This window comes from Streptomyces sp. ST2-7A, from assembly GCF_021390475.1.
In the GTDB taxonomy this organism is placed as follows: domain Bacteria; phylum Actinomycetota; class Actinomycetes; order Streptomycetales; family Streptomycetaceae; genus Streptomyces.
The window spans coordinates 57,672-173,014 of the sequence record NZ_JAJUWS010000005.1 but is presented as its reverse complement, the minus strand read 5'-3'; the positions used below and the strand labels follow the sequence as shown (position 1 = coordinate 173,014).

The following is a 115,343-nucleotide window of genomic DNA, read 5'->3' as shown; positions in this document are numbered from 1 at the left end:
CGGGCCGGTGAACCCGGTGGCCTCCATCGAGGTGGAGGACCTGGACGCGGCTCTCGCGGGGGCTCGTGCCGCCGGCCTGGAGATCCTGTACGGACCCGATGACGAGGAGTGGGGCGTACGGCGCTTCTTCTATCGGGACCACGACGGCAACGTCGTCAACGTTCTCGCCCACCTCTGACCGCCATGGCTCCCGCCTTCCGCAACCCCTCCCCCGCCCGGCGGGGGCAGCCGGCCGCGCCCGCGGCGGACTCCACGCAGGCGTTCTCCCTGCGGCTGTTCGGCGCCGGGCTCGCCTCGGCCGAACTGATGACCTGCTACCTGGGCCTGGAACTGGGCCTGTACGAAGCCCTGCGCCGCACCGGCCCCGCCACAGCCGCACGGGTGGCGAAGGAGAGCGGCCTCGACGCCCGGATGGTGCGGGAGTGGCTGGAACAGCAGACCTGCGCCGGTGTGCTGACCGTCGACGCACCCGGCGCACAGCCGGAGACCCGGCGTTTCACGCTGCCGTCCGCCCACGCGGAAGCGCTACTCGACGCCGACAGCCCGAACTGGATCGCCCCGCTGGTCGTGATGCCCATCGGCGGCATGGCGGCCGTGCTGCCGCAGCTGGTGGACGCCTACCGCGATCGTCGGGGCCTTCCGTACGCGGCCTACGGCGAGGCCCTGCGCGGGGGGCAGGCGGGCCTCAACCGCGGTGTCTTCGAGCACCACCTCCCCGGCTGGATCAGCCGCCACCTGCCCGACATCGACGCCCGGCTGCGGGTACCGGGGAGCAGCATCGCCGACGTGGCGTGCGGTTCCGGCCTCTCCACTCTGGCGCTGGCCCGGATGTTCCCCGACGCCGAGGTGCACGGGGTCGACCTGGACGAGGCGTCGATCAGGGACGCCGAGGCGAACCTCGCCGGCGCCGATCCCGCGGAGGGGTTGAGCGACCGGGTCCGCTTCCGTACCGGGGACGCCGGTGAGGCCGGGGGAGCCGAGTCGGCGGGGCACACCCTGGTGTGCGTGTTCGACGCCCTCCACGACATGTCGGCGCCGGTGGACGTGCTCCGGGCCTGCCGTCGGCTGATGGCGCCCGGGGGTGCGGTGCTGCTGATGGAGCCGTCCGTCGGTGAGCGGTTCACCCCGGCGGCGCCGGACAGCGAGCGCTTCCACTACGCGGTCAGCGTGCTGCACTGTCTGCCGGTCGGGATGAGCCGGACGCCGAGCGCGGCCACGGGCACGGTGATGCGGCCGGACACCGTGCGCGGGTATGCCGCCGAGGCGGGCCTGGACACCCGGGTGATCGACGTGGGGCACCCGTTCCACCGGCTGTACCGGCTCACGGCCCGACCATAGGGGGGTCGGCGACGCTCCCGGCCTCTCGCGGAGGCCGGGAACGTCGCGTGCAGGGGAGATGTCAGCTCTCTCCCCCACCGTCCGCGGAGAGCCGGCGCGAGCCGCGCGGGGTGCCGACCTTGCCCGAGCGCAGGTAATCGGCGACCAGCGCGTTGACCTCGGTGGGCTTCTCCAGCAGGGAGGCGTGCCCGCAATTGCGTATCTCGGTGTAGTCGGCGGTGGGGATCAGGTCCGCCAGCTCCCGCGACAGGTGCCGGGGCGCGATGATGTCGTGCTCCATGCCCACGACGAGCAACGGCACCCGGACCGCGGCCACTTCCTCGTCGCCGGGCCGGAATGCGGTGCTCGCCTCGGCGTGCCCGATGGCGCCGTGTCCGCCCGACTCCGCGAGACCCGCCAGCCCGTCCAGGTAGGGCGCGATGAACTGGTCGCGGTTGAGCGCCCGCGGCCCGAACAGGTACATCGCCCGGAAGGCTCCCTCCAGCAGAGCCGGCACCTTGTGCCCGTTCTTGAGCCGTTCCACCGCCTCGGCCTGAATGGCCTGCTGCAGTTTGCCCGGCTTCCACGGGACCCCGATGAGCGCTGCGCGCTCGATCAACTCGGGGCGCTTCATCGCCAGCTCCAGCAGGATCATCGCGCCCACCGAGTAGCCGATGTAGCTGCAAGGCCCCAGCTCCAGCGCCTCGTTGAGCGCGGCCAGGTCCTGCCCGAGCAGTTCCACGGTGTACGGCGGAGGGGTCTCCTCCGAGGGGTGCACACCGCGCAGGTCGAAGGTGACGACGCGGTATCCGGCCTTCGTCAGCTGCGGCACCTGCATGGTCTCGAACAGGGATGCCTGGTGCTGTCCGGGCACGAGTACGACCACGGGGCCGTCCTCGGGGCCGTAGGTGCTGTAGCTCAGCGTGACGTCCGTGGATAGGGTGATCTTCATGGTGTTCCCTTCTGTGGGCGCTCAGCCGGTGACCAGGCGCTCGAAGTCCTGACGGTTGGGTCCGACGTGTTCGCGCCGGAGATCGGGGTGCTCGCGCAGGAACGCGAGCACCCGGCGGGCCACCTTGCGGTCCCGCATCAGCTCGGCCGGGGTGAGCAGCATGTGGTAGACGCGCTCGGCGACGACGCGCACGTGCGCGTCCTCCTCGCGCAGGACGGCGAGGGCGGTGAGGACGCGGGCGGTCAGCGAGTCGTGGTGCGCTCCGCCCGCGAGTTCGGCGAGCCTGGCGGCGTCGGTGGCGACCTGCTGCTCGAACCACAGCCCCAGGCACTGTTCGGTGACCTCGTGAGTCTCCAGGGCCCAGTCCGGCGGGGCCTGGTCGAGGCGGCCGAGCCGGTCGGCGACGGTCCTGGCATGCGCCAGGGCGAGGGACACGCCGCGTCCGAAGGTGGGGTTGGTCTGTACACAGGCATCGCCCACCAGCGCGTACCCGGTGACCAACGGGGCTCCGTCCGCGACCAGTGACCGGCGGCGGTTCTCCAGACCGGCCATCGGCATCGGATCGCCGACCGGCGTCGCCCCGTCGAGCCAGTCGCGCACCGGAGCCACGCTGGCCAGGAACCGCAGGTAGACCGAGCGATCCAGCAGCCGGGTCCGTACGGGATCGCGGGAGGAGACGGTGGTCGACATGTGGAAGCGGCCGTTGTCGCCGGGGAAGGCCAGCACGGTGGCGAAGTCGAGCTCGTGCACAACCGGGGCCCGCAGGGACGGGAACCGGCCGCCCGCGTCCAGCGCGAACTCCTGGGCGATGTAGGAGAACCCGCACGACTGGACCGTCTCCCGGGGAGGGGCGCCACCGATCGCGGTGAGCCAGGCGGCCACCGAGGACCTGCGGCCGGTGGCGTCCAGCACCACGTCGGCGGCCAGGTCTCCGCCTCCCGCGAGGCGCACCCCGTGCACATGGGGACCACCGTGCGGCGTCCCGGCGCTCAGCAGACCGGTGACCCTGTCGTGCAGCAGCGTGACCGAGGGGTCGGCGGCGGCACGACGGCGCAACGCGGCCTCGAAGACCAGCCGGCGGCTGAGCAGGCCGAGGTCGTCGCCGCCCGTCTCCAGGGGCACGGCGACCGCACCACGGCCGGTCAGCTCCGCCAGCGCTTCGGGGCACTCCTCGCGCAACACCCCGATGCCCAGCCCCAGCAGGGCGTGCCCTTGGCGGGCGTGCGGCACGCCGCGCCGCTCCCAGTCTGCCACCTCGGTGTGGGCCCCGCCCTCGGGGGGCGGGCCGTCCCGTTCGACGAGCGTCACCCGGTGTCCGCGGCGGGCTGCGAAGGCCGCGAGGCCGAGACCGGCCACTCCCCCGCCCAGTACGACGATGTCCGCCACGATCAGCCGCGCTTTACGAGCATCGCGAAGCGGCGCGTGGCGACGGCCGTGCACACCGCCGTGACGCCCACGGTCCAGGCGGCGGTCCCGAGTACCGGTGCGGTCAGCGCGCCCTGGTGGGAGAGTCCGGCCAGTGCATCGGTCGCCAGCGAGACGGGGTTGGCGCTCACCACCGGTCGGATCCAGCCCGGAAACGCCTCCAGCGGCACGTAACCGGTGGACATCAGCGTCAGGACGAGCGTGGGCATCTGCACGTAGCGCACGATGACGCCGGGGTGCTGGGCGACGAGGGCGACGGCGACGGCCAGCGCGCTGCACATCATCCCGAACAGCGCCACGATCCCGAAGAAGCCGAGTACCGCCAGCGGCCCCTGGGAGAAGCGGAAGCCGACCGCGTGTGCGACGAGCGTGACCAGGACGGCCACCCCCATGATCCGTACGAAGTCGCCGCCGATCCGCCCGAGGACGTACGCCCGCATGTCCAGCGGCATCGCCCGCAGCCGGTTGAACACCCCGCTGCGGATGTCGCTCCACAGGGCGATCGCCGTGGTGAGGACCGAGGAGAACGCCGTGGTGAGCACGATCAGCGGGGCGAGCCGCCGCACGTAGTCGACGTCCTGGGTGTCACGCACCAGCACGCTGAAGGCGGCCAGCAGCATGAAGAGCTGAAGCAGCGGAAAAGCGATGGTGACAATGATCATCATCCGGTTCCGGACGAACTGGCGGAGCACCCGTCCGGCGATGACGGCGGAGGCTCCGGCCAGAGTGGCCGGGTCGGGCGAGAAGGACGGCGGCACCGGCGGTGCTGCCGTCCCCGGTGACTGCGCGGTCATCGGATGGCCACCTTCCTGAAGGCGACGGTCGTGGTCCGGGAGAAGAGGGCGAGAAGACCCACCACCCACGCGAGGCCGGGCAGTGTCGCGCCCCAGGTGAGTTCGGTGGTCGACAGGGCGCGCAGCGCGTCGATCACTGCGGACACCGGGGAGGCCGCGACGACCGGCTGGAGCCAGCCGGGGAAGAGGTCCGCCTCGACGAAACCGGTGGAGAGCACCAGCAGCGGCAGGTACGGCAGATGGAGCGCCGCGCTGAGCGCCTCCAGGTTGCGCAGGCGCAGCGCGATGGTGGCCGTGGCCAGCGACAGGGCCACGGTGAACGCCACGGCGAACACCACGAAGCCCAGTGCGGCGAGCGCTCCGTGGTCGAAGCGGAAGCCCGCCAGATGCCCGGCGAGCACGATGGCGACGCTGGACAGGAGACCTTGCAGAGCCACCACGGCCAGATGCGCCAGACCCATCGCGCGCATGTCGACCGGGCTCGTCAGCAGGCGGGAGAAAACGCCGCTGGAGCGGTCGGCGGCCAAGTCGGTGGCGCTCCCGATGGCCACGAACATCAGGGCCTGGACCATGACGGTGGGGGTAACGAAGCGGCCGAAGTCGATGCCCCGCTCGTCCAGCATTCCGGCGAAGGTGCAGTAGAAGATGGCGAAGAAGAGCAGCGGTTGCACCACGGTGGCCACCAGGCCGCCCCGGGAGAACGAGCGCCCCCGCAACCGGTCGAAGAGCACCTGGAAGTCGTGCTGCCAGCCGGCCGGGCGGCCCGGGGGCGCCGGTGCGCCGGGCGGCGCCGGTGCGCCGGACGTGGTGCTCATCGGGCGCCCTCCTTCTCCATCGGCTCGGTGAGTGCGAAGAAGACCTCGTCGAGTGTCGGTTTGGTCACCTCGATGTCCACGATCCGCAGCCCTTTGCCGTCCAGCCGGCCGAGCACCGCGCCGACGTCCTCGGGGCGCGCCATGGGCACGGCGACCTTGTGGCCCTCAGCCGTCACGCCGGGGAGGTCGCCGAGGGCCTGGCGGGCCGCCGCGGTGTCGGCGGCCCCGGTCAGGGTGAGGCGGCACATGAGGCCGCCCACGTCGAGCTTGAGTTCGTCCGAGGAGCCGTCCGCCAGGACCCGCCCCTTGTCGATGACGACGATGCGGTCTGCGAGTTGGTCGGCCTCCTCCAGGTACTGCGTGGTGAGCAGGACGGCGACCCCCCGTGCGGCCTCGGCCCTGACCATGTCCCACAGGAGTTTGCGGCTGCGTGGGTCGAGGCCGGTGGTCGGTTCGTCCAGCACCAGCACCGGCCGCGGGACCACCAGGCTCACCGCGAGGTCGAGGCGGCGGCGCATGCCGCCGGAGAGGTGGCCGACGGGGGTGTACGCCGCTTCGCCCAGCTCGAAACGCTCCAGCATCTCCCCCGCCCGCTGCCGGGCCTCGCCCCTGCAGAGGCCCAGGAGCCGGCCGAAGAACACCAGGTTCTCGCGCGGGCTGATCTGTTCGTCGAGGGCGGCGAACTGCCCGGTGACGGCGATGTTGGCACGTACCAGGGACGGGGCGGTCCCGGGGTCGTGGCCCAGGACGCGGATGGTGCCGCTGTCGGGCTGCAGCAGCGTGGTCAGGCAGTTGATGAGGGTAGTCTTGCCCGCTCCGTTGGGGCCGAGCAGGCCCACCACGGTTCCGGCCGGTATCCGCAGCGACACCCGGTCGAGCGCGGTCTTCTCGCCGAATCGCTTGGTGAGGTCCGATAGGAAGATCGCCTCGGTCATCGTGGCTCCCTCATTTCTTCATGGCGTCGTCGTGCTCGGGTCGGCGGCGATCACGACGGCGTCCGGAGCTCGACCTGGCTCAGGACATAGCTGAGCACCTGTTCGGTGGTCTGGATGGCACGTCCGGTCTGCTCGTCGATCGGCGGCAGATCGAAGTCGTCCTCGATCGCGAACGCCATCTCCAACAGAGCCAGGGAGTGGAAACCCAGGTCCTCGACCAGACGCATGTCTTTACCCGCCTCGAACCGCTCCCGCTCGGGGGCGAGCTGCTCGATGATCGCGAGCACGGTCTCGCGCACCTCTTCACTGGAGTAGGACATGTGGTCTCCTGTTCTGGGCCCGGTCGGGTGGTGGTGTGCAGGGGCCGGTCACGCGGGGCCGTCGGTCGCGGCGGGCACCGCGTCGAAGACGTGCTCCCTGCTGAGGCGCTGCCACAGCTGACGGCGGCGGCTCTTGCCGCTGCTGGTCCGGGGGATCGCGCCGCGGGGTACCCGGGCCACGTGCCGGCGGGTGCCGGGGCAGGCTGCGGCGAGCACGTCCTCCGCAACCTCGGCGGCCCGGGTGTCGAGTCCCTCCAGCACGGCCACGGCGTGCGGGCTTCCGTCCGCCTCGCCGAGTACGACGCAGACCCTGCTCAGGTTGAGTCCGGCCCTGCCGAGCATCAGCTCGACGTCCTCGGCGAAGAGCGAGCGGGCGTGGACCTTGACGCTGTCGCCGAGCCTGCCCAGCACGTAGAACTCACCCGCCAGTCGGAAGGCGACGTCACGGGTGAGAAGCCGCCCGTCCACGAAGGCGGTGCCCTCGGCGGAGCCGTCCGCGAGGTAGCCGTCGGCCAGCGAGGAGCCGGAGACGGCCAGTTCGCCGACGTGCCCCTCGGGCAGCGGCTCCCCGTCCTCACCGACGACCCGTACCGTCAGGCCCTCCAGTGCACGGCCACAGCTCATCACCTGGACCGTCGCCCGGTCCGTGAGCCCGGACGCGAGGCTCACCTTCGTTCCGACCCGCAGGTCGTCCCGGTGCACGAGGACGGCGCGCGGGACCTCCTCGACGGGTACTCCGGTGACGGCGAGGGTGCTCTCGGCCAGCCCGTAGGCGGGGGTGAGGGTGTGCGGGGACAGGCCGTGCGGGTGCATCAGCTCCGTGAAGCGGGTCACCAGCGCGGGGTCGATGCGTTCGGCCCCGACGATCACCGCCCGGGTGCGGGAGAGGTCGGCGCCCTCCAGGTCGGCGTGGCCGACCTTGTCCACGATGCGCTGCAGGCCGAACGCCGGGGTGGCGGTGACAGTGGCGGGCTGCTCGACCCGGTTGGCGTCGAAACGGGTGACGTAGGACAGCGGATGGCGCAGGAAGGTCTCGGGCCTGCACACCGCCAGCCGGTTGTTGCCGGAGACGGGCACCACCAGGCAGCCGATGAGCCCCATGTCGTGGTGCATCGGCAGCCAGGAGCACCAGGAGTCGTCGCGCCCCGCACGCTCCCAGGCGCGGATCGCGGCGGTGTTGGCGTCGAGTGCGGCGTGGCTGATCCGCACTCCGCGCGGGCGGCCCGAGCTGCCCGAGGTGAACTGGACAAGGGCCTGTTCGGCGGGGTCCCGCTGGCCGGGATCACCCGCGGCGAGCTCCTCCAGGAGCAGGACGCGGGTGCCCTGCCCGGTCTCGGCGAGGACGTCCACGGCGTAGTCGTGGTGGGCGGCGTCGACCACCACGGCGCCGGCATCCACCGCGGCGACGACGGTGCGGACGTGTGCGCGGGCGGCCTCGCCCGACATCCGGGTGGGGGGAGCCAGCACGCTCACCACGCATCCGGCGGCCTGCACCCCGTAGAAGGCGGCGACGAGGTCGGAGCCGGTCGAGCACAGGAGCGGCACGACCGTCCTGCGGGGCACGCCCTGCGCGATCAGTCCGCCCGCGATCCGGAGCGCCGCATCGGCGAGTTCTGTGTAGGGCCGGTAGGTGTGGGAGGCCTCGTCGAACATCTCCACACCGCTGTCATCGCGAGGTGCGTCGAGCCAGCTCAGCGTACGGGGGCGACTCATCCATCACTCCTGGGCGGGGTGTCTTGGGGGCCGGGGTCTCGTCGGCGACGCTGGTGACGATATGAGCGATCGCGGTGGTCCCCTTCGTCTCTTTCACGGCTCTGTTCGTCCCGGCCGGCGCGTCCCGGCCGGGACGAACACTGGCTGTCATGAATGAGTTCACGCCGTGGAGCGACGAGGACGCCGCCCGCTACCGGGCCGCCGGGATCTGGCGGGGAGTGCCGCTGGGCCACGCGCTGACGGAAGCGGCACTGCTCCTCCCCGCCCGGACCGCGGCCGTGGACCGCAAGCGCCGCATCACGCATGGTGAGGTGCGCGCCGAGGCCGACGACATCGCGCGCGGTCTGCTGGCCCAGGGCGTGAACCCCGGGGACCGGGTCATGGTGCAGCTGCCGAACGTCGTCGAGTTCCTCACCGTCACGGTGGGACTGTTCCGGGCCGGTGTCATCCCGGTGTTCGCGCTGCCGGGACACCGGGAGAGCGAGGTACGGCACCTGATCGAGGCTTCCGGGGCGGTCGGTTACGTGACCGCCGACCGTTTCCAGGGCTTCGACTACCGCGCCCTCGCCCGGCACGCCGCGTCCCTCCCCGGCGTCCGTACGGTGATCGTGGCGGGCGACAGCGAGGACCTCACTCCGTTGTCCTGGGTCCGCGCCCAGGGCGCCGACGGCGGGCCGCTGCCCGAGGTCGATCCCTCGAGTGTGGCGTTCCTGCTGCTCAGCGGCGGTAGTACCGGCAAGCCCAAGCTGATACCCCGGACGCACGACGACTACCTCTTCAACATCGCCGCCTGCGCACAGGCCCTGGAGTTCGGCGCGGAAAGCGTGTACCTGGCGGCGAACCCGGCGGCGCACAACGCTGCCCTGGGATGTCCGGGAGTGCTCGGCGCGCTGCTGGTGGGTGGCAAGGCGGTACTGACCGCGAGTCCCTCCCCCGACGAGGTGTTCCCGCTGATCGAGCGGGAAGGCGTCACCCACACCACCGTGGTGCCTACCCTCGCGGCGCTGTGGTCCAAGGTCGCCGCGAAGCGGCCGGTGGACATGAAGGGGGTCCTCCTCCAGGTGGGCAGCTCCAAGTTCGACGAGCAGGCCGCCAGGCGTACGCAGTCCGCGCTCGGCTGCCGCATCACGAACTGGTTCGGCATCGGCGAGGGCCTGCTCACGTACACACGCCTGGACGACCCGGAAGAAGTGGTACACGGAACCGAGGGCCGCCCCCTGTCGGAGTTCGACGAACTGCGCCTCGTCGACGATGAGTTGCACGAGGTACCGGCGGGTGCCGTGGGCGAGCTGGTCACCCGCGGCCCGTACACGATCAACGGCTACTGGAACGCACCGGAGGCGAACCGCACCTCGTTCACCCCCGACGGCTTCTTCCGCACCGGTGACCTGGCCAGGCTCACCCCTGAGGGCAACCTGGTGGTCGTCGGCCGTGCCAAGGACGTGATCAACCGGGGCGGCGAGAAGGTGTCGGCCGACGAGATCGAGGGGCACCTGCGCGGCCACGAGGCCATCGACGACGCCGCAGTGGTGGCCCGGCCGGACGCCGAACTCGGCGAGGCCGTCCTCGCGTTCGTGGTTCCGGGCCGGGGACCGGGGCAGGCGCCTTCGCTGATGGAGATCAAGCGGTACCTGTCGGGCAAGGGGCTGGCGGCGTTCAAGCTGCCCGACGAGGTGCGCGAGCTGCCGGTGCTGCCGCGCACCCCGGTCGGCAAGATCGACAAGGTGGCACTGCGGGCGACGGCGGCGTCCGGTTGACCGGTGGGACGGCGCGCTCCGATACGGCCCGTACGGCGGGAGCTCCGGCACCGCCCGCACGACTGCCGTCCCCGGTGTGATCCGGACGCTGCTGCCCGCGCGGAGTACGCCACCGTCCGGCGGGTGGCGCGCCTGCCTGGCCGAGCCGGGCATCCCGCCCGCCGCGCTGGTGCGCGGCACCGACGGGGCGCCCCGGTGGTCGGCCGGGACGGTCGCTCCCTGACCCACTGCCGGGGCTACCGGGCGGCGGCAGCACGGTCCCGGGACGCCGACGGCATGGGCATCGACGCCGAGCCATGCGCGCCGCTGCCCTCCCGGGTGCCGGCGCAGGTGGCCTCGGCGGCCGAGCGCGCCCACTTCGCCGAGCTGGGCGCGGCCTGGCCCGATGTGCCGTGGTGCCGGGTCCTCTTCGGCGCCGGGGAGGCGTACTACAAGGTCTGGTACCCCGCGACGGGATGCCGGCTGGGCTTCGACGACGCCGAGGTAGTCCTCGGGCCAGGACGCGGTCGGGGCACGTTCACGGTGCGACCGGTCTCGGGCGGTGTTCGCCGGGCCCGCCGGGCGGACCCCGTCTTCGACCCGGTCGCCACCGGCTTCCCGGCCCTGCGCGGACAGCGGGCCGCCGGTACGGGTCTCGTGGTGACTGCGATCGCCGCACCGGCGGGCTCCCTGCCGCACCGGGCTCAGGCGGGCCGCACCGCCACCGGCACACTGCGGTGGGCCCAGTAGGGGAAGCGGAAGCCGCCCGCGCTGGGCTCCCATTCGCCCTCGCCCGCCGACTCGATGTCCGCGAACCGGGCAACCAGCCGCTCGAAGACCACCGCCCCCTCCATCCTGGCCAGCGCCGCGCCGAGGCAGTGGTGCGCTCCCCCGCCGAAACTCAGGTGCGGGTTGGGCGACCTGGTCGGGTCGACCCGGTCCGGGTCGTGGAACACCCGCTCGTCGTGGTTGGCGGAGGCGAGCAGCAGCACCACCACACGTCCTTTGCGGACCGTCAGCCCTGCGACCTCGATCGGCTCCAGGGCGATCCGGGTAGTGGCGTGGATGGGCGCGTCGTAGCGCATGAACTCCTCCAGCGCGCTACCGACGATGCGCGGTTCCTCCCGCAACTGCCGCTGGGTGTGCGGCTGCCGCACCAGGAGGTCGCCGCCGGTGGCGATGGCGTTGGTGGTGGTCTCGAAGCCCGCGTAGTAGACGAACAGCGCGTTGTCGATGATCTCCTCGTCGGTCAGCGGCTCCTCGCCGTCCTTGACCGCGGCGAGCATCCGCGACAGCAGATCCTCGCCGGGGCTGCGCCTGCGCTCGCGGACCAGCTGGGCCATGTAGTCGCGCAGCTCGACCACGGCCCCGTGCGCCTCGCGCTGCTTCTCCGGCGGGATGAACACCGCGAAGGCCTGGGCGAGCGAGGTGGAGAGGCGGGCGATGTCGGCCCGGTCGGGGCGGGGGACGTCCAGCAGCTCGCTCATCACCGTCATTGGTACGGGCACGGCCAGGTCGGCGACGAGGTCGAAGCGGCGCTCGTCGGCGAACCGGTCCAGCAAGCCGTCGACGAGCCGGGAGATGGGCTCGCGCAGCCCGCGCACCATCGCCGGACTGAACGACTTGACCAACAGCCGGCGCAGCCGGGTGTGGCCGGGCGGGTCACGGTCGACGACGATGCGCCGCAGGTAGTCGTTGGCAGGCCCCTCGCCCACCGACACCGCCTGGTACTCCTCGGGGAACTCCCGGCCGAGCCGGGGGTCGCGGAGCAGTGCGGAGACCTCCTCGTGCCGCGGGAAGACCCACTGTCCCGGGCCGCCCCGGCAGACCGGACCGTACTCGCGCAGCCGACGGTAGACCGGGTAGGGGTCGCGCATGGCGCGCGCGTCGTCCAGCAGGAAGCGCGGCATGTTCAGCACGGTGTTCAACGCTGCGTCACCTCCCGGCACCCTCGGGTGCGCGGCTCGGGTCCGGTGGTTGCCTGACCCGCCCAGTCTGCGAGCCCGGTACGGGGTGCCGGACGGCGGTGAAGGACTGGCGACAGGTTCCCCCGCCCCCGCTCTCGAGCTGTCAGGCTCACCGGCACACCACGCGCAAGCCACAGGAGGTGCCGGCCGCATGCGAGAGCTGCCCGTCAAGTTCGACTCCCGCGATCCCGCCGTGGTCGCGGACCCCTACCGGGTGTACGCCGGTCTCCGTGCGGCCGGCCGGCTGGCCCGCGGCGCGGCCGGCCAGTGGGTGGTGTCGCACCACCAGGACGTCAGCCGGCTGCTCAAGGACCGTCGGCTCGGGCATGAGTACCCGCCGGAGTACCACGAGTTCTCCACCGGGGCGGGGCCCGCGAACGAGTTCCTGAAGCGGATCGTGCTGGACCAGGACGCGCCCGCGCACACCTTCCTGCGGGGCATCATGCAGCGTTCGTTCAGTCCGGGGCTGATGCGCAGGTTGGAGGACTACGTCGCCGCCCAGGTGGACCTGCTGATGGCCGAGGCCCGGGACCGCGCGGGCCGGGGCGGGGTACTGGACATGGTCGGCGACCTGGCCTTCCCGTTGCCGGTCACCGTGGTCTGCGAGCTGATCGGCATTCCGGACGTGGACAGGGACGCGGTGCGGCCGCACGCGGTGGAACTGGCCAAGGCGTTCGCACTGTACGTGCCCGTGGAGGAGCGGGCGGCGGCGCACGACGCGGTGATCTGGCTGCGCGACTACGTCTCGACGTTGGTCGACGAGCGGGCGAAGCGGCCCGCCGACGACCTGATCAGCAATCTGCTGGCCGCTCGGCGCACACATCCCGACTTCGACCGGGAGACGCTGGTCGACAACGTGGTATTCCTGTTCTTCGCGGGTTTCGAGACCACCACCAACCTGATATCCACGATCTTCTCCGGGCTGTTGCAACACCCGCGGCAGTTGGCCCTGTTGCGGGACCGGCCGGAGCTGGCGGTCCCGGCCGTCGAGGAGTTCCTGCGTTACGACGCGCCGATCCAGGCCACCGCGCGCTATGTGAAGGAGGCGGTGGAGATCGACGGCCGCACCGTACGCGCGGGCCGCATCCTGGTGCTGTTGCTGGGGTCCGCCAACCATGACCCGGCCCGGTTCGTCGTCCCCGGGCGGCTCGACATCACCCGCGACCCCAATCCGCACGTGAGTTTCGGCGGCGGCGTGCACCACTGCCTGGGCGCGGCACTGGCCCGGGTCGAGGGGCGCGCCGTGTTGCGGTGGCTGGCTCACGCACCGGCCACGCCGACCGCGGCGGGAGTCGTGGAACGGCGGCCCAGCGTCACCTTCCGGGCCTACCGCAGCATTCCGGTGAGGTTCGAGCCCGCCGAGCGACCGCGGGTGGCATCCGCACCCTGACCCCCGCCCATCCCGCGGTCGCGGGGTGCGCCGACGCCTCCGACCGCACCGCCGCCCCTGCGGCCCCACCATGCCTGCGCGGGCCCGGAAGACGCCGCACCGCACCCGCGCGGGCCGGACAGCCCCGGCTATGGCACACACTCCCCGTCCCCGGAGCGGATGCCCGGGGCCCCGGCCGAGCCCATCGCCGTGGCGGTCAACGTCGCGCTCTGCTCCAACAGGCCGACGTCCCGGCAGGCATCTGCCAGACCGAGCAGCGCCATGCGGTACGCCTCGGCCGCCCGGGAACCGGTGGCCCCGCCGTCGTACTCCCCACCCCTCTCCTCCTCGCAGACTCCGCCCTCCGGCGACAGGGCGAACCGCAGGTTGCGCGCGAGCTGCGCGGCCGGACCGAAGAACTCCTCGTGCCCGGAAACACACAGCATCTCCACCATCGCGGGCAGCTCCCGCTCACAGATCTCCGTCGCCTCCTTGCGGCTGTTGATCTCGGGGAGGTGGGGGACGGCGTCGGGTCCGGCACCGGACCCGACGCCCGGCCGTCCGAGCAGGAGGCAGCTTCGGGAGGTGACCGCCAGGTGGTGGGCGAGCAGCCGACGGAGCGCGGAGCGCCGCCCGCCGCGCAGGAGCTGCGCGAACTCCCCCGTGCCCGCCGTGACACCGGCCACGAGCCCGTGCAGGGTGTAGCGGCCGATATGGGGCTGTTCGAGGAGATTGACGTCGAGCAGACCCTCCAGCAGCAGCTCGGCTTCGGCCGGACCGGTGCCGAGCAGGGCGGCCGCCCCGTGCACGTCCATGCTCGCGTCCGGTACCAGTGCCAGCACGCACAGGGCGTGGCGCTGCGCCTCGGTCAGCGCGTCGAAGGAGAGCCGGAGCACCGACCGGACACTCCGGTCGCCCGCCTGGAGTTCAGCGGCACGGTGGCGCACGTCGCCCAGTCGCTCCACCAGATGGGACAGCGTCCAGGTAGGGCGGCTGCGCAGTTTGGCGGCGGCAAGGCGCAGTGCCAGCGGTAGTCCCCCGCAGTACGCGACGAGCCGTTCCGTCGCCTCGGACTCCAGTTCGCCCCCGAGCAGCCGCTCGACCAGTTCCCGGGAGTCGCCCGCGCTCATCCGAGAGACCGGGCAGGGCTCGGTGCCGTCGAGGCCGTAAAGGCGACGACGGCTGGTGATCAAGGTGAGGGAACCGTTGCCCGGCGGCAGCAGCGGTACGATCTGTGCCTCGCTCGCAGCGTTGTCGAGCAGCAGCAGCACCTTGGAATCGGCCAGCCGTGCGCGCCACATGGCCACCCGGCTGTCCAGGTCCGCCGGGATGTGCTTCGCCTCGATCCCCAATGAGCCCAGCAGCACCTGAAGCACCTCAGCGGGTTCGCGGGGCCGCTCGCACGGACTGAATCCGTGCAGGTCGACGTAGAACTGGCCGTCCGGGCAGTCCAGGGCCAGCCGGTGGGCCGCGTGCAGGGCGAGAGCCGTCTTGCCAATGCCGCCCATGCCGTCGACGCAGATCAGCAGCGGCCCCGGGCCCCGGGAGCCCGCCCTGGCGGTCCGCAGCAGGGTGTCCGTCTCCTCCCGGCGGCCGACGAAGTCGGTCAGCCCGTGGGGCAGGGTGCAGATGGCCCGGACGCGTGCCTTCCGGACCCGTGCCGCCACATGCTGTCCACCCGCGTCAAGCTTGGTGGCCATGGGCTTTTCATAATCGCAGAGCGGGGCTCCGGCCCGCAGGTAGGCGAGCGCTTCACCGCACAACACCGCTTCGTGCACCTTGGCCAGCGAATGATCGGGGTCGATGCCGAGTTCGTCGCGCAGCAGGGTGCGTATCTCGGCGTACTCGGCGAGCGCGTCGGCCTGCCTGCCCGAGAGGGACAGCGCGAGCATGAGTTGTGCGCGCAGGTCCTCCGCGAGCGGGTGCTGCGCCACGAGGTCCCGGAGGTCCTCTATCACCAGCGCCGGTGGCGACGAGCGCAGCCGCAGCGAGATCAGTTCCTTCTGGACCGCGAGCCGCCGCTCTTCCACCACCCGTGCGGCTGCGCGAATCAGGCCGTTCTCCAACTCGTCGCCGTCGACGATGTCGGCCGCGACCTGACCGCGGAAGAGGGACAGGACCGTCTGCAGCTCCCGGATGAGCTGGGCCTCGTCCGCCCCGCCCTCCGCGAGCCTGTGGACCCGCAGACGGCGCTGATTGAACTCCACCAGGTCGGACTCGGTCGCGCCGACGTTCAGCCGGTAGTTCGGGCCGTCGGTGAGCAGGTGCGCGCCCGCGCCCGGTATCGCCTGGCGGAGTTGGGCGACCGCCTTACGCACCTGGTTGGAGGCGGTCGCCGGGCACCACGGGCCCCAGACCGCCTTGGCGAGGCGGGGGGTGCTGAGCACTTCTCCGGGAGACAGCATCAGCACGGTGAGCACGCGGCGTGCCACGGTGCCGGGCAGGCGGGCGGATGAATCCCCACAACGCACCGCGACCGACCCCAGCACCTGGAAGCGCAGACCCCCTTCCCGCGAGTTCATGCAGCCGGCTCGCAGAACGCGGGCCGTGCCGTCCACCGTTCCCATGCGGCGGCGGACCTCGGACACCGGTGGTCGGCCGACGACGCCTGATCGCGGTGCCGGGGCCGAAGGCCTCCAGGACGGCCGAGGAAAGACGGAACAAGCAGGCCGTGACGCGTCTCACCCTCCGCCGTACCCGCATAGTCTTCGCGACGCTCCGCGACGGCGTCTTCTTGCAGCCCCATGCCATCCCCCAAACCGCATGAACCACGACAGAACAACCGCCCCGCCCCTTGACGAAAGGGCTAGGGGCACCCCCGCACGGAAAGACAGGCAAAGCGACGCCGGCGGCCACCGATGCCTGGCAATTTGACACAAGAAGAACACAAATTTTCAGGCAGTCTCCACGAACGCCACTCGCAAACGGGCCAGAATCAGCCCCGCCTCTTCCTGGGACAAATACGGCCCTCAACATGAGGTTCGCACGCCTTGATGGGTGGAATCATCCGTTCTGTCGTCCGCTGTCGGTACCGGATCGGCTGAAAGCGTGCAGTCTTCGCGTGTTCAAGTTCCATCCGGCGCCGTCACCGTCCGTCTTCGGCGACCCCGAGGCCGACAGACGTGAGGTTCCCTCTCGACGGCTCCGCCGGCCATTTCGCAGGGCGGTGTTCTCGATCTCGTCACGGTGGGATCCTTCGCTTGATGTGTCGCTTCGAGTGGGAAGCCCGGAGCGGTGCTCCGTGATGTCGATGTGGCCGAGGAAGCCGTACGAGACACGGGGGCGGATGGTGCGGGTGGTGCCTGCCGCGTGCCCGGCGGAGTCGCCGGCCGCCGCGACCCGCACCCTGGCTGCCGACGGCTGGGAACCCCTCCCGGACACCAAGGAGTACCCCCGTGGCGGGCAAAAGTGGTGCGTCGGGATCCGGCGGACATCGAACTGCCCGCGCCGGCAGCCGGAGGGGCACACGCCCTGGATGTCGGCGCCCGCAGCGTGCACTGCGGGAACGCATACTTCGACTGCCACCAGTGGTACTTCTCCGTCTCCCGTTCCTCCACCGGCACCACCCGGTGGTGGGCCGTAGTCACCTGTTCCGACGGCAGTTACGGGACCTCGGGCCCGCACACCGGCTTTTGGAGCGTGCGGGTCCACTGCCCGCCCGGCACCACCCCGGTGCAGGCATGGGTGGAGTACACCCCTGAGCACCGCCCACACCCCGCCGGTCAACGATGGACTCCCCACCGGCCGGGACGATCCGAACCGCCCGGAGGACATGAACCAACGACCCGGGCAACACCAGGACCACCGCCACCCGACGATCGACATCACCGAAGCCATCCACCAGTGGACCCGACACCACGACTCGGCCGGATACGGCGTGATGCTCCGAGTCCCTGGGTGTCGCACATACGGCCGGTGGCCGGCCCTTGGGTAGGGACCGGCCACCGGTGAGGCGGGAGGGGCAACCACCGTGGCGGGGCCGGGGCCACTGCACAGCAAGGCACACGGCCTGGTAGCCGACCCCGGGCGGCCAGGGGGAGCAGTGGCGGCGCAGGCCCCGGGCACAGCGGTACCAACGCGGGGGTTTCTCTCCGAACCCGTCCGCACAGGCCGTTTCCGGTGACCGGGCCGGCGGGGGGCGCCGCCGGGAACGCCGTCGCGGCCAGAGCTCGTGCATGGGGTGGGCCAACGTGTTCGCCGAAGCGGAGCGGGGTCGGCGCTCGATTCGACCGTGTGAAGCCCGGCCCAGAGTCCATGGCGGTCAAGGGTGATGAGCGCGCAGCGTCGCCCGGGGCGGGAGTGAGCTGCCTGAGGATTTGCTCAACCCGGGGCAGGCCGATGCACGCCGCCGCGTCGAGCTCCCCCAGCCAGAAGTACCGGAAGGCGTGGGCGGGGGTTCGCGCTCGAGGCTCGGGCAACACCGTGTCGTGGGCCAGAGCGAAGATCAGCTCGGCCTCGTCGGGAACGAAGCGCTCGTCGATCCGCTCGCCGGTCTCTGCGTTGGTCGGGATGGTGGCATACCGGTGATGTCGCTTGAGCGCGAAGTCCTCCACGCCGATCACCCGCGGGACCTCCTGCCGGGGCAGCGACAGGCGCCGCAGATGGCACAGATGGCGCAACGCGGTACTGCGGGAAACGGGCACGGCCAGCAGGCCGGCGAGGCGTGCGGCCGCCCGGCCGCATACCTCCCGAGCCACCCGGGGTATCTGCCGGGCAAGCCGCACCGTGCGGCGCTGATGACGCTCCAGCAGTCCGGGAATCTGCTCACGGAAGGTTTGCCGCCGGCAGCCCGGGACCGGACAGACCAACCGCCGTACGCGTAGATGGACGACGGCCTGGTGGCCGTCGACCGGCACGTCCGTCACCGTCCTGCGGTGATACCCGTGCACCTTCGCCGTCGGCGTCCCGCACACCGGACACGGCACCGCGCCGCATCCCGGGTGCGGGCCGTGAACACCACAGCGCCACCGCTGTCCACGATGTCCTCGGCGACCAGCGCTGACAGCCCGGAAAACACGGCCACCATGAGGGAGTTGACATCCATCACCAGATCATGATTTCGGACGGCTACCCGGCGTCACCACCGACTACGGGCCAGAGCCGAACGTTTTACAGACCCGACCTCCGTGACTCCGCGGGTCCCTGCGGTGACATTCTGCCCGCAGGGACCCGTGACCACCGGTTGCCCGCACGGGGCCGGGGCCCTCTACCGCTCCCGGAAGAGCCTCAGGTGCTCTCCTGTGTGAGAGTGGGGGGTGCACGCGAGTTCGACCGGGGTGCCGGTGAAGACGATCTCGCCGCCCGTGTTGCCTCCCTCCGGCCCGAGGTCGATGACCCAGTCGACCTGCGAGATGACAGCCAGGTCGTGTTCGATGACGACGACCGTGTTGCCCCGGTCGACGAGCTGATTCAGAAGGCCGACGAGGTTGTCGATGTCGGACAGGTGCAGACCCGTCGTGGGCTCGTCGAGGATGTAGACGGTGCCCGTCCCGGACAGCCGGTCGGCCAGCTTCAGCCGCTGCCGCTCACCGCCGGAGAGGGTCGCCAGCGACTGGCCGAGGCCGAGATAACCGATGCCGGTCTCCCTCAGGGCGCCGGTCTTGGCCCGCAGCGGGCCCGAGAGGAAGAACTCCCCCGCCTCCTCGGCGGACATCTCCAGAACGTCCGCGATGTTCTTGCCGCGCACCCGGTGCTGCAGTACCGACTCCTTGAACCGGCGGCCCTCACAAACCTCGCAGTGGGTGGTGACCGGGTCCATGTAGGCGACCTCGGTGATGAGCAGGCCGCGGCCCTCGCACTCCTCGCAGGCGCCCTTGGAGTTGAAGCTGAACAGGCTGGGGTTCTCACCGCTGGCCTTGGCGAAGAGCTTGCGGATCGGGTCCATCAGCTTCAGGTAGCTCGCCGGGGTGGAACGGGAGGAACGGGGGATGGGCGACTGGTCGACGAAGACGGCGCCAGGGTACCGAGCGCGGAAGGCATGGGCGATCAGGGAACTCTTGCCCGCACCGGCCACCCCGGTGACCGCTGTGAGGACACCGGCCGGGATGTCGGCCGAGACGTTCTTCAGGTTGTTCACCGTGGCGTCGCGGATCGGTATCGTCCGCTCGAACCGGCGGGGATTCTCCTTGATCCCGCCGGTCCGGCGCAGTCCCTGTCCGGTGAGTGTGCCGGCCTCGCGCAGTTCCCGGTAGCCGCCCTCGAAGACGATCGTGCCGCCGTGCACGCCGGCCCGTGGGCCGATCTCCACGATGTGGTCGGCGACCGCCATGACGTCGGGGTCGTGTTCGACGACGAGGACCGTGTTGCCTTTGTCGCGCAGGGCGCGCAGCAGGTCGTTGAGACGGCTGACATCACGGGGGTGCAGGCCGACGCTGGGCTCGTCGAAGATGTAGGTCAGGCCGGTCAGTTCACTGCCGAGGTGATTGACGAGCTTGAGTCGCTGCCCCTCTCCGCCGGACAGGGTGGAGGTGGCTCGGTCGAGGGTGAGATAGCCGAGGCCGATGGCCTGGATCTGTTCCAGCGTCTCGATGATGGTGGTGACCAGTGGGGTGTCGAGGCGCTCCCGGAGCGCGCTGACCACGCCGACGAGGTCGCTGACCTGCATCCGGCACCAGTCGGCGATGTTGTGATCGTCGATCCGGGTGGCGAGCGCCTTCTGGTTGAGTCGGGCGCCATCGCACGTGGGGCAGACGCCCTCGGTGAAGAACTCGGCCGCCTTGTCACGGACGGCCTTGCTCATGCCTGCCGAGTCCCGCTTGAGGTGGCGGCGGACGAAGCTGTCCACCAGGCCCTCGTAGCGCAGCGCCAGTACGTTGCCGTTGGGGTAGGTCACCTCCACCGTCCCGGTGCTGCCGTGCAGCAGGGTGTGCATCTCCTCATCGGTGTAATCCGCGAGTTTCCTGTCGGCGTCGAGGGGCTCGTAGTTGGCGTAGAACTGCCAGTTGGCGCTGCCCACCGTGTAACCGGGCAGGAGAATGGCCCCCTCGGTGATCGACTTGTCGAGGTCGATCATCAGTTCGGGGTTGGGGCACCTGGCACGGCCGAGGCCCTCGCACTCGGGGCACATGCCCTTGGGGTCGTTGAAGGAGTAGAGCCAGGTCTGGCCGAGGCCGTCGTTGCCGTGATTGGCGAAGAGCACGCGCATCACGGTGTAGACGTCGGTGACGGTGCCGACGGTGGAGCGGGCGTTCCCCCCCAGGGGGCGCTGGTCGACCACCACGGGGGTGGTCAGCCTGGTGACGGCGTCCACGTGCGGCCGTTCGAACTTGGGGAGGTCATGCCGGATGTTCCAGGGGAAGGTGGCGTTGAGCTGCCGCTGGGCCTCCACGGCAACGGTGTCGAATACCAGGGAGGACTTACCGGAACCGGAGACGCCGACGAAGACCGTGATGCGGTTCTTGGGAATGACGAGGGAGACATCCTTCAGGTTGTTCTCGCGGGCACCGACCACCTGGATGCTCTCTTCGGTTTCGGATATCGGCGTCTGGTTCACGAATCATCCTCTCTGCGGCGTGCGGCTCGTGGGGCTCACCGAAGCTGCGCGCGAACGACCCGCAGCAGTTCGGGGTCCCGGGGGTCGACCGTGGGGCCGAATCGGCCCGCGGGTTCACCGGTGGACGAGACGAGGAACTTCTCGAAGTTCCAGCGCACGTCCCCGGTGTGGCCCTCCGCGTCGGCGAATGGGGTCAGGGCGGTGTAGAGGGGGTGACGGTTCGCTCCGTTGACGTCGATCTTCTCCGTGAGCGGGAAGGAAATCCGCTGAACGGAACAGAAGGCCGCAATTTCCTCATGGGTGCCCGGCTCCTGTTCACCGAACTGGTTGCAGGGCACCCCGATGACGGCGAGCCCGTCCTCCCGGTGGCGTTGGGTGAGTTCCTCCAGCCCGGCGCACTGACCGGCCAGGGCGCACTGGGAGGCGACGTTGACGATGAGCAGGGTGTGGCCGCGGTGCCGGGCCGGCAGGTCCTCTCTGCCGTTGAGTTCCGCGATGGCGATGTCGAAGACGGTCATGCCGTGCACGCTGGGTTCACCCGGTCAGGACGCACTCGACACCGCGTCGTGGGCGCCTCGGGCGCCGCTCGACCATTGGTCCGCAACGCCACGGGGCACGGGCCCCGATAACAAGGGGTGTGAGCCGGCGCGGGGGATCCAACCGGCTCACACCCCGGCCCGGGGTTTCGCCTACCGACTCAGGGCTCGATACCTGCGGACGGCCAGTGGGAAGAACATCAGGAAAATCACCAGTGGCCAGACGAAGGCCATGAGCATGGCGTGCTCGGCGATCCAGGAGGTTCCGCCGACCCCGGGGTTTCCGAACAGTTCACGGGTGGCATGGGCGGTCGATGACAGCGGGTTCCACTCGGCGATGGTCGCGAGCCAGCCCGGCATCATCTCCGGGGAGACAAAGGTGTTGGCGACGATGCCCAGCGGGAACAGCAGGGTATAGACGGCGGAGGTCGCCTCGGGGGTGCTGATGATCAGGCCGAGGTAGATGCCGACCCACAGCAGGGCGAAGCGGAGCAGCAGCAGGAGCCCGAAGGCGGCCAGCGCCGGTCCGAATCCGTCGTTCCAGCCCCAGCCCGCGATGGTTCCACAACCCATGAGGACAAGCAGGACCACGGTGCTGTAGAGCATGTTGACGATGCTCTGCCCGATGACGACCGAGGCGGCGGACATGGGCATGGAGCGGAACCGGTCGGTGACGCCCTTGGAGGCATCGGCGGTGACGCCGGCCATGGTCTCGCCGATACCGAAGGCCATCGCCATGACGAACATGCCGGGCATGAGGAACTCCATGTAGTTCCCACCGCCCTCGACCTGCATGCCGCTGCCGAAGATGCCCCCGAAGAGCAGTACCATCAGGATCGGGAAGGCGAGACCGGCGAGGATCTGGGTGGGGTTGCGCGCCCAGTGAGCCAGTCCGCGCAGGGTGAGTGTCCAGGAGTCCGCGAGGACCCAGCCGAGCTTGGCCAGGGGGTTCCCGGGCAGTTCGGGCATGACGATCGCGCTCATGGCTGGGCGGTCTCCTTGAGGCTCGGCTCGGCTGACGTAACCGTCCCGTTTCCGGTCAGGTGCAGGAACACCTCGTCGAGCGAGGGCCTGCGCAGGGCTATGTCCTCGGCCTCGATCCCCGCTTCGTCGAGTTCCCGGGCGACGGTGGTCAGGGCGGCGACCCGGTCCTCGACGACGGCACTGACGCGCCGGTTGTCGGAATCCGTCTCGGGCTCGGACCGCAGCAGGGTGCCCATCAGGCGGGCGGCGCGCGGTACGTCATGAGGCCTGCGCAGCACGATGTCGATCCGGTCACCGCCGATCTTGTTCTTGAGCTGGTCGGGAGTGCCGGTCTCGACCACCCTGCCGTTGTCGATCAGGGAGATCATGTCGGCCAGTTGATCGGCCTCCTCCAGGTATTGGGTGGTCAACAGGACGGTGCGCCCCTCGGCGATCAGGCCGCGGACGGACTCCCAGACATCGTTACGGCCGCGCGGATCGAGCCCGGTGGTGGGCTCGTCGAGAAAGAGCACGGACGGGGCGAGGATGAGGCTGGCGGCGAGGTCGAGGCGTCGCCGCATACCGCCGGAGTACTGCTTGACCGGCTTTCCCGCGGCCTCCGTGAGCCCGAAGCGCTCCAGCAGTTCGTCGGCTCGCTGTTGGGCTTTGCGTTTGCCGATGTGGTACAGGCGGCCGAACATCACCAGATTCTGACGGCCACTCAGATCCTCGTCGACGGCGGCGTGCTGTCCGAGAAGCCCGATGCTGTAGCGCACCCGGGCCGCTTGGGAGGCGATGTCGTAGCCGGCGACGCGAGCCGTTCCCTCGTCGTGCTTCAGCAGGGTGGAGAGAATGCGGACCGCGGTCGTCTTCCCCGCGCCGTTCGGGCCGAGCAGGCCGTGGACGACGCCTCGGGGTACCTGCAGGTCGAGTCCGGCTAGGGCCTCCTTGTCGCCGTATTTCTTCTTCAGAGCTTCGGTCTGGATCGCCAGGTCGGCGCCGCCCATGCCCACCCTTTCTCTGGTTGCTCAAATTTGGATACCCAGTGAGCATAGGGCAGGGCGGTCGCCATATACAAGTTTTAGTATCCCCGGACCCCGGAGCCCTGCCGAATGCCCCAGTGGTCACTGTGGGCGGCGTACCACTCGACCGTCTCGCGCAACCCGTCCTCCATCGACCGGCGCGGTTCGTAACCCGGCTCCCGGCGGATCTTGGTATCGTCCACCGCGTAGCGGAAGTCGTGCCCCTTACGGTCCGCCACCTGCCGCACGAGGTCCCAGTCGCGCCCGCACAGGGCGAGCAACCGGCCGGTCATCTCCCGGTTCGTCAGGTGCGTTCCCCCGCCGATGTTGTAGATCTCCCCCGGACTGCCGCCGTCCAGCACCAGCCGCACGGCCCGGCAGTGGTCGTCCACGTGCAGCCACTCGCGGAGATGGGAACCGTCCCCGTACAGCGGGACGGTCCTGCCGTCGAGGAGCCGGGTGACGAACAGTGGTACCAGCTTCTCGGGATGCTGTCCGGGGCCGTAGTTGTTGGCGCACCGGGTGATGCGCACGTCGAGACCGTGCGTGCGCCAGTAGGACCGGGCGATCAGGTCGGCGGCGGCCTTGGAGGCCGCGTACGGGGAGTTCGGCAGCAACGGCTCCTGCTCCGTCCAGCGTCCCTCGGCGATCGAGCCGTACGTTTCGTCCGTGGAAACCTGGACGAACACGCTCGTCCCGTGCCGCAGCGCCGCTTCGAGCAGCGCCTGCGTGCCCAGCACGTTCGTGCGCACGAACGCCTCCCCGCCGGCCACGGACCGGTCCACGTGCGACTCCGCGGCGAAGTGCACCACCGCTTCGTGGCCGGGCAGGGTTCGGTCCAGAAGCACCGTGTCGCAGATGTCGCCGTGCACGAAGGTCAGCCGCTCGTGGTCCACGGGCAGGTTGTTCAGCGTCCCCGCGTAGGTGAGCTTGTCCAGGACGGTCACCCGGTCGCCCTCGTGCCCGGGGTATCCACCGCCGAGCAGCGTCCTGACGAAGTGCGAGCCGATGAATCCGGCCGCACCGGTCACCAGTATGTTCACGCCTCTCCCGTCCTCGTTCCCTCAGCGTGCCACCGGCGCCGACCGATGACGCGCGGTCAGCTTTTCGAGTGTGGGGACCACTTCGTTCGGGCTCGGTGTCGACAGCACGGCCCGACGCAGCCGCCGCGCCCCGTGGCTGAACGAGGGGTCGTCGAGCACTCGCACGAGCTTGGCACGCAGAACGTCGGCGCTCAGGCCGTCGGAGGGCAGGTGCAGCCCCGCGCCGAGTTCCTCGATGCGCTGGGCCCGGTAGATCGCGTCCCACATCCAGCCGAGTGCCACCTGTGGCACCTCGGCGGTCATGTGCAGGCCGGGCCGGAGTTCGGTGAGGACCCGGATCGCGGCCTGCGTCTGGATCCACACCAGCGTCTCGGCGACCGGGGCCGCGACACCCCCGAGTGGCATCAGGGCGCGGTCGCCGTCAGCGCGACCGGGGTCGAACATGTTCGGGTCGGCGAAGGCATCCGGGTCGCGATTGGCGGCGTCGATCAGCACCACCACGCGCCGGCCCTCCTCGATCGTCTTACCGTCCAACTCCACACGCTCGCGGACGATACGACTGTCGAAGCGCAGTGGCGGCACCAGGCGCAGGGCCTCGCGCACCGCGGCATCGACCAGGCCGGGCTCCCGCCCGATCCGCTCCCACTGCCCGGGCTGGTCCAGGATGACCCGTACGGCGTTGCACACGGCCGTGGCGGTGACCTCCACACCCACCACGACGGCCAACACCCCGACGGCGACGGCGTCCTGCGGGGAGACCCCGGTGAGCCCGGCGAGACCGGTGGCCCGGCCGTGGGCAACCAGGCCGGTCAACTCCTCACAGAGGCCGGTCACAGCCGCCAGGAGCGCCCGGGTGGTCATCAGCTGCTGCGGGCACCGGCCGGCGTCCAGGGCGGTGGCCGGGCCCGCGTGCAGCTCGGGGAGCCGCTACCGGCTCTCGGTGGGCAGGCCGAGCACGTCGGCCACCACGCGTAGAGCGGCGGGCACGGCGAAGTCCCGGTCAACGGTTGGAAGGGGCCCCCGTGGGGTGCGGCTACTCCCCCGCCATGACGTACGCGCCCGCCTCCAGGCGTTCGATCAGGGCCCTGGTCCAGTCCGCCTGAGCGGCCGCGCTGTGCTCCCACAGGCCGAGGAGTTCCCGGATGTGGGCCCGCTGCGGCTGCTCACCGGCCGACTGGTCGACCTTGGCGATCAGCTCCCCCTGCTCGGCCGAGAGCGACGCAATGCGCTCGCGCAGCAGGCCGATCGCCTCCTCACGGGTGAGGGCGGGCAGCAGCACCAGCGCGGCTCCGAGCATGACCGGTCGGTTGTTGCCCTGGCGCAGGGCGTCCCGCAGCAGCCGGAAGAACTCCTCCTCGCCCATGGGCACGATCTCGTAGTCGACCCTGCCGGGCCAGTCCGGGATGTCGGTCGACTTCAGCAGCCCTTCCTTGGCCAGCTGCCGCAGGGCGTGGTAAATGGAGCCGAACTTGATGTGCGCCCATTCGTCGGCGCCCCAGGAGAGCAGTTCGGAGCGGACCAGATAGCCGTGCGCCCGGCCGTGCATCCGCACGACCCCCAGGACGAGCAATCTCGTGGCTGACATCGTCTCCCTGCTGTATCTCCCTCGCGGCACGGGCCGGGACCCGGCGCTCCGCCCGTCGGCCGGTCCTCGCCGGCTGCTCCCACCGTAGTACATGACCTGCTGTTCTCCGGGGTGCGGGGAAACCGCTGGAGGCCCGTGGGCCGCCTCCGGTCGAGCGCCGCTGCAACAAGCTCTCGACTCCCGTACGGGGTGACGGGCCGAGGGTGGAGACCATCCAAGACGGGGCGTTCGCCGGAACAGGGCTTGGGATGCGGGTACTTTTCACCACCTTCACCACCAAGTCGCGCATGCACGCGCAGGTGACACCGGCCTGGGCTCTCAGACCAGTTCTGTGGCGGGCCGGACGAGTTCGTCGAGCACGCTGAGACACGCCGGTGCAGGTGCACTGACGGCGGAGAGGGTTTTACTCCAGCGCGGCCGGTACTGGTCCTTGTAGGCGTGCTGGCCCGGGACGGTGCGGCCCAGATCGAGGTATTCGTATCCGGCGGTGGTCAGGTCGTGTGCGAGGTGGCGCAGGAGGGCGTGACCGGGAGCGAGGTCTTTGTACTGGGGGTGTATGGCCGGCACGACGGAGTAGGCTCGGCGATGTCGTGTCAGGCAGAGTTGGGCGGCGACGATCTCGTCGTCCACGGCGAGGGTGGCGATGAACGCCATGCTGGTGCCGCAGCGCTTGAGCACAGCCGGCCAGTGGGGTGCGCCGGGGGTGTGGGGCGTGCCGGCAGGCGGGGTGTGGCCGGCCCAGCGGTGGGCGTGCAGGCGGGCGAGAACGGTGTAGGCGGTGAGCAGTTCGTCGTTGTCGTGGGTGCGCCGGTAGGTCACCTTGCGGTGTTGGGCGAGTTCGTCCCAGGTGCGTTGGCGTCGTTTGTGATCACGTCGGGTCGAGCGGGACATCTCCTCATAGGCGAGAGGCAACGGGATTTCGGCGCAGTCGGTGGCGCTGGTGTGCCAGCGTCCCGGACGAGCAGGGTCGGTGGACATGAGGTGTTGGGCAAGGACACTGTCCGTGGGCAGGCCCGCCATGTCGATGTGACGGCCCTCAGAGGCCCGCCCCTCGAGGTATCGGGCCAGGGACGCCGCCACCTGCGGGTTCTCGGCTGCCGGGCCCACGGCGCGGACGTACTCCCCCATCGGCGTGGACAGGGCATATGTGCGCCGCCCGGTGTCCCCCTGGTCGCGGGCCAGCGGTAGAGCGGCCAGGGCCTGCCGAGCAGGGCCCTCGCACAGGGCTACGACCAGATGTGAGGTGGGTGGGAGCTGTTGTGCCCACCCGATGAGCCACGCCGGTGACTGGTAGGGGGTCGCCTGCGGGTCCTGCCGGTACAGCTCCGCCCACGACGACGCCATGAAAGCGCCGGCAGCGGACCCTTCCAGCACACGCACCATGAGATTCAAGATCGCCTACTTCTCCTCCGGGCGTCTGCACGCCGCCGGGACCACATCATCACGTCATCCGGGTGGCGACTCGCCGTATCAAACCTGAATTCACCCGAACGGGCACGTACGGAACGACGATCCCCGAGCGAGGCCACCCTCGCGAAGACGAACAGCTGCACCTTGGCCGCGTGTCACCCGTCCGCAGCCGGTCGCCGTGGTGCCGCGGCGTTCTGATGATCCGAGTGCTTTGCGTCAGCGTCTGGAAGAGCTCAATACTCTGTCGCTTGAGCCGGGCCCGGACGAGCAGTCCCTGGTGGAGTTTCGGGAGAACGTCCGCATCGTGATGAAGGAACATTTTCCCACCGGGTAGGGGGCCTCCCCCGAGTAGCGGACACGCCGATATTGACTTTTATCGACATATCACTAAACGATGTCTGATGCGTATCCGGTGTGCGGGGCCCGGAAGTATCCCCTGACGCGGTCGGGGAGTTTCTGGCTCCCGTGGAGGATGCCGCGGGTTGAGGCCTCCGGTTGGGCCCGGTTGTCAAGGACCTTGTCGACGAGTTGGCGTTTGAGATCGGCGTTGACGAGTTCATCGGGGTTGAGGTGTGGCGCGTGGGGCGGCAGGAAGTGCAGTTCGATGGAGTCGGCGTGCTCGGCGCCCCATGCGTTCGCTTTTTTGGAGCGGTGAACGGGGTGCCGGTCCAGGATCAGGTGGATTTTCTGTTCGGGGAAGTTTCCGATCACCCGGTTGAGGAAGGTGATGCAGGTGGTGGTGAAGCGGTCGGCGAAGACGGTGAAGTGCATGGCGCCCCGGGTGGAGATCACCAACATGGCGTTCACGCCGCACCGCTGTCCGGTGCGGGCCACGATCGGGGTGTTCCCCCGCTCTCCCCGGGTGCGGTCGTGGACCTGATCGGAGCGGATCCCGACCCGGGCGGCGAACATGACCAGCGAGTTCTCGGCCGCCACGCGGGCCCGGATCGCCGGATAGGTGGTACGCGTCCACTCCTCGACAGCGGCGGGGGGGTCTCCCGGGCCCTGCGGTCGGGCCTTTGGAACGACAACCCCATCCGATCCATCAACTTGCACAATCCGCCATGGGAGAACCGCACCCCGAAATGACGGTGCAGGAATTCATTGACCTTCTTCGTCGTCCACAGCATTCCACCGGGACCGAACTGCTCGGGACGATAGTCGATGATGGCCTGCCGAACGGCGGCCTCCTCGCTCTCCGACGGGAACCGGTGCGATCCAACCTTCCGCCCGGGCTTCCCGGACCGCAACGCCTCCACCCCGCCGCCATCACGACGAGTTCTCCACCGACCGATCGACTTGGTCGACACCCCGAACACCCTCGCCGCCCCGGCCACCGACAATCCCGCGTCGATCGCGGCCATCACCCGCATCCGCACGGCCTCCTGCCGAGCCGGCGAAAGCTTGCGCATGTCCCCACCGAAGCCATCACCCTCGTGTCCGTACTTCGGCCCAACCGGCCCGACCACCCCGGAAGTTCCGGAACTTCCCGCACTGGACGCGGACTCCTCGGCGCTCCTAGGCTCCCGTTGGGTTCGAGAGCGCTCCCGGCCTTCGCTGTTCCACCCCCACCGAGGGAACAACAGAAGGGCACCACCCCCATGTCTCGCACCGTGTCCCGCAGCAGGATCACCCGACGCACCGTCGGTGCCGGCCTGTCCACTCTGCTCCTCGCCGCCGCTCTGGCCGGAGCCGGTACCACCAGCGCCATTGCGGCGCAGGAGGTCGCGACGCAGGAAGAGGTCGTCGCCCCCGGCCTGCTCGCGGCGATGCAGAGCGACCTCGGCCTCACCGAGGAACAGGCCCTGGCCCGGCTCGCGTTGGAGGCCAACGCCGGCGAACTCGTCCCGCTCGCCGAGGAAGCCGCCGGTGATTCCTTCGCCGGCAGCTGGTTCGACCCGGTCTCCGGCGACCTCATCGTCGCCGTCACCGATAACAGCGCCGTCGCAGCGGTCGAGGAGATCGGCGTGGCCACCGCACACGTCACCCACACTGCCGCCGAACTCGACTCGGTGAAGACCGAGATCGACAAGCTGGCGGACAGCGCCCCCGTCGGTGTCGCGGGGTGGGGCGTGGACGTGCGTGCCAACGAGGTTGTCATCCGGGTGGTCGAGAAACACACGGACAACCCCGCCGTCCAGGACTTCCTGGCCGATGCCGGCGTCGCCGGGCCCATCGGCGTCGAAACACTCGGGGAACCGATCGTCACCCACGCCGCCGGCATCGTCGGTGGTGATCCGTTCTACGTCGGCAACGCGCGTTGTTCGATCGGTTTCCCGGTACACGGCGGTTTTGTCACCGCCGGACACTGCGGCACCACGGGCTCGGCCGTCCGGGGCTGGGACAACACCCACATCGGCCAGGTCCAGGGGCGGGTATGGCCCGGCAGCGACATGGCCTGGGTCAACGTGGGCAGCGGCTGGTGGACCGTGCCGGTCGTCCTGGGCTGGGGCAGCGTATCGGATCAGCTGGTGCGCGGTTCCTCTCCCGTGGCGGTGGGGTCCTCGATCTGCCGTTCCGGTTCCACCACCGGTTGGCGCTGCGGCACCCTGACCGCGGTCAACCAGACGGTGCGGTACTCCAGCGGTGAGGTCGCCCACGGCATGTCGTTCAGCTCCGCCTGCAGCGCGCCGGGCGATTCCGGCGGTTCTGTCATCGCCGGTGACCAGGCCCAGGGTGTCCACTCCGGTGGCAGCGGCAGCTGCGAGGGCACCAGCATGACCGTTTTCAACCCGATCAATCCGATCCTTCAGCATTACGGCCTGACGCTGCACACCGCCTGACCGACGGCACACCACGCTTCCCCGACGCTCCGGGAGCGCGATCGGGTGCTCGCGGATACGGTGCGGAAGGTGGTGGGGACACGGCACCCCGGGGCCCGGTGGAGTCTTTCTCCGCCGGGCCCCGGTGTCCGGGGCCCGGCGGAGCGAAGACGAAGAAACCGGCATCCTCTGCGTGTGCTCCTTGTGACACCACGCGGTCGGCCACGGTGCGCGGTCGTACCGATCCGGCCGATCGCCGAGTGAGGTCGGGCGGGGAAGCACGGCGGTCGCCCCGAACCCCGGGATCACCGGCGGGACGTCCGGTTCCGATATCGGTCACAGGCCGGGTCCCGGTCGGGTACGGCTGCGTCATCGGGAACGCCGTCACGGCCGTGGGCGGCACCAATCGGGAACCCCGTCCCGCGCCCCCGCCGGTGTGGTCGGACTCCGGTTCCGCTCGCTCCGTTGGTCGCGCTGTCATCGACAACCCTCCCTCTCGCTCTTCGGTGGGCGGAGGTCTCCCTTCGGATCGCACACCGACCACGTTCCCAGCCGTTTGGCCGACCGGTTCCCGGCGCATCCGTGGTGCCCTCCATGACCGCGACGGTGTCCCGGCTCCGATGGGGAACGACCGTGTGCGCGTTCGGGCTCCCCCGCGCCGTGGGCCCCGGGGTGGTTGGGAAGCCGTTCTCGTACTCCGTGCCCGGGATCCACATCTTCCCGCGTGCGACCCGCCACCAATCGACCGGTGTGTCGTTGGTGGGGATGGAGGTCTCCGGTGAGGGGTCGGTGAAGAGGTGCCGCCGTCCGCCGTCGCCGGGGCCCGGGGCACACGTATCGACCGGGTGCCCGTACCGACGGGGTGGGCGAAGGCGAGGGGTTGGGCTGTGGTGAGGGATGAGGGCGCTTTCGATTCGCGCGAGCTGCGCGAGTCCTACGAATTGTGTGCCGCGCAGGTCAGGGAGGTCATTGCGCCGATGTGGCGGGCGACGGAGTCTCTGCCCTCCACGATCCGCCCCCATGTCCACGCCGTGCACGGTTTCCTTGTACGGACCGACCACATCGCCGATGAGAACGATTCATCGGTGGAACGCGAGCGACTGCTCGTCCGATGGCGTGACGAGACCTTTGAGGAGTTGCGCATCGGGCGCAGCGACCATCCGTTGCGGCGGGCGTACGTGGACACGGTGCTGCGGTGGGAGGTCGATCATGGGGTGATCGAGGAGTTCTTCGAGGCGATGGTGGCCGACTGTGTCTCCCCACCGGTCTTCGAGACGTTCGCGGACCAGCGGCGTTATCTGCGGGGGGTCGCGGGGACCGTCTTCGAGATGTGGGCTCCGATGGTGGGGGCCCGGACGCCGGAGGCGAAGGCGGCGATCTCGGCGTTGGGGGAGGTGTGCCAGATGGTGGATGTCTTCGAGGATCTGCCGGCCGATCTCACCGCCGGCCGGTGTTACCTGCCGCGTGCCGATCTGCGGGAGTCGGGGCTGGGCCCCGACGACCTGCGACGCGGTGATCGACTCGAGGCGCTGGACGAGTTGGTGGCTGTCCAACTGGACCGCTGGCGTGACCTGTTGGAGTTGGCGGCGCCGGTGCCGGGGATGGTGGACCCCGAGTGCCATGTGTTCCTGCGCGGCCTGCTGTTGGGGGCGCATCTGCAGTTCGACGAGGTGGCACTGCGACGATCGCAGGTCTTCACCGACGGAATCGAGCCGCTGGTATCGGCCGAGGGGGTGGTCCGGCGCCCGGCCCGGCCGCAGACGGGTGGGGTGCCGGACCACGTCGCGGTCATCATGGACGGCAACCGACGGTGGGCCGCGGCACGAGGGCTTCCGCCCCACCAGGGGCATCACGCGGGCGAGTGGGCCGCGGTACGTCTGGTCAACGCGGCTCTGCGGCTGGGAGTGCGACACCTGAGCATCTACGCGTTCTCCACGGAGAACTGGCAGCGTTCCCAAGAGGAACTGGGGGCCCTGTTCGAGAGCCTGGGGGATGGCATCGCCCTGGGAATCGAGTGGCTGCACGAACTGGGGGTGCGGGTGCGCTGGTGTGGACGGCGCGACCGCCTCGAGCCGTCACTGGCCTCCTCTCTGATGTTGGTGGAAAGCATGACATCGAACAATGACGTACTGTCGCTGACCCTTTGCCTCGATTACGGGGGACGGGAGGAGCTGGTCGGGGCGGCCCGGGCGTTGGCCGCGGAGGCGGTCGCCGGCACGATCCTGCCCGAGGAGATCGGCCCCGCCGACCTGGCACGGAACCTGTACGTCCCGGACCTGCCGGATGTCGATCTGTTGATCCGCACCTCCGGTGAGCAGCGGATCAGCAATTTCCTACCCTGGCATCTCGCCTACGCCGAGATGGTTTTCGATCCGACGCCGTGGCCCGATTTCGACCTGGAACGGCTGCGGCAGGCGATCACGGCGTACTCCGGCCGTCGGCGCCGTTTCGGGGGTGGCCTGCCCCACCCCACCCGGTCGGCGGAGCCGGCCCGGTTCACCTGAACCGGGCCGGGCCCGGTTCACCGCCGGGGTGGGGTGTACAGGCCTTCCGCCGTCACATGTGCCAGTACCGTGTCGACGGTGAGGGCCGGTGCACCGAAGGTCGCGGTGTACACCTCCAGTGCCTCGGCGGTCGGGCGCAGCGGCACCTCGACCATCCGTACCCTCATCACACCGCCGTCCCGAGTCGGTTCGGTGATCAGTCGGCCCTCCGTCAGACCGCACCGGAATGCGGGGTGGTGTTCGACCTCGAGGCCGTTGATCGTGCATCTCCCGGATGCCAGCCCGTCCTCCAGCACACCCGTCAGGTGAGTGAGTCGAAGGTTCCCGATCGGTGTGCGGACGGCGACACCGCCCTGCAGCCCACCGTCGCCCCGGGCCCTTTGCGGACTTTCCGGTGAGGGATCGCCCTTGACGGGGTTCACGGGAAATCGGATCGCCGAACCGTGTGCGTCCTCGACCAGTCGGGCGGGGGCCACGGCCCGGACCACGGCTCCCAACCGGTCCAGCTCCTCCCGGACCAGAGGGGCCCACCGCACCTCGACCCAGCCATCGGAAACCCTGCCGTATCGGTCGCCGTCGGCGGCGGATGCCGTTTCGGCGAATCGCGCCAGCAAAGGCACGGCCGCGGTGGCCCCCAGAACGTTCCGTCGTGTCGTACCCATCGGTGTGCGCACCATCCTTCCTTCGGGCTGTGGAAACGGCCCGGGGAAATCATCCGACCGTCGGGACACCCGAGGAACGAAAAATCAGCAAACCACCCGAAAGATGGATACCGCCGGGTATTTTCCGTGTGGACCCTCCACGCGGCGACCTTGTCGACGGAACCCCCCGTGCGGTGCCCGATCCACCGGTCGCCCGGGCCGGGCACCGCACGGGGAACGCTCAGATGAGACCCTGGGCCACCATGGCGTCGGCCACCAGTTCGAAACCGGCGATGTTGGCCCCGGCTGGATAGTCCCCCGGTCGACCGTAGCGTTCGGCCGTCTCGAAGCAGGTGTCGTGGACGTGCCGCATGATCTCCTCGAGTCGCTCTTCGGTGTACTCGAAGGACCAGGAGTCGCGGGAGGCGTTCTGCTGCATCTCCAGCGCGCTGGTGGCCACCCCGCCGGCGTTGGCCGCCTTTCCCGGGGCGAAGAGCACCCCGGCCTCGCGGAGCAGTTCGACGGCATCGGGGGTGGTCGGCATGTTGGCGCCCTCGGCCACCGCCAGAACACCGTTGCGGATGAGTTCGGCCGCGTCGGCGGCGGTCAGTTCGTTCTGTGTGGCACAGGGCAGGGCCACGTCGCAGGGCACCTGCCAGACGGGGGCGTCGGCCACGAAGCGGGCGTCGGCACCACGCCGCTCGGCGTACTCCTCGACCCGGCCGCGAGCCTCGCGGATCTCCTTGAGCAGGTCGAGGTCGAGTCCCTTGGGGTCGACGACGTACCCCCGGGAGTCCGAGCAGGCCACGACGACCGCGCCGAGAGCGCGGGCCTTCTCGATGGCGTGCAGGGCGACGTTCCCCGCCCCGGAGACGACGACCCGCTTGCCGTCCAGGGAGTCGTCACGGGTGGAGAGCATCCGTTCGGTGAAAACGACCAGGCCGTAGCCGGTGGCCTCGGGACGCCCCGGGGCACCGCCCCACCCGACGCCCTTCCCGGTCAGGACCCCTGACTCGAAGCGATTGGTGATACGACGGTACTGGCCGAAGAGATAGCCGATCTCCCGGGTGCCGACGCCGATGTCGCCCGCCGGTACGTCGGTGTACTCCCCCAGGTGCCGGTACAGCTCGGTCATGAAGGACTGGCAGAAACGCATGACCTCCGCGTCGGAGCGTCCCTTGGGATCGAAGTCGCTGCCACCCTTGGCTCCTCCGATCGGCTTGCCGGTCAGGGCGTTCTTCAGGGTCTGCTCGAAGCCGAGGAACTTGACGATGCCGAGGTTGACCGAGGGGTGGAAGCGCAGTCCTCCCTTGTAGGGGCCGATGGCGCTGTTGAATTCCACCCGGAAGCCCCGGTTGACATGGATTCTTCCCCGGTCATCGGTCCAGGGCACCCGGAAGACGATCTGCCGCTCGGGCTCGCACAGGCGCTCCACGATCGCGGTCTCCGCGTAGTGGGGGTGGCGATCGAGGACCGGTTGCAGGGATTCCAGCACCTCGCGCACCGCCTGGTGGAATTCCTTCTCACCGGGATTGCGGCGCAGTACGGCGGCGTACAGGGGTTCGATCTGGCTCGTCGGCTCCATTCGCCGGAGTATAGAACCCACCGATGGGCCGGCCGCGACCCATCCCTCCATGAGTCCGCGGCAGGACCCCACCGCCGGCGGGCACAACTCCGTGCCCCGTCCCGTCCCCGGGCCCGTCCGGTCCGCACCGTGGTGGGCAGGGGCGCGGTCGGACGGGCCCGACCGATTCCGGTGACTTCCCCGATCATCGCCATCCCGGTGCCGGCGGCAGCGGAGGCGGGTGACGCCTCCCCTTCGTGTCCGGCCCTTCGTGTCCGGGGCCCGGTGAGGCGGCCGATCACCCGCAGATCGACTCGGGTGTTCTCGACCGGAGCACGGCCGTGTGGGCGGGGGCGGGTGGGCACAGGTCCTCCTCCGGTTGTTCCTCCACCATCGCGTGGCCATGACGGTCGGCGACCAAGAGGCCACCGGGGGTGGCGTGCTCGTCGGGTGGGAGGTTCCCGCCGCGGAGGGTCGGGGATCTCACACGACGGCGAGCGGCCCGGGGGCATACGTCGTCCGGGCCCCGGACGACGGGGCAGCCCGACTCATCCGGTTCCCCGGTGAGGGCGTCCGCCATCGGACCGGGCAGGGCCGTCAGCCGGGAGGGGCCGCGGTCGCAGCCCGATGCCATCGGACGGGGGGCACCGCGCCGCGGGATCCGTCGCAGGTGGCCGGCGTGTTCCGGGGTGCCGATGGCCCGATCCGCCGTCGCCCCGACCGGTCGGGGCGAGCGGGCGGGGTCACCGAGGGCATTGTGCGCCTGCGATGGTCGCCGGGGACGCAGCGGCGCCGGGCCGCGGACCGGTGGCTCCGTCGCCTCCCCGGCGTGTGTCGGTCCCGGGTGGGGTCATCTCGCCGGTGGTGATGGCGACCGAGGGGCGCGGGAGTCATCCGGTGGTTCCAACTCGGCGGGCGTCCGGCGGAACAATGCCTGCCACGGGCGTTGACGGCCCTCCCGTCATCGGGAAGGCGGCGCCCTCTTTTCATCCGCCCGGAGCCACCGCCGGATCCGCGGTGAGCAGTGACCGGACCACGGGGCAGATCATTTCGACACCTCCTGGAATGGTTTTCCAATTCTCACTCCAGGGGTCCGTCAACCCATTTCCGGAAGCACGGAAATGGGGAGAAGAACACCACCGTCCCGACTTCCGAAGGGCACCGAAAATCTCACGGAATCACGCGTGCCGACCCCGGGGAGCGGGCCGGGGTGCGGGTACCGGGAGAAGAGTGGGACCGAGAACTTTCAAGAGGACCCCGTCGGCGGCGGAGCGGCGGGGAAGGACGGGGACGGGCCGGTGCGGGGCGCCCCGTCCCCCACGTCATCCGATCACGGGGGCACGCCGCTCCGTCACCCGCGCACACCTCGGGTCCGACCTCGCCCCGGACCTCCCCGGATGGCGGGGAGCGGTGCCCCGGAACGTGGAGCCCCGAGGGGAAACCTCTCCGTATTCGTGCGCGACCCGTTGACGCCCCGTCCGAGAGACCCTAGGGTCCGTGACTCCAACTTTCGGGAAAACTCCGAAAACTTTCGGACCAGTCGACCAAAGGTGAGAGACACCCGATGAGATCCGTGCGTTTCGCCATCGCCACCCTCGCGGCCACCGCTCTGGCCCTTCCCCTGGCGGCCTCGCCGGCCTCGGCCGCCCAACAGCCCGATCACCGACCCACCCCCCACGCCACCCCCAAGACCCCACCCCACCTCACCCCCAAGTTCCCGCCTCGTCCCCACATCGGCCTCGGTCACCTGCGTGGAGCCGCACCCGAGGGCTTCTTCGTGGGAACGGCCGTGGCGGGTGGGGGGCACCACCTCGATCAGGACTACCCGGATCCCTTCACGTACGACATGAAGTACCGGAAGATTCTCGGTAAGCAGTTCAGCTCGGTATCTCCCGAGAATCAGATGAAGTGGGACTTCATCCACCCCGAACGCGACCGGTACCGCTTCGAGGAGGTCGACGCCATCGTCCGCTTCGCCGAGCGCAACCGTCAGGTCGTGCGCGGGCACACGCTTCTGTGGCACAGCCAGAATCCCGCGTGGCTGGAGGAGGGCGACTTCACCGAGGAGGAGCTGCGGGAAATCCTGCGCGAGCACATCACCACCGTTGTCGGCCGCTACGCGGGCCGGATCCAGCAGTGGGACGTGGCGAACGAGATCTTCGACGAGGCGGGAGAACTTCGAGTCCGGGACAACATCTGGATCCGCGAGCTCGGCCCGGGGATCATCGCCGACGCGTTCCGCTGGACCCATGAGGCGGACCCGCAGGCGAAGCTGTTCTTCAACGACTACAACGTGGAGAGCGTCAACCCCAAGAGCGACGCCTATTACACGCTCGTGCAGGAACTGCTCGATGATGGGGTTCCCGTACACGGTTTCGCCGTCCAGGGCCACCTGAGCACGCGTTACGGTTTCCCCGGTGACCTCGAGCAGAACCTGCTCCGGTTCGACGACCTCGGTCTCGAGACCGCCGTCACCGAACTGGACGTGCGCATGGACCTGCCGGCGAGCGGCCGACCCACCAAGGCGCAACTGGTGCAGCAGGCCGAGTACTACGACCGGGCGTTGTCCGCCTGCCTGGCCGTGGAGGGCTGCAACTCCTTCACCATCTGGGGCTTCACCGACAAGTACTCCTGGGTACCGAGCTTCTTCGAAGGTGAGGGTTCCGCCACGGTGATGACCGAGAACTTCGTCCGCAAGCCGGCCTTCTTCGCGCTGCGTTCCACCCTGAAGGAGGCCCGGAAGGGCTGAGAATCCCCCGCCCGCCGCGGTGACCGCGGCGGGCGGGTCGGCCACTCCCCCGAACGATCACCGGGTGCCGCCGGGCGGCCGGCCGACGATGAGGCGCTGGAGAAGGATGAAGGCCAGCAGCAACACGCCGATGACGATGCGGGTCCACCAGGAGCTGAGGGTCCCCTCGAAGGAGATGACCGTCTGTACGGTGCCCAGGACCAGCACGCCCAGCACCGAGCCGGCCACGTAACCGACGCCCCCCGCCAACAGCGTTCCACCGATCACCACGGCGGCGATGACGTCCAGTTCCATGCCGACGCCGTGCAGTCCGTATCCGGACAGCATGTAGAGACCGAAGAGGAGACCTCCCAGGGCCGAGCAGAACCCGCTCACCGCATAGACACCCACCTTGGTTCGACCGGCGGCCAGTCCCATCAGCCGCGCGGAGGACTCGCTGCCCCCCACCGCGTAGACGGTGCGTCCGAAGCGGGTCCGGTGCAGCACGTACACCGCCACCGCCACGACGATCAGCGAGATGATCACGGCAGGGGTCAGCACGATGTCACCCGGGAGGTGGATGGTCGCGGTGGCGAGGTCACGGAAGGCCGGATCCCGGATGGAGATCGATTCCACGCTGATGAGGAAGCACAGGCCGCGGGCGAGGAACATACCCGCCAGGGTGACGATGAAGGGCTGTACCCCGAAGTGGTGGATCACCAACCCCATCAGCAGGCCGAGGGTGGTACCGGTGGTGAGGACCAGGACGACGACCGCCCAGGGCGGCCACCCGGCGCCGAGACCGGCGGCGGCGATCATCGTGGCCAGGGCGGCGACCGCGCCCACCGACAGGTCGATGCCGCCGGTGAGGATGACGAAGGTCATCCCGACCGCGAGCACGATGAGGAAGGCGTTGTCGACGAACAGGTTCGCCACGACCTGGCCGGAGGCGAAGCCCTCGTAACGCAGGGATCCGGCGCCGAAGGTGAGGACGAAGACGACGAACGTGGCGACCACCGGCAGGAAGCGGCGGGGCAGCCGGGCGGAGTTGACGCGTTCCGACAGGCGAGCGAGGGTCGGAGGGCTCATCGGAGGTCCCCCTTCCGGGCGCCGACCGGGAGCGGATGGGTCGGCGGAACGCGCCGTCCCCCCGGGGAACGGGCGACACGCGGCGACTGGAGCAGGCACACGATGATCACGACGAGGGCCTTGAAGACCAGGGTGGCGTTGGTCGGGATCCCGATGGTGTAGACGGTGGTGGTGAGGGTCTGGATCACCAGGGCGCCGACCAGGGTCCCGGACAGCGAGTAGCGGCCCCCCGCCAGGGAGGTGCCGCCGATGACGACGGCGAGGATCGCGTCCATCTCGATCCACAGTCCGGCGCTGTTGGCGTCCGCCGCGTTGACGTTGGAGCTGATCATCAGGCCCGCCACACCGGCGCACAGTGCCGCGAAGACGTAGACCGTCCCGATGATCGTGCGGGAGCGGACCCCCGCCAGTCCCGCGGCCTCCGGGTTGGTCCCCACGGCGTGGATGAGGGTGCCCAGCGCCGTGCGGTGGGTCAGCAGCGCGACCCCGCCCAGGACCGCCAGAGCGATGAGGACCGCGACCGGCAGGACGAGGAATCCCGTTCCGATCCAGCGGTACCCGGGGTCGTTGACGGTGACGATCTGCCCCTCGGTCAGCAGCATCGCCACACCGCGGCCTGCCGTCATCAGCACCAGTGTGGCGATGATCGGTTGGATGCCCGCCACGGAGACGAGAAGTCCGTTCCACGTTCCCAGGAGCAGACAGGCGCCCAGGGCGAGCAGCACCGCGGTGAGGGCGTGTCCGCCGCCGGCGATCCAGGTGCAGGCGATGGCCCCGGAGATCGCGGCGACCGCGCCCACCGACAGGTCGATGCCGCGGGTGGCGATCACCAGGGTCATACCGATGGCGATGAGCAGCGTGGGCGCGCCGTTGCGGAGAATGTCCACGGCACTGCCGTAGAGGTGACCGTCCTGCAGTCTGATCTCGAGGAAGGAGGGGGTGACGACCACGTTGAGCGCGATGAGGCCGGCCAGGGCGAGCAGCGGCCACAGGAGGTGGTTGCGTCTCATCGGCCCACCGTCGCCGGGTGGTTCCCCGGGATGTCGTCCTGTACGGCGATGGCGGAGACCACGTCCCGTACGGAGACCTCGCGACCGGCGAGTTCGGCGACCTGACGGCGATCGCGCAGGACCACGATCCGGTCCGACACCCGGACCACCTCCTCGACCTCGGCGGAGATGAAGAGCACCGCCGTGCCCCCGGCGGCCAGGTCGGCCACCACCTTCTGGATCTGTGCCTTGGCCCCGACATCGATGCCCCGGGTGGGTTCGTCGAGGATGAGCAGCCGGGGACGCGTCACCAGCCAGCGGGCGAGCAGCACCTTCTGCTGGTTGCCCCCCGAGAGGTTGTCGATGGGGGTACCGGGGTCGGCCGGGCGGATGTCGAGCTTGTCGATGTACTCCTCGACCAGTGCCTCGGCGGCGCGGCGCGGCACCGGTCGGGCCCAGCCGCGTGCGGCCTGTGCGGCCAGGATCAGGTTGTCGCGCACGCTGAGGCCTTCGATGATGCCCTCGCCCTTGCGATCCTCCGAGCAGAAGGCGACGCCCCGGGCGATGACGGCTCGCGGTCCCCGGGGACGAACGGGCCGGCCGGCGATGGTGAGGGTGCCGCTGTCGGGTCGGTCCGCGCCGAAGAGCAGGCGAGCCGTTTCGGTGCGGCCCGAACCGAGCAGACCGGCCAGGCCGACCACCTCACCGGCGTGGATGTCCAGGTCGAAGGGGGCGATTGCCCCCTTCCGGCCGAGGCCGCGGGCCCGGAGCACGGGGGTGGTGCCGGGGATGTGGTCCCGGGCCCGGCGTTCCACCTCCTCCAGGGTGTCGAGTTCGCGGCCGAGCATGGCCGCCACCAGGTCGAGGCGGCCCAGCTCGGCGGTGGGGTGTTCGCCGACCAACCGGCCGTTGCGCAGTACGGTCATCCGATCGGCGATTTCGTACACCTGGTCGAGGAAATGTGAGACGAAGAGGACGGCCACCCCGTCGTCGCGCAACACCCGGATGATGCGGAAGAGTTCGGCCACCTCGTCGGCGTCCAGGCTGGAGGTGGGTTCGTCGAGGACCAGGACCCGGGCCTCCACCGCCAGCGCGCGGGTGATCGCGACGAGTTGCTGCACCGCGATCGGGTGGCCGTCCAAGCGGGAGGCGGGATCGATGTCCAGGCCCACCCTCTCGAGGAGTCGTGCCGCTCCGGCCCGCACGGCCCGGGTGTCGATGCCGGCGAAGCGGCGCGGTTCCCGCCCGAGCAGGATGTTCTCGGCGACGGACATGTTGGGGCAGAGGTTGACCTCCTGGTAGACGGTGCTGATCCCGGCGCGTTGGGCCGCGGCCGGGTCGGCGAAGGAGATCGGACGACCGTTGAGACGTATGGTGCCGGCGCTCGGCCGGTGGACCCCGGTGAGCGCCTTGATCAGGGTGGATTTACCCGCCCCGTTCTCCCCCATCAGGGCGTGCACCTCGCCGGGGAGGAGCCGGAAATCGACCCCGGAGAGAGCCTTGACGCCGGGGAACTCGACGTCGATGCCGCGCATCTCGACCACCGCGTCCTCCCGGTACACCGGGGATTCGGTCATGTTCCGTGCCTTCGTCGTCGTGGGTGGGGTGGTCACCGCCATCGGGACGGCGGGGCCCGGGATGGTTCCCGGGGCCCGCCGATCCGCGGACCACGACGGCGGTCACCGGCCCCGTGGCGGTTGGTTCGGTCTCGGGCGGGGCTCAGTACTCTCGCTCGGAGAGCACCTCACGGGCCTCCTCCGAAGTGAAGGTGGTCTCCTCGGTGACCACGCGACCGGGAACCTCCTCGCCGTCCACGACCTTTCGGGCGAGGTCCATGAGCTGATCGCCGAGCAGCGGGTTGCACTCGACGATGAAATTGATCTCGCCGTCGGCCAGAGCCTGCATGCCGTCCCTGACTGCGTCCACGGTGATGATGGTGATGTCGGTGCCCGGCTGCCGACCAGCCGCTTTGATCGCCTCGATGGCGCCCAGGCCCATGTCGTCGTTGTGGGCGTAGACCACATCGATCTCCGGGGTGGATTTCAGGAACGCCTCCATCACCTCCTTGCCGCCCGCGCGGGTGAAGTCGCCGCTCTGGGTGGCCACGATCTCGATGTCGGATCGTTCGGCGATGACCTCCTCGAAGCCCTCCTTGCGGTCGATCGCGGGGGCGGCCCCCGTGGTGCCCTGGAGTTCCACCACCCTGAGCGGGCCCTCGGTGTTGTCCACCAGCCACCGGCCGGCCTTTCGGCCCTCCTCCACGAAGTCGGAGCCGAGGAACGTCTCGTACAGCGAGGTGTCGTCGGAGTCGATGGCGCGGTCGGTGAGGATCACCGGGATTCCGGCCCGTTGGGCCTCCAACAGCACGGCGTCCCAGCCGGTCTCCACGACCGGGCTGAAGGCGATGACGTCCACCCGCTGTTGGATGAAGGAGCGGATCGCCTTGATCTGGTTCTCCTGCTTCTGTTGGGCGTCGGAGAAACGGAGTTCGACGCCCGCGGCCTCCGCGGCCTCACGAATGGATTTCGTGTTGGCCGTCCGCCAGCCGCTCTCGGCGCCGACCTGCGAGAAGCCCATGGTGATCGTGCTGTCGTCGGCGCCGCCCGGGGAATTGGTGCCGGGACCGGAGTCGGATCCTCCGCCACAGCCGGCGAGGGCCCCGAGTAACAGGATGGTCGTGGTGGCCCTGGTGATCTTCCTGAACACTGCTCATCCTCCGGGGTCGACGACGATCCGCACCCGTGGCGACGGGCGGGGTGACCGGGATCACAGGCGTCCCAGAGTGAGCGCTAACATGAGGGTCGTCAACCCCAAGTTCACGGTAATTTTCGGGTGTTGACGGGAAGTCGGGAATCATGGATGTTAGCCCTCACGTGTCGCCCCACCGCTGTCGATCCGCCCGGCTTCCCGTCGTTCGGCCGGGCATCCGGGCTGCGTAGACTTCCCGTGAACCGTTGTCCGGGTGTTCGGTCCGGGCAACCGGCGACATCGGGCGGAACGCCGGAACCTGAGGGGGTACGGGTGGAGGACGCCTCGGCGGAGGGCCGGGCGACGCGTGCCCCGGCCATGACCGATGTGGCCCGCCTGGCGGGGGTGTCCCACCAGACGGTCTCCCGGGTGCTCAACGGCCACCCCAATGTCCGGGAACAGACCCGTCTGCGGGTCCGGGCGGCCATCGAGGAGTTGGGTTACCGACCCAATCGCGCGGCCCGCACCCTGGCCACGGGGCGATCCCAGCTGCTCGGGGTGGTGGCGCCCAACTCCACCCTGTTCGGTCCGGCCTCCCTGTTGGCGGCCTTCGAACTGGCGGCCGGCACAGCGGGGTTCTCGGTGAGCGTGCGGCGGGTCGGGCTGCTGGATCGACCCTCGATCGCCGCGGCCGTCGAGCACCACCGGGACCAGCGAGTGGCCGGGATCATCGTCATCGCCCCCACCGCGTCGGCGAACGAAGCGCTGGCCGAGGTGCCCGCCACCGTTCCCGTGGTGACCGTGGACGGCGATCTCCGACGTCCGAGCGCGCTGGTCACCGTCGACCAGGAGGCGGGCGCCCGGGCGGCCACCCGTCATCTACTGGCGGCGGGGCACCGAACGGTGTGGCACGTGTCGGGGCCGTCCGACTGGTTCGACGCGGCGGGTCGGGTGCGTGGGTGGCGGCGGGCGTTGGAGGAGGCCGGCGCGGAGGTCCCGCCGGTGGCCCCGGCCGACTGGAGCGCCGCGGCGGGATACCGAGCGGGACAGATGCTGGCGCGGATGCCCGAGGTGACGGCGGTCTTCGCGGCCAACGATCACCTCGCGCTGGGCATCCTGCGCGCCATGCACGAACTCGGACGGTCGGTTCCCCGTGATGTGAGCGTGGTCGGCTTCGACGACGTGCCGGAGGCGGCGTACTACATTCCGCCGCTCACGACGGTGCGGGCGGATTTCGACGCGGTGGCCACCGAGACCCTGCACCTGCTGCTGAAGCGGATCACCGAGGGGGAGACGGGACCCGTGCGACGGATCCTCACCCCCACTCTCGTCGAGCGGCGGAGCGTGGCCGCGCCGGCGCACTGAGCGGGGCGTCGGCGTCGAGGCCCCGGCACCGGGACGGCCCCGGCGACGGGTGCCGCCCGTAACGGTATTGACACATCGGGGCCCCTCACCGGGCTCCGGGAGGCCATCGGGTCGGACGGTCGGCGTTGGTATCGCTCCTTCACCTCCAACCGCGTCGACGGTCAATGGTCTCCCTTGGCCGCGACCGGGTCCAACCCGTTCGCCCGCTCCAACAACGTGACCTTCCCGGCGGGCACCACCGCCCGGACCCGGGACTTCAGTCATGGCGAGCTGATCAGGGCGAACAACGATCAGACACTCACCATCAACCCCTGCCCGCTGCAATTCGCGCATCAGGGGGTGAATCCCAACGCGAGCGGTGGTTACAGCCAGTTGCCGTATCGCATGGGGGTGCTCACCCAGACCAACTCGGCCTGCCGACCCGGTTCCGGGTCGGACGTCCCGCGCTCCCCCTCGGCACGTCCGATCCGGGCCGTCGGGGGTCAGGGGGCGTTACGGAAGGCCAGACCCTTGTCCGTGTGTCCTGCACCACATCGTCCACGTCGCCGTGCCTGTCCAGGGCCCGCCCGACGATGTTGTGGACGAGGGGGAGGGATTGCGACGACAGCTGCTCCAGCGCCTGTCGGTCGCCGCCCCGGGCGGCGACCACCAGCCCGGGATCGGGCCCCGGTTCGGGCTCGTGCTTCATTCCTGACTTCCCTTCGGGCGTATCCGGGGAGGTGGGTGACACATGGCCGTGCACCGCCCCTGCCACCCGGGGAGACGGGAACGTCCACCGGATACAACGAAAACGCACCGGATTTCCTCGGCACGTCATCTCTCCTCCCCGACGCGGGCCCCGTTTCCTTCGGTGTGGACCACCGGGTCTTCGGTGTGGACCACCGGGTCTTCGGTGTGGACCACCGGGCGTCGGGCCGGGGTCGGGGTGGAACCGGCCGGTGTGCCCCGGCCTCAGGTTTCTCGGACGGAGTCCAGCCGGGCGAAGACCACCAGGTTGTCCTCGTAGTTGCGAGTGGCACGATCGTAGGCGCCGGCGCAGGTGATCAGTCGCAACTGCGCGGAGGGGGTGTCCCCGTAGACCCGTTCATCGGGAAAGTCGGCCTTGCGGAACGTCTCGGCGGCGTAGACCTCGAAGGTGGCGACGGTTCCGTCCTCCCGGTGGATGTCCACCGTGCTTCCGGGGCGGAGGGCGTTGAGGTGGACGAACACGGCGGGTCCGGTTCTGGTGTCGACATGGCCGACGACGATGGAGGAGCCGCGTTCCCCCGGCGTGACACCGCCCTCGAACCACCCGACGAGGTTCTTGTCGTCATGCGGGGGCGGGTCGAGTTCGCCGGTCTCCCCGATGGCCAATGGCATGAAAGGGGCGTCCACCCCGATCTCCGGGATCGAGAGGCGCTGCGGCTCCGCCGGCGGCAACGCCGGGTCCCGTGCCTCGGGGGTCTCCGGCGCGAGCGGGGCGGCAGGGGGTTCGGGCACCGCCGGGGCGATGGCCTCGGGTGTGGAAGGTACGAGCGCCACCGAGGGCGCGGCGGGCGGGGGCGTGTCCCGGATGGAATGGTGGATGAGGCCGAGGCCCAGCACCACGAGGATGAGGGGCAGGGCAAGGACCCCGAGGAGTCCCCGGCGGGGAGAACTACCGGTGACCGGCCGGGGGACGGGGGCCCGGAACTCCTGCTTGGCGGACATGAACAGTGCCTTTCGGGAAGAGCGGGGCGGGGACGGGGTGGGACGACGCAGCCGTCGCGGCGGCGCAGCGCGTAGGCACCGGCACCGAGGCCGCCGAGCAGGAGCGCGGACCCGGCGGCCATGCCACCACCGGTTCCGGTCAGACCCCCACCACCGGCGTGCACACCACCACGCGGCTTGTCGTAACCCTTCCGACCGTCGTACTTGCCGTCGTACTTGCCGTCGTGCTTGCCGTCCCACTTCCCGTCGTGCCGGTCACCCGACTCCGACGCCACCAGACCCGCCACCAGCGCACCACCACCGGCGTGCACACCACCACGCGGCTTGTCGTAACCCTTCCGACCGTCGTACTTCCCCTCGTACTTCCCGTCCCACTTCCCCTCGTGCTTGCCGTCGTGCTTGTGATCCCGGTGGTCCTTGTCGTGGTGATCGCCGTTGGCGAAGGTTCCGCTCACCGGCGTCCCCGCCGGGGCGGGGGCGAACGCCTGGGCGGCGGGAGCGGAAAGGCCGAGAGCCGCGGCAATGGCCGCGGAGACGAACACCGTGCGAGTGACGCGCATGAGTTTTCCTTTCGTCGCGGCTGCGAGTGCCTGCACCATGCCGACTCTTCGGACGCAGCGGCGACGTTTTTCAGCGTCGGGTGAAAGCGCCCCGCTCACCACCGGAGAACATCGCATTCGAGGTAAGGCGTGGGCCCATCGGGTGGAATACGGACTCGAGTCACCCATTCGCCCTTCCGATATTCCGCGTGTCGTGACCTTTTCGGAGTAATGCGCCCGCCCCGTTCGCCAACCCCGGTCCTTCTGTCAGCCCGGGGGCGCTGGTTTCCGTCGGTTTACCGTAGGGGCCGCCACTCCGGGGGGGAGACGAGTCGATCGTCGGCCGTGAACCGGGTCCGGGCCGATCCCGGGATCACTTCGTACGCCGTACGACACCCTGGTCGTACGGTGTACGGAATCAAATCAACGGACAGGGGTTCGAGGTGGGTGTCAACGACTCGGCGGTCATCGCCGAGGGGCTGCGCAAGCGTTACCGGGACGGATACGCGCTGGACGGCTTCGATCTGACCGTTCCGCGGGGGACGGTGTGCGGCCTGCTCGGGCCGAACGGGACAGGCAAGACAACGGCGGTCCGCGTCCTCGCGACATTGCTGCGATGTGACGGTGGGCGGGCCGTCGTGGCGGGGCACGACGTGATCCGGGAGCCCCACCGGGTCCGCCGCCGGATCGGCCTGGTGGGCCAGAATCCGGCGGTCGACGAGGTGCTGAGCGGCTACCGGAATCTGGTCATGTTCGGCCGACTCCATCGGCTCGGCGCACGGGAGGCGAGGGTGAGGGCTTCCCGGATGATCGAGCGGTTCGATCTCGGTGAAGCCGCGGACAGACCGGTCACCACCTATTCCGGGGGGGGATGCGTCGTCGGTTGGATCTGGCGGTGGGCATGATCCCGCTACCGGCGGTCCTGTTCCTGGACGAGCCCACCGTGGGTCTCGACCCACGTGGTCGCAACGAGGTCTGGCGGGCGATCCGTGAGTTGGTGACCGAGGGCACGAGTGTGCTGCTCACCACCCAGTACCTGGACGAGGCCGACCAACTGGCCTCCCGAATCAACGTGATCGAGTCCGGGCGGGTGGTCGCGGAGGGCGCTCCGGAGGATCTGAAGTCCCTCATCGGCGACGACCGCCTCGAGTTCGTCGTGCACGACGCGGGGCGGATGGGGATCGCCGCCTCGGTGGCCGCTCGATGGGGTGAGGGGGAGCCCGTGGTGGACGGGGACACGCGACGGATCGGAGTGCGGGTGCCGGATGGGGCCGCCGCCCTGCCGGTGGCCATCCGGTCGCTGGACGAGGCCGGTATCGCGATCGACGACCTGGCGCTGCGCCGCCCGACACTGGATGAGGTCTTCCTCCACTTGACCGGTCGACGGGATGACGGGCGGAAGGACGGGACGGTCGACGGAGCCGGGTCCATCACGACCGGACGGGAAGTGACCGCATGACCGACACGACAACCGCTGTCTCATCCGGAGCGGGGTCTACCGGGTCGTCGGGGCCATCGGGTGCTCCCGCGTCCGCGGGCCCCGGGGAACGTCTCCTCGGCCCTATCGGTGACAGTTGGGTCCTCACCCAACGGGCGATCCTGCACCAGGTGGGTCACCCCGGTCCGTTGCTCTTCTCGCTCGCTTTCAACGTCCTGATCGTCCTGATCTTCGTTCACCTTCTGGGTGGCGCGATGCTGGTCCCCGGGGGCGGCGGTTACCGGGACTTCCTGATGCCCGGCATGTTCGTGATGGCCATGCTTTTCGGTATCGGGACGACCACTCTCGCGGTGGCGACCGATCGGGAGCGCGGAGTAACCGATCGCTTTCGTTCCATGCCCATGTCCCCCGCCGCGGTACTGATCGCGCGCGCCGCGGCGGACATGCTCGTCGCCGTTCTCACCCTGGCCGTGATGATTCTCGCGGCGCTGGCGATCGGGTGGCGTCACCACGGCACCACGGGCGACTTCCTGGCCGCGGTGGGCCTCGTCCTGCTGTTGCGGTTCGCTCTCGTGTGGGTCGGCGTCCATCTGGGACTCACCCTCTCGGGAGCCGGGGCGGTCAACGGGGTGCAGACGCTGGAGTTCCCCGTCGGCTTCCTCTCCTCGGCCTTCGTGGCGACGGCCACCATGCCCGGCTGGCTGGGCACGGTGGCCGATTGGAACCCGATCTCCTCGACGGTCAACGCGGGCCGGGAGCTGTTCGGGGGTCCCGGCGTCGCCTCGGGCTCCTGGATCACCGACCACTCCACTTTGATGGCGATGGTGTGGCCGGTGGTACTGGTCCTCGTTTTCTTCCCGCTGTCGGTGAACGCCTTTCGGCGGCTGAACCACTGAGATGCGGGCCCGGGTGCGCCCCGGGCCCGCCCCCGGCGTCCGGGATCGGCACGGTATCAGTCCGCGTCGACCCGGGCGTCCACCATCACCGCGATGCCGTCAAGGATGCGCCGCAGACCGAACTCGAAGTTGTGGTCGGCGTTGTAGGCCTGGCCCTGTGCCGCTCCCACCTCCTCGCCGACGGCGGTGGCCAGGGGGAAGACGGAGGGGTCCACCAGCGAACCCAGGAGGGGGCCGTACTCGCGCCACCGCTCCTCGTCCGTCATCCCGCTGTCACGCTCGGCCTGTCCGGCCTCGTCCGCACGGCGGGCGGTGTTCTCCGCGTGTCCGACGACGAGGTTGACGACCGTGTCCATCTCGATCGGGGGCAGGCCGGTACCCGCCACCGCGCGGAGCTCGCGCTCGTACTTGGCGATGGCGTTGGGGCCCAGGGGCGGCCGGGTGATGCCGACGTGCGGCATCCAGGGGTGGCGTCGGAACAGCCCTCAGTTGTCCCGGGCGACCCGTTCCAGTCGGGTGCGCCAGTCGGCGTTCCCGGTTCCGTCGGGATCCTCCGCGCCGGGGCGGGTGATCTCGCCGTAGACGGTGTCCAGCATCAGTTCGACGAGCTCGGCCTTGCCCGGGACGTAGGTGTAGAGCGTCATCGTCCCGACTCCCAGTTCCTCCGCGATCCGGCGCATCGACAGGCGCTCGACACCCTCGGTGTCCGCGACCGCCACGGCGACCCGGACGATGCGGTCCATGCTCAGGTCGTGGCGGGCGTTGCGGGCGGGGCGGCGATCCCGCGTGCCCCACAGCAGGGCGAGACTGCGGGCGGGATCCGCGGCGCCGCTGCGCGGTCGGGTGCGGTCCTTGGCCATCCCCGTCCTCGTACGCGGAGGGGAATCGGGTTTCCGCTCACCGGAAACGGGACGACGGACTCGCCGGAGAGGATCGTTACCGCGCGTTCCGTGCCGTCACGTCGAGTCGATGACTCCGGTGACGGGCCGCCGGTGGGGAAGCCGGAGGCAAGCCCGGCGGAGCGGGGTATCTGTTGACACCTGTCACGTGGCTGTCGTGCGGCGCCCGCGGCTCCGCCCCGGCCGGATCCCGATGCGCAACGCGCGGGCGGCGTGGGAGAGGTCGTGAAAGCGGCGCCCGGGGTGAGCGTCGCCCGTGAGTTCCACGCGCGGTGCCGGGAGGGGGCCGGGCCGGGCGCAATCGTTGCACCAGGCGACCCGCGGGGCCGGACGCGCGGGGCCGGCGGAAGGTGCCCTCGCGGAGCAGGGCGAACAGGAGGCCGATGCCTTGACGGGCGATGCGGAGGAGGGTCCGGGTATGGATCTCGACGCGGGCACGTTGCTTGTCGTAGTGGGCGGGGGCGGGATCGGCGCTCATACAGGCGAACGCGAAAGGAACACGACGCGTTTGAGCTGCCGGTTTCCGCCTCGGGGTACGTGTTCGCCATGAATGGAGGTCACCCGACGAGTTCGTGATCGGGGTCAGGCCGGCGACACCGGATACAGGTCGGCGATCCGCCGCGTCTCCTGCTCCCGGCAGGTGTGCGACCGGGTAACCGGGGTCCCGGGCCACCGTCGGCGGAAGACAGCGAACCCGCCCCGCGGTGTGTCAGGGCAGGGGCGGGGCGGGCGATGAACGCCCCGGCAGCCGGGAGGTACCCGGGGACGAAGGCCACTGTGGCTCATCCCCCGACGGGGAGGCCCGGGGCCCCGGGCCTCCCCGTCGTCTCGTGTCGTCTTCTCAGACCATCGCCAACCCCGCGAGGAACCATGACTCCACGGCCCGAATCCGTGCCTCGCACTCCCCCCTGTCGGCACCGGTGATGACGAATGCCGCGAGGAAGTCCCCCGAATGCCGGGCGTCCGGCACCCGCTCCCCCGGTGTCGCGAAGTAATGGGATACCGCCACCGACGCCCTGATGTCGTCGGGCAGGTCCGCCGGATCCGGAAGAGCCACCAGGACGCCCGGACGTTTGGTGAACAGCAACTGGCCCGCAAGTCGTGTCGGACTCCGACGTCCGGAGACCGGTACCGGCAAACCGAGCTGGCGTCGTACGGGGTGGACCGCCGGATCGAAACCGAACATCTCCCGCTGAACGTCCCGGACTCCCGCCCCACCGGCCCGACATGCGGCCTCACAGAGCACGAGTCGATCGTCGGGGGTGTGGAACACCTCGATGTGGAACGCGAAGTCCGGCGGGCCGCCGAACGCCTCCAGCACCCGCTCCGCGAAGGCCACCAGACGTTCGCCCAGCGGGCTGTCCATGTCGTGGGCGATGTCCACCCGACCCCCGCGATCGCGGTAGTCGGCCAGTACATACGTGTAGTGGGAAGGCCACATCGTGACCACCTCCCCGTCGAGCACGACACCGTCCACATGATGCATGTCGCCGGCGACGAACGCCTCCACCAGCCACGCCGCCTCGCCTTCGGGACCGGGCGGGCCGACGGGATGTTCCGCCGGGTTCCAACCCCGTACGTCCTCCTCGGTCCGCAACACGCTCAGCCCGATGGAGCCCGCGCTACGACGGGGTTTGACCACCACCGGCAGCCCGTGGTCCGCGACGAAACGGGACACGTCCCCGGCATCGCGCACCGACGCGCACGGGGCCACGGGGATACCGGCGTCCGCTGCGACCCGCTTCATGGTCCATTTGTCGCGGTAGACCACGGCGGTGTCCGGTAGTTGACCCGGCAGCCCGAACCGTTCGCGCAACCGGGCCGCCCGTTCGATGTCGTTCTCCTGACAGGCGACGATGTCCCGTATCCGGTGTTCACGGATGAGTTGCTCGGCACGTTCGATCACCCGTGGCGAGACGTCGTAGTCGGGTAGCGCCTCGGCGTGCACGAACGGCGCCTTTTCGGGAAGGTCCTCCCCGTACGCGGCGAGCTGCTCGGCGGAGGCGAGCAGCACCACCTCGTCGTCGCGGCCCTCGAACCACTCGGCATAGGGATTGGCCCGCAGTGAACCGCGGTGAAGCACGAGAATGGTCACAATGCCTCCTTCGGGGCCCAGACGCTGGCGTAGCGTTCCCCCGTGTCCGGCAGCAGCGTGACGATCGTCCGCCCACGACTCTCCGGCCGGCGCGCGATCTCGGTCGCGCCGTGTACAGCGGCCCCTGCCGAAATGCCCGCGAAGATGCCCTGGGTCCGGACAAGCGTGCGGGCACTCTCCATGGCCTGTTCATCCGTGCAGGTGAGAACCTCGTCGATGAGTTCGACATCGGTCGTCGGGGCGATGAAGCCACCGTTCAGGCCGGGGATGCTGTGCTGTCCGCCCTCTCGGCCCGACAGGACCGCGGAGGTCTCCGGCTCCACCGCCACGACCCGCAGGCGCGGGTTGCGCTCCTTCAGGAAACGCGCCGTGCCCGTGAGCGTTCCCCCCGTTCCCACACCCATCACCAGCACATCGACCCGACCACCGGTGTCACCCCATATCTCGGGCCCCGTGGTTTCGTAGTGCGCCCGTACGTTGTCATCGTTCTCGTGCTGGCGGACGTACCACGCCCCCGGCGTGGCGCGCTCGATCTCCTCGGCCTTCTCGATGGCACCGGCGAAACCGGCCTCCCGGGGGGTCTGCACGACCTCGGCGCCGAGTGCCGAGAGAAGACTCACCCGCTCGACCGTTGCGCTGTCCGGCAGCACAACGACACAGCGATAGCCCCGCACAGCCGCCAGAGCCGCGAGCGTGATGCCGGTGTTGCCCGAGGTCGACTCCACGATGGTGCCCCCGGGAACCAGTTCCCCCCGTGCCTCGGCGCCATCCAGCATAAACAGCGCCGCTCGATCCTTCACGCTCGCATAAGGGTTGGACGACTCGAGTTTCGCGATGACCCGGGTGTCCTCCGTCGCCGCCGGCACCTTCAGCCGAACGAGGGGGGTACGACCGATCAACTCCTCGATTCCCGCAGCGATTCCCGCCCGGGGCGGAAGGAAATCACGAAATGCTCCGCTCACCACGAACTCCCCGGAGAAAGAAAAACGAACCGGAAGACACCGAATTCGGCCATCGGGCACTCACCAACACCCGGCGGACGCGACGGCCCGGAGATCGTCCCGCACCGCCTTCGAGGATCTCGACACCACCGATCCCGCCTTGATCCGGGCCGCAGGCGGCACATCACACATGACGATCGCCATGGCGCCCACCATCGCGCCTTCCCCGACCGTCACCGGCCCGAGCACGGTGACGTTGGTGCCCAGCACGGCGCCGGATCCCACCACCGGATGCCGTCGTGCGCCCGCCGCACGGGAGTTGTCGGTCCACCACCCCACGGCTCCGAGGGTGACCTGCTGATAGATGGTCACATCGTCACCCACCCTCGCGGTCTCCCCGATGACCACCGCGGCACCGTGATCGATGAACACACGTCGTCCGAGCACGGCACCCGGGTGGATCTCCACCCCGCTCCTCCTTCGCGCCCGCATCGCGATCCAGCGCGCGAGAGTGCGCCGGCCCGCGCGGTGCAAGGGGTGGGCGATACGGTGTGACCACACCGCCAACAGCGCGGGATGCCACACCGCCTCCCACGCACTCCTCACCGACGGGTCCCGCTCGACGACGACACCCAGGTCCTCACGGAGCAGGCCGAACAGTCCCCCGCGCGGTGTGACGTCTCCCCCGCTCATCGACTCGTTTCCTCCCATTGTCATCGAACCTCGATTCGTATCTCTTCACGGATCAAGCGCTCGCACAGTTCCACGGCGGCGGTCGTGTCGAAAGCGCGGACCGCGACATGGCCGAGGCGGTCCCAGTTGTCCGCGGGGGGCCTGGTCCGCCTGCCCGGCCGCGCGGACACGGAGGAGGTGATGACCTCCGGACGAGCCGCGATCCGGTCGGCCCCGTGAACGGCCGTCACCACCCCGTGGGTCCCGGTCAGGAACCGTACGCAAGCACCGGCGAGGGGGCCCGGCGGATGATCCGGCATGTCCATCAGACCGAGGGAGTGGGCTGCCGACCAGGCGGGCAGGTCGATCCCGTAGGCCGCCGCGACCAGCTCGATGATGAAGTCCCCACCCATTCGATTGTGCGACTCGATCACCACCGGTCCACGGTCGCTCAACCGAATCTCGGTGTGGCTGGGGCCGTCCAGGACACCCATGACGCCCAGGTGTTCCTCGACGGCGGCGACGATCCGGGCGTGATCGACCGTGGAGAGACGTGCGGGAACCGCGTGGCCGAGTTCGGCGAAGTGACCGCTGCCGACGAGCTTCTCCGTGATCGCCAGAACGTGGTGCCGTCCGTCGAAACCGAATGCCTCCACACTGAACTCCGGGCCGTCGATGTACTCCTCGGCCATGAATTCCGTCACACGGAACAGGGTGGAGCCGCGGTCGGTGCGGGTGCCGAGCAACTTCTCGACATGTCGCCACGCCCGGTCGAGGTCCTCCTCGGAGGTCACCCGGGTGACGCCGAAGCCGGCTGTGGTATCGGTCGGCTTGATGATGAACGGGTAGCCCGCCCGACGGCCGAAGTCCTCCAGTGAGGCACGGTCGGTGATGGTGGAGAACGCGATCGACGGAGCGCTTCCCTTCGCCGCCAGGTGCTGACGCATGAGCATCTTGTTCCGCATTCGGACGCTCACCTCGTGACGACGTCCGTCACCCTGGCCGAAGAGATCGGCGAGTCGTGCCGCCGGGCTCAGGCCGCCTTCCGTGAGGGAGGTGACGATGTCCCATGAGTAGACGCGTCGGGCCGCCTCCGCGAACGGGAGCAGGGTCTCCCAATCCGTGTAGTCGACCACCAGCAATACGTGCGCGGCTTCGGTCTGATAGGGGGTGAGCTTGTCGGGGTGCTGGAGCAGTACGACCCGGGCCCCGAACCGGGTGTATGCCTCCAGGTGCGCGTCGACACCGCCGATCAGCAGGACCGTGCGGTCCGTCACCGCGTCCGCCGCGGGGCCCGGTACCAACGCGGGCACGATCAGGGAGCGCACCGTCTCGACACGTTCGGCGGCCTGCTCCGGGGAGTCCGCGGTCAGGATCACGAATCCGTGGCGGGTGAAGGAGTCCTCGGTGACCGGCATTCGGTCACCGGCGGCGAACGGAAAGTGAAGGGTGTCCACGAATGGGAACCCACGAACCTTCTCCAGTTCGGGGGAGACCTCCGCGATGACGCCCGGGGGGAAGCCGAAGAAGCCGACGGTCGCGCTTCGCGTCGCTCGGACCTCCGGCACTTCGGTCCCCGCCAAGGTTCGGAACACCTCGGCCTCGATGTCGAAGTCGGCGGCGAGGCGGATCAGCGCGGGGATCCGGTCTCCGCCGATGCGGGTCTGGGATTCGATGATGCGGGGGCCCGAGGATGTGAGCACGACCTCCGTGTGGGCCGGGCCGAAACGGTAGTCCGCCAGGTCGAGCAGTGAGGTGACCAGAGTGGTCAGGGCCTCGGCATCGACCTCGGGCAGGGGCGCGGGGAACACGTGGCCGGTCTCGATGAACCCCGGCGCGCCGGTCGTCCGCTTCGCGGTGATGCCGATGACGTGGTGTTTCCCCTCGACTGTGAGGGTTTCGACACTGAATTCGGGCCCCTGGAGATACTCCTCCACGACGTAGGGGCCGCCGTGGCCGCCGGTCGTGACGCGATGTCGCCACCGGTCGATGTCGGCCGGGTCACGAAGCAGCGCCACCCCACGGCTGCCGGAGAGCGCCGCCGGTTTGACGATCACCGGCAGACCCAATCCGAGTGCCGCCTCGCCCACGTCCCCGACGTCGCCCACGGTGACCGCTGCCACCGGTGACAGACCTCCGCCGTTGAGCAGGGCGCGCATCTCCGACTTGTCGTTGATGCGTCGGATCGAGTCCGGGTGGTTGGGGCTCAGACCCAGCTCCCGGGCACGGGTGACCACCGGGAGCTGGATGTCCTCGTTCCCGAGGCAGAGCACGAGCTCGATACGGTGTTCGGCTGCCGTTCCGGCGATCAGGTCACCGAGGGCACGGGTGTCGGTGAAGTCGGCGAGAAGCAGTTCCCGTGAGTTCTCCGCGACCTGATCGAGGTATTCGGCGGTCTGCATCGTCGGATCCCAGATGGACCAGACGTCGAATCCGGCGTCCGTCGCCTTCCGCGCCAACTGCTGGTAGGGCATGACCATGAGCAGCCGGCGGCGCGGGGTGTCGGAGGAAGTCATGAGTCGATCCGTTCGTCCGTGACCGGGGAATTCTCTGCCTGCGTCCGCTCGGGGGCACGAGCGGTATGGCGCAGCACCAGGTGGTACAAGAGCGCCGCGAGGGCGCCGCAGATCCCGAAGAGAACGCTCATCGCCGCGGGAGGCAGCAGGGCGCCGAGAGTGACACACAGGGAGGCGATGACCAGGCCGGCTCGAGCGTTGAAGGTGTAGACGGCCATGTAGCGGGTGCGGGAGGCGGGGGGGATGTGGTTGGCGAGGAGGGTTTGTCGCACGGGTACGCTCGCGATCTCTCCCACGGTGAGCACGACCGCCGCCAGCAACAGGACACGACCGTCATTACTGACCGCCCACACCATGTAGCCCAGGGTGAACATGGCGAGGCCGGCATGGAGTCGTAGGCGCTCGGAGAGACGGCCCAGGAGTTTGCCGGAAACCAGGATCAGCAACACGACCAGGGCCGCGTTCACCGCACGGAGAATGCCGAGCATGCTGACACCGTCAACGGTGAGCTCCCACCCTCCACCGGAGAACAGGGACTGTTCGGGGAAGTCCTCGGCGAGCCGGACGGCGATGTAGTAACCGATCTGCATCTCGACCATGGTGATCAACACGGCGGCATAAAATATCTTGTGGAAAACGCGGTCGCGTACGACGACCCGGTAACCATTGACCAGGGCACGGACCCCGGTTTCGACTCGTGGCCCCGACAGAGGGGCCGACTCCGTGATCAGCCAGACGGTCACCACGGTGGTGAGGAGTGACAACACCGCGGCTCCGCCCAGCAGGTGCGGGAAGAAGTCACGGTAGAGAAAACCGCCCAGCAGTGCTCCGATGGTGAAGGCGAGGTTGGTCGCCCAATAGTTGATCGTGTAGACCAGCGTACGGTTCTCCGGGGTGGAGACATCCACGATCATCGCCTCGGAGGCGGGGGTGGCGGACTGGGAAAGAATGATGTTCAACAGGAAGAAAAGGTAGATCGCGATCCCGTTGTCCCACCACGGGGACGCGGCCAAAGCGAGTCCGGCGAAAGTGATCGTGGCGCCGAGTTCCCCGCCCACCATCAGCGGCTTGCGACCGTAAAGATCAGCCAGGTGCCCGCCGAGGAGATTGGCGAGGATCCCGCACACGGCGACCACAAGAACCAGGAGCCCGGCCGTCACGGCGCCGTAGAGCTCGGCGAACCGGATGGTCATGAGCGGCATCAACATAATGCCCAGGAGGCGCTGCACGAAACCGATGCCGATCCGCAACCGAATATTCGGATGCAGTTGACGAAGGACCACGAAATCTCCCTGTCGAGCGCCACGGGTCGAATGGGCAGACATCCGCCTCATGGGCCGCCCGCCGGAAGCATGGTAATTCATACGGACGCGAAGCGGTACCGGGTTCCCAACGAAATCAACTGCCCGTTACGCCCCACCTTGGATATATTTACAGGGTGATGCGCAACCCGCGATAATGTGAACTCGCCTAAGTCGTAGAGTTGGTTGACAAGTCGACCGGGCAATGCTCTACTCGGCTCGCCCATTCGCCGGGTGCAAGCGTGACTTGCCCATTCCCAATTATCTACCCGGAGCGTCGACGCCATGTCGGCAATTACCACACCCTTCTGCAGACGATCACGAAGGACGTGTTAGGTGGCTGGCTTCAACGTAAGAAAGACAGGCGGAAACATAGGTGCCGAGGTTACCGGTGTGGATCTCGGAGTCACCATTTCGGACGCGGTGGCGCGACAGATACGCCAGGCGTTTCTCGAGTACAAGGTCCTGTTCTTCCGGGACCAGGAGATCGACGACGAGCGGCAGTTGGCCTTCGCCGGGCTGTTCGGGGATCTCACCCATCGACACCCCATGATGCGCACGGCAGAGGGCTCCCCGCAGGTGATCCCCGTGGACGGCGAGGACCAACGCGCCAACCACTGGCACACGGATGTCAGCTTCACCCTCGTCCCATCGCTCGGGACCACGCTGCGCAGTGTCACGCTCCCCCCGTACGGGGGCGACACCCTGGTGGCCAACGCCGCTGCCGGTTACCGCGATCTGCCCGGAGAGTTGCGGGAGATCGCCGATCGGCTGTGGGCCGTGCACACCAATCATGCCGAGCAACCGCGGCTGGGGACCGAACGGGGCGAGGCGGTACGGTCCGCCTTTCTCGTCAAGCGCTACGAGACCGCCCACCCCGTGGTGCGGGTTCATCCCGAGTCCGGTGAACCGTGCCTCTTCCTCGGCGGCTTCGCGCAGTGGCTGGTGGGAATGACGGTGCGCGATTCCCGCCCGATCATCGATGTCCTCCAGTCGTACGTGCGCAGACCCGAGAACACCGCTCGGTGGTCCTGGCGGCCCGGCGACGTCCTCGTCTTCGACAATCGTTGCACCCAGCACTACGCGGTCAACGACTACGGCACCCACCCACGTGTCCTGCATCGTGTGTCCATCAACGGGGATATCCCCGTGGGCCCGGACGGCAAGATGAGCTACATCATCCGGGAGGGCGAGTGAGCGCCCCCTCCCCCGCGGACTTCGCGAGGCGACTCCGCGGTCGTGAACAACTGCTCGGCTACTGGGTGGCGTGCGACAACCCGGTGGGCACCGAACGCCTCGCCGGGCTCGGCTACGACTACATCGGGGTCGACGGGCAGCACGGCGTGATGCACCAGCCCGGGTGGCAGTCCGCGATGATGGCGGTCGATGCCCGCGGACGCGCGGCCGGCGTCATCCGGGTGCCCTCGGCCGACCCCGTGGTGATCGGCACCGCGCTCGACACCGGCGCACGAGGGGTGATCGTACCGATGATCGAGACCCCCGAAGAAGTACTCACCGCCGTCCGGGCCTGTCGCCACCGGCCCGATGGACGGCGCAGTCTCAGCGGTCCGGTGCGTGCGGAAATCCGTCTCGGCGGTGTTCCGGCGGACATCGACCGTCAGGTGGCCTGCGTTGTCATGATCGAGACGGAATCCGCTCTGGAATCCATCGACTCGATCTGCGCCACCCCCGGACTGGACGCGGTCTACGTCGGACCGGCCGATCTGTCGGTGGCTCTCGGCGCACGGTACTTCGGCGATCCGCGTACGGCGACGGCGTTGGAGACCGCTCTCGAACGGATCGTCGTCGCGGCCGAGCACGCCGATCTCGCATGCGGCATCCACTGCCTGGACGGGGAGTCCGCCGCCAAGCGCCTCGCGCAGGGCTTCACCTTCGCCACCGTCTCCAGTGACATCACCCATCTCCAGCAGGTGGCCCTGGAGCATCTCGAAGCCGCTCGAGCCCGAACCACCCCGTAATCGTCCCGCTGTCGAGTCAGTCCACCCGGGGAAGCCATGGCCCATCAGCCCTTGACCACCGGTCGCGACCACGGCCCGCTCTCGGCCGAACCCATCGCGCAGTCCGTCGCCGACCTGATCGGCCGAACCCCTCTGCTCACCTTCACCGTGGACGGCGTGGATCCGTCGGTACGGATGCTGGCGAAGCTGGAAATGCTCAACCCGCTGTCCAGCGTCAAGGACCGGGCCGCGCGATGGATGGTGCTGGAGGCGGAACGGACCGGTCAACTGCCGTCCACCGGCGGCACCGTGATCGAGTGCTCGTCCGGGAGCACGGGCATCTCCCTGGCCGCGCTGTGCGTGCCCCGCGGGCACCGCTGTGTCATCGTGATGCCGGACAACGCGACCGAGGAACGGCGTTTGCTGCTGAGGGCGCTGGGCGCGGAGATCGTGCTCGTGCCGCACGAGGACGGGCTGCTCGCCGCCTGGGCGGTGGCCGAGGAGTTGCAGCGCGGCATCCCGGGGTCGTGGGTCCCCCATCAGGATCGCAACACGGCGAACGTCCTCGCCCACTACACCACCACCGGACCGGAGATCTGGGCCGATACCGGGGGTCGGGTGGACGTTCTGGTCGTCGGCGTCGGGACGGGGGGCACGCTCAGCGGCACCGCCGGATTCCTCAGGGAACGATGTGACGTGCGGGTGGTGGCGGTGGAACCGGAGCGCTCGGCGGTGCTCAGCGGAGGTGAGGGGGGGCCACACGGCATTCCCGGTATCGGAGCCGGTTACATCTCCGAGATCACCGACCTCGACCTGATCGACGAGGTCGTGACCGTCCCCGACGAGGTGGCCGCGGAAAGCGCCGCGCGTCTCACGCGCTCGCTGGGCCTGCCGATCGGTATCTCCTCCGGGGCCGCGGCCTGGGCGGCCGGGGAGACCTGTCGGCGGGCGGCCTCCACCGGGCTGACCGTGGTCACGATCTTCCCCGACACCGGGGAGCGGTACCTCTCGACACAACGCGACTAGTGGCGCGGAGCACGTGGACCACCGTTCCCGGGTCGGTACCGGGCGCGGGCAGCCGTTTGGAGGGGGAGAGCATGTGCCGTGTCTTCGGCTACTTCAACGCCGCTCGCACCGACTTGACGGAAGTGGCGTTACTGCAACGGGCCGGTGGCCCCGATCGAACCACCGTGTGCCACGGTGACCGTTGGGGAATCGGATCGAACCGGCTCGCCGTCATGGCCCCGGAGGGAGGGCAACAGCCCTACACCCTCGGGCCGGACAGCGGTATCCGGGTGGTTTTCAACGGTGAGCTCTACAACCACGATGAGCTCCGGAAGCGGCTGGAACGACGTGGCCACCGCTTCGACGACCGATGTGACGGCAACGTTCTGCCGGCGCTGTACCAGGAGTACGGCGAGGACTTCACCGACCACCTCGAGGGCATGTACGCCGTGGCGATTCTCGACACACGCTCCACGCCCGTCCTCGTCCTGGCCACCGACCACGCGGGAATGAAGCCGTTGTACTACCGGTACGACTCGACATCGGGGGCGGTGTACTTCTCCTCGGAACTGCCGGCGATGCTGGCGTTCGACGATGTCCCCACCCGCCTGTGGGAGCCCGGCCTGGACCACTACCTGGCGACCCGCACCCCGTTCGGCGAACGGACGATGGTGGAGGGGGTCCGCGTTCTCCCACCCGCCACCACGGCGGTCTGCCGGCTCGGTGGGCCGCTGCGGCTGCGGTCCCGAGGTGACGTGGAATCCCCTGCCCCGCCCACCGACGAAGAGGAAGCCGCGGTGGTGTTGCGGGAGACCCTGCGGCGGGAGGTCGGCCGTCTGCTGGTCGCCGACGTGCCCGTGGCACTGATCGTGTCCGGTGGTCTGGACTCCAGTCTGGTCACGGCGTTGGCGGCGGAACGCGGGCCGGTGCACGCCTTCAACATCGCCTACCGCGGGAAGTGGCCCTTCGACGAGCGTCATTTCGCCCGGGAGGTGGCCGACCGGTCGGGTGCCGTCTTCCATCAGGTGGAAGCCGATCCCGTGCTTCTGCCCGAGTTGCTGCCCGCCACCGTGCGACGGATGGGGCAGCCCAACGCGGATCCGATCACCGTCAGCAGTCTGGTGCTGTTCCGCGCGGTACGGGAAGCCGGCTACACGGTGGCGCTCACCGGGGACGCGGCGGACGAGGTGTTCGGTGGTTACGCGCGAATGCGGCAGGCGTTGGCACACGGCGATGGTTGGGAGACCGGTTACCTCGACGCGTTGGCGGCGACGCCCGAGGCACTCCGTCGAACCCTGTACACGGAGGAGTACCGCGCCGAGTTGACGCGATACGGGGAGGATCCGCTACCGCCCGGGGCACGCGCCGATCTACTGGAGGGCCCGGGCGGCCCACTGGAGCGGATGACGGAGTTCGAGCTCCGGCACCGGATGCCGGCCTACCACCTGCGTCGCGTGGACCACCTCAGCATGGCCAACTCTGTCGAGGTACGACTTCCCTACTGCCAGCCGTCGATCATGGCGCTCGGTCGTGCGCTGCCGGATCGGATGCGGATCCGGGACGGAAAGGTCAAACGTGCCCTGTTCGGGGCCGCCGGAGGACTGCTGCCGACGACGGTACTGACCCGGCCCAAGCAGCCCTTCACACTGCCGATCACGGCGATGCTCGTCCCGGGGAGCCCGTTGTGGTCGTTCACCCGCGACGTCCTCTCCCCCGACGCCCTGCGGCGGTGCGGTCGATTGCGCGCGGAGGAGGTGACGCGGCTCTTCTCCCGACAGGCCGATCGTCCCGACGACACGACGGCACTGACGCTCTGGGCCCTCACGGTTTACCACCTCTGGCTGGATCAGCTCCGGGACCACGGGGCCGAACGAGGCGTCGGAGCCCCGGGCGGACCGGTGACGGTCTCGTGATCGGGCATCTGGCATACGCCGAGGGGAGCCCGTGCCCGACATTGGTCCTCGACTCCCGCTACCTTCCCGATGACGACACGCGGTTGCGGGAGGTCCTGACCGGGATTCGGCACGAGCTGATGTCGTGGGGTGGCGACCACATTCTGAAGATCGCGTTGATCCGGCCGTCCGACCATCCGATGTTCGATCTCGATTACCGCTTCGTGCAGGCCCTTCCGGGCGCCGCGGACCGATTCGAGTTGCGCGGCTCGTGCGGTCACTCCGTGTTGGCCGCAGTGGCGACGGCCTCCCGCGCGGGTCTGCTGGCTCCCCTGTCACCGGGAACGCGCGTACGGGTGCACGTACTGAACAACGGTGACAGCGTGGTCTGCGAGGCCGACCGGGTGGAACGGGACGGCGCGTGGTTCACGGTCCGGTTCGTCCACGTGTCCCCCACTCCACTGCGTCGGCTCCTGATGACCGGACAGGCGCTCACGGTGGTCGAGACCCCCACGCGGCGCCATACCGTTTCGCTGGTGAACGGCGCCAACCCGTACGTCTTCGTGGACGCCCGCGCCCTCGGGGTCCGCGATGCGGACGCGCTGTTCGCCGGTGGGGACGACCTCGCGGTGGGCCTGGAGACGATCCGGGGCGCGGCGACGGATGTCCTGGGCTGGCCGAGAGTGGGGACCTTCCCGAAGATCGCCGCGCTCATCCCGGACGAGGGGAAACTCGCCGTACGGGCGCTGTCGGTACCGAGTTGGCATCCGACGATCGCGCTGACCGGGGCGGTCTGCCTGGCGGCGGCGGTGGCCATACCCGGCACCATTCCCCGGGGACTCGCCCGGGAGGCGGAGGCCGACGGGGCTTCGGTCGGTATCCGCACTCCCGGTGGGGAAACCCGGACCGCCTCCGTGGTGACGGAGGGGCCGGAGGGCGATGCGCTGCTGTGGACCTCGGTGATCGGCAAGCAGGTGACGCTCCTGGGCTCCTGTGCCCTGGAGCACTTCGGCCACATGTTCAGCAAGGAGGCAGCCCGATGGCTGGAACTGTCGGTAAGCGCGTGACGAGCACGCTCTCCCCCGAGGTGCGAGCACAGTTCCGGGAAGCCGCGGCGAGCAGCGCGCACACCGCGACGGTCGATCGGGCGGCGCTGGTCTCGTTGCGGGAATCCGGTCTGCTGGCGACGGCGGTACCGGAGCGGTTCGGCGGAGCCGGGGGTGACGGTGCGGCGATCAACCGGGTGGTCACGGAGATCGCCACCGTCAATCCGTCACTGGCGATCATCGCCTTCCAACACTTCGCGGTGACCTCCCGGATCTCGGAATGGGGAACGGAGGAACAGCGTCATCGGCTGCTGCCCCCGTTGGCGGACGGTCGACTCCTGGCCGCGTCGGCGTGGAGCGAGCCGAACGCCGGGGCGGCGAAACAGAACGTGTCGAGTACGGCCGTGCTCCGCGCCGATGGCACCTGGTTGCTCAACGGGGCGAAGTCCTTCGCCACCGGGGCGGGTGTCGCCGACATCTACCTCGTCCTGGTGCGCACCGAGACCACCGACGATTTCGGCGCCGAGGGGCAGCGGGCCCACTACGGGGCCTCCGGACAGTCCTTCTTCCTGGTGTGGGGAACGAATCCGGGGCTGCGGCCGGACACCGGGCCGGTGCTGGCGGGCATGCGCGGCTCGGCGACGGGGTTGATCGAGCTGGTGGAGTGCGTGGTACCGCGGGAGGACCGGTTGGGGCCCCTCGGTGAAGCGGCCGAGATCATCGCCGGGGTACGGCGTACGGGAGCCACGCTGGGCTCGGTGGCGCTCGGAGTCGCCGTGGAGGCGTTTGACCTGGCGGTCGAACACGCGGAACGGCGGGGCCTGTTGAGCCTTCCCACGGTCCGGCGGCATCTGGTGGAGCTCTCGGTGAAGCTGGAGTCGGCCCGGGCGATCGTGACCCTGGCGGGTGCCCGCTCCTCGGCCGATCCGGGCGCGACGACACTTCGCAGCAAGATCCACGCGACGGAAACGGCGGAGGAGATCTGCATGGATGTGGCACGGATGCTCGGCTCGACCGGGTATCTCTCCGATCACCCGGTGGCGAGGATGATCGCGGACGTACGGGGGGTGGCACTGATGGGGCCGACGAACGACCTGTGCCGCACACTGCTGGCGGCGACATGGGAGCGGTGATGGAGGACATCCCGGATCTGGTGGTGCGGGCCCGACGTATGGTGACCCCGGAAGGGGTGCGACCGGGATCGGTGTCGATTCGCGGCGGGATGATCACGGAGGTCGGCCCCGCGGAGGCACCGGTGCCCGCCGGGGTACGGGTGATGGACGCCGGTGAGGATTACGTGCTTCCCGGGCTCATCGATTCCCACGTGCACTTCCGTACGCCGGGGCTGACGGCGAAGGAGGACTGGCCGCACGGAAGCCGGGCTGCCGTGGCGGGTGGGATCACCACCGTCATCGACATGCCCAACACGGTCCCGCCGTCCCTGTCCGCGGAGGCGTTGGCGCAGAAGGCCGCGATGGTGGCCGGTACATCGCTGGTGGACCACCGGTTCCATATCGGGGTCGATCCGGACCACCCCGAGCTGTTGGCGGACCTCGACCCCCGGGTGGCGACGAGCGCGAAGATCTTCATGGCCGGGCACCACACCGCCCCCACCGTGATGCGCGACGCCGCACAGTTGGAGAAGGCGTTCCGGGCGGCGGCCGAGGGCGGGGTGCAGTTGGTCCTGCACGCCGAGGACAACGCCCTGTTCGAATTGCTGGACGGGTGGCGGGGGGAGCCGTCCGGTTACGACGCCTACGAGCGGGCCCGCCCGCGCAGCGGTGGCATCGTCGCGGTGGCGAAAGTGATCGAACTGGTGCGGCGCCACGGCACCCGAGCACACATCCTCCACCTGTCCAGCGTGGAGGAGGCCGACATGGTGTGCGCGGCCCGGGCGGCAGGGTTGCCGGTGACCTTCGAGGTGACGGGACACCACCTGTCGTTCACCGACCGGGACACCCGCCGGTACGGGGCGCGTACCCGGCTGTCCCCCTCGATCCGGGGGCGGGCGGACCAGGACCGGCTGTGGGAGGCCCTGCGGACGGGTGACGCGACGACCGTCGGTAGCGACCACGCTCCGCACACGGTGGAGGAGAAGACCCGCGGGCCGGTGGATTCCCCCCCGGGCCTGCCCGGCGTCCAGGAACTGGTCGACGCGCTGTGGACCGGGTCACGGCGACGATGGCCCGCGGAGGATCCCGACACCGCGGTGTCCCGGATGGTTCGGCTGCTCGCCGAGGAACCGGCACGGCTGTTCCGCCTGCCCGGCAAGGGGCGGATCGAGGTGGGGGCCGACGCCGATCTGGTGTTCTTCGCCCCCGACGAGCCCTGGATGCTGTCGGCGGGCCACGTGCAGTCGAAGTGCGGGTGGTCGGCCTACGAGGGCTGGACGTTCTCGGGTCGGGTGCGGCGGACCCTGCGAGCCGGACGAACGGTGTGGGACTCCCGAACCGGAGAGTTCGGCACCCATGACGGTCGTCTGCTGGGCACGGTGGGACCCCGGTGAACGATCGCATACTGATCGCGGGCGGAGGGATCGCGGGTCCGGCCACGGCGGTGGCGCTGGGCCGGCGCGGCCTGCGGGTGACGGTGGTGGAGCGGGCTCCGGCCATCGCCGCCGTGGGATCGGGCCTGGTGCTGTATCCCAACGGCATGCGGGCGGTGGACGCCCTCGGCGAGGATATCGGCGCGCTGGTCAGGGCGGCGGGGCATGTCGTGGGGCCCGGGGAGAGCCGACTGATCCTCGGGGCCTCGGGGGAACTGCTGACCGAAGAACCGATCGGCGAGGTGCCCGCCCGGCTCGGTTCGCCCCAGGTGTCGTTGCTGCGCGGGACGCTCCAGGACATCCTGTGGAGGGAGGCGCGCCGGGCCGGCGCGGAGGTCCTGTTGGGCGGATCGGTGATCGGATACGCGCCCGCCCCGGAGGGCGTCCGACTCCTGCTGTCGGGGGGTGAGGAGGTCCGGGGGGCCGCCCTGGTGGGGGCCGACGGCCTGTGGTCCCCGACACGGGGGCGGATGCTCGGCGTTCGGCCTCCCCTCTACCGCGGTTACACCTCCGTGCGAGGACAGACCGACCGCTCCCCTTTCGGCACGCGGTCGGTGGTGCTCAACGGCCGGGGGGCGCAGATCTTCGTGGCGCCGGTCGGCGACGGGAAAGTGTACTGGACGGCCAAAATCACCGCGGACGAGGGGATGTGGCCCGCGCTGAGCCGTCGCGCGGCGATGGAGCGGCTCCTCTCGCTCACCCGGGCCTGGTCCGGACCGGCGGCCGATCTGGTGCGGAGCAGCGACCCGGAGGATCTGACGGTAACGGACATCCACGACCGCGACCCGGTCCGGCAGTGGACCGACGGGCCGGTGGTACTGGTGGGGGACGCGGCACATCCGATGGTTCCGGCGCTGGGCCAGGGCGCGAACCTGGCGCTGGAGGACGCGGTGGTGCTCGGCTCCGTCTTGGGTGGGAAGGACACGCTCCGGGACATGCCCCGGGCGATGCGCCGGTTCGCCCGCCTCAGGGTGCCGCGCGCGGAACGCGTCGTACTCGCCTCCCGGGCCCAGGGGTCGATGGACCAGGGTGACGGCGACCGCGAGGCCGCGCGACGCGACGAGCGAACGCGCCGGAGCGGACGCAAGGACGCGCCGGTGACGGATGTGTGGGATTGGCGGCCCGAGACGTGAGCGGAACCGTCGGGGCACGGCGCGGGAGAGTCCCCTCCGCGGAGCGGGATGGAGGCCGCGGTGTCGCCCGAGGGCGTGAGGGTGAGCGGCTCCCCGCTCGAACGGTCGTCCCCCTCCACCGTGGTGGCCCGGTGCACGGCCGCCCGGGTGACGGTGATCGAGGGGCCCGCGAACCATCGGGCACGCGCCGCGGAACCGGCCGACCCCCGCCGGGGTCGTGATCGGTGGTGGTGTGGGTCGAGCCGAGACCGGAGCGGGATCGGCTGCGATCGATGCCCACCGAGGTGCCGTGGCCGGTTCGGGCCCGTGCCGCGTCGTTCGCTCCCGCGTCGGCCGGGCCTCCGCTGATCGGACCGGTAGGACCGTACATATTCCCTTCACCACGAGAGGTGATCCGATGACCGACTTCCGATGGTACGAGTTGACGGCGGAGCTGGGTCCGGTGTGGCGTGACTCCAACATCCGCACGGGGCCGTCCCTGTCGCACGCGATTGTCGAGGTGCTCCTGCCGGATCCGGAGGTCTCCCACCGCGTCGAGGGGTGGACACGTGGTGACGAGGTGGTCGAAGGTGAGAACCCGACGGGTGTGATCACCAGCGATGTGTGGATCCGGATCGGAACCGACCGGTGGTCCAGCGCCGTGAACTTCCATCCCGACCGGGTGGCGGAGTTGCTGCCGGACGTGGCGCCGGTGGTCGTGCCGCACGCCTCCGCCACGGGGTGAGCACCATCGCGCACATGCTTCGGTGAGCGGATCGTGGCCGGGACGGCGCGACCCGCCCACCGGCATCGGATGGGCGGGTCGCGTCCGCGACGGCGGGATCAGCCCTGACGATTCGGGTTGGTGGCCTTACCGTCCAGCCACAGGGTGTCACTGTCGTCCCGGTGCGTTCCCGAGCTTCCGACATGCTTTTCGGAGATCTTCGCGCCGTTCTTGACGACGTGAACGATCGCCATTCCGTGACCGCGACCGAGATTGTAATCGGCCTTCAACCACTCGAGAATCGTCCCGGCCTTGGTCGAAGGATCCGAGTACCCCTTCTCTTCCGCGATCTCCATGAACTGTCGCGGCGTCAGGCCGGTCTTGTCCTCGATGTTGTCAAGATACGCCTGGAAAGACATCTGCCACGCTCCCAAGTGAACCAACGGGGAAATTCGCCGACCCCGGTGCCGGACGCGGGTCGACCATCGAACGCGCCGGCCCGGGATTCGACCCCCACATCCAACCACATCCGTTATTCCTTCACACCGTCGACGCGGCACCCGCCCACCCGCGGCTCCGAGGACGGTACCTGTCGGCCGCTTCGCCCCGAAACCACCCCCGGGATGCTCCGACCTGTCGGTCAACCTGTCCTGTGGAGAGGTGAGTTGACGGCAGGGCGGGTTCACGCTGCCCCGGATGTCACGGTCGCGGTGATAGCCGACCGATCCCGCGAGGGCTCGGAGTCGATGACGGACAAGGTGTGCAGGCGGAGGAATTCCCCGATTGTCCACCCCCTCCCGGGTTCGTCCCGCGTCAGGCATCACGATCACGGAAGAGATGTCACGACGGGAGATTTACGGCGCGCCCCGCCCGTCACACCAAATACCATCTCGAGGTTCCCCGATGCCCAAACCCCCGGAGCTCCGGGACACCCTTCGAGGAAGAATTGGATACCGTATTTTTTCGCTTTCCTTCCGTTCCTCCGAATCACTTCCGGGTACCGCGCCGGGGCGGGCGAGGTGATGGACGTCTCGATCCCGGCGCACCCGTGCGGGCCCGTGGGGCGCCCCGCCCACGTGGATCACCGGACGCGCCGAAACCGGATCGGGTTCGAACCCGATCCGGTTCGGTGGCGGTGTCCCCCGTGCCCCCTGCTCCGACGGACGACCGCGGCGCGAGGGACGGGAGACCGCCCCCGGCCTTTCCCACACGGCGCACGCCGTGCCCGGAACCGTGGACCGTCCCGCGTGGTCGGGGACGGCCCGGGTCCCCTCGGGAGGGGGTTCCCCGGTCAGGGCCGGGCCTGCACCCGCGCGTTCAGACGAACCGGCAGAGTGCGGTGTCCGTTCATGATGAAGGTGGGCAGCGGCCGCAGTTCGTCGGTGGAGACGGCGAGCGAGAGATCGGGGAAACGCTCGAAGAGTCGGGACAGGCCGGTACGGGCCACCAGACGCGCGACACCCACGCCGAGGCAGTAGTGCGGACCGTGGCCGAACGAGAGGTGCTCCTTGTTCTCCCGGGCGAGATCGAAACGGTCGGGGTCCTTCTCGTGCAGTTCCGGGTCACGGCCAACGGCACTGTAGTTGACCAGGATGGGGTCGCCCCGGGGGATGGTGACGCCGTCCAGTTCCAGATCCTCCACCGCGTAACGCAGCGGAAGGTGCGCCAACGGCGACTCCACCCGCAGGGTCTCCTCGATGACGTCGTCCCAGGTCGCCCGCCCGGTGCGGATCAGCTCCAGCTGGGTCGGGTCGGACAACAGCGCGGTGATGGCGTTGTCGAAGAAGTTGATCGTGGTTTCCGATCCCGCGCCCAGGATCGCGAAGATGGTGTCGGTCAGCTCGTCCTCCGTCAGCCGGGAACCATCCTCGTCACGCGCCGCGACCAGGTCGCTGGTGATGTCCTCCCCCGGCTCACGGCGCTTCTCCGCGATCAGATCGGCCATCGCACCGCGCCAACCGACGAGCACCGCCTGTGCCTCGGCGGGGGTGAGCGTGGTGTCCACCATCGCGTCGATCACCTTGGCGGTCTTGGCCCGGGCGTCCTCGGCCATGCCGATGAGATCCGCCACCAGCCGGGCGGGCAGCGGGTACGCGAACCGTTCGCGCAAATCGACGACCTCACCGGGCGGGGTCTGTTCCAGGGCGTCCAGGAGCTGGTCGGTCAGCTCCTCCACCCGCGACCGGAAAGCCTCCGTACGGCGTGGACTGAACGCCTTGCCGACCAGTCGGCGAAGTCGCACGTGATTCTGACCGTACGCGGTCACCATGTTGTCCATGGCGACCCAGCTGATCAGCTCCCAGTCCGGCGGTATCTCGCCGTTGATGAAGGCGGGCCAGTGGTTGCGCGCGCTCTTGGTGACACGTGGATCGCCGAGCACGCGCTTGATCACGTCGTGGCGGTTGAGGGACCAGGCACGTATCCCTCCGGGCAACTCGACCGCAACCGCGGGGCCCGCGGTACGCAGCGTCGCGGTCTCGCCGTGGAGGTCGCTTCCGGTGGTGTCCAGGGTGAAGGGGCAGCCTTGAGTCATGTTCCGTCCCGGGTGAGTCGGTGGTGAGAGATGAGAGATGAGAGATGAGAGATGAGAGGTGAAAGGTGAGAGGTGAGGGAGGTCAGGGCAGGAGGCCGAAGTGCGCCATCGCCAGTTCACGATTGGCATGGGTGGCGAGGAAGACCCCGTTGCCCAAGTGGCTGTGCACGGTGGAGAGATCGCGCCAGACGCGCTCCAGACGCTCTCCCCGCCGGATGGCGCCGGACCCGGCGGTCGGAAGGAGCTGGCCCTCCACCGCCCGCCAGGCGAGACGGACCGCCTCCCGGCTGATCAGAGCCAATCGGAGTTCCCGTTCCCGGGTGAAGGCTCCGGCGCCCTCCTCGCACATGGCCTCCCACTGACGGACCGCGTCCGTCATCGCGGCGTCCGCTGCCGCGATCATGCCGGTGGCGGTCCCGAAACGGAGCTGGTAGTCGGGGTCCTCCGTCCGCGGCACGATCGGCGGGAAGGATGTGGACCGGGCGCGCATCAGATCCGCGTAGGCGTCCAGAGCCCCCCGGGCCATTCCCGTGGCGAGCACACCGAGTTCCAGGAGCATGAACCCGAGCGGTCCACCACCGTAGTACGGGCCGTGCAACGCCCGGCCCGGGGTGTCGTCGGTGACCTGGATCCGGCTGAGATGACCCACGAGAGTGTGCCGGTCGGGTACGACGACACCGTTCAGCCTGATGCTGTGGGACCCACTTCCGCGCAGCCCCAACTGATCGCCCCAGTCATCGAGACGTTCGAAGGCGGAACTCGGGACGACGAACATCAGCGGCAGCGGCGGCCCGTCCGGATCGGGGCCGGGAACGAGAGTGTGACCGATGAAGTGAGTGGCATAAGGCGCGCCGGAACAGTAGCCCCACGTCCCCTCGATCAGCCAGCCGTGGTCGGTGCGGGTCGCCGAACCGGACGGGGCCACGGTCGCGGGGCAGATGAAGTCCCCCTCCGCGAAGAGCTCGTCCTGGACCTCCTCGTCGAAGAGCGTGCCCGCCACCAGGGCGTGGGCGGCGCCGAAGAGATACATCCAGGCCGTCGAGGGGCAACCGCGTGCCAATTCGGTGGCGATTCGCATGAAGGTGCTCGGGCCGAACTCGTACCCCCCGTACCGGCGGGGCACCAGAACCCGGTAGAAACCGGCGTCGCGGAACTCCTCGTGGAGGTCGGCCGCGTAGTAGCCGCGCTCCTCGGTCTCCCCCTGGCGTTCCACCAGGCGCACGGCGATGGAGCGGGCGCGGGCGATGGCCTCTTCCTCGGTCAGGTCGGGTTCGGGAAGTGGGGGGGCACCGGTCACGGTGCCCGTGGATGTGGTGGTCATGATGACTCGACCTCGCAGGATCGGGAGGGTGTCGGTGGAATGGGGGTTCAGGCGGGTAGTTCCTCGTCGGGGGTCCGTACCAGCGCTCCGAGGTGGCGCCGGAAGTCGGTGATCAGGCCGGCGACGGTCGATGTGTCGTAGCGGTTGTGGTCGAACTTCAGACTCCCGACGATTTCCCCGTCGTCCAGGAGGTCCAGCGCCCACAGGGCTCCGTTGGGAATCGCGGAGCTCACCCGCTGGGAGATCGTGCGACGCCTCATCTCGGTGACCTCCCACCCGTCACCGGTTTCGTTCCCGGCGGCGAACGGCGCGTGGAGCATCTCGAAGGCCGCGACGGCCCGGCCCGGGTCGGCGAACGGGGCGAGCAGGCCGGGGTTGTCCCGGGCGATGTGGGCGAAGGGGATCTCGTGCTGATAGGCGCCCAGGCAGGCGGTGCGAGCCCCCTTCAGCACGTCACCATGGGTGGTGCAGTGGGTCGTGTCCACACTCACGGGGACGAAGTTGAAAAAGGGTCCCACACAGTCGGCGAACCGTTCCTCCCAGCGTCCCGCGGAGAAGGTGGGGAAGACGACACTCCGGGTTCCGGTGCGCTCGCGCAGCAAGATGACGTAGGCCGCCGCCAACACCATGAAGGGAGTGCCGCGTACCGCCCGGGCCCGGGCCGTGACGTCGTGCGACAACTCCTTTCCGAGTGCGAAGCGTTCGACGCCGTAGTCGCTCGGGAGACTCTCGTCGTGTGGCCGGTCGGTGGGGAGGCCGGTGATGACGGCCTTGTCCAGCCGACTCTGCCAGTAGGCGCGGGCCCGACGGACCGTGTCGGTGGCCCCGCTCTCCTGTTGGAGGAGGGCGAACTCCCGGTACTGCATCGAGGGTTCGGGATCCGTGGCCCCCCCGTCGTCCGCGTAGGCGGCGAACAGGTCGCGCGCGATCACCTGGAGGGACCAGGCATCGGTGGAGGTGTGATGAGTGGCGAGCACCAACACCGCGTCATCGGCGGTGAACCGACCGACGAAAGCCCGCAGGTGGGGGCGGTCGGTGACCGGGAAGGGCGCCGCGTCCACGGAGTTCAGGAATTCCTCGGCCGTGGTGTCCCGGTCCACGGCGACGTCGAGTTCCGTCACTTCCAGCGTGACGGCGGTGGCCGCCAGGACCCGCTGATAACCGCCCTCGCCGTCCGCGACGATCTCGGTGCGCAGCGCCTCGTGACGTCGGACCACCTTGTCGAGTGCCCCCTGCAGACGACCGACCTCCACTCCCCCTCGGATACGCCAGGCGCCGACGAGGGTGTGTCGGTGACCGAAGGCACCGTCCTCGAGGCCCCGGTCGAACGATCTCAGGAACTCCTGATTGAAGGAGAGCGGTACACGGGTGTCCGTTCCGGGAGGAACGGCGGTTGACGGAGGGGTGGGAGGCATGGTGTCCCTTTCTCGGTGACCGGGGCACCGTCTCGGGCAGCGCCCGGTACGGCCCGGATTCCTGATCAGTGACCGGGCTTTTCGCACGTGGACAGGAAGTGCTCGAGCTCCGCCGGGGTGGAGTGGCCGAAGATGTCGGCGACCTCGGCGACCGAACCGAGCTCCCGTTCGAGCCGCGCGACCAGTCGGATGGCCTGGAGGGATTGACCACCGAGATCGAAGAAGTCGTCGTCGGCGCCGACCGAGGGCACCGCCAGTACATCGGCGAACAGTCGGCACAGGTCCGCCAGCCGTCCCGATGTCGGAGCCCCGTTCCCGGTGGGAGTGGTGACGGGCACCCCGGCCGACGCACGCAGCGCCGCACGATCGATCTTGCCGTTGGTGGTCAGCGGGAGCCGGTCCACCACCCGGATCGAGGAGGGGACCATGTAGGAGGGCAACAATCGCTCCAGGTCCACACGCAGGGGGGCGGGCCGGCTCGGGTCACCGAGCACGACAAAGGCGTGCAGACGACGATCGTCGGGGGCGCCCGCCCCGTCATCGACGACCACCGCCGCGCCGGCGACGGCGGCGTGAGCGGTGATCGCGTGCTCCACCTCGGCGGGCTCCACCAGGTAGCCGCGAATCTTCACGCGGTCGGTGGTGCGCCCCACGAACTCCAGTCGACCATCGGCTCCGCACCGCATCAGGTCACCGGTACGGTACAGGCGATCCGTCGCGGCCCCGTGGGGATCGACCACGAACCGCTCGGCCGTGAGATCGGGTCGGCCGAGATAACCACGAGCCAACCGGGTTCCCCCGACGAAGAGTTCACCCACCTCGCCATCGGCCACCGGGTTCAGGTTCTCGTCCAGCAGTCGGGTGGTCACGCCATCCATCGGAAGACCGACGGGTACCGGTCCGCTCGGCGGACGCCGGGCGGTCATCTCGCACTGCGCGGCGAACGCGACGAGCTCGGTGGCTCCGTAGGTGGCACGAATGGTCACGGCGGGACAGGCGTCCAGTACGGCGCGCACCGCGGTCGGCGTGACCACATCGCCGCCGGTCAGGATCTCCCGCACCGGCGCGAACATGTCGGGTGCCTCCCGGGCGAGAACCCGGAACAGACCGGCGGTGACGTGCAGCGCGGTGATCCGTTCGTCGGTGATCAGGCGCCGGACGGTCCGGACATCGGGTTCCCCGGGCGGGGCGAGCACGACGCTGCCCCCGTTCAACAGGGGAACCCAGAGCTCGTAGAGGGAGACCCCGAACGCCTGCGGGGCCAGGGAGAGAATCCGGCGGTGCGCGTCCCCCCAGACCCGGTCGGAGGCGAAGGCCACAACACCGGCGTGGGTGATCTCGACCCCCTTGGGGCGCCCGGTCGAGCCCGAGGTGTGGATGACGCAGGCGAGGGTGTCGACGTCGGGGTGGAATCCGGGATCCCCGGCGGGCGCGGCATCGGTGGCGGCCTCGGCCATCTCGATCACCGTAACCGGGACCGATGGCAGTCCCCGATCGCGGGTGGCGGCGTCGGTGACCATGACGGCGCAACGGGCGTCGTCCACGATCCGGCGGTTCCGGGCGATGGGATGGGCGGGGTCCAGGGGAAGATACGCGGCCCCGGCCTTCAGCACCGCCAGGGCTGTGGCGATGGCGTCCGCGGAGCGTTCCATGAGGACCGCCACCGGTTCACCGGGACCGACGTCGAGGGAGAGCAGGCGGTGGGCGAGGCGATTCGCACGTTCGTCCAGTTCCCGATAAGTGAGTACGGAGTTCCCGGATACGATGGCGGAGCGGTCCGGTGTGTCGGCGACCTGCTCCGCGAAACGCTGATGGATCGACGTGTGGACCACGGGTGTTGTCCCATCGCTGTGTGTCGGTTCCGTGACGCCGGGGTGCTCCCCCGGAGCGTTGTGGAACATTCGCACGCCGCCCGGGAGAGCGGCATCTCCTGGATTGCCGAGGGGTGTTCGTCGCGGCCGCGGGGACGCCCGGACCGATCCTCGTGACCCCGGGGGGTCGGCCCCCGGGGTCACCGTGACCGGTACCGGGCCGCCCCGGGGCGGCCCGGTACCGGTCACGAGGGACGGGATGGGCTCCGGCAGCCGGATCAGACCGACGCCGTGAACTGCCCCGGCTGCCGTCCCCCACCGGGTGCGCCCCGGTAGGCCTGCGCGATGTCGAGCCACCGGTCCGCGACCGGCCCGGTGGCCACCAGCTCCAGGTCCGCCCGGTGCCGACGCCGGGTGACGAGGAGACAGAAGTCGTGGGCGGGGCCGGTGACCTTGTTCCGCGCGTCCTCGGGCCCGTGGGCCCATATCTCACCCGACGGGCTGGTGACCTCGATGCGCAGGGGTTCGGTGGGTGGTGTCAGTCCTCGCGCGAGGTAACCGAAGTCCCGGGTGAGCGACGCGAACCACACGAGGTGGTACAGGCGGTCGGTGGGCTCCCGCCGCACCGACAGGGCGTCCGCGATGTCCTGCCCGTGACCGAACACCTCCATGATGCCCGCGGCCGCGAGCACCGACGGCGGCAGCGGGTTCACCAGCCAGGGCACGGTCCGGTTCGCGGGCACGGCGGCCAGCGCGTCCACCGAGGTCCTCCCGAGAACCCGGTAGCGGGTCAGCAACTGCTCCGGTGGGAAGTCCCGGAAGCGCAGGAGCGCCGAGTGGACGGCGCCCTCGAAGTCCTCCGCGGCTCCTTCCATCATCTCCGCGAAGGCCGGGGCGTCGGAGGCCGCGGTTCCCGCCAGGTGAAAGATGAAGGTCAGGTGGGCGATCTGGTCGGCGATGGTCCAGCCGGGGGCGGGAGTCGGGGTGAGCCACGTGTCGTCGTCCAGGTCGGCGGCCAGTGCGGCCGTCTCCTCGATGTCGGTGGCGAGGTCGGAGAGTATCTCGTCGAGGGGTTTCACGGGGGCCTCCTGCTACTGCGTCGGGGTGGGCACGGGATGATCGGTGTGGGGACGTGGGGGCAGTCGGTGGGCGACGTTCCGCGCGGCGGTCATCGCCGCCCAGGCCGCGACCTCGATCAGCGCCCCGTCCTCGGGGTGCAGAGCCCGGAACGCGGCGATGTCGTCATCGGTGACCCGGGGGGCGGCGAGCGCGACGAGGAGTGCCAGCCGGGCGACCGGGCGGTCGGGAGCCGGAAGTCGGGTGGTGGCTTCGGAGAGCCAGCCGCGACCGAGGGCCGGTGGGGCCCCGGCCCGGTCGGCCACCTCTGCCTCGACCACCTCGCGCACCGGGGCGGACACCCGGGTGGCGGCGTCGTCGATGGCCGCGATCGCCCCGGCCAGGGCCCCGGCGACGGATGGTTCCGATTTTGCCCACTCGAACTCCACCGGGAGCGGCGCGTCGGCGAGGAGGCCCGGGGAGGCGCCCCGGCTCGCCGGTGTGGCGTCACGGACCATCGCGCCCGCGAGCGTGCGGATGATCGCCCGACGGCCCCCGGCCGGGGCCGCGGCCGGGACGGAGGACGGCGGAAGGAAGATCTCCACCATGCGGTTGAGGTAGTGGAAGGTGATGGCGGTGCCGAGGATCTCCGGGCTGTCGGAGGCGGCACACGGTGCCGGCGCGAGCCGGCCGGGCTCGGCAGTGGATCGGGCCCAGTCGGCCAGGGGCCGGAAGGCCTCACCGGTGGTTCCCGCCAGCACGTCGGTCGCCGCCCGATGGATCTCGACGCAGTAACCGCAGGCGTTGCCGGCGGAGACACCGGTGGCCACGGCCTCTTTCGCCCCACGGTTCACCCGTCCGGAAACCACGAGTGTCTCCCGCAACAGTGACCAGCAGGCCGCGAGCACCCGCGGGGACGCGGAGTGCAGGGAGACGGGTGGGGCGATCAGGCCGAAGTCCCTCTTCAACTGCCGGTAGACGGCGGCCGTCAGGGCATCGGCGCGGGAGGGGGGTACCACCGAGACGTGTCTGACCCGGGTGGGGCCGGCGAGCATGAGGAGACTCAGGAGCGGCCTCATCGCGTGCCCCCCGCGCCGTTCCCCGGCCGGTCGTCGGGCCGGTCGGCTCTCACGACCTCCTCCCGTGGGCTCCGTCCGGTACCGGCATGACACCCCGACGTCCGGCGGTGCCGCCGTTCGGAGCGGGGGCCCCGTAGACAACATCCACACCACGCTCCCGGGCCGCCGCCACGATGCCCGGGACGGCCCGCTCGGCGATCGCCGCGATCGTCATCGCGGGGTTGACGGTCAACGCGCCGGGGACGGCCGACCCGTCGGTGACGAAGATTCCCGGATGACCGCGCAGTTCGTTGCGCTCGTCGAGCGCCGAGGTGTTCGGGTCGTCACCCATGCGGCAGGAGGCCAGGGGGTGCACGGTGTAGGCGCCCACGAGGTCGTTGGTCCAGGGCATGACCTTCGCCAGGCCGTCCTTCTCGAGGATCTCGCGAACCTCCGCGTCGGACCGGTTCCAGCCGTCCCAGGTGTTCCGGGTGGGGCGGTAGGCCAGATTGCCACGACCGAGCATCTGCTGGGAGATCCGGTGGGCGTTGCCGGTGGCCGGAGGTGGACCGAAAACGCCTTCGTTGTCGTCCTCGGTCATCGAGAAGATGGTCAACCACGAGGACCACCGCTCCAACAACCGCTTCTTCTCCCGCCCGAACCATGTCGGGCCCTCGGCATCGGGGGCCTGGGCGAGGATGGTTCCCAGTCCGGGGGGGAAGTACAGCTGTTCCAACGAGTAACGGGAGTACTCCGGCAGACTCCCGTCCAACCGGTCCCAGCTCGCGACCGTGGGGCCACGGCCGATCGCGTTGGCTCCGTAGGCCGGAAGCCCGGCACCACGGTCCAGGCCGAGCAGTTCGGCCGCCTTCTCCTCGTCGATCACGGCGGTGTTGAGGCGCTCCCCGTTGCCGGAGAAGTACCGCCCGACGGCGTGCCCCATCGGGCCGAGGTGGTCGGCGCTTCGCTGCAGGATGACCGGGGTCGCGCCCGCGCCCGCGGCGAGGATCAAAATCTTCGCCTCGATGACTCCGGAGCCCTCCCGCACGCGGTAGTCCCGGTCGTTGATGATGTCGTAGTGGACCCGGTAGGAGCCGTCCTCGGTACGTGTGAGGTACTGCACCTCGTGCAGCGGGCGGATCTTCGCGCCGTGCGCGAGCGCGGCGGGGAGGTAGTTGGTCGTCAGGGAACGTTTCGCGTCGAAGCGACACCCCGCCATCATGAAGTTGCAGTTGACGCAGGTGTCGTGATCGATCGCGGCGGCCAGCGGGTTGGCGGTGCGACCGGCGCGATCGCAGGCCGCTGCCCAGAGGCCGCCGGCGTAGGAGACGTCCTTCCACTCCTGGCGGCTGACCGGCAGCGCCTCCTCGACACGGTCGTACCAGGGCTCGAGCGTGTCCCGGCTGATGGCGGCAGGCCACATGCGGCGCCCGATCGATCCCTTCCGGTCGAAGACGAAGCGCGGTGCGCGCGGCATGGCGGCGAAGTAGACGACGCTGCCGCCGCCCACGCAGTTACCGCCCAGGATGCTCATCCCGTCACCGACGACGAAATCGAAGATCCGGGTGTAGGACGAGCCGAGCTTGTAGTCGTGCTCGAACTCCTCGCCGGCCAACCAGGGACCGCGCTCCAGCACGGTGACGCGGGCCCCTCCCGCGGCCAGGTGGTAGGCGGTGATGGCACCGCCGAAGCCGCTGCCGATCACCAGGACGTCGGTACGCTCCACACCGTCGCTCATGCCGGGCTCCCGCCGGGTGTGGTGCCCGGGTGCATACGGGCCAGTTCCCGTCCGTAACCCGAGCGTTCGAAGCGCCACAAACCGTCCGCATCGGGCGGTGTGATGCCCATGGCGGTCAGACCGGGGTGCCCCTCGCGCAGGGCATCGGCCGTGTGCATGTGGGCCGCCGAGTCATAGGCCATGTTGGAGAAGAGGGAGAGCAGCACCCAGAACTCCCGCTCCGGGTGGCCGGGGCTGGTCAGCCGGGTGATGAGCTCCACACGGTCCTCGAAGGGCAGTGCCACGAAGGAGGGCACCCCGGGGTCGAGGCCCAGGCCGATCTCCTCGGCGTACCGTTCGGCATACGTGTTGGCGAGGGAGGCCAGATCCTCCAGCCCCTCACTGATCCCGGTGGCGTCCCAACGCATCAACTCCAGCGCCCCGGCCGCAACCGCGCCACCTCCCTCGGCAGCCCCCGCGACGGCTCGGTCACCGGCCCAGCGCTTGGCGCCGGGGATGATCGTGTCGGCATAGGCCTCGAGGGTGAGTTCCGCGTCGCTTACCGCATGCCCACCTGTCGGATTAATCCGTTCCGCCTGCAATGTTACCTCCGGGGTCTCGACCGGGATACACCTGGCCGGAGGAACGCTAAACTCGACAAGTCCTTTCAAGCAACCGAAGCCACGAGAAACAAGAACGCCCTGGGTTGCACTATGCAACTATCCAAAGTTGACGTTTGAGGACCGCTCCGAGAGAGAAAGACATGAGGGCCAGTTATGATTACGCCGGTTGCCTTACCAGTCCCGACCGATCTTCTTGTCGCACTGGGGATCAAGGATCGCGAAGAACCGGCCCCGCCTCATTTTGGGGGAACATTGGAAAGCTCCGAGGAAGCCTCCGCTCCACCCGATGAAGCCGCCACTCCCGTCAAGATCACGAAACTCCTACCGGCCGACTCCCCTCGAATCGGAGGACTCGACGAATCGCATGTGAGACACCTATCGGAGCTCTATCCCGATCTGCCTCCGATTCTCGTCAACCGAGCGAGTATGCGCGTCATCGACGGCATGCACAGAGTCGCCGCCGCGTCCCTGATCGGACACGACACCGTGCTCGTCACCTTCTTCGACGGTGACGAGGAGGAAAGCTTCCTCCGCGCGATCGCCGACAATGTGACCCGGGGCCTTCCGCTGACGGTGGCCGACCGCAAGGCGGCGGCCTTGCGGATTCTGGGCTCCCATCCCGAGCTCTCCGACCGGAGCGTGGCCACGAGAGTCGGTCTGGACGCCAAGACCGTTGCCGCCGCACGGCGTTCAACCAGGGACTTTCCCCAGCCGAACTCCCGCCTCGGGACCGACGGGAAGCTCCACCCCCTGGACCGCACCGCCGAGCGCATACGCGCCGCGGAGCTCATGACGGCCCAGCCCGGACTACCTCTCCGCACGATCGTGGAGCAGACCGGTCTTTCCCTCGGAACGGCTCATGACGTGCGGCAACGCCTTCGTCGTGGGGAATCTCCGGTGCCCGATTCCCGTCGCCGGAACGAGGTCGCGCCGGAGGGGCACCCCCATTCCCTCCAGCCGCTTTCCCCTCCTCTGGGCCCGCCCACCGCCACCGACACCTCCCGGCCGGGGCCCGAGGTCCCCCGGCCGGGTGCCGGAGGGCGGGGACAGCACGTCCGCAGGTCCGTCGAGACACTGCACCGCCTGGCCGGTGACCCCTCGATGCGGCACACCGAGGCGGGTCGACGCATGCTCCACTGGCTCCACACCCGAGCCGTCCTCGACGACGACTGGCGCCTGCACATCGACGCCGTCCCGACGCACCGCACCGCCACCATCGCGGAGATCGCGTTGCAGTGCTCGCGCTCATGGAAACGGTTCGCCGACGAGCTCACCGGACGCAAGTTCACCAAAACATCCGTCCCGAACGAAACACGAAAAACCTCGGAGAATCGGAACCACCCCCCACACCTCGGGAGTTAAAGATGACCTCCACCGCCATCACCAGAGCGGTCCATCGCGTCATCGACAACATGCAGGCCAACCTGGACCAGGAATTGACCATAGACGACATGGCCCGCACCGCCATGTTCAGCAAGTTTCACTTCACCCGAATCTTCCGAGAAGTGACGGGAACCTCGCCGGGGCGGTTCCTCTCGGCGCTGAGACTCCAAGAGGCGAAACGCCTTCTACTCGACACCGAATTCAGTGTCGCGGACATCAGCAGCCAAGTCGGGTACAGCAGCGTGGGAACTTTCAGCTCCCGGTTCAAATCATGTGTTGGCCTCTCCCCCAGTATGTTCCGCAAACTCCGAGGGCTCTCCACGCGGATCAGTATGGATGAGCAGATGGCATCACGTCCTACTCCTCGGGACACCTCCCGTCCGAACCTTCATGGCAGGGTCCGGCTCGCCCCCGACCGACTTCCCGGTTTCTGTTTCGTCGGAATTTTCCCCACCCCGGTGCCCCAGGGGCAGCCGGTCCGGTGCGCCGTGCTCAACGGTCCCGGTCGGTTCGAGTTGCACGACCTGCCGACCGGGCGGTGGTACGTCCTGGTCCACTCCGTCCCCTACGGACGGGAGACGACCCCCTCGGGCATCGAGAACACCGAGACCGTGTCGGTCGGCCGCTACGGCCCGATTCACGTCCGCTCGGAAAGCCGACCGGATCCGGTCGAGATCCTGCTGCGCCCCCTGGCCCTCACGGACCCACCGATCCTGATGGCACTGCTGGATCTGCGCACCAGGGCATTGGCGTGATCCGGCCCGGACGGCCCGTAGGTACCGCCCGGGCCGTCCGGGCCGCCCTCTCACCGAGCGCGGCGGACCGTCATGGGCAGCCCACCCCGCATCCGCAGTGACAGCATCGGTTCCGGAACCGCCCTGTGTTCCGGCAGGACCGACAGATCCAGATCCCGGGTGATCATCGCCGTCACGAAGACCGCTTCCATCATGCCCAGGTTGCTGCCGACGCAGAACCGGGCCCCCGCCCCGAAGGGTATGTAGGCGTAACGGGGCCGCTCGGCCACCCGATCGGCCCCGAACCGCTCCGGATCGAACACCTCCGGACGTTCCCAGTAAGCGGGGTGACGGTGCATCGTGTACGGGGAGATCAGCACGTCGGCGCCCGCGGTCACCGTGTAGCCACCCACCTCGTCCGCCGCGACGGCCACCCGGGGAAGCATCCACACCGGCGGATAGAGCCGCAGCGCCTCCTGGACGACCCGCGTCGTATGGGTCAGATCGTGCAGATCCGCGGCGGTCGGCGGGCGATCGCCGAGCACCGCCAGCGCCTCCTCCCGTACCCGGTCACGAACCTCACGGTGACCGGCCAGCAACCACAGGGTCCAGCCCACCGTACTGGCGGTGGTCTCGTGGCCGGCCAGGAGCATGGTCACCAGTCCGTCCCGCAGCATGCGACGGGCCGCGGCGACATCCGGTCGGCGCCGGGCGGCCCTGATCATCAGGGCCAACGCGTCGTCCTCCTCCCCTTCCCGCTCCATGCGCGCCGCCCGGTCCGCGACCAGCGCACCGACGACCCGATTCAACTCACGACGGGCGACACGGAACCGCCGTTGGGAGGGGAGCGGCACCCAGGAGGGGACGGCGCCTCCGGTGACCATCTCGAACATGGCGTGGTCCTGAACCGCCTCGAAGGCGTGCGCGATGCCGTCCTGCTCGGTGATGTCCGTCTCCAGGAGGACACCGCCCAGGACCCCCAGGGTCAGGCCGGTCACCTCCTGCAGCAGATCCACCGACCCGCGGCCCTCGTAACGGCGCAATCCCGTCACGAGTCTCTCGGCCTCCCGTGCGACGATCGGGGCCCGCTCGATGATGCGCCCGGGCCGGAAAGCCGGCCGCACGATGTCACGCTGTTCGCGCCAGACCTCCCCGTCACTGGTCAGGAGCCCGTCGCCGAGTGCCTTCCGGGACTCCACCAGGCCGATGCCCTTGCGATAGTTGGCGCCGTTGTCGGACAGGACGTGCTTGGCGTACTCGGGCCGGTTGAAGATATACATCGTCCGCGGGCCGAGGCCCACCCGCACCGCGTCACCGGTGCGGGCGGCCTCGCGCATCATCCCCAGCCGATCCACCATCAGCATCCTCAACAACCGGGGCAGAGCCGTGAGCGGCGGCCCGGGGGGGCGTATGCTCACGCCGGTACCCCTCTCGGTGCCGCGGCGAGCGTGGCGAACCGCCCCCGATGGAAGACCAGCCCGTCCCGCTCCGGTGCGACGGCCATCCCCAGGACCCGCCCGATGTGGATCGCGTGGTCGCCACCGTCGTACTCCCGCCACCGCTCGCACTCGAAGTGCGCCACCGCTCCGTCGAGCAACGGAGCGTCCGCGGCGGTACCGGCCGTCCAGGCCACCGGTTCGAACTGGTCGGCGCCGTCCGGACGTGATGGGTTGGCGAAGTGGCGCGCCACCTCCTCCTGCTCGGCCGAGAGCACCGAGATGCCGAAGGTCTCGGCACGTTCCAGCAGTCCGTTCATCACCGCCTCGCGCCCCACGCACACCAGCACCAGTGGCGGGTCCAGCGACACGGCGGTGAAGGAGTTGGCCGTCATGCCCCGGGGCCGTGCTCCTCCGACGGTCACCACCGTCACGCCGGTGGCGAAGGTACCGAAGGCGTTTCGCAGCCGCTTCGGGTCCGGAAGGACGTCCCGGGCGCCCTGCCCGTTCACGCCACCCTCACCTGCTCGACGCCCCGGGCCACCCGGTAGGGCTCCAGGGCACGCGCGAGCGCCTCGGGCAGGACCGTGGGCACCGTATCGGTGTTCGGTCCGCGCATGCAGGCGATCCGCTGTCGTCCCCGGGCCACCAAGACCTCGGAACCGTCGGGATCCATCCTCACGTAGTCGAAGGAGAACTCCAGTTGGGTCTGCGCCCTCTCCAGCAACCGCATTCGGATGGAGAGCTCGTCGAACGCGGTGATCTCGGCGTAGAACTCGCACTCCACCTTGAGGGTGAACAGCTTCAGGTCCGCCTTGAGGTCGGCGAGGACCTCGGGGGCACGTTCCTTCAGGAAGAGCTCGCGACAGCGTCCCTGCCAACGCAGGTAGTTGACGTAGTAGACGTTGCCGACGAGGTTCGTCTCCTCGAAGCCGACCGTGTGCCTGATCTCGAAGTAATCCTGTCCCATGGGTCAGGACCTCCTTTCGTGTGCGTCCGCACCGGGAACGAGAAAAGCGAGAACCACCGGCTCGGGGGTGTCCCGAAGGCGCGTGGCGAAGGTCGCGACCCGCAGATCACCGGAGACGAAGTGGGTCCAGGCGGCGGATCCTTCGCGCCGGGTGACGGTGAGCGGCGCCGTGGGGAGGACCCCGTACTTCCCCAGACACTCCATCGCGCACCACACCCGGGTGGCGGCGATATCGATGTCCTCGCCGATGTCCCGGGTGATGAACCGGGGAAGTTCGACGTGCACGCCCAGCAGCCCTGCCCAGTCCTCGGTGGACCGGGACACCACGGACTCCACGTCACAGGCGACGGGTTCCTGCGACACGACCGTCAACGTCAGCCCGGCGGCGTGGGAGGAGGACAGATGACCGTCGCCGTCGAACCCGGGCCGTCCGTCCGCTCGGTACCGAACCGTCCGCGGAGCGTCCAGGGCTCGAGAGGCGGCGATCGCGGTCAACGCCCGTCGCTCGTCCACCGAGCCGGCGGGACGACCGTCGTCCGGTTCGACGGTGACCGCGATCGCGGCTCCGGATTCCCCTTCCAGAGCCCTTTCCAGATAGGGGCCCAGCAGGGCGGGTGACCATGGTCCCGAGCCGTCCGTGCGTCGCACGGCACGCAACGTCAGGCCCTCCCACCGCTCGACGACGGTGTCCTCCGCGTCCCGCACGGCGATGTCGTAGACGTGGGTGTCACCGTCCCGGCTCCGCTCCGTCGCGCAGAAGCGCAGTTCCCCGGTGGGCACCACGTGGGACGGCAACGGGTGCAGGCGCTCGATCGACACCGGGAGCAGGGTCGCGTCCGGCACGCACACCTGATTACCGTGCATCAGGGCGTCCCGCATACCCGGATCGGCGAGCAGCATCCGGTCCGGCAGGTATCCGGCGAACCATCCCCCGGGGGTCCCCCGCGAGACATCGGCATCCACGTGCCGGGCGCTCGCCCGGTGGAACCTCACCAGGCGTTGGAAACGCCTTCCCTGGAAGAGCAGACGACCGTACAGGTCCCGATGCGGGTCCAGTGCGACCACCGGGGTCCCGGAGGCCGTCTGCGACGGCGGCCCCGGGGCGGGCGGCACGTCCGCGTCCACCAGGCGTGCCCGGAAGTGGTCCACCGCGAAAGCCGTGTCCTCGGCCCTGAGGACGACGTCCACGGTGTCGGAACCGGTCACCGTGGCGGCGATCCGTATCCGGAGCGTGCCGTTCGGCGGCACCACCACGGGTCGTTCGAAGCGTGCGTCCTCGATCACCCGCGCACACTCCCGACCCGTGACGGCCACGGCGACCTGACTCATCGCCTCCATACCGATCACGGCCGGTAGCAGCAGGTCACCGTCCAGCAGGTGGTCGGCCAGGTAGGGGTCGGAGCCGACGTTCAGCTCGACCTCCGTGACCAGCTCCACCCCGTGGTAACGGATCACCGGGGTACCGACGAAACGGAGCAGCGGCAGCGGCGGCTCCTCCCGGCGCATGGTGTGGATGCCCTCGGTACGCCCGGACACGACCGTCACCACGGGGGCGTCCGGGTCGTACGCCAGTCGCAGCAACGTGTCCACGCCCTGCTCCGGTGGGATCGGGGTGATCCCCTCCCGGGCCAAGGACTCCACGACCGCGAGTTTCTCCCCCATCCCGACTCCGGACCAGACCGACCACTCCACGCAGCGCGCGCGAAGGTTCGGGTACGAGCGCGCGATGTCCTCCGTCAGCGCGGCCAACCACTCGTTGGCCGCGGCGTAGTGGGCTTCACCGCGCAGTCCCACCCGTCCGATGACGCTTCCGAAGGTGATCAGCAGCTTCAGTCGGGACATCTCCAGCGCGTCCAGGACGTGACGCAGACCATCCACCTTCGGGGTGAAGGTCCGGTGCAGGATCTCCGGGGTCAGGTCGGTCAACGGCACGGGCTCGTTGCGCCCCGCCCCGTGCAACAGGCCGGTGATCGGCCCCAGCGCCGCCTCCAGTTCCACGACGGCCGCCGTCACCTGTTCCGGCCGGGCGACATCGGCGCGGGCGTAGCGGAGCGGGATGCCCGTCCCGGCGATCCGCTCCAGGTTGGCGGCGAGTTCGCGGTCGGAGGCCGGGTCGGAACGGCCGAGCAGGGCCAGGGCCGCCCCGGTCTCCCGGGCGATCGCCAGGGCGCACTCCGCCGAGATCCCCTTACCGCCCCCGGTGACCAGCAGGACATCCCCCGCCGCGAGCGGTGCGTCGGTGCGTTCGGCCGCGAAGGGCAGGGCGCCGAGGGTGGGTACCCGCCGGACGCCGTCCGGACCGTAGTACACCTCGTTGAAGTCGGTCGTGGCCGCCACCTCGGCGACGACGCGGTCGGCCACCAGGGCGTCCGGCGGGGCGTGCACCACCGTGGTCCGCAGGTGTTCGGCCTCCTGGTGGAGAGTCTTGGCCAGACCGGCCGCGCCGGCACCGTACTGGAGGAGGACGAAACGTCCCGCGGGGAGCGTCAGCGCCCGCTGCGCGGCCTCCAGCACGTGGTCAACCGCCGCCGGATCGCACTCCGGTGGCAGACAGGCCAGGACCCCCGGGCCGACACCCGCGTTGCGCAACCGGTCCCGCACCTCGGCGGCGACGCGATTGTCCGGGGTGGTGAAGAGTTCCCACTCACCGTTCCCCTCGGGCGGACCGCTTCTCGGCAGCGGTTCCTCCGTCGGCGTCACCGCGAAGGACCGTACCCAACTCGCCGCACCGGCGATTCGGGCCGAGGGGGTCGGCGAGACCGATCCGGTGGTTCGGAGCGCCTCGAGCGCCTCGGCGACCTCGACCAGCGTCGCGGTCGCGAAATTGGCCGGGACCTGCGCCGCGCCGATACCGAGGCGACCTGCCGCCTGGTTGACGATCTGCCCGACCGAGATCGAGCTCAGGTGCAGGTCGTCCAACAGTCTGCTGTGGACATCGACGAGTTCGACCGGGAGTTCCGCGCGTTCGGCGATGATGGCGCGCAACAGGGAAAGGACATTTTCGTCCCCCTCTCCGGCGGGGTCGGCCGGCGGCTCCTCCCCGGCGGGGGGCGCCGCGTGGTCGCTCCCGTCCTCCACCCCGGACGCGGTGGGGGGCGCGGGCTCCCCAGCCCGGGTCGTGTCCCCCGTCACGCCCTCCGCCCGCACGGGGGATTCCGTGGCGGGCTTGTACCGCGACGGTTTCGGCAGGCCGTCGTCGGGAACCCGCTCACAGGGGTTGACCAGGAAGTCGAATTCCCGACCGACCTCCAGGGGGCGGAGGAGTCGGTTGTCGAAGAGCCTCTCGATGTCCACGGGTGCGCCGATGACGTGGGCCGCGGCCACCACCCGCAGCAGGCCGGCCAGGGAGTCGGACTCGCTGTCCATGGCCACGGCCGGCAGCCCGGTCACTTCCGTGGCGAGGGAGGACAGGACGTGCCCGGGCCCGACCTCCACGAAGAGATCGACCTCCTTCGCCGCGACGGTCACCGCCTCGGCGAATCGCACCGGCGCGGTGATCTGCCGGCGCAGCGACTCCCTCGGATCGGTGCCGGGTGCCGGCTCCGCGCCCGTGATCGTGGAGACGACACGACCCTCGGGCTCCTCGACCGGCGCCGTGGCCAGCCACGCGCCGAAGACCTCGGCGGCGGGCTCCACCAGGGGCGAGTGGAAGGCACGTGTCACCTGTAGCCGGACACAGTCCAGTTGCCGGGCCGCGGCACGCGCGGCCACCGTCTCCACACCGGCGGGAGACCCGGCCACCACCGTCTGGTGGGGACCGTTCAGGGCCGAGACGACGACATCCAGGTCGGCGATCAGCTGTTCGACCTGTTCCGGTCCGGCGGCCAGTGACGCCATGGCGCCGACCGCTCCGTGCTCGGCCATCGCCCGCCCGCGCACCCGAGCCGCTTCCAGCAGGGTGTCCTCGGACAGCGCACCGGCCCAGTGCAGGGCGGACAGCTCACCCAGACTGTGGCCGACGGCACAGGTGGCCTCCACCCGCAGGGTATCCAGGACACGCAGGCCGACAACGGAGCCGGCGACGATCCGTGGCTGTGCCACGGCCGTGGAGGTCGGGTCGGCGATGGTCTCCGAAGTGGCCCGCCGGTACACCTCCTCGGCCTCCGGGAACCGGCGTCGCAGGGCTCCCCCCGCCGTCCCGACGGAGCCCTGGCCCGGGAAAAGGAACCCGATCCGACCACGCCGGCCGGCCTCGCCGATCAGGGCACGGCCGTCCGCGGAGAAATGGCGTGTCGTACCGGAGTCGAGCAGGTCGGCCAACTCGCGCAGACGCCGGTCGGCGTCTGCGGGGGAGGTGACCACGGCCGCCGCCCGGTGACGCGATCCGCTTCGCTCCCGCTGCAGCGTGGCGGCCAGGTCGGCCACCTGTGCGTAGGAGACGCTCTCCACGAACTCGGCGGTGCGACGCAGCGTCCGGGCCAGAGCGGCGGGGGTGTCCGCGTCGAACACCAGCAGTTCGCAGTCCTGCCCCGCCCCGGCAAGGGCCAGGGACCGCCGACCGGCTCTCCTGCGCCGCCCGGTCGGGGCGTTCTCCAGCACCACGTGGGTGTTGATCCCGCCGAAACCCATGGCGGTGACGCCGGCTCGACGGCGTGCCTCGCGCGGCCACTCCTCCGCCCTCTTCAGCGCTCGCAGCGGCGCGCCGGGGCGGGCGAGGACCTCGTGCGGTTCGACGCAACCGATGGTGGGCGGCAGGACCTGCTGGTCCACGGCCATCGTCGCCTTGATCAGCCCGGCGACGCCCGCGGCGGCCTTGGTGTGACCGATCATGCCCTTGATCGAGGTGATCGCCGCCGGTGGCGCGTCCGGGTCGGCGTCCGCCCGGGCCCCGCTGAGCGCGGTGAGCTCCGCCGCGTCACCCACCGCCGTGCCGGTGCCGTGGCCTTCGAACAGGGAGACCGTCTCGATGCCGAACCCGGCCCGCTCGTACGCCCGTTGCAGTGCCAGGCGGTAGCCATCGATCTCCGGACGGGTGATACCGCCGAAGCCGTCGGAGGAGATTCCCCACCCCGCCACCACCGCGTAGATACGGTGATGGGCCGCGACCGCGTCCTCCTCCCGCATCAGGACGACCATGCCGCAGCCCTCACCGGGCCAGAAACCGTTGGATCGCCGGTCGTACATGCGCATCTCACCGGTGGCGAGAGCCCCTGCCTTGGCGAAACCGATGATCTCGAACGGGTCGATCGAGAGATCGACACCACCCGCGACGGCCACATCGATGTCGCCCTCCAACAGAGCGGTGGCGGCGGTGGTGATCGACAGCAGCGAGGAGGAACAGGCGCCGTCCACCGTGTATCCGCCACCCTTGAGATCGAAGTGGTTGCAGATCCGGCCGGCGATGGTGTTGGCGAGACCGCCCGCGAGGGTGTCCTCGTCCACCGGGGGGAAGGGCTCCTTGTAGCGGTCCTCGACCCCCGCGAGGAACTCGGCCACGCGCCGGTCGTCCCATCCCTCGTCCCGCAGTGCGCGTGCCATGACACGGTGGACATAGGGCCAGCGCAGCCGCATCACGTTGGCCCGGGTGAACTCCCCGGTGAGGGTGTTCCCCACGATCACACCGGTGCGGGAACGGGGCAGGTTCCCGCCCGGCGTGAAGCCGGCGTCCAGCAGGGCGCGGGAGGCGGTGTCCAGGGCGAGCCAATGGGTCAGGTCGGTGGAGCGGTAGGTGCTTCCGGGGACCTTGTACGCGACCCGATCGAATCGGTACCCCTCCAGAACCGCTGCGTTGCGCGCGTAGAATCGGTCGGGCGCGGTCGGGTCGGGGTCCCAGTAGTCCGCCAGCGGCGTGCGCACGTCCGGCAGGCGGCGGAACGCGCGGCGTCCCGCGACGGCGTTCTCCCACAGTTCACGAGGGGTGGTGGCGTCCGGATAACGGCAGGCCAGGCCGACGATCGCGATTCTGTTCATGCCGAGGCCACCACCTTTTCACGCCCCACCACGGTGTGGGGGTCGGCCGGATCGGAACATGTGCAGGCGCCCGCGCACCCACCCGCGCACCCGGTGTCCCTCACCATGTCGACACGCTTCTCCTGCTCACGGGCCAGGCGGCCACGCTCGCTCGCGTCGGCGACCCAGAGGTAGGTGCCCCGGATGAGACAGATCAGGGCGGTGGCGAAGAAGATCCCGTAGGCGACGCCCAACGCGGTCAGCAGGCCGTACATGGCCGCCGTCCCGCCTCCGAAGGCGATCTGCCCCACCCGGGACGAGGGCGTGGTGCCCGGGTCCGAGATCATGTAATTGCTGAACAGGACGAATGCCACTCCGGTCATCATGGCGAGTGCCGCCGGGATGGAGGTCCCGAACAGCAGACCCCGGATGACCGCCTGGGCGGCGAAGCCGCCCACCCACGCGAGCACGAGCCACATGCGGTCGGTGAGCTTGGCGTTCAGCATGGTGCCGAGCACGATGATGACGGCGGGCACCAACCAGTCCACACCACCGTCGACGTTCTCGGTGAACTGATAGGGCGGCGCGATGCTGGCCCACGGGAAGGCCAGCAGGATGACGGTGATACCAAGGTTCGAGGGGTTCATGAAGTGGCGCATCCGACCGCGCACCGGCGCCCGCAGGACCCACTTGGCGCCGATCGCGACGATCACGCCGAACACCAGGCCCCATACCATATCGTTCACATAGATGAGCATGTTGACGGCGAGACCGGTGATGTGGGCCGGATAGAGGAACTCCATGAAGCCGCGTCTCCCGTTGCCGAGGAAGCGCGGGGTCCGGCCGTCGACCCGGGCGGCTATGATCTCCAGGACGATCTCGGTGGTGTAGGCGGTCAGCAGCGCCACCAGCGGCCAGGTCCAGGGCTGCTCGAAACCGAGAACCGTGTAACCGAGGATGTTCAGCACGGAGATGGAGATGGCGAAACGGCGCAGGGCCTTGACGATCTTCGGACTGTGATACGGCGTCGCGGCTTTGCGCGATGTCGGCGGTGTCGGCGGTGTTGTCGTCATGGTCAGTCCTCCTTGGCCTGGGAGCCGAGTACGATCCGGTGCCAGCCGGGGCTCAGCCGGAGTTGCTGCTCGCGGGGCCTGCCCTCCTGGTCACGCCAGGTGATGTGGACGGGCAGCGTGCCGGTCGCCTTCCGACCGAGTCCGAGGTGAATCTCGGTACTGCGCTTGCCCGAGTGCCCGCTTCCACCGTCGAGTTGGGCGACGCGCGGGGTCCCGTCGGGCAGCGTGACGCGGACCCGGGCGCCGATCACCGGGGAGCCCGCCTCGTTGTGCAGCTTCAGGCCGATGAACTCCCCCGATGTCTCGGTGGTGTTGCGGTAGAAGACCGGGTCGGCCCACTGCCGTGCCACCGCCATGTCGAGCCGGCCGTCGCCGGTGCTGTCACCGGTCGCGATTCCGCGGGTGGGAGTCGGGACGCCCACCCCCACCTCCCGGGCGATGTCGATGTACTTGCCGTCGCCGGCCCGGGCGAACAGGCGCATCGGCTGATTCCCCGCGATGTCGTCGCCCACCTTGACGTTGGGCCACCACAGCGGATTCGAGATCAGGGAGTCGTTGCTGGCGGCCAGCTCCTGCAACTGCGGCCAGCGGTTGGTCTTGCCCTTGACGAAACCGACGGCCTGGACGACCTCGGGCACCCCGCTGTTGTCGAAGTCGGCGGCCTTGATGTCCCAGCCCCAACCGGCCCAGGCCAGTCCCATGCTCGTACTGCGGTCACGGTAGGGGGCGGTGCCCTCCAAGAACTTCCCACGGATCTCCGCCTGGTCGGCAGCGGTGCCCACGAAGACGTGGTTGGACTCCTGGATCCCGAAGGAGGTGGTGATGTTGCTGATGAGGAAGTCGAAAAGCCCGTCCCCGTTCATGTCCGCGAAGTCCACGCCCATCCCCTTGAAGGAGGTGTGGCCCAGCTTCTTGGACTTCGGGACGGTGCCGTCCTCCGCCGAGGTGACCTCGACGAACCTCGGGTTGCCCGGCGTTGATCGGTTGTGGAGCAGTGCCGAGGTGCCGAAGTCGTGGCCCAGGAACAGTTCCGGCAGACCGTCACCGTCGAGGTCGGCGGCGGCCGCCGCCAGCGTCCAGCCATTGCTCAGTCGCTCGGGCAGGGCGGGTTCCGACTTGACGTATCCGTCCTCGGTCCACAGGAAGAGCTTCCCTCCGCCACCGTTGCGAGCCCGGGACATCGAGGCGTTCATCTCCACGCCCCCGTCCCGCGAGGGGTCGAGGACGGGACTGTCGGGGAAGTAGTTGCCGATGAAGATGTCCGGGTGCCCGTCTCCGTCGAAATCGGCGACGACCGCCGCGTTGGAGTGCCAGGTCGGCCCGGTATAGCGCGAGCCGCTCGTGGAGGGCAGCAGCTCGACCGCCCGGAACGAGTCGGCGGTCAGCGCAGGGCCGTCCCCGGTCAGTCGGTCCTCCTCCGTCAGGTAGAGGATCGGGGTACGACCCCAGTAGTAAACGAGCAGGTCCATCCGACCGTTGCCGTTGAAGTCGCCCGGCACGCATCCCATCGGGGCCATGGTGTGGGTGATCGGAAGCGGGTCGGGGTCGAGGAAGAACGGCTCATAGGCCTCGTCCTCCCGGTTGGGCGTCGGTGTGACGACCACCTGGTCGGTTCGTGGGTCGGTGATGCACAGGTCGTTCGCGAAGCCGTCACCGTCCAGATCGTTCATGGCGATACCGGCACCGACGGAAGATATCCACGCCTCGATGTCCTTATACGCCTTGTTGACCGACCGCACCTCTTTCTTCTCGTATCCCGAGGGCATGGCGATCGCCATTGCCTCGAAAGAGAATCTCTCGGCGACCTCCGCCGCCTCCTCATTCGAGGGTTCGGGAATACGCACCACATAGTAGGAACCCAACATGAGAGCCACGGCCACCACACCGGCCGTGTTCTTCCGCAACCATCCTGTTGCTTTCACCATGGTTTTCAGTCCCCTCCGGAAGTGGTTCGGAGCGCGATGGCGGCGGCTATCTCCCGCCGCCACTCCTCGTAGGCGGGTTCGTCACACCGATCCACATCCACCGGTCGCCGCTCGGAGCAGATCCGGGCCGCCTCAGCCGCCCCCATGCCGCACAGCACGGAGGTGGCCCGCCCGGTGTGCGGCACTTCGATCCCGGCCAGCAGCCGGGCCTCCGCGGCGAAGGCCGCGCCCTGGGCAAGGTGGTGGCGATGCACTCCGGCATGGGCGAGAAGTGCGCGGAGTTCGTGCTCGGTGACCGAGCCCGCGTAGGTGGCGGCAAGTCCCGTCCCGGCGTACAGGTCGGCGCGTCGGTGTTCGGGGAAGGACGCCACGAGTTCGGCGACCCGGTCCGGGCAGGCACCACCGACGAACCACAGCGCACGCCCGATTCCCTGGTCGATGACCCTGGCCGCATAGTCGTCCGGGCCACCCCGCCAGGAGAAGCGGAGGGGCTCGTGCGGGCGGCGGACGTAACGATCGGTGTGGAAGTACGCCTGATGGAACCCGTAGCCGTCCAGGATCAGCCAGCGCAACAGCGGATCGGTGCGCCGTACATCGGGCCACAGCGGTTTCGGCAACCTGGCCATGGCCCACCCGATGCCGACATGGACCATGTACACGTGCCGCCGACCACGACCGGCGAGCAACCCGGCGAGTCGCCCCCGGTGACCGGGGAGCGCGTCGTGGATCGTGGCGCCCATGCCCGCGCCCTCGTACGCGAAGCCGCGGTACGCCGGTGGGATCTTCTCCAGGTCCTCCTCGGCCTCCTCACAGGAGGAGGCCGCCAGCGCGGTCGAGAATCCGGAGAGGAACATGCGTCCCACGGTTTCCAGATTCTGCTGTGTGACCGCGTCCTTGCGGTGAAAACCCCTCCTCTCAAGAGCCGTTTCCCTCACAGATGGAGTCAGGATCCTGCCCCGCACTTTTCCGACGAAAGAAGACAACGCGACGAACCGCCTCTCGTGCAGATTTCACAGTGGTCCGACTCCCGAAAAGCTAAGGGTCGCCGGTTGGAAATTCCTACTTCGAAGGTGCGGGGAATTCCGTCAGTCGCTCACGGACCGCGATACGCCACCGCTCGTATCCGGGCACACCGCCACTCGCACCGATGCCGGGGGCCGGCGCCCCCGCGTCGGCCAGTTCCACGGCGGCCTCCGCGTCGAGACCTGTCAGGACGCGACCGGTGGCACGGGTGTAGGAGGGGATGTGTCCCGACCGATGCCGGGCTTTGAGCGCGAACACCGCTCCCTGGGCCAGGTGTCCGGCGTGCTCGCCGGCCTCGGCGCGCAACCGTTCCGGGCCCGCCCCGTCGGTGCCTCCCGCGAAGGTGGCGGCCAATCCGACCCCGCTCCACAGGTCCGCCCGACGATCATGGGCGAAGCGGCGAACCGCCGCGGCGACATCGTCGGTCCGGCCGCCGTACACGAACCACAGAGCCCGACCCACTCCTTGGTCCACCGCCCGCGGGAAGTACTCGCGGTCGCCCTCCCAGGGATGGGGACGCGGACGGTACTGACCTTCGATCCACTTCCGGGTGTCGAAGTAGGCCCGGTCGAAGCCGTAGCCGTCCACCGCGAGCCAGTTCATCTGCGGATAGAGTTCCGGGTCGGTCGGCCGGGGCACCACGCGACGCCACAGAGGGCGGGGCAGTCGGGCCATCGCGAAGCCGATGCCGATGTAGTTCAGGAAGATGTGGGGCCGACCGGCACCCGTCAGCAGCTCCAGGGTCCGCTTTCCACCCGGCCTCATCGCGTCACGGATGACACATGCCATGGTGGCGCCCTCGTAGGCGAACCCCCGTACCTCGGGCGCGATCATCTCCAAACGCCGCTCGGTTTCGGCCACGGTCTTGGTCTCCAGGCCCCATTCGAAACCGCACACCACGGTTTGCGGTATGGTTTCCAGGTGCCGCGCCGCGCTCGCGGTGGCACCGGGAAACCCCCTGGCCGCGAAGCTCACCCGGTCCAGTGAAGGAGCCATCGCCAATCTGAGTGCCGCTCCCGGGATACCAGCCATCCGCTCTCTCCTCGCCCGTCCGAGTTCACCTCAGCGGCCTCATCGTGTGACCCATCCGATGGAGCGGCATCTTCGGTCGTGCGCAGGCGGAACGTTCAGGCGGACTCCCCGTGGTCCCGGGAAGATGGTGTTCGAGTGATGTGCGGGTGTTCGGGCGACGGGGGGCGATACCGGGAGTCAGCGATCCTCGGGGACCAGTACTTCGTCACCACCGATGGCGCGCGCGCATTCGGCGCAGCGAAGCTCCGCGTGGATCGGCCCGCCGCACCCCCGGTGGACCGCGCCCAACGGTCCGCGTGCCGGATGGGGAAGATTGCGCTCACCCCACTGCGTCAAGGCGACGACCGCGTGTGCCAGGTCGTGCCCGGCGGGGGTGAGCACGTATTCGTGGCGCAACGGCCGGTCCTGGTAGGGGACACGTTCCAGTACCCCGTACTCCATCAGCCGCTGCAGTCGTTTGTTGAGCACGTTGCGGGCGATGTCGAGCCCGTCCAGGAACCCCTCGAAGCGCCGGGTCCCGAGCAACGCGGAACGCACGATCAGGAGCGTCCACCGCTCCCCGACCACCTCCAGGGTGCGCGCCAGGTTGCACTCCTGCCCCTCGTAGGTGTGCTTCAACATGTGGTCATGGTAGCGACCGGCCCCCGGTCAACCGGCGGTCGTGCCGCGCGAGCCCGCCCCCCGCTCCCAGAACATCGTAGGCGTAGGCGGCCGAGACCATCGTCATGTGGTGATGCCAGCCGGGATAGGAGCGGCCCTCGAAGTCGGACATGCCGAAATCGACCAGCATCCGCCGCATCGCGGTCTGGGCGTGCCATGGGGTCCCGAGGAGGACCGAGCGCTCCTCGGGGGAGGACGGGGCCAGGGAGGTCAGCCATATCTTCTTCGGCTGGAGGGTGTCCCGGCCCCGGACCGCGAACAGGAGATGGGATTCGGGGGCTCGTTCGGCCGACAGTCCGGGAACACCGACCCGACCGACCATGAAGGTGTCGGAGGTGTTCCCCGCGGCCGTGGGGGGGAAGGGCTCCACCGTGAAGAGATCCCCGGCACCGAACTGGAAGAGGCTACGCGCGGAGACCGCGAGGCCGTGGCCGGTCGAGGCGACCCGGCCCGGTCGTCGACCGAGCACCACACGGAAGGAATCGGGAACGGCAACCATGTAGTGGAGGCCCCGCCGGGAGAGGTGCTGGACCACTCGCTCGGCCTCGTTGCACGTGCTGAGGTCGGCGACGATCGGAAGGGTTCCTCCCGTCCGGCCCCCGCCGACGATATCGATGGCCCTCAATACCGCCTGCTCGACCGTGGGGGCGTGGACGTCCTCGGGCACCCGCGTCCGGTGGCGCAGCTCCGGATCGCTCTCCCAACGGCCGGGCAACAGCAGTTCCCAGTTCACGGGGACCGCGATGGAGGCGTTGGTCAGGAAAACCCCCACGCCGAGTTGACAGACGGCCGACCGTCCGGTGGAGGAGATGAAGCGTCGGTGCACCCCGCATGAATGCGGGCCGCGCTTGCGCAACAATGCCACATCGATCGTCCACGCCAGTGGCGCCATGGCCCGCTCCGCCCGGGCCGCCAGCGTCTTTCGCGCCGGCGCCCAGTCCCAGGGGCTGGAGTTGATGAACTGGTGGAGCGACTGTGAGGCCGTGGGCGAATCGGTGACCGCGGCCGCCAGGTTGCGGACCGTCTTCTTGCCGTCGACGGTCAGCAGTCCCAGGAGGTAGGCCCCGGCCCAGCGACGCTGATCCGCCCGGGGGAGGTAGGAGAACAGCGAGTCGGTGTACGTGAATGCCGACTTGTCGGGAGCTGCGGTAACGCCTGTGGCCATGGCCTCAGTTACCTCCCCTGTTCGGAGCAGTCGGTGTGACCTCCGTGAGAATAGTGAACGTCCGGGATCCGCTCCAACCGTCCGGCGACAGGAGGCGACTTCGCCAAGTCGATCACCATCGTCGAGGTCAACTCCTCGGCTGGTCATCGGCGTTCACGTCCGCCGAACCGGACGGTCGACGGCCGCGGCGGTTGAACGGAGCAATTTGGGAGATGCGCGCACGCGCGAGGACGGGGACGATTTGGGGCCGGGCGGCCGGCGCCCGTGAATCAGGTCAGCTCTCAGGAGACCCATGAATACCGTTCAGTCCGCCGACGGCACTCCCATCGCCTATGACCGCAGCGGAAGCGGGGAACCCGTCATTCTCGTGGGGGGCTCGTTCAGTCAGCGTCTTCACCCCACCATGACCCAGCTGGCCGAGGCCCTGAGCGCGCACTTCACGGTGTACAACTACGACCGTCGCGGTCGCGGTGACAGCGGTGACGCGGACAGCTACTCGGCCGGGAAGGAGATCGAGGACCTCGCCGCCCTGGTCTCCGAGGCCGGTGACGGCGTGAACGTGTTCGGCCTCTCGGCCGGTGGGGCGCTTGCCCTGAAGGCCGCCGCCGCCGGGGTGCCCTTCTCCCGGGTCGTCGTCTACGACCCCCCGTTCGTGGTGGACGAGACCGGTCCGCGTCCCCCGGCCGGATTCGGCAAGACGCTCGCCGACCTCACCGCGACCGAGCGGCGTGGTGACGCGGTCGAGCTCTTCATGACCCGGGCCATGGGAGCTCCCGCCGAGGCGGTGGCGGGTATGCGGATGGCCCCGTTCTGGGGTGGGCTGGAGAGCCTCGCGCACACCCTGTCGTACGACATCGAGCTGATGGGTGACTTCTCACTGCCCACCGACGAACTGGGCACCATCACCACGACGGTTCTGGTGGCGCACGGTGACCAGACCCCGCCGTGGCTGCACAGTGGTGCCCGCGCCACCGCCGAGGCCCTGCCGAACGGCCGACTCCGCACCCTCGAGGGGCAGGGCATCGAGGTCGATACGGCGAAGCTCGCCCCCGAACTGACGGAATTCTTCACCAAGTGACCCCGCCGTGGCGGACACCGGACCGGGAAGGGTCCCTGTCGGTGTCCGCCACGGTCATGAGACACCCAACCGTCCCGGCACGGTGCCCTGCGGTCGCGCACGGGAGCAACGAGGAGAGAACATGCGCACATGGCTCAGCCGCTGTACCGCGGTGCCGGGCAGCAGACGCGGAAAGTGGCTGGTGCTCGTCGCCTGGCTGATCGCCGCGATGGCACTGGGCCCGCTCGCCGGCAAGCTCGGGGAGGTGTCCGACACCAGCGCCAACGCCTTCCTCCCACGGGGGGCGGAATCGGCGGAGGTGAACACACAGCTCGAACGCTTCCGCGCCGACGATCTGATGTCCGCGGTGGTCGTCTACGTCGGCGAGGATCCGCTCGGGGAAGAAGCTCGCGCCAAGGTCGAGACCGACCGCGGGGCCCTGGCCGCCCTCGCCGAGGAGGGGCACTCCGTCTCCGAGACGATACCGTCCGACGACGGGTTGGCCCTGGTGGTGGTGGTGCCCCTCTCGGGCACCGACCAGGCACTGCTCGCCGAACGCGTGGAAGAGATCCGCGACGTGGTCTCCGCGGGCAACCCCTCGGGTGTGGAGGCACTGGTCGGCGGGGCGGGCGGCGCCACGGCGGATGCCTACAACGTCTTCGAGTCCCTCGACATCACCCTGATGTCGATCACCGCGCTCGTCGTCGTTCTCCTGTTGCTCTTCACCTACCGCAGCCCGGTCCTGTGGCTCTTCCCCGTGATCGCCGTCGCCTTCGCCGCCGTGTTGACCCAGGCGGGGGCCTACCTTCTCGCCGAGTACGCGGGACTCCAGGTGGACCCGCAGAGCTCGGGCGTGCTGATGGTCCTCGTCTTCGGCGTGGGCACCGACTACGCGCTGCTGCTGATCTCCCGCTACCGCGAGGAATTGCGCGCCGAGGAGGATCGCCACGTCGCGATGCGTTCCGCTCTGCGGCGCACCCTCCCCGCCGTGGTCGCCTCCGCGGCCACCGTCGCGGCCGGTCTGCTCTGTTTGGCGATGGCCGACATGAACTCCTCGCGTTCCATGGGGCTGGTCGGCGTCGTCGGTATCGCCTTCGGCTTCCTCGCGATGGTCACCGTGCTGCCCGCCCTTCTGGTCGTGGCCGGACGTTGGGTGTTCTGGCCTCGCATCCCCCGTTTCACCGACACCCCGACCGCGTCGGTGGGACGCTGGGAGCGGATCGGCAACGCCGTCGCGGCCCGGCCGCGTCGGGCCTGGGTGCTGTCGCTCGCCGCCGTCGCCGTCCTGGCCATGAACATGTTCGGTGCCTCCATGGGGCTGCCGCAGACCGGTTGGTTCCAGACCCCCCCGGAGTCGGTGCACGCCCAGGAACGCCTGTCGGAGCACTATCCGTCCGGGACCTCCGATCCCACGATCCTGATCACCGACACCGCCGATGCCGAACAGGTCGCGCGACAGGCCGAGGCGCTGCCCGGTGTCGCGTCGGTGGAGACGGCCGCGGTCACGCCGGACGGCGAGTCGACACAGCTGACGGTCGTGCTGTCCGACGCGCCCGACAGCAAGGAGGCCATGGACACCATCCGGGAACTCCGCGACACGACCGACGCCCTCGTGGGCGGGAACACCGCCCAGGCCCTCGACAAGGAGACCGCCTTCGCGCGGGATCTCATGGTGGTGGTGCCGGCGGTGCTGATCGTGGTCCTGCTGGTGCTCATCGTTCTGCTCCGTGCGCTGGTCGCGCCGCTTCTGCTGCTGGCGACCGTGGTGATCTCCTACTTCGCCGCGTTCGGTGCCGCCAACCTGTTGTTCACCCACGTCTACGACCACGCGGGCATCGACTGGTCGATGCCGCTGCTCGGCTTCGTGTTCCTGGTGGCGCTCGGTATCGACTACAACATCTTCCTCATGCATCGCGTCCGGGAGGAGACCCTTCGCCTGGGGCACCGTCGTGGTGTCGTGGCGGGCCTGGCCGGCACCGGTGGGGTGATCACCTCGGCCGGTCTGGTGCTCGCGGGCACCTTCGCGGTCTTCGCGGTGCTGCCGCTGGTCTCGATGGCACAGATGGGCGTCATCGTCGGAATCGGTATCCTCATCGACACCTTCCTCGTCCGCACGGTGCTCGTGCCCGCGCTGGCACTCGATCTCGGGGCCAAGCGGTTCTGGTGGCCGGGCGCCCTGGCCCGGGACTCCGATGAGGGCACGGACCGGGAGGAGGACACCCCCCGGACCGACACCTCCAGGGAACAGGTGGTCGTCTGACGCCCTCCACCCGCCCGTGAGCGCCCCGTCACCCGGCTCGTCCGGGTGACGGGGCGCTTCCCGCTCTCCCCGGGGGAAATCGGGCACTCGGGAAGAAGCGCGCGGCCCCCCGCTGCACCATGATGACCGGTGGCCATCACGTCCCGGACAAGGAGAGCAGCCGTGTGGGGAGACGACGACGGGTCCGCCGCCAGGCTCTGGCGCATGGCGAATCTCGGTACGCCCATGGCGATCCGGGTGGCGGCGACCCTGCGGATCGCGGACCACATTTCGGCGGGTGTCACGGATGTGGCCCGCCTGGCCCGGATCGTGGGGGCGGATCACAACGCGCTCGACCGACTGTTGCGGCACCTGGCGGTGCGCGGTGTCCTCACCGGGGACACCGCGACCGGCTACGCGCTGACCCCGCTCGGCGAAGCCCTGCGGGACGACCACCCCGCCGGGATCCGGTCCTGGTTCGACATCGGGACCGGGGGCAGGGGTGAGTTGTCCTTCGTGGAGTTGCTGCACTCGGTTCGGACCGGCGAAGCGGCGTTCCCCGTCCGCTACGGACGACCCTTCTGGGAGGATCTGGCCGCGGATCCCGAACGGGCCGAGGTCTTCCACCGCCTCCTCGGCCACGACGTGGCCCGCCGCGCGTCCGAGGTGCTGGCCGCCTTCGACTGGTCGCGGGCCCGGCACGTGGTCGATGTCGGTGGTGGAGACGGATCGCTGCTGTGTGCGCTGCTCACCTCCCATCCGCATCTGAGGGGCACGGTCGTGGACCAGGAGGAGGCCGTGGCCGAGGCCCGGCGCGGGCTCCACCAAACCGGCCTCGGAGACCGCGCCGACACGGTGGCCGGTAGTTTTTTCGACCCGCTGCCGGGAGGCGCGGATGTCTACCTCCTCTCCCTGGTGCTCCACGACTGGAACGACGACGCGGCGGTCGCCATTCTCCGGCGTTGTGCCGAGGCCGCCGGGCGCACCGGATCGATCCTGGTGATCGAGTCCGTGAGCGGAGCCGACGACATCCGTCACACCGGCATGGACCTGCGCATGCTGTGCGTCTACGGGGCGCGTGAACGCGACGCGAAGGAATTCTCCGCGCTGGCCGAACGGGCCGGCTTGAGGGTCGATGCCGTCCGCCTCGCCCGGGAGTCCGCGATCTTCGAGTTGACGACGGATTGATCCACCGCGATTCCCGTATCCAGGCCCGTCCCGGGAGGCTCCGGATGACCCAGCCCACCATGTCCGTACGAGAAGCGTTGACCGCCCTGGCCACCCCCGAGGGGCGTCGGGATCCGTATCCGCTCTACGAGGTTCTGCGCGGCCACGGCGATCCCGCCCGGAGCGGTCCGGGCCGACTGGTCGTGACCGGTTACCGGACCTGCTCCCTGGCACTGCGCGACAACACCCTGCTGGTGCCGGACAGTACCGCCTACGACGAGACGCGGCCGGGATGGAGACGACACTCCTCGTTGCGCGGGTTCACCGATTCCATGTTGTTCAGCAACCCGCCGGACCACGGTCGGCTGCGGGCCCTGGTCGGCTTCGCCTTCACACCACCCCGGGTCGGCGAACTGCGGTCGGTCATCGAGGGGATGGCCGACCGACTGCTGGACCGGCTGGCCGGCCCGGCTGCCCGCGGCGAGCCGGTGGATCTGGTGGAGGAGTTCGCCGCCCGGCTGCCGATGGCGGTGATCAGCACGATGCTGGGATTCCCGGAGAGGGACGAGAGGTGGTTCCGGGAGACCGCCGCCGCCGTGGCGGTCTCCACCGACGGGATGCCGGACGAGACCGCCATGGCCCGCGCGGACTCCGCGATGGACGCACTCACCGCCTACTTCGGGAAGGTGACCGGGGAGCGTCGCGAACAGCCCGGAGGGGATCTCGTGACCCATCTGACCCGGGTGCGCGACGCCACTCCCCAGCGGTTGAGCGAAGCCGAACTCATGGGCAACCTCATGGTTCTGCTCACCGCGGGCTTCGAGACCACGAGCTTCCTCATCGCCCATGGCGTTCTCCTGGCGCTCGCCCACCCGGATCATGCCCGGCGGCTGCGGACCGATCCGGATTTCGCTCCGGGATTCGTCGAGGAGGCGTTGCGGATGGAGCCGCCGGTGCATCTCACCAGCCGGCTGGCATCGGCGGACACCGAGCTCGACGGCACCGCTCTGCCGCGCGGAACCCGGCTGACCCTGGTGCTCGCGGCCGCCAACCGTGACCCGGAACGCTTCATCGACCCGCACCGGTTCGTCCCCGATCGGCCAGGGAACCAATCGCTCAGCTTCGGGGCCGGTGGTCACTTCTGTCTCGGTGCCCCGCTGGCCCGGCTGGAGGCCGCGATCGCACTTCCCCGTCTGCTGCGCCGCTTCCCCTCGATGCGCACCGCGGGCGCACCGGTCCACCGGGACCGCCGGGTGGTTCGGGGCCTGGCCCGGATGCCGCTGTACCTCGCCGATTGACCCGCTGCCGCGCCGGGCCTCCCCTGAGCACGCGAGGAGATGCGGGGCGCGACGGGCCGACACGATGATATCGGCGGACTCTGGCCCCGACCGTGTCATCCCCCGTCCCGGACACCCGGCCTTCCCGTCGGTCTCTCGCCTTTCCGCTAAGGAGTTTCCCTGTGACAGAACCGCTGAAAATCCTCGCGATCAACGGGTCGGAACGGACCGGCAACACGTCCGATGTCCTGCGACACGCGGCGGACACGGCCGAGCAGCGCGGTGCTCACTTCGACACGGTGGACCTGCGCAACATCCGGATGGAGCGATGCGGCCCGTGTGGTGACTGCAACGTGCGGCCGGTGCCGTGCTCTCTGGAGGATGACATTCCCGGTGTCGTGCGGCGGATGACGGAGGCCGACGCGATCGTCTTCGCCGCGCCGGTTCACGGGTTCGGCACGGCCAGCCTGATGCAGACGTTCATCGAACGTGCCGGCGTGGGGTACCTGAGGTTCGATCGGCCGCTGAGCAACAAGGTGGCGGGGATCATCGCGGTGGCACGGCGGTACAGCGCGGGCGAGGTGTGGGCACAGCTGACGGTCAACGCCATGCTCAACCGCATGATCGTGGTGGGCAGTGGATTCCCCGCGACCGTCCACGCGCTCCATCGCGGTGACGCGCTGAAGGACACCGAGGGGCTGACCAACGTCTCGCGCATGATCAACCGCATGATCGACATGGCGGAACTGCTGAGCGAGTACCGTCGCCTGACCGGGCGTGACGCCCTGCTCGCTCCGCACGAGGTGAACGAGCGTGTCGGGCTGGAGGCCAACGCCTACGATCCCACCGTACCGAAAACGGCCTCCGCATGAGCGGCACGAGGGAATCCGAGGGTTTCCCGGCCGCCCATCGGCGAATCACCCGTGCCCACTACGACGGTTCGTTGACCGGGGACGAGTTGGAGGGCTGGAGGGCCGAACGGCTCACCGAGGTGCTCATCCACGTGCGCGACCGTTCCCCCTTCTACCGTCGTCGGCTGGCGGGTCTCGACGTGACGGCGGTGACCCCGGGAACGCTCGCGGCGTTGCCCTTCACCACCAAGGACGACCTCCGCCGCGAGATGTACGACGTGGTGAGCGGCCCGCTGTCGGAGGCTCTGATCTACTACGAGACCAACGGCACCACCGGGCCCGCCACGCCGTGTCCGCGGGGCGCCCTGGACATCGCCACCTCCAATCTCGCCGTGGAGGAGAGCTGGCGACACCTGATCGGAGTGCACTTCGGGGACAGGTCCCCGGTCGTCGGGCTGATGGGACCGTCGGAGCTCTACGCGTTCGGGGACGTCTTCACCGATGTCGCCGCCTCCCTGGGGTTGTGTCACGCGAAGATCTGGCCCGAGTCGCCCCGGGTGGGTTTCCGCAAGGCTCTCCGGTTGATCGAGGAACTCGGCATCGAGGTCATCGTCTGCGCGCCCGCCCTCTGTCTGAGCCTGGCCGCGGCGGCGCTGAGTCACGGCTACGACCTGTCGTCCCTGCCCATCCGGCTCTTTCTCGTCCTGGGTGAGATCTGCACCCCCCAGTTCGCGGCGAACGTCTCCACCGTATGGCCCCGGGCAGTGGTGCGTCCGGCCCTCTACGGCTCCCAGGAGGCACTGTGCATCGCCACCGGTTCCGAGGCCGGCACGCTCCACCTGTCGGCCCCCAACTATCTGCCGGAAGTGATCGATCCGGACAGTGGCGAGCCCGTGGCCGACGGTGAACCGGGTGAGCTGGTACTGACGATGTTGGTCCCCGGCAGCAAACCGTTGATCCGTTACCGCACCGGTGACATCGTGCGGCTGGAACCGGCTCCCCCCTCGTCACCGCTGCCGGGGCCGGTGGTGGAGGTCGTCGGCCGGTCCGCGGACCGCGTCCGGGTGGGTGACTCGCTGCTGTGGCCCGCCGAACTGGAACGAGCGATCCTCGGGGATGTACGGGGATGTCTGGGCTATCAGGTGGTCATCACCTCCGATCGGGGCGAGGACGTGGTGACCGCGCGGATGCGGTTGGTTCCGGGTGCGCCCCGGGATGTCGCCGAGAAAGCCGCCACGCGACTGGCCACGCTCACGGGAACTCGTACCGAGGTGGTGCTGGAGGAGGAGATCGACCCCATCACCCACACCGGTTCCTACGTCAGTTGGAAGGCCGCCCGGGTACTGGACACACGCAACGGCACGGACGAGGCCACTCGTGCGGCCCGCGAGGCCGCACGGCGTCACACGGCAGTGGTATAGGGGGCGGGACGTGACGAAGTCAACGGGCACGTCGACCCGCATCCGGGTGACCACCAGGACCCGCACCCTGACGCCGCCCGACATGGTGCCCCTCTACCGGGCGCTCACGGAACGGTTCGGCACCGACGAGGTGTACCTGCTGCAGTCCTCCCACGGCAACGACCGCGACCGCCGCTACCAATTCATCGGGTTCGGAGTGGTTTTCTCCCTCTCGGTCACCCGTGGCGTGGTGAGGATCGGCGGCACACCCGTGCTCAGGGAGCGGGCGGCGGCGCGGTTGGAGCCGCTGCTGGTGCGTCCGGACGGGGGACCACCCCGGCTGCGCGCGCCGACCGACCTGTGGAACGTGCTGCGGGCCGTGCGCACCATGTTCGACGCGGCGGGTTCGGCCGGTCGCTACCGTTTCGGCTTTCTCGCGGCTTTCGGTTACGACACCGTGCGCTACATCGAGGAACTGCCCTACCACATCGAAGAGGACCCGGACCTGCCGGATGTCCAACTGGTGGTACACCGGGGGTGTGTCACGGTGGACCAGCACAACGGGACAGCCGAACTACTGCTGCACGACTCGGAGGGGTGGGAATCACCGGACACGGAGGAGATCGCCCGGCTGATCGAGGGGGCGCACCGCACCCACTCCGGCCGGACACCCTCCGAGGTGCCCCCCGCCGAGGTGAGCGACGACCTCACGGAGGAGATGTTCGGCCGCCAGGTCCGTCGTTGTCTGGAGCACATCGCCGTCGGGGATATCTACCAGGTCCAGATCGGGCACCAACTGACGATGCGTTCGACGGCCGATCCGGTGGATGTGTACCTCCGGCTACAGGAACGGAACGCCTCCCCCTACATGTACCTGGCGAGCATCTCCGGGCAGCGTCTGATCGGCGCCAGCCCGGAACTGTTCGTCCGCATCGAGGACGGCCTGGTGACGATGCGCCCGATCGCGGGCACCCTGCCGCACCGGGAGGGAGACGCCTCGGCCGCCGCGCTGCGCCTGCGTGCGGACCCCAAGGAGGTGGCCGAGCACACCATGCTGGTGGACCTGTGCCGCAACGACATCGGCCGGATCTGCGAGGAGCGCACGCTGAGTGTGCCCGACCAACTGACCGTGGAGCGGTACTCGCACGTCCTGCACCTCGTCTCCACCGTGGCCGGACGGGCCGAGGCCGGCAAGGACAGCTTCGACACCGTCGCCGCGACGTTTCCGGCCGGAACCATGACCGGCGCCCCCAGGATCCGGGCCATGGAGGTCATCGAGTCCATCGAACGGACCCGTCGGGGCATGTACGCCGGCGCGCTGGGGCTGATCGACATCGGGGGATACACCAACCTCGCGCTGTGCATCCGCACCCTCTTCCATCGCGACGGTGTCTTCCGCGCGCGGGCGTCGGCGGGTGTGGTAGCCGACTCCGATCCGGCGCACGAATGGCGTGAGACGCTCGCCAAGCTGAGTGCCGTCCACTGGGCCGTCACCGGAAAGGAGTTGTTGTGAATCGACTGCGCACCTCCGCCGCCGGGCGTCCCCGGGTTCTCGTGGTGGACGCCTTCGACAGCTTCGTGGACATCCTGCGGCAGTACCTGCTCACCGCGGGCGCCGTGCCGCGGATGGTCCGCTCCAACCGGGTGGACCGGGAAGAGATCTCGCGTGACCTCCCCGACGGCATCCTCCTGGGCCCCGGCCCGGGCCATCCGGACGAGTCGGGTCATGTGGAGCTCGTCCGGGCGTTCGCCGGGCGGGTGCCGATGTTCGGCGTGTGTCTGGGACATCAGGCACTCGCCCGTGCCTACGGGGCGAGTGTGATCCCCGCGCGGAACACCATGCACGGCAAGACCAGCCGCATACTCCACGACGGGCAGGGCCTGCTCGCCGATCTGCCGAACGGTTTCACCGCCACCCGGTACCACTCCCTGATCGTCCCCGAGTCCACTGTGCCTCCCTTCCTGGAGGTGACCTCCCGCTCCGACGACGACGGATACGTCATGGGGCTGAGACACCGCTCCCTTCCCATCGAATCGGTGCAGTTCCACCCCGAGAGCTTCCGGACCGACCACGGCATGACGATCATCGCGAACTTCGTGCGTTCGCTGGTCGACCGCGCCGGATCGACGAGGCCGCCCGGCCGGCCCGAGGCCGCCCGGGCGGCCTGAGGTTACACGGCGGCGCCCCGGTCCGCCGGGGAGCCACCGCCCCGTCCCGGTCGGGCACCCGTCCGGCCGGGCATCACAGTGGAGGCACCATGGGCTACTGGAACACCAAGGCGGAGACCATGCCCCGCGACCGATTGGAGGCATGGCAGTGGCAACGCCTGCGCCGGGCCGCCGAGCACGCCCGGCGGCACTCCCCCTTCTGGGCCGGGCGCATCCCCGAAGGGCTCGAGTCGCCGGAGGATTTCACCGCGCGCGTGCCGTTGCTGCACAAGAGGGATCTGCTGGGCGCACAGGCCCAGTCCCCACCGTACGGGACCTGGCCGTCGATCGATCCCGCCGAGGGGATACGCCACCACCAGACGAGTGGTACCAGCGGGAACCCCCCCATCCGGTCCATCGACACCGCACGCGACTGGGTCTGGAGCACCGACACCTTCTGTACCGCCCTCTACGCCAACGGCGTGCGATCCGGGCAACGGGGCATGGTGTGCTTCGGTTACGGGCTGTTCGCGGGCTTCTGGGGGATGCACTACGCGCTGGAGCGCATGGGGTGCACCGTCTTCCCCTCCGCCGGATTGGACTCCACGAGCCGGATCGACCTGCTCCTCGAACACCGGATCGAGGTCCTGGGCCTCACTCCCAGTTACGCGCTGCGGCTGATCGAGGTGGCCCGGGAGATGGGGGTGGATCTCGCCCGGGAGGCCAACGTCCGGGTCATTCTGGCCGGGGCCGAGCCCCGCTCCGACCTCACCACCACCACCATCGAGCGTGCCTTCGGCGCGCGGGTGTTCAACGCCGCCGGCACCACCGAGTACGGCGGGGTCTTCATGTTCGAGTGCCCGCACCGGCGCAACGCCTGCCACATCATCGAACCGTCCTGCTACGACGAGGTCCTCTCCCCCGACACGGGACTGCCCGTCCCCTACGGCGAGGAGGGCGTCCGGGTGACCAGCGGACTGTCGCGGGAAGGCGTCCAGCTGTTTCGGCACTGGACCGAGGACGTGGTCGTCAAGCTCCCCCACAGTGTGTGCGGCTGCGGGCGGACCTGGGACTTCTACGACGGCGGCATCCTCCGACGGGTGGATGACATGTGCAAGGTCCGAGGCGTCTCGGTCACCCCGGTGATGATCGAGGACGTGGTCCGGTCCCTTCCGGGCATCAACGAGTTCCAGGCGTCCATCCGCACCATCCGGGGATTGGACACCGTCCATCTGCGGATCGACGCGGGCGACCCGGGCGGGGAGAGCGGCCGGACTCTGCGCGGGCACCTGGTGGAACGCTTCAAACGGGAGATAGGCATACGTCCGGAGGTGGAGCTCGCCGTTCCCGGCAGCCTGCCCAGGACCGAGTGGAAGGCGACCCGACTCCATGACGAACGAGCCCATCGGCCTGCTCACCCCTGAGCAGGAACGAGACCTGCTGACCGCCCACCGAACCCTGCTTCGGATCATGGACCACTGCGAGGTTCCGGCGGTCCGGGCGGCCGTCCTGGCCGCGGAGGCCGAGTTGCGCATCGCACTCGACGGGCAGGGCATCGAGTGCGATTTCTACCGCAGACCGGGGTCGCCCGCGCCCTGAGTCCCACCCGCGGATCACACGGAGGGGCGGAGGGCCGTATCGGCCGTCCGCCCCTCCGGTGTCGGCGAGGGCTCAGTCGCCGGCCCCGACGGCCTCCGCCACCTGGGCTCCGGTGTACATCCCGACACCCTTGAAGTACTCCACCCGAAGGCTCTGGGGGGAGCGCACCCCGTTCTCCACGCGATCCCGTTCGTAGGCGTCCAGCAACGCCTGGGCCTCCCGGGTGGCCTCGCCGAAACGCATGGCCGGGTCGATGTCATCCGCCAGGACGTCGTTCATGGCACGGGTCATCACGTCCTGCACACCCGCGAAGTCCCCGAACATGCCACCGCGACAGGGCGGCACGCCCTCCACGTCCGGGTGGGACCCGAGTTGTTCCCCGGCCAATCGGTGGTAGGGGTGCTGCTCGAACCACCCTTCCTTTTCCAGCAGTTCGATGGCCGAGCGGGTGACCGGCACGAAGCTGTTGTCCTTGTGCCGGTCGGCGGCGTTGCGCGGATTGTTCACGAACTGGAGGAAGGCCAGAGCCCCCTCCCGGGTGACCTCGTCGAGGCCGTTCCGCAGCCACAGCGAGGTGCCGGCGATGATGTTGCCGCCGTAGGAACGACCGTCCCTGGCCGGGAAGCGACCCACCGTCATCTCGAACCCGGAGTTCTCCGCCGCCATCGCCATGTAGTTCATGTCGTTGGACGAGGTGACGCGCAGGGCCACCCTCCGGTCGGCGAACGCCTTGATGTTCTCCTCCCAACCGGGGATCTTCCCGGTGTGGAGGTAGTGCCCCCGACGGTGGAGGCGGCGCCACCACCGAACCCAGGCGAGCATCTCCTCGGACTCCAGGTTCAGGCGACCGGCACGGCCGGCGTGTCCGTTGTCCCGATCCGCGAGGAGTCCGCCCTGGACGGCGAGGGCCTGCTGGAAGAACAAACCGTGGTTGGCCCAGGTGACGGCGTGGGAGGGGCCTCCGTCCAGGCCGCGCACCGCGACACAGGCCGCCTCCAGTTCCTGCCAGGTCCGCGGCATCCCGGTCACCCCGGCCGAGCGCAGGAGGTCGCGGTTGCCGTAGGTGAGCATGGTGGTCACCACGGTCGGCATCGATCGCAGGTCCCCCTGCTCGGAGTAGTACTCCCGTACGGCGGGCAGCAGGTCGTCGATCACCACCGGCTCCCCCAGGATCTCCGAGCGACCGGCTATCTCCTGCTCCACGGAGGCGAACAACGGTTGGCCGTCGCGGGTGCGGGAGTCACGGGCGGCCCGGGTCACCGAGAAGTAGTACTCGGCGATGGCGGGCGCACAACCCTCGTCGGCCGCCGCCGCGATCTGCTGGGAGAGGGCGCGGAAGTCACGTCCCTCGATGTTCACGCGGTACTCGGGGTGGGCTTGCTCGAACGCCCTGCCGAGTTGGTGGAGTCGGTCCATGTAGCCGGGGAACGTCAGGTCGGCGACCCAGACGTCGATCACGGTGGGAGAGCTCATGTGTGTCCTTTTCTCTCGTCGAATTCCCTTGTCGAATTCCCTCGTCGAGCAGGTCTCCGATGGTGGGCCCGAGGGATGTTCAGGCGCCCCGGGCGGCGGATCCGGAATTCAGCTTCCGCGCGAAGGTCCGGATATCCGTGACCAGTTCCCCGGGGCGCTCCATGGCGGCGAAGTGGCCCCCGGACTCGAATTCCGTCCAGTGCGCGATCGTGGACAGATCGCGGTCGGCCAATCGGCGCAGGGGAACGAAGATGTCCTCGGGGAACACCGCGACACCCACGGGTGTGCGGACCGGCGGGGGCACCGCACCGGCCGCCGCCGCCTTGACCCCCTCCGCGCCCTCGAAGTAGAAGTTCGCCGACGATCCCGCCGTCGCCGTCAACCAGTACATCGACACGATGGTCAGCAGCAGGTCGCGGTCGACGACCTCCTCGGGCCGCTCCCGGGCACCGGTCCAGTCGAAGAACCGCTCCACGATCCACGCGAGCTGCCCGACCGGGGAGTCGGTCAGCGCGTACGCCAGGGTCTGCGGACGGGTCTGCTGCAACTTCATGTAGCCCGAGAGCTCGGCGTCGAAGCGGGCCAGTCGCCCCAGACGGGCCTGCTCGACCTCGTCGAGCCCCTCCAGTTCCGCGGGGTCCCCGGAGGGGAAGGTCATCAGCATGTTCACATGCGCGCCGATGACGTGTTCGGCCGCGGAGCGGCCCAGCTCCAGGGCTATGACGGCACCCGCGTCACCGCCCTGCACCAGATAGCGGTCGTACCCCAGACCGGACATCAGCTCGGCCCAGGCGCGGGCGATACGAGCGGTGTCCCATCCGGCGTCCGGCAGCGGGGTGGAGAAGCCGTAACCCGGTAGGGACGGAATCACGAGGTGGAAGGCGTCCGCCGGGTCCCCACCGTGCGCCCGCGGATCGGAGAGCGGCCCGATCACGTCCAGGAACTCCGCCACCGAACCCGGCCAACCGTGCGTCACCAGCAGGGGCGTGGCGTCCGGCTCCGGAGAGGTGATGTGGAGGAAGTGAATGGGGGCGCCGTCGATGGTGGTGATGAACTGGGGATGGCTGTTCAACCGCGCCTCCGCCGCGCGCCAGTCGAACGAGGTCCGCCAGTACTCGGCGAGTTCGCGCAGGTAGTTCAACGGAACCCCACGCGTCCACCCCGCTCCCGGCAGTTCGTCGGGCCACCTGGTCGCCTCCAGCCGTCGGTTCAGATCCTCCAGCTGGTGCTGGGGCACATCGATTCGGAACGGTCGCATGGGTCACTCCAGGGAATCGGAAGATGGGATGGGCCGCCGTACCCGACACGGCGGCGGCGTGCTGCTCCGCCGGACACACGGCTCACGACGCCACGCCGTATGGTGCGGCCGTTCTTCCCGAGGGGGCATCTCGCTGCTTGCTGGGTGTTCCGGGCCGTTCGTCCGCAGCGCAGTTCGGAAGATGCGGCTCCGTCGGGGCCGCTGGAAGCATCCCCGGGAGCCGGTTCCGGCCGCCGAGGTTCTTCCAGCGGTCTCCCGCACGGCCGGCGTCGGCGTCGCCCGGTCCTGGAAGGAAGCGCCCATGATTGCCACCCCTCCCTCTTCCGTCGCCACCCTGGTGAACCGTTACCTGGAGGGCCCTCCACGGTCGGTTCCCGACGCGTTCCGAACGCTCACCGCCTCGGTGTGGAGTCCCCGGGGGGCCGTTGAAGGAGCCACCGCGGCCGTGCCCCTCCTGATCGAAGGGCTTCGACGTGCCGAACCGGGGCGCCGGGGTCGCCTGGCGATTCTGCTCGGTCTGCTCGCCGAGTCCGAGTACCCCTCGACGGACGGACCGCTGGTCACCGCGGTCCGTTCCCACCTGGACCTGTACCTCGAGCTGGTGCGGGCGGAGCGGGGGACGACTCCGACCGGCCTGGCCCTGGGCTACCTGTTGGGGCACTTCCCGGCGGATCGGGACGCCGTCCTGAAGGCTGTCGAAGGACTCGAACTGTCGCCCGAGGACCTTTCGCGACTCCACCGCTGCCTGGCCGAACTCGATTTGGAGCGGCCCGATCTGGGCCGTGTGTGGCCGGCGCCCTCGGTCTGGTCTCTCACCGAGGAGGAGCGGGCGTTCGATCGCCGCTGGATCGGCGAGCTCGACGGGGAACGGATCGCCGCCGCGTGGGAGAACGACACCCGGACGGTGTTCGGCTGTGTGGGCGCGCGTGCCTACTGGGCCGTCTGCCACGGCCTGCCGGTGGACGCCCCCCCGGCGACGGTTCCCGACCGCTCACTGGCACGGGCGGCCGAGGCCGGGCCCGCGATCCTCGCTCCGCACGCCTCCCTGTTGCGCTGCCCCTCCTGCGGTATCGCCGCGCTGGAGCCGGATGAGGCGGTGTTGCGTTGCGGACGGTGTCGGGCCACCCGCCCGGTGGCCGGGGGGATCGCGGACCTGACCTCATCACTGGAGGAGGCCGGCGTCGGCGACTTCCTGGAGCGACTCTCCCGCGTACCGAGCATGGGTCTTTTCTACGAGACGGTCGCGCGACCGAACTTTCTGCGTGTCTCGGGTTCCAACTGGGGAGCCGTGGTGACTCCCGACGACGAGGACCGCTACCTCGCCGACCACGTGCGTCCGGTGGACGGCCCGGTGGTCGACCTGGCGGCCGGAGCCGGTCGGTGGACGGCGGTCCTCGCCGATCGGATCGGCGAGGACCGGCTGATCGCCGTGGACAGCTCGCTGCCGATGCTCTCGGTGTTGCGCGGTCGGTTGCCCGGGGTGCCGGCCCTGCTCGCGGCCGCGGACGATCTCCCCTTCGAGGACGGCTCGGTGGGTGCCGTGGTGTGCTGGAACGCGCTCCAGGCGTTCTACGACGATGCCGAGGCGGCCATCGCGGAGGTCGGCCGGATCCTGCGCCCCGGCGGGAGCTTCACCCTGCTGACCTTCCGTCGCTCCCCCGATCCGGTGTACGGGTACTTCCAGTTCGCCCACCGCTTCCCCCAGCACGAGAACGGGCTGCGGCTGTTCGACCCCGCCGACCTTCGGCGTTGGCTGGCCGCCGCCGGGCTGCGGCTGTGCCACGAAGCCGGTCCCGGCACCTTCGTCTTCATGTCCGCGGTGCGCGAGTCCTGAGACGCGCCCCTCCCCCTCCCTCCGATTTCCCACCACCTCCGGCGTGTTCGAACGCCGGGAGAGGAGTTCCACGATGCCTGAGGCCTCCGCCCCCCACGGAGCGCTCGCCGAACCCGGCGAGCCCGGCTACGCGGACGCCACAGCGGTGTTCAACCTGGCCGTGAAGGTGCGACCGCGGGCGGCCGTCGTCGCCCGCACGGTCGATGAAATCCGGTCGGCGCTCGAGACCGCTCGTTCCCGGGGACTACGGGTGCGCACCCTCGGCACCGGGCACGCCGCCGGGTCCGTCCGCCCCCTCGACGACGGGCTGTTGGTGCGGCCGCGGCTGAAGGGGACCGTGGAGGTTGACGCCGCCCGGCGGGTCGCACGTGTCCCGGCCGGCACGACCTGGGGAGAGGTGGTCCAGGCCACCGCTCCGTACGGACTGACCGCCGCACACGGTTCCTCGGGGAGCGTCGGGGTCGTCGGTTACCTGTTGGGCGGCGGGGTGAGCTTCTACGGTCGTCTCGTGGGGCTGGCCTCCAACACCCTGCGAGCGGCGGAGCTGGTGACCGCCGACGGGGAACTGCTGCGCGCCGACACCGAACTGCTGTGGGCGTTGCGCGGTGGTGGCGGCGGATTCGGTGTGGTGACCGCTGTGGAGCTCGATCTGCTCCCGGTCCACCGCGTGCTGACCGGCGGCAGCTACTGGCCGATCGACGACGCCTTCGAGCTGTTGGAGACCTGGCTGGAGTGGACACGACACGCACCGCGCCGGGCAACCACCTCCTGGCGTGTGATGAACCTTCCCGACCTTCCCGGTGTTCCCCCCGTGCTGGCCGGTCGGATGGTGGTGACCCTCGACGGCGCCGTGACGGCCGCGACGCCGCGGGACCTCGAGGCGGCCCGCGGTGACCTCGATGATCTGCTCGGCCCCCTGTACGCCCTGGGCACCCCCCTGATGGACACCTGGCAGGAGACGGGCCCCGCGGGTGTACTGGAGGCCCACATGGACCCGCCGTTCCCGGTGCCGTTCATCGGTGACCATCTGGTGCTGCGGGACCCGGGCCCCGAGGGATGCCGCAGTTTCCTCGATGCGGTGGGCGAGGGATCGGGGTCACCGCTGGCCGTCGCGACGCTGCGGCAACTCGGTGGCGCGTTCGCCGAGCCGGGGCAGGTGTCCGCCGCGTTGGCCTCGGTCGACGGCCACCTGGCCTACATGGGGTCCGGACCGCCGGTCGGTCCGGTGACGGCCGAGGACCTCATCGGGCATCGCTCGGTGGTGCGCCGGGCGCTGGGGGCGTGGGACACGGGACGGACCATCCCCTCTCTGGTGGAGGCATACGGAAGCCCTCAGCGTCATCTGGACGAACGGACGGCCCTGGCCGTGGCGGGGATCCGTGGGCGACTCGATCCGGAAGGGCTGTTCGGTCACGATGTCGGGGCCGGGGCGTTGGCCTGATCGCCCGGGACACGACTTTCCATCTCCGTGAAGGGGCCGGGGAGGGTACGCACCGTACGCGTGGCCTCCCCGGCCTCTTCGTCCGTCCGGTGGCCGGTACCCGAAGGGGGCTGCCGAACCGGTGTGTCCGTCGAAACGACCGGGCGCCCCTCGGCTACTCACCGAAGGGCGCCCCGACCACGTGGTCCCGGTTATCCGGCCCCACGGGTCGCCACGCTGTCGCCCCCCGCGCCCGTGTCGGCCGCCGGCGGAGTCGGTGTGTCCCCCACCTCCCGCTCCCCGGGGTCATCCGGCGAGGCGTCCTTCTCCACGGCCGATTGCCCCAGCGGGGGAACGTGACGCATCAGGGCGACGAAGAAGGCTCCGGCCAGTGCGATCATCACCGCGCTGACCAGGGCGACGACATGGAGGCCCCCCGTGAACGCCTCACGCGCCGGCCCCATCAACGCCTCGCCCGCCTGCGCGGACAGACCATCCGCGACCGCGGCGGCGCCGACGACGGAGTCGACGGCAACGCCGGCCTCGGCCTCGCCGAGACCGGCGGGCAGGGTGTCCTCGACACGGTTGCGGTAGACGGCCAGTCCCATGGTGCCCAGCGTCGCGACCCCGAGAGCCGCACCGAACTCATTGCTCATCTGCGACAGGGCACCGGCCGATCCGGCCTTCTCCGGTGGCACCGTCCCGACGACCATGTCGGTTCCCAGTGCGACAATCGGCGCGCCGCAGAACGAGAAGATCGCGAACCCGACGATCAGGACCCCCGTCCCCGAGTCGGGGTCGAGCCGACTGAACGTCAGCAGCACCGCCACCACTCCGATGATGCCCGCGCCGATCACATAGGCCGGCCGGACATGACGCGCGATGATGGGACAGATCCCGAACGCCACGGTGGCAGCCGCCATTCCCGGCAACAGCCCCAGTCCCGCCCGGAGCGGTGGCATGCCCTGGGCGGCCTGGAAGTACTGCGTCATGAAGAGCATGACGGTCCCACCGATGAGGCTGTACGCGAGCAGCCCCAACAGCGCCGCGGAGAAACGACCGTGGGTGAACAACCGGACGTCCAGCAGCGGGTCGGCGAGGGTGCGCTGCCGTTGGACGAACACGATGCCTGCCACGATGCCGAGCGCGAAAGCGGTGCCGGCACCGAGGGACCAGCCATCACGCGCGAACTCCTTGATCCCGTAGACGAGAGGAAGCGTGGTGACCAGGCTCAACAGCACACTGACGAGGTCGAGCCGTCCGGCCCGGGAGTCCTTGAACTCGGGGAGCACACGCGGCGCGAAGATCAGCGTGATCACCATCACCGGGACGCCTATCAGGAAGAGCGAACCCCACCAGAAGAACTCGAGCATGACCCCACCGAGCAGCGGGCCGATAATCGCGCCGAGCGTGAAGCAGCCGGCCCAGAGACTGATCGCCATGGCACGCTGCTTGGCATCCCGGAACATCGTCGTGATCAGTGCCAACGTGGACGGGGTCAGGGAGGCTCCGGCGATCCCCAGCAGTACCCGGGCGAGGATCAGCATCCCCGGGCTCGTGGAGAAGGCGGCCAGCAACGAGGCGGCACCGAAGGCGGCGGACCCGATCATCAGCAGCTTGCGTCGGCCGATGCGGTCGCCGAGCGTTCCCATGGAGACCAGGAATCCCGCGACCATGAAGCCGTAGATGTCCATGATCCACAGCTGTTGGGTGGAGTCGGCCCCCAGATCCGCGCTCAGGTGGGGAAGGGCGAGCAGGAGGACGAAGATGTCGAGCGCCACCAGAAGGGTCGGCAGGGCGAGGA

Annotated in this window: 89 protein-coding genes and 5 pseudogenes (2 of these 94 cut by a window edge); 37 read left to right on the top strand and 57 right to left on the bottom strand. The window is 69.6% G+C overall.

Annotation, left to right across the window (positions count from 1 at the left end):
- Positions 1-178, top strand: partial view of a VOC family protein gene (locus LZF96_RS05100; protein ID WP_233866006.1) — the 3' portion only. 173 nt of this gene lie to the left of the window's left edge; only the last 178 of its 351 coding nucleotides appear in the window; the start codon falls outside the window, past its left edge; its stop codon occupies positions 176-178.
- 5 nt (positions 179-183) lie between these two features.
- Complete coding sequence (locus tag LZF96_RS05095; RefSeq protein WP_233866004.1) at positions 184-1,338, top strand: bifunctional 2-polyprenyl-6-hydroxyphenol methylase/3-demethylubiquinol 3-O-methyltransferase UbiG; 1,155 nt, start codon at positions 184-186, stop codon at positions 1,336-1,338.
- Positions 1,339-1,399: 61 nt separating this feature from the next.
- On the opposite strand, the gene LZF96_RS05090 is transcribed toward LZF96_RS05095, so the two are convergent.
- The 7 genes from LZF96_RS05090 to LZF96_RS05060 are packed head-to-tail and all read right to left on the bottom strand — an operon-like array spanning position 1,400 to position 8,271.
- Positions 1,400-2,269 carry an alpha/beta fold hydrolase gene (locus LZF96_RS05090; protein WP_233865998.1) on the bottom strand — a complete coding sequence of 290 codons (870 nt, stop codon included), beginning with the start codon at positions 2,267-2,269 and terminating at the stop codon, positions 1,400-1,402.
- 21 nt (positions 2,270-2,290) lie between these two features.
- Positions 2,291-3,655 (bottom strand): FAD-dependent oxidoreductase, encoded by a 1,365-nt coding sequence (locus tag LZF96_RS05085; protein ID WP_233865997.1) that lies wholly within the window; start codon positions 3,653-3,655, stop codon positions 2,291-2,293.
- A gap of 2 nt (positions 3,656-3,657) precedes the next feature.
- The gene (locus tag LZF96_RS05080) at positions 3,658-4,488 is read right to left on the bottom strand and encodes an ABC transporter permease (protein ID WP_233865996.1); all 831 of its coding nucleotides are present in this window, start codon (positions 4,486-4,488) and stop codon (positions 3,658-3,660) included.
- Complete coding sequence (locus LZF96_RS05075; protein WP_233865995.1) at positions 4,485-5,303, bottom strand: ABC transporter permease; 819 nt, start codon at positions 5,301-5,303, stop codon at positions 4,485-4,487. Before LZF96_RS05075 ends, LZF96_RS05080 begins: the two co-directional genes overlap by 4 nt.
- Entirely contained in the window at positions 5,300-6,238 is a 939-nt protein-coding gene (locus LZF96_RS05070; RefSeq protein ID WP_233865994.1) for an ATP-binding cassette domain-containing protein, read from the bottom strand. Before LZF96_RS05070 ends, LZF96_RS05075 begins: the two co-directional genes overlap by 4 nt.
- 50 nt (positions 6,239-6,288) lie before the next feature.
- Positions 6,289-6,558 (bottom strand): hypothetical protein, encoded by a 270-nt coding sequence (locus LZF96_RS05065; protein WP_233865992.1) that lies wholly within the window; start codon positions 6,556-6,558, stop codon positions 6,289-6,291.
- Positions 6,559-6,606: 48 nt separating this feature from the next.
- Positions 6,607-8,271 carry an AMP-binding protein gene (locus LZF96_RS05060; RefSeq protein ID WP_233865990.1) on the bottom strand — a complete coding sequence of 555 codons (1,665 nt, stop codon included), beginning with the start codon at positions 8,269-8,271 and terminating at the stop codon, positions 6,607-6,609.
- A gap of 149 nt (positions 8,272-8,420) precedes the next feature.
- Between LZF96_RS05060 and LZF96_RS05055 the strand changes: the two genes are divergently transcribed.
- The 3 genes from LZF96_RS05055 to LZF96_RS05045 all read left to right on the top strand — a co-directional run bounded on the left by LZF96_RS05055 (position 8,421) and on the right by LZF96_RS05045 (position 10,757).
- Positions 8,421-10,028 (top strand): (2,3-dihydroxybenzoyl)adenylate synthase, encoded by a 1,608-nt coding sequence (locus tag LZF96_RS05055; protein ID WP_233865988.1) that lies wholly within the window; start codon positions 8,421-8,423, stop codon positions 10,026-10,028.
- A gap of 76 nt (positions 10,029-10,104) precedes the next feature.
- Positions 10,105-10,251 (top strand): hypothetical protein, encoded by a 147-nt coding sequence (locus LZF96_RS05050; RefSeq protein ID WP_233865986.1) that lies wholly within the window; start codon positions 10,105-10,107, stop codon positions 10,249-10,251.
- A gap of 53 nt (positions 10,252-10,304) precedes the next feature.
- Positions 10,305-10,757, top strand: a complete 453-nt coding sequence (locus LZF96_RS05045; protein ID WP_233865984.1) for a 4'-phosphopantetheinyl transferase superfamily protein — start codon at positions 10,305-10,307, stop codon at positions 10,755-10,757.
- Here the strand turns inward: LZF96_RS05045 and LZF96_RS05035 are convergent.
- Entirely contained in the window at positions 10,712-11,926 is a 1,215-nt protein-coding gene (locus tag LZF96_RS05035) for a cytochrome P450 (protein ID WP_308294148.1), read from the bottom strand. The two genes, LZF96_RS05045 and LZF96_RS05035, sit on opposite strands and share 46 nt — an antisense overlap.
- Before the next feature lie 199 nt (positions 11,927-12,125).
- Between LZF96_RS05035 and LZF96_RS05030 the strand changes: the two genes are divergently transcribed.
- Positions 12,126-13,364, top strand: a complete 1,239-nt coding sequence (locus LZF96_RS05030; protein WP_233865982.1) for a cytochrome P450 — start codon at positions 12,126-12,128, stop codon at positions 13,362-13,364.
- A gap of 128 nt (positions 13,365-13,492) precedes the next feature.
- On the opposite strand, the gene LZF96_RS05025 is transcribed toward LZF96_RS05030, so the two are convergent.
- The 8 genes and pseudogenes from LZF96_RS05025 to LZF96_RS04990 all read right to left on the bottom strand — a co-directional run bounded on the left by LZF96_RS05025 (position 13,493) and on the right by LZF96_RS04990 (position 25,212).
- Positions 13,493-15,910 carry a BTAD domain-containing putative transcriptional regulator gene (locus LZF96_RS05025; RefSeq protein WP_233865980.1) on the bottom strand — a complete coding sequence of 806 codons (2,418 nt, stop codon included), beginning with the start codon at positions 15,908-15,910 and terminating at the stop codon, positions 13,493-13,495.
- Positions 15,911-17,818: 1,908 nt separating this feature from the next.
- Positions 17,819-18,360 (bottom strand): annotated as a pseudogene (locus tag LZF96_RS05020) (transposase family protein); the annotation flags it as partial.
- A 189-nt stretch (positions 18,361-18,549) separates the two neighbouring features.
- Complete coding sequence (locus LZF96_RS05015) at positions 18,550-20,835, bottom strand: excinuclease ABC subunit UvrA (protein WP_233865978.1); 2,286 nt, start codon at positions 20,833-20,835, stop codon at positions 18,550-18,552.
- A 35-nt stretch (positions 20,836-20,870) separates the two neighbouring features.
- On the bottom strand, positions 20,871-21,353 hold the full coding sequence (locus LZF96_RS05010) for a glutathione peroxidase (protein ID WP_233865976.1): 483 nt from the start codon (positions 21,351-21,353) through the stop codon (positions 20,871-20,873).
- A gap of 171 nt (positions 21,354-21,524) precedes the next feature.
- Complete coding sequence (locus LZF96_RS05005) at positions 21,525-22,355, bottom strand: ABC transporter permease (RefSeq protein ID WP_233865974.1); 831 nt, start codon at positions 22,353-22,355, stop codon at positions 21,525-21,527.
- Positions 22,352-23,341, bottom strand: coding sequence for an ATP-binding cassette domain-containing protein (locus LZF96_RS05000; protein WP_233865972.1), 990 nt, complete (start codon positions 23,339-23,341; stop codon positions 22,352-22,354). The genes LZF96_RS05005 and LZF96_RS05000 overlap by 4 nt, the downstream gene beginning before the upstream one ends.
- Before the next feature lie 74 nt (positions 23,342-23,415).
- Positions 23,416-24,399, bottom strand: coding sequence for a dTDP-glucose 4,6-dehydratase (gene rfbB / locus LZF96_RS04995; RefSeq protein ID WP_233865970.1), 984 nt, complete (start codon positions 24,397-24,399; stop codon positions 23,416-23,418).
- A 21-nt stretch (positions 24,400-24,420) separates the two neighbouring features.
- Positions 24,421-25,212 carry a cytochrome P450 gene (locus tag LZF96_RS04990; protein WP_233865968.1) on the bottom strand — a complete coding sequence of 264 codons (792 nt, stop codon included), beginning with the start codon at positions 25,210-25,212 and terminating at the stop codon, positions 24,421-24,423.
- Here LZF96_RS04990 and LZF96_RS04985 point away from each other — a divergent pair.
- Positions 25,192-25,374 (top strand): hypothetical protein, encoded by a 183-nt coding sequence (locus LZF96_RS04985; protein WP_233865958.1) that lies wholly within the window; start codon positions 25,192-25,194, stop codon positions 25,372-25,374. The genes LZF96_RS04990 and LZF96_RS04985 overlap by 21 nt on opposite strands.
- Positions 25,375-25,432: 58 nt before the next feature.
- Here LZF96_RS04985 and LZF96_RS04980 read toward each other — a convergent pair whose 3' ends face one another.
- The 4 genes and pseudogenes from LZF96_RS04980 to LZF96_RS27270 form a co-directional block, all read right to left on the bottom strand.
- On the bottom strand, positions 25,433-25,984 hold the full coding sequence (locus LZF96_RS04980; RefSeq protein WP_233865957.1) for a PadR family transcriptional regulator: 552 nt from the start codon (positions 25,982-25,984) through the stop codon (positions 25,433-25,435).
- Positions 25,985-26,302: 318 nt separating this feature from the next.
- Positions 26,303-27,367 carry a GNAT family N-acetyltransferase gene (locus LZF96_RS04975; RefSeq protein WP_233866091.1) on the bottom strand — a complete coding sequence of 355 codons (1,065 nt, stop codon included), beginning with the start codon at positions 27,365-27,367 and terminating at the stop codon, positions 26,303-26,305.
- Positions 27,368-27,781: 414 nt separating this feature from the next.
- Positions 27,782-28,330 carry a transposase gene (locus LZF96_RS04970; protein ID WP_233865956.1) on the bottom strand — a complete coding sequence of 183 codons (549 nt, stop codon included), beginning with the start codon at positions 28,328-28,330 and terminating at the stop codon, positions 27,782-27,784.
- A gap of 71 nt (positions 28,331-28,401) precedes the next feature.
- Positions 28,402-28,806, bottom strand: a pseudogene (locus LZF96_RS27270) (winged helix-turn-helix domain-containing protein); the annotation flags it as partial.
- 189 nt (positions 28,807-28,995) lie between these two features.
- Here LZF96_RS27270 and LZF96_RS04965 point away from each other — a divergent pair.
- Both LZF96_RS04965 and uppS read left to right on the top strand, forming a co-directional pair.
- Positions 28,996-30,177 carry a S1 family peptidase gene (locus tag LZF96_RS04965; protein WP_233865955.1) on the top strand — a complete coding sequence of 394 codons (1,182 nt, stop codon included), beginning with the start codon at positions 28,996-28,998 and terminating at the stop codon, positions 30,175-30,177.
- An 869-nt stretch (positions 30,178-31,046) separates the two neighbouring features.
- Positions 31,047-32,660: a polyprenyl diphosphate synthase gene (uppS, locus tag LZF96_RS04960; protein WP_233865954.1), complete on the top strand. Its 1,614-nt coding sequence runs from the start codon at positions 31,047-31,049 to the stop codon at positions 32,658-32,660.
- A 17-nt stretch (positions 32,661-32,677) separates the two neighbouring features.
- Here uppS and LZF96_RS04955 read toward each other — a convergent pair whose 3' ends face one another.
- Both LZF96_RS04955 and gdhA read right to left on the bottom strand, forming a co-directional pair.
- Positions 32,678-33,337: a hypothetical protein gene (locus LZF96_RS04955; RefSeq protein WP_233865953.1), complete on the bottom strand. Its 660-nt coding sequence runs from the start codon at positions 33,335-33,337 to the stop codon at positions 32,678-32,680.
- A gap of 205 nt (positions 33,338-33,542) precedes the next feature.
- Positions 33,543-34,886, bottom strand: coding sequence for an NADP-specific glutamate dehydrogenase (gdhA, locus tag LZF96_RS04950; protein ID WP_233865952.1), 1,344 nt, complete (start codon positions 34,884-34,886; stop codon positions 33,543-33,545).
- A gap of 1,543 nt (positions 34,887-36,429) precedes the next feature.
- Here gdhA and LZF96_RS04945 point away from each other — a divergent pair.
- Entirely contained in the window at positions 36,430-37,614 is a 1,185-nt protein-coding gene (locus LZF96_RS04945) for an endo-1,4-beta-xylanase (protein ID WP_233865951.1), read from the top strand.
- Positions 37,615-37,671: 57 nt separating this feature from the next.
- Here LZF96_RS04945 and yjfF read toward each other — a convergent pair whose 3' ends face one another.
- From yjfF to LZF96_RS04925, 4 genes are all read right to left on the bottom strand, one after another.
- The gene (yjfF, locus tag LZF96_RS04940; RefSeq protein WP_233865950.1) at positions 37,672-38,682 is read right to left on the bottom strand and encodes a galactofuranose ABC transporter, permease protein YjfF; all 1,011 of its coding nucleotides are present in this window, start codon (positions 38,680-38,682) and stop codon (positions 37,672-37,674) included.
- Entirely contained in the window at positions 38,679-39,692 is a 1,014-nt protein-coding gene (locus LZF96_RS04935) for an ABC transporter permease (RefSeq protein ID WP_233865949.1), read from the bottom strand. The genes yjfF and LZF96_RS04935 overlap by 4 nt, the downstream gene beginning before the upstream one ends.
- Positions 39,689-41,248 carry a sugar ABC transporter ATP-binding protein gene (locus tag LZF96_RS04930; RefSeq protein ID WP_233865948.1) on the bottom strand — a complete coding sequence of 520 codons (1,560 nt, stop codon included), beginning with the start codon at positions 41,246-41,248 and terminating at the stop codon, positions 39,689-39,691. Before LZF96_RS04930 ends, LZF96_RS04935 begins: the two co-directional genes overlap by 4 nt.
- A 142-nt stretch (positions 41,249-41,390) precedes the next feature.
- Positions 41,391-42,377 (bottom strand): ABC transporter substrate-binding protein, encoded by a 987-nt coding sequence (locus LZF96_RS04925; RefSeq protein WP_233865947.1) that lies wholly within the window; start codon positions 42,375-42,377, stop codon positions 41,391-41,393.
- A 360-nt stretch (positions 42,378-42,737) separates the two neighbouring features.
- Between LZF96_RS04925 and LZF96_RS04920 the strand changes: the two genes are divergently transcribed.
- Positions 42,738-43,724 carry a LacI family DNA-binding transcriptional regulator gene (locus tag LZF96_RS04920; RefSeq protein WP_267940493.1) on the top strand — a complete coding sequence of 329 codons (987 nt, stop codon included), beginning with the start codon at positions 42,738-42,740 and terminating at the stop codon, positions 43,722-43,724.
- Positions 43,725-43,790: 66 nt separating this feature from the next.
- Positions 43,791-44,027 (top strand): annotated as a pseudogene (locus LZF96_RS04915) (non-reducing end alpha-L-arabinofuranosidase family hydrolase); the annotation flags it as partial.
- 648 nt (positions 44,028-44,675) lie between these two features.
- Here LZF96_RS04915 and LZF96_RS04905 read toward each other — a convergent pair.
- Positions 44,676-45,413 (bottom strand): class F sortase, encoded by a 738-nt coding sequence (locus LZF96_RS04905; protein ID WP_233865943.1) that lies wholly within the window; start codon positions 45,411-45,413, stop codon positions 44,676-44,678.
- Positions 45,414-46,395: 982 nt separating this feature from the next.
- Between LZF96_RS04905 and LZF96_RS04900 the strand changes: the two are divergent.
- A pseudogene (locus LZF96_RS04900) lies at positions 46,396-47,411 on the top strand (ATP-binding cassette domain-containing protein).
- Positions 47,408-48,286: an ABC transporter permease gene (locus LZF96_RS04895; RefSeq protein WP_267940468.1), complete on the top strand. Its 879-nt coding sequence runs from the start codon at positions 47,408-47,410 to the stop codon at positions 48,284-48,286. Before LZF96_RS04900 ends, LZF96_RS04895 begins: the two are co-directional and overlap by 4 nt.
- Before the next feature lie 56 nt (positions 48,287-48,342).
- Here LZF96_RS04895 and LZF96_RS04890 read toward each other — a convergent pair whose 3' ends face one another.
- The 8 genes and pseudogenes from LZF96_RS04890 to LZF96_RS04855 form a co-directional block, all read right to left on the bottom strand.
- Complete coding sequence (locus tag LZF96_RS04890) at positions 48,343-48,768, bottom strand: TetR/AcrR family transcriptional regulator C-terminal domain-containing protein (protein ID WP_267940492.1); 426 nt, start codon at positions 48,766-48,768, stop codon at positions 48,343-48,345.
- 3 nt (positions 48,769-48,771) lie between these two features.
- On the bottom strand, positions 48,772-49,146 hold the full coding sequence (locus LZF96_RS04885) for a TetR/AcrR family transcriptional regulator (RefSeq protein ID WP_233865937.1): 375 nt from the start codon (positions 49,144-49,146) through the stop codon (positions 48,772-48,774).
- Positions 49,147-49,519: 373 nt separating this feature from the next.
- Positions 49,520-49,789 (bottom strand): annotated as a pseudogene (locus tag LZF96_RS27265) (transposase); the annotation flags it as partial.
- 237 nt (positions 49,790-50,026) lie between these two features.
- Complete coding sequence (locus LZF96_RS04875; RefSeq protein WP_233865936.1) at positions 50,027-51,280, bottom strand: NikS protein; 1,254 nt, start codon at positions 51,278-51,280, stop codon at positions 50,027-50,029.
- Positions 51,277-52,245, bottom strand: coding sequence for a cysteine synthase A (gene cysK, locus LZF96_RS04870; RefSeq protein WP_233865934.1), 969 nt, complete (start codon positions 52,243-52,245; stop codon positions 51,277-51,279). Before cysK ends, LZF96_RS04875 begins: the two co-directional genes overlap by 4 nt.
- A gap of 57 nt (positions 52,246-52,302) precedes the next feature.
- Positions 52,303-52,914 carry a serine O-acetyltransferase EpsC gene (gene epsC, locus LZF96_RS04865; protein ID WP_233865932.1) on the bottom strand — a complete coding sequence of 204 codons (612 nt, stop codon included), beginning with the start codon at positions 52,912-52,914 and terminating at the stop codon, positions 52,303-52,305.
- A gap of 20 nt (positions 52,915-52,934) precedes the next feature.
- Positions 52,935-55,409 (bottom strand): ATP-grasp domain-containing protein, encoded by a 2,475-nt coding sequence (locus tag LZF96_RS04860; protein ID WP_233865931.1) that lies wholly within the window; start codon positions 55,407-55,409, stop codon positions 52,935-52,937.
- Complete coding sequence (locus LZF96_RS04855; RefSeq protein WP_233865930.1) at positions 55,406-56,692, bottom strand: MFS transporter; 1,287 nt, start codon at positions 56,690-56,692, stop codon at positions 55,406-55,408. Before LZF96_RS04855 ends, LZF96_RS04860 begins: the two co-directional genes overlap by 4 nt.
- A gap of 354 nt (positions 56,693-57,046) precedes the next feature.
- Here LZF96_RS04855 and LZF96_RS04850 point away from each other — a divergent pair, with 354 nt between their 5' ends.
- From LZF96_RS04850 to LZF96_RS04810, 9 genes are all read left to right on the top strand, one after another.
- Positions 57,047-57,907, top strand: coding sequence for a TauD/TfdA family dioxygenase (locus tag LZF96_RS04850; protein WP_233865929.1), 861 nt, complete (start codon positions 57,047-57,049; stop codon positions 57,905-57,907).
- Entirely contained in the window at positions 57,904-58,689 is a 786-nt protein-coding gene (locus tag LZF96_RS04845) for an HpcH/HpaI aldolase/citrate lyase family protein (RefSeq protein ID WP_233865928.1), read from the top strand. The genes LZF96_RS04850 and LZF96_RS04845 overlap by 4 nt, the downstream gene beginning before the upstream one ends.
- 36 nt (positions 58,690-58,725) lie before the next feature.
- Entirely contained in the window at positions 58,726-59,694 is a 969-nt protein-coding gene (locus tag LZF96_RS04840; protein ID WP_233865927.1) for a PLP-dependent cysteine synthase family protein, read from the top strand.
- On the top strand, positions 59,694-61,586 hold the full coding sequence (gene asnB, locus LZF96_RS04835) for an asparagine synthase (glutamine-hydrolyzing) (protein ID WP_308294146.1): 1,893 nt from the start codon (positions 59,694-59,696) through the stop codon (positions 61,584-61,586). Before LZF96_RS04840 ends, asnB begins: the two co-directional genes overlap by 1 nt.
- Positions 61,583-62,632 (top strand): PrpF domain-containing protein, encoded by a 1,050-nt coding sequence (locus tag LZF96_RS04830; RefSeq protein WP_233865926.1) that lies wholly within the window; start codon positions 61,583-61,585, stop codon positions 62,630-62,632. Before asnB ends, LZF96_RS04830 begins: the two co-directional genes overlap by 4 nt.
- Positions 62,629-63,744, top strand: a complete 1,116-nt coding sequence (locus LZF96_RS04825; RefSeq protein ID WP_233865925.1) for an acyl-CoA dehydrogenase family protein — start codon at positions 62,629-62,631, stop codon at positions 63,742-63,744. The genes LZF96_RS04830 and LZF96_RS04825 overlap by 4 nt, the downstream gene beginning before the upstream one ends.
- A complete protein-coding gene (locus LZF96_RS04820) occupies positions 63,732-65,117 on the top strand; it encodes a dihydroorotase family protein (protein ID WP_233866085.1) in 1,386 nt (461 codons plus the stop codon). Before LZF96_RS04825 ends, LZF96_RS04820 begins: the two co-directional genes overlap by 13 nt.
- The gene (locus LZF96_RS04815; RefSeq protein WP_233865923.1) at positions 65,114-66,289 is read left to right on the top strand and encodes an FAD-dependent monooxygenase; all 1,176 of its coding nucleotides are present in this window, start codon (positions 65,114-65,116) and stop codon (positions 66,287-66,289) included. Before LZF96_RS04820 ends, LZF96_RS04815 begins: the two co-directional genes overlap by 4 nt.
- 397 nt (positions 66,290-66,686) lie before the next feature.
- Positions 66,687-67,013, top strand: coding sequence for a hypothetical protein (locus tag LZF96_RS04810; protein WP_233865917.1), 327 nt, complete (start codon positions 66,687-66,689; stop codon positions 67,011-67,013).
- A 98-nt stretch (positions 67,014-67,111) separates the two neighbouring features.
- Here LZF96_RS04810 and LZF96_RS04805 read toward each other — a convergent pair whose 3' ends face one another.
- The 9 genes from LZF96_RS04805 to LZF96_RS04765 form a co-directional block, all read right to left on the bottom strand.
- Positions 67,112-67,411, bottom strand: coding sequence for a DUF4287 domain-containing protein (locus LZF96_RS04805; protein ID WP_233865915.1), 300 nt, complete (start codon positions 67,409-67,411; stop codon positions 67,112-67,114).
- Between the two features lie 872 nt (positions 67,412-68,283).
- A complete protein-coding gene (locus tag LZF96_RS04800; protein WP_233865914.1) occupies positions 68,284-69,525 on the bottom strand; it encodes a cytochrome P450 in 1,242 nt (413 codons plus the stop codon).
- Between the two features lie 82 nt (positions 69,526-69,607).
- Complete coding sequence (locus LZF96_RS04795) at positions 69,608-70,846, bottom strand: acyl-CoA dehydrogenase family protein (protein ID WP_233865913.1); 1,239 nt, start codon at positions 70,844-70,846, stop codon at positions 69,608-69,610.
- A gap of 47 nt (positions 70,847-70,893) precedes the next feature.
- Positions 70,894-72,261 carry a condensation domain-containing protein gene (locus LZF96_RS04790; RefSeq protein ID WP_233865911.1) on the bottom strand — a complete coding sequence of 456 codons (1,368 nt, stop codon included), beginning with the start codon at positions 72,259-72,261 and terminating at the stop codon, positions 70,894-70,896.
- Between the two features lie 65 nt (positions 72,262-72,326).
- Positions 72,327-74,093 (bottom strand): non-ribosomal peptide synthetase, encoded by a 1,767-nt coding sequence (locus tag LZF96_RS04785; RefSeq protein WP_233865909.1) that lies wholly within the window; start codon positions 74,091-74,093, stop codon positions 72,327-72,329.
- A gap of 257 nt (positions 74,094-74,350) precedes the next feature.
- Positions 74,351-75,151 carry a TIGR03084 family metal-binding protein gene (locus tag LZF96_RS04780; protein ID WP_233865907.1) on the bottom strand — a complete coding sequence of 267 codons (801 nt, stop codon included), beginning with the start codon at positions 75,149-75,151 and terminating at the stop codon, positions 74,351-74,353.
- Between the two features lie 12 nt (positions 75,152-75,163).
- Entirely contained in the window at positions 75,164-76,207 is a 1,044-nt protein-coding gene (locus LZF96_RS04775) for an alkylhydroperoxidase (RefSeq protein ID WP_233865906.1), read from the bottom strand.
- Between the two features lie 49 nt (positions 76,208-76,256).
- The gene (locus LZF96_RS04770) at positions 76,257-77,924 is read right to left on the bottom strand and encodes an FAD-dependent oxidoreductase (protein WP_233865905.1); all 1,668 of its coding nucleotides are present in this window, start codon (positions 77,922-77,924) and stop codon (positions 76,257-76,259) included.
- The gene (locus LZF96_RS04765; protein WP_233865904.1) at positions 77,921-78,505 is read right to left on the bottom strand and encodes a DUF5987 family protein; all 585 of its coding nucleotides are present in this window, start codon (positions 78,503-78,505) and stop codon (positions 77,921-77,923) included. The genes LZF96_RS04770 and LZF96_RS04765 overlap by 4 nt, the downstream gene beginning before the upstream one ends.
- A gap of 387 nt (positions 78,506-78,892) precedes the next feature.
- On the opposite strand from LZF96_RS04765, the gene LZF96_RS04760 reads away from it, so the two are divergent.
- On the top strand, positions 78,893-79,888 hold the full coding sequence (locus tag LZF96_RS04760; protein WP_233865903.1) for a ParB/RepB/Spo0J family partition protein: 996 nt from the start codon (positions 78,893-78,895) through the stop codon (positions 79,886-79,888).
- A gap of 2 nt (positions 79,889-79,890) precedes the next feature.
- Positions 79,891-80,664 (top strand): helix-turn-helix domain-containing protein, encoded by a 774-nt coding sequence (locus tag LZF96_RS27260; RefSeq protein WP_374203096.1) that lies wholly within the window; start codon positions 79,891-79,893, stop codon positions 80,662-80,664.
- A 50-nt stretch (positions 80,665-80,714) separates the two neighbouring features.
- On the opposite strand, the gene LZF96_RS04745 is transcribed toward LZF96_RS27260, so the two are convergent.
- From LZF96_RS04745 to LZF96_RS04700, 10 genes are all read right to left on the bottom strand, one after another.
- The gene (locus LZF96_RS04745; RefSeq protein WP_233865902.1) at positions 80,715-82,061 is read right to left on the bottom strand and encodes a cytochrome P450; all 1,347 of its coding nucleotides are present in this window, start codon (positions 82,059-82,061) and stop codon (positions 80,715-80,717) included.
- Complete coding sequence (locus tag LZF96_RS04740; protein ID WP_233865901.1) at positions 82,058-82,591, bottom strand: flavin reductase family protein; 534 nt, start codon at positions 82,589-82,591, stop codon at positions 82,058-82,060. Before LZF96_RS04740 ends, LZF96_RS04745 begins: the two co-directional genes overlap by 4 nt.
- Positions 82,588-83,049, bottom strand: a complete 462-nt coding sequence (locus tag LZF96_RS04735) for a thioesterase family protein (protein WP_233865899.1) — start codon at positions 83,047-83,049, stop codon at positions 82,588-82,590. The genes LZF96_RS04740 and LZF96_RS04735 overlap by 4 nt, the downstream gene beginning before the upstream one ends.
- 3 nt (positions 83,050-83,052) lie before the next feature.
- Positions 83,053-88,959 carry a type I polyketide synthase gene (locus LZF96_RS04730; RefSeq protein WP_233865897.1) on the bottom strand — a complete coding sequence of 1,969 codons (5,907 nt, stop codon included), beginning with the start codon at positions 88,957-88,959 and terminating at the stop codon, positions 83,053-83,055.
- Positions 88,956-90,011 carry an RnfABCDGE type electron transport complex subunit D gene (locus LZF96_RS04725; protein ID WP_233865896.1) on the bottom strand — a complete coding sequence of 352 codons (1,056 nt, stop codon included), beginning with the start codon at positions 90,009-90,011 and terminating at the stop codon, positions 88,956-88,958. The genes LZF96_RS04730 and LZF96_RS04725 overlap by 4 nt, the downstream gene beginning before the upstream one ends.
- Before the next feature lie 2 nt (positions 90,012-90,013).
- A complete protein-coding gene (locus LZF96_RS04720; RefSeq protein ID WP_233865892.1) occupies positions 90,014-91,936 on the bottom strand; it encodes a CRTAC1 family protein in 1,923 nt (640 codons plus the stop codon).
- A 5-nt stretch (positions 91,937-91,941) separates the two neighbouring features.
- Entirely contained in the window at positions 91,942-92,919 is a 978-nt protein-coding gene (locus LZF96_RS04715; RefSeq protein WP_233865890.1) for a DUF1702 family protein, read from the bottom strand.
- 76 nt (positions 92,920-92,995) lie between these two features.
- Positions 92,996-93,991, bottom strand: a complete 996-nt coding sequence (locus LZF96_RS04710) for a DUF1702 family protein (RefSeq protein WP_233865888.1) — start codon at positions 93,989-93,991, stop codon at positions 92,996-92,998.
- A 177-nt stretch (positions 93,992-94,168) separates the two neighbouring features.
- Entirely contained in the window at positions 94,169-94,612 is a 444-nt protein-coding gene (locus LZF96_RS04705) for a helix-turn-helix domain-containing protein (protein WP_233865886.1), read from the bottom strand.
- Between the two features lie 4 nt (positions 94,613-94,616).
- Entirely contained in the window at positions 94,617-95,816 is a 1,200-nt protein-coding gene (locus LZF96_RS04700; RefSeq protein ID WP_233865884.1) for a transposase, read from the bottom strand.
- A 292-nt stretch (positions 95,817-96,108) separates the two neighbouring features.
- Between LZF96_RS04700 and LZF96_RS04695 the strand changes: the two genes are divergently transcribed.
- The 10 genes from LZF96_RS04695 to LZF96_RS04650 all read left to right on the top strand — a co-directional run bounded on the left by LZF96_RS04695 (position 96,109) and on the right by LZF96_RS04650 (position 107,554).
- Entirely contained in the window at positions 96,109-96,894 is a 786-nt protein-coding gene (locus LZF96_RS04695) for an alpha/beta fold hydrolase (protein ID WP_233865882.1), read from the top strand.
- A gap of 121 nt (positions 96,895-97,015) precedes the next feature.
- Positions 97,016-99,133: an MMPL family transporter gene (locus LZF96_RS04690; protein WP_233865881.1), complete on the top strand. Its 2,118-nt coding sequence runs from the start codon at positions 97,016-97,018 to the stop codon at positions 99,131-99,133.
- Positions 99,134-99,337: 204 nt separating this feature from the next.
- Complete coding sequence (locus LZF96_RS04685) at positions 99,338-100,300, top strand: methyltransferase (protein WP_233865880.1); 963 nt, start codon at positions 99,338-99,340, stop codon at positions 100,298-100,300.
- Between the two features lie 44 nt (positions 100,301-100,344).
- Positions 100,345-101,577, top strand: a complete 1,233-nt coding sequence (locus LZF96_RS04680) for a cytochrome P450 (protein ID WP_233865879.1) — start codon at positions 100,345-100,347, stop codon at positions 101,575-101,577.
- 161 nt (positions 101,578-101,738) lie between these two features.
- Positions 101,739-102,428, top strand: a complete 690-nt coding sequence (locus tag LZF96_RS04675; RefSeq protein WP_233865878.1) for a flavodoxin family protein — start codon at positions 101,739-101,741, stop codon at positions 102,426-102,428.
- Positions 102,425-103,828, top strand: coding sequence for a phenylacetate--CoA ligase family protein (locus LZF96_RS04670; protein ID WP_233865877.1), 1,404 nt, complete (start codon positions 102,425-102,427; stop codon positions 103,826-103,828). The genes LZF96_RS04675 and LZF96_RS04670 overlap by 4 nt, the downstream gene beginning before the upstream one ends.
- Before the next feature lie 10 nt (positions 103,829-103,838).
- Positions 103,839-105,320, top strand: coding sequence for an anthranilate synthase component I family protein (locus LZF96_RS04665; protein WP_233865876.1), 1,482 nt, complete (start codon positions 103,839-103,841; stop codon positions 105,318-105,320).
- Positions 105,317-105,976: an aminodeoxychorismate/anthranilate synthase component II gene (locus LZF96_RS04660; protein WP_233865875.1), complete on the top strand. Its 660-nt coding sequence runs from the start codon at positions 105,317-105,319 to the stop codon at positions 105,974-105,976. The genes LZF96_RS04665 and LZF96_RS04660 overlap by 4 nt, the downstream gene beginning before the upstream one ends.
- An 89-nt stretch (positions 105,977-106,065) precedes the next feature.
- Positions 106,066-107,379 (top strand): phenylacetate--CoA ligase family protein, encoded by a 1,314-nt coding sequence (locus LZF96_RS04655; protein ID WP_233865873.1) that lies wholly within the window; start codon positions 106,066-106,068, stop codon positions 107,377-107,379.
- Positions 107,345-107,554, top strand: coding sequence for a DUF6052 family protein (locus LZF96_RS04650; RefSeq protein WP_233865871.1), 210 nt, complete (start codon positions 107,345-107,347; stop codon positions 107,552-107,554). The genes LZF96_RS04655 and LZF96_RS04650 overlap by 35 nt, the downstream gene beginning before the upstream one ends.
- 72 nt (positions 107,555-107,626) lie before the next feature.
- On the opposite strand, the gene LZF96_RS04645 is transcribed toward LZF96_RS04650, so the two are convergent.
- Positions 107,627-109,027 (bottom strand): extracellular solute-binding protein, encoded by a 1,401-nt coding sequence (locus LZF96_RS04645; RefSeq protein WP_233865869.1) that lies wholly within the window; start codon positions 109,025-109,027, stop codon positions 107,627-107,629.
- Between the two features lie 79 nt (positions 109,028-109,106).
- A complete protein-coding gene (locus tag LZF96_RS04640; protein WP_233865867.1) occupies positions 109,107-110,285 on the bottom strand; it encodes an epoxide hydrolase family protein in 1,179 nt (392 codons plus the stop codon).
- Between the two features lie 301 nt (positions 110,286-110,586).
- Here LZF96_RS04640 and LZF96_RS04635 point away from each other — a divergent pair, with 301 nt between their 5' ends.
- Positions 110,587-112,119 (top strand): class I SAM-dependent methyltransferase, encoded by a 1,533-nt coding sequence (locus LZF96_RS04635; RefSeq protein WP_233865865.1) that lies wholly within the window; start codon positions 110,587-110,589, stop codon positions 112,117-112,119.
- 73 nt (positions 112,120-112,192) lie between these two features.
- Complete coding sequence (locus LZF96_RS04630; protein ID WP_233865857.1) at positions 112,193-113,560, top strand: FAD-dependent oxidoreductase; 1,368 nt, start codon at positions 112,193-112,195, stop codon at positions 113,558-113,560.
- 191 nt (positions 113,561-113,751) lie between these two features.
- On the opposite strand, the gene LZF96_RS04625 is transcribed toward LZF96_RS04630, so the two are convergent.
- On the bottom strand, positions 113,752-115,343 hold the 3' portion of the coding sequence (locus tag LZF96_RS04625) for an MFS transporter (RefSeq protein ID WP_233865855.1). Its footprint extends 55 nt past the window's final position; only the last 1,592 of its 1,647 coding nucleotides appear in the window; its start codon lies beyond the right edge, outside the window; it ends in the stop codon at positions 113,752-113,754.

What these genes read in the sequence shown, in the direction of transcription:
- LZF96_RS05095 (WP_233866004.1), top strand. Translation starts at nt 184, where the DNA reads ATGGCTCCCGCCTTCCGCAACCCCTCCCCCGCCCGGCGGGGGCAGCCG.
- LZF96_RS05090 (WP_233865998.1), bottom strand. Translation starts at nt 2,269, where the DNA reads ATGAAGATCACCCTATCCACGGACGTCACGCTGAGCTACAGCACCTAC.
- LZF96_RS05080 (WP_233865996.1), bottom strand. Translation starts at nt 4,488, where the DNA reads ATGACCGCGCAGTCACCGGGGACGGCAGCACCGCCGGTGCCGCCGTCC.
- LZF96_RS05075 (WP_233865995.1), bottom strand. Translation starts at nt 5,303, where the DNA reads ATGAGCACCACGTCCGGCGCACCGGCGCCGCCCGGCGCACCGGCGCCC.
- LZF96_RS05070 (WP_233865994.1), bottom strand. Translation starts at nt 6,238, where the DNA reads ATGACCGAGGCGATCTTCCTATCGGACCTCACCAAGCGATTCGGCGAG.
- LZF96_RS05065 (WP_233865992.1), bottom strand. Translation starts at nt 6,558, where the DNA reads ATGTCCTACTCCAGTGAAGAGGTGCGCGAGACCGTGCTCGCGATCATC.
- LZF96_RS05060 (WP_233865990.1), bottom strand. Translation starts at nt 8,271, where the DNA reads ATGAGTCGCCCCCGTACGCTGAGCTGGCTCGACGCACCTCGCGATGAC.
- LZF96_RS05055 (WP_233865988.1), top strand. Translation starts at nt 8,421, where the DNA reads ATGAATGAGTTCACGCCGTGGAGCGACGAGGACGCCGCCCGCTACCGG.
- LZF96_RS05045 (WP_233865984.1), top strand. Translation starts at nt 10,305, where the DNA reads ATGGGCATCGACGCCGAGCCATGCGCGCCGCTGCCCTCCCGGGTGCCG.
- LZF96_RS05030 (WP_233865982.1), top strand. Translation starts at nt 12,126, where the DNA reads ATGCGAGAGCTGCCCGTCAAGTTCGACTCCCGCGATCCCGCCGTGGTC.
- LZF96_RS05025 (WP_233865980.1), bottom strand. Translation starts at nt 15,910, where the DNA reads ATGGGAACGGTGGACGGCACGGCCCGCGTTCTGCGAGCCGGCTGCATG.
- LZF96_RS05010 (WP_233865976.1), bottom strand. Translation starts at nt 21,353, where the DNA reads ATGACCGTCTTCGACATCGCCATCGCGGAACTCAACGGCAGAGAGGAC.
- LZF96_RS05005 (WP_233865974.1), bottom strand. Translation starts at nt 22,355, where the DNA reads ATGAGCGCGATCGTCATGCCCGAACTGCCCGGGAACCCCCTGGCCAAG.
- LZF96_RS05000 (WP_233865972.1), bottom strand. Translation starts at nt 23,341, where the DNA reads ATGGGCGGCGCCGACCTGGCGATCCAGACCGAAGCTCTGAAGAAGAAA.
- LZF96_RS04980 (WP_233865957.1), bottom strand. Translation starts at nt 25,984, where the DNA reads ATGTCAGCCACGAGATTGCTCGTCCTGGGGGTCGTGCGGATGCACGGC.
- LZF96_RS04975 (WP_233866091.1), bottom strand. Translation starts at nt 27,367, where the DNA reads ATGGTGCGTGTGCTGGAAGGGTCCGCTGCCGGCGCTTTCATGGCGTCG.
- LZF96_RS04965 (WP_233865955.1), top strand. Translation starts at nt 28,996, where the DNA reads ATGTCTCGCACCGTGTCCCGCAGCAGGATCACCCGACGCACCGTCGGT.
- LZF96_RS04955 (WP_233865953.1), bottom strand. Translation starts at nt 33,337, where the DNA reads ATGGTGCGCACACCGATGGGTACGACACGACGGAACGTTCTGGGGGCC.
- gdhA (WP_233865952.1), bottom strand. Translation starts at nt 34,886, where the DNA reads ATGGAGCCGACGAGCCAGATCGAACCCCTGTACGCCGCCGTACTGCGC.
- LZF96_RS04945 (WP_233865951.1), top strand. Translation starts at nt 36,430, where the DNA reads ATGAGATCCGTGCGTTTCGCCATCGCCACCCTCGCGGCCACCGCTCTG.
- yjfF (WP_233865950.1), bottom strand. Translation starts at nt 38,682, where the DNA reads ATGAGCCCTCCGACCCTCGCTCGCCTGTCGGAACGCGTCAACTCCGCC.
- LZF96_RS04935 (WP_233865949.1), bottom strand. Translation starts at nt 39,692, where the DNA reads ATGAGACGCAACCACCTCCTGTGGCCGCTGCTCGCCCTGGCCGGCCTC.
- LZF96_RS04930 (WP_233865948.1), bottom strand. Translation starts at nt 41,248, where the DNA reads ATGACCGAATCCCCGGTGTACCGGGAGGACGCGGTGGTCGAGATGCGC.
- LZF96_RS04920 (WP_267940493.1), top strand. Translation starts at nt 42,738, where the DNA reads ATGACCGATGTGGCCCGCCTGGCGGGGGTGTCCCACCAGACGGTCTCC.
- LZF96_RS04905 (WP_233865943.1), bottom strand. Translation starts at nt 45,413, where the DNA reads ATGTCCGCCAAGCAGGAGTTCCGGGCCCCCGTCCCCCGGCCGGTCACC.
- LZF96_RS04895 (WP_267940468.1), top strand. Translation starts at nt 47,408, where the DNA reads ATGACCGACACGACAACCGCTGTCTCATCCGGAGCGGGGTCTACCGGG.
- LZF96_RS04885 (WP_233865937.1), bottom strand. Translation starts at nt 49,146, where the DNA reads ATGGCCAAGGACCGCACCCGACCGCGCAGCGGCGCCGCGGATCCCGCC.
- epsC (WP_233865932.1), bottom strand. Translation starts at nt 52,914, where the DNA reads ATGAGCGGGGGAGACGTCACACCGCGCGGGGGACTGTTCGGCCTGCTC.
- LZF96_RS04860 (WP_233865931.1), bottom strand. Translation starts at nt 55,409, where the DNA reads ATGACTTCCTCCGACACCCCGCGCCGCCGGCTGCTCATGGTCATGCCC.
- LZF96_RS04840 (WP_233865927.1), top strand. Translation starts at nt 58,726, where the DNA reads ATGGCCCATCAGCCCTTGACCACCGGTCGCGACCACGGCCCGCTCTCG.
- LZF96_RS04820 (WP_233866085.1), top strand. Translation starts at nt 63,732, where the DNA reads ATGGGAGCGGTGATGGAGGACATCCCGGATCTGGTGGTGCGGGCCCGA.
- LZF96_RS04810 (WP_233865917.1), top strand. Translation starts at nt 66,687, where the DNA reads ATGACCGACTTCCGATGGTACGAGTTGACGGCGGAGCTGGGTCCGGTG.
- LZF96_RS04805 (WP_233865915.1), bottom strand. Translation starts at nt 67,411, where the DNA reads ATGTCTTTCCAGGCGTATCTTGACAACATCGAGGACAAGACCGGCCTG.
- LZF96_RS04800 (WP_233865914.1), bottom strand. Translation starts at nt 69,525, where the DNA reads ATGACTCAAGGCTGCCCCTTCACCCTGGACACCACCGGAAGCGACCTC.
- LZF96_RS04795 (WP_233865913.1), bottom strand. Translation starts at nt 70,846, where the DNA reads ATGACCACCACATCCACGGGCACCGTGACCGGTGCCCCCCCACTTCCC.
- LZF96_RS04790 (WP_233865911.1), bottom strand. Translation starts at nt 72,261, where the DNA reads ATGCCTCCCACCCCTCCGTCAACCGCCGTTCCTCCCGGAACGGACACC.
- LZF96_RS04775 (WP_233865906.1), bottom strand. Translation starts at nt 76,207, where the DNA reads ATGAGGCCGCTCCTGAGTCTCCTCATGCTCGCCGGCCCCACCCGGGTC.
- LZF96_RS04770 (WP_233865905.1), bottom strand. Translation starts at nt 77,924, where the DNA reads ATGAGCGACGGTGTGGAGCGTACCGACGTCCTGGTGATCGGCAGCGGC.
- LZF96_RS27260 (WP_374203096.1), top strand. Translation starts at nt 79,891, where the DNA reads ATGACCTCCACCGCCATCACCAGAGCGGTCCATCGCGTCATCGACAAC.
- LZF96_RS04735 (WP_233865899.1), bottom strand. Translation starts at nt 83,049, where the DNA reads ATGGGACAGGATTACTTCGAGATCAGGCACACGGTCGGCTTCGAGGAG.
- LZF96_RS04730 (WP_233865897.1), bottom strand. Translation starts at nt 88,959, where the DNA reads ATGAACAGAATCGCGATCGTCGGCCTGGCCTGCCGTTATCCGGACGCC.
- LZF96_RS04725 (WP_233865896.1), bottom strand. Translation starts at nt 90,011, where the DNA reads ATGACGACAACACCGCCGACACCGCCGACATCGCGCAAAGCCGCGACG.
- LZF96_RS04720 (WP_233865892.1), bottom strand. Translation starts at nt 91,936, where the DNA reads ATGGTGAAAGCAACAGGATGGTTGCGGAAGAACACGGCCGGTGTGGTG.
- LZF96_RS04710 (WP_233865888.1), bottom strand. Translation starts at nt 93,991, where the DNA reads ATGGCTGGTATCCCGGGAGCGGCACTCAGATTGGCGATGGCTCCTTCA.
- LZF96_RS04705 (WP_233865886.1), bottom strand. Translation starts at nt 94,612, where the DNA reads ATGTTGAAGCACACCTACGAGGGGCAGGAGTGCAACCTGGCGCGCACC.
- LZF96_RS04700 (WP_233865884.1), bottom strand. Translation starts at nt 95,816, where the DNA reads ATGGCCACAGGCGTTACCGCAGCTCCCGACAAGTCGGCATTCACGTAC.
- LZF96_RS04695 (WP_233865882.1), top strand. Translation starts at nt 96,109, where the DNA reads ATGAATACCGTTCAGTCCGCCGACGGCACTCCCATCGCCTATGACCGC.
- LZF96_RS04690 (WP_233865881.1), top strand. Translation starts at nt 97,016, where the DNA reads ATGCGCACATGGCTCAGCCGCTGTACCGCGGTGCCGGGCAGCAGACGC.
- LZF96_RS04685 (WP_233865880.1), top strand. Translation starts at nt 99,338, where the DNA reads ATGGCGAATCTCGGTACGCCCATGGCGATCCGGGTGGCGGCGACCCTG.
- LZF96_RS04680 (WP_233865879.1), top strand. Translation starts at nt 100,345, where the DNA reads ATGACCCAGCCCACCATGTCCGTACGAGAAGCGTTGACCGCCCTGGCC.
- LZF96_RS04670 (WP_233865877.1), top strand. Translation starts at nt 102,425, where the DNA reads ATGAGCGGCACGAGGGAATCCGAGGGTTTCCCGGCCGCCCATCGGCGA.
- LZF96_RS04655 (WP_233865873.1), top strand. Translation starts at nt 106,066, where the DNA reads ATGGGCTACTGGAACACCAAGGCGGAGACCATGCCCCGCGACCGATTG.
- LZF96_RS04650 (WP_233865871.1), top strand. Translation starts at nt 107,345, where the DNA reads ATGACGAACGAGCCCATCGGCCTGCTCACCCCTGAGCAGGAACGAGAC.
- LZF96_RS04645 (WP_233865869.1), bottom strand. Translation starts at nt 109,027, where the DNA reads ATGAGCTCTCCCACCGTGATCGACGTCTGGGTCGCCGACCTGACGTTC.
- LZF96_RS04640 (WP_233865867.1), bottom strand. Translation starts at nt 110,285, where the DNA reads ATGCGACCGTTCCGAATCGATGTGCCCCAGCACCAGCTGGAGGATCTG.
- LZF96_RS04635 (WP_233865865.1), top strand. Translation starts at nt 110,587, where the DNA reads ATGATTGCCACCCCTCCCTCTTCCGTCGCCACCCTGGTGAACCGTTAC.
- LZF96_RS04630 (WP_233865857.1), top strand. Translation starts at nt 112,193, where the DNA reads ATGCCTGAGGCCTCCGCCCCCCACGGAGCGCTCGCCGAACCCGGCGAG.